General features: G+C 54.8%; 86 protein-coding genes, 1 tRNA gene and 13 pseudogenes (2 of these 100 cut by a window edge). 40 read left to right on the forward strand and 60 right to left on the reverse strand.

The genetic code is table 11. The annotated features are described in order from the left end of the window. From COO59_RS06005 to COO59_RS06015, 3 genes are all read left to right on the forward strand, one after another. A protein-coding gene (locus COO59_RS06005; protein ID WP_103059028.1) for an NAD(P)-binding protein crosses the window boundary here: on the forward strand, window positions 1–334 show its end. Its footprint begins 3,473 nt before the window's first position; 334 of the gene's 3,807 nt are visible here — the last part of the coding sequence; its start codon lies off the left edge, out of view; its stop codon occupies window positions 332–334. A gap of 154 nt (window positions 335–488) precedes the next feature. Beyond that, window positions 489–1,049 (forward strand): non-canonical purine NTP pyrophosphatase, encoded by a 561-nt coding sequence (locus COO59_RS06010; RefSeq protein ID WP_103058905.1) that lies wholly within the window; start codon window positions 489–491, stop codon window positions 1,047–1,049. Beyond that, entirely contained in the window at window positions 1,046–1,840 is a 795-nt protein-coding gene (locus COO59_RS06015) for an SIR2 family protein (RefSeq protein ID WP_103058906.1), read from the forward strand. Before COO59_RS06010 ends, COO59_RS06015 begins: the two co-directional genes overlap by 4 nt. A gap of 149 nt (window positions 1,841–1,989) precedes the next feature. Here COO59_RS06015 and norR read toward each other — a convergent pair whose 3' ends face one another. Then, complete coding sequence (norR, locus tag COO59_RS06020) at window positions 1,990–3,507, reverse strand: nitric oxide reductase transcriptional regulator NorR (protein ID WP_103058907.1); 1,518 nt, start codon at window positions 3,505–3,507, stop codon at window positions 1,990–1,992. A 157-nt stretch (window positions 3,508–3,664) separates the two neighbouring features. Here norR and norV point away from each other — a divergent pair, with 157 nt between their 5' ends. Genes norV through tehB form a run of 3 tightly spaced genes read left to right on the forward strand, consistent with a single transcriptional unit; the run spans window position 3,665 to window position 7,147 of the window. Further along, on the forward strand, window positions 3,665–5,131 hold the full coding sequence (gene norV, locus COO59_RS06025) for an anaerobic nitric oxide reductase flavorubredoxin (protein WP_103058908.1): 1,467 nt from the start codon (window positions 3,665–3,667) through the stop codon (window positions 5,129–5,131). A 4-nt stretch (window positions 5,132–5,135) separates the two neighbouring features. Next, a complete protein-coding gene (gene norW / locus COO59_RS06030) occupies window positions 5,136–6,269 on the forward strand; it encodes an NADH:flavorubredoxin reductase NorW (protein ID WP_103058909.1) in 1,134 nt (377 codons plus the stop codon). A gap of 14 nt (window positions 6,270–6,283) precedes the next feature. Then, window positions 6,284–7,147, forward strand: coding sequence for an SAM-dependent methyltransferase TehB (gene tehB, locus COO59_RS06035; protein WP_103058910.1), 864 nt, complete (start codon window positions 6,284–6,286; stop codon window positions 7,145–7,147). Between the two features lie 30 nt (window positions 7,148–7,177). Here tehB and COO59_RS06040 read toward each other — a convergent pair. From COO59_RS06040 to COO59_RS21735, 3 pseudogenes are all read right to left on the reverse strand, one after another. After that, window positions 7,178–7,603, reverse strand: a pseudogene (locus COO59_RS06040) (site-specific integrase); the annotation flags it as partial. Between the two features lie 44 nt (window positions 7,604–7,647). After that, window positions 7,648–8,226: pseudogene (locus tag COO59_RS06045) on the reverse strand (DNA primase); the annotation flags it as partial. Window positions 8,227–8,241: 15 nt separating this feature from the next. Next, a pseudogene (locus tag COO59_RS21735) lies at window positions 8,242–8,430 on the reverse strand (CHC2 zinc finger domain-containing protein); the annotation flags it as partial. Window positions 8,431–8,529: 99 nt separating this feature from the next. Between COO59_RS21735 and COO59_RS06050 the strand changes: the two are divergent. Then, the gene (locus tag COO59_RS06050; protein ID WP_240614088.1) at window positions 8,530–8,928 is read left to right on the forward strand and encodes a helix-turn-helix domain-containing protein; all 399 of its coding nucleotides are present in this window, start codon (window positions 8,530–8,532) and stop codon (window positions 8,926–8,928) included. A 71-nt stretch (window positions 8,929–8,999) separates the two neighbouring features. Next, complete coding sequence (locus COO59_RS06055; protein WP_103058913.1) at window positions 9,000–9,236, forward strand: SymE family type I addiction module toxin; 237 nt, start codon at window positions 9,000–9,002, stop codon at window positions 9,234–9,236. A 41-nt stretch (window positions 9,237–9,277) separates the two neighbouring features. On the opposite strand, the gene cdiI is transcribed toward COO59_RS06055, so the two are convergent. From cdiI to COO59_RS06120, 12 genes and pseudogenes are all read right to left on the reverse strand, one after another. Beyond that, window positions 9,278–9,628, reverse strand: coding sequence for a ribonuclease toxin immunity protein CdiI (gene cdiI / locus COO59_RS06060; RefSeq protein ID WP_165786492.1), 351 nt, complete (start codon window positions 9,626–9,628; stop codon window positions 9,278–9,280). After that, window positions 9,625–10,626: pseudogene (locus COO59_RS06065) on the reverse strand (CdiA family toxin C-terminal domain-containing protein); the annotation flags it as partial. The pseudogene COO59_RS06065 and the gene cdiI, both read right to left, overlap by 4 nt. Window positions 10,627–11,440: 814 nt before the next feature. After that, window positions 11,441–11,746, reverse strand: coding sequence for a type II toxin-antitoxin system RelE/ParE family toxin (locus COO59_RS06075; protein WP_103058916.1), 306 nt, complete (start codon window positions 11,744–11,746; stop codon window positions 11,441–11,443). After that, window positions 11,743–12,027 carry a damage-inducible protein J gene (locus tag COO59_RS06080; RefSeq protein ID WP_103058917.1) on the reverse strand — a complete coding sequence of 95 codons (285 nt, stop codon included), beginning with the start codon at window positions 12,025–12,027 and terminating at the stop codon, window positions 11,743–11,745. The genes COO59_RS06075 and COO59_RS06080 overlap by 4 nt, the downstream gene beginning before the upstream one ends. Beyond that, window positions 12,024–13,103 carry a site-specific tyrosine recombinase XerC gene (gene xerC / locus COO59_RS06085; protein ID WP_205960850.1) on the reverse strand — a complete coding sequence of 360 codons (1,080 nt, stop codon included), beginning with the start codon at window positions 13,101–13,103 and terminating at the stop codon, window positions 12,024–12,026. The genes COO59_RS06080 and xerC (COO59_RS06085) overlap by 4 nt, the downstream gene beginning before the upstream one ends. A 44-nt stretch (window positions 13,104–13,147) precedes the next feature. Beyond that, window positions 13,148–15,289 (reverse strand): annotated as a pseudogene (locus COO59_RS06090) (toprim domain-containing protein); the annotation flags it as partial. A 63-nt stretch (window positions 15,290–15,352) separates the two neighbouring features. Next, entirely contained in the window at window positions 15,353–15,667 is a 315-nt protein-coding gene (locus COO59_RS06095) for a hypothetical protein (protein ID WP_103058919.1), read from the reverse strand. Then, entirely contained in the window at window positions 15,664–16,539 is an 876-nt protein-coding gene (locus tag COO59_RS06100; protein WP_240614089.1) for a hypothetical protein, read from the reverse strand. The genes COO59_RS06095 and COO59_RS06100 overlap by 4 nt, the downstream gene beginning before the upstream one ends. Before the next feature lie 716 nt (window positions 16,540–17,255). Further along, complete coding sequence (locus COO59_RS06105; protein ID WP_103058920.1) at window positions 17,256–17,528, reverse strand: type II toxin-antitoxin system RelE/ParE family toxin; 273 nt, start codon at window positions 17,526–17,528, stop codon at window positions 17,256–17,258. Continuing rightward, a complete protein-coding gene (locus COO59_RS06110) occupies window positions 17,525–17,815 on the reverse strand; it encodes a CopG family ribbon-helix-helix protein (RefSeq protein ID WP_103058921.1) in 291 nt (96 codons plus the stop codon). Before COO59_RS06110 ends, COO59_RS06105 begins: the two co-directional genes overlap by 4 nt. A gap of 49 nt (window positions 17,816–17,864) precedes the next feature. Continuing rightward, window positions 17,865–18,899, reverse strand: coding sequence for a site-specific tyrosine recombinase XerC (gene xerC / locus COO59_RS06115; RefSeq protein WP_103058922.1), 1,035 nt, complete (start codon window positions 18,897–18,899; stop codon window positions 17,865–17,867). Between the two features lie 44 nt (window positions 18,900–18,943). Continuing rightward, a complete protein-coding gene (locus COO59_RS06120) occupies window positions 18,944–21,988 on the reverse strand; it encodes a CHC2 zinc finger domain-containing protein (protein WP_103058923.1) in 3,045 nt (1,014 codons plus the stop codon). A gap of 99 nt (window positions 21,989–22,087) precedes the next feature. Between COO59_RS06120 and COO59_RS06125 the strand changes: the two genes are divergently transcribed. Next, window positions 22,088–22,486 carry a helix-turn-helix domain-containing protein gene (locus COO59_RS06125; protein ID WP_240614090.1) on the forward strand — a complete coding sequence of 133 codons (399 nt, stop codon included), beginning with the start codon at window positions 22,088–22,090 and terminating at the stop codon, window positions 22,484–22,486. Between the two features lie 73 nt (window positions 22,487–22,559). Further along, window positions 22,560–22,772: a SymE family type I addiction module toxin gene (locus COO59_RS06130; protein WP_240614091.1), complete on the forward strand. Its 213-nt coding sequence runs from the start codon at window positions 22,560–22,562 to the stop codon at window positions 22,770–22,772. 48 nt (window positions 22,773–22,820) lie between these two features. Here the strand turns inward: COO59_RS06130 and COO59_RS06135 are convergent, their stop codons facing one another. The 4 genes from COO59_RS06135 to COO59_RS06150 form a co-directional block, all read right to left on the reverse strand. Then, complete coding sequence (locus tag COO59_RS06135; protein ID WP_240614092.1) at window positions 22,821–23,168, reverse strand: immunity 8 family protein; 348 nt, start codon at window positions 23,166–23,168, stop codon at window positions 22,821–22,823. Between the two features lie 4 nt (window positions 23,169–23,172). Beyond that, window positions 23,173–34,086, reverse strand: a complete 10,914-nt coding sequence (locus tag COO59_RS06140; RefSeq protein ID WP_103058926.1) for a hemagglutinin repeat-containing protein — start codon at window positions 34,084–34,086, stop codon at window positions 23,173–23,175. Window positions 34,087–34,098: 12 nt separating this feature from the next. Then, window positions 34,099–35,766, reverse strand: a complete 1,668-nt coding sequence (locus COO59_RS06145; protein WP_103059032.1) for a ShlB/FhaC/HecB family hemolysin secretion/activation protein — start codon at window positions 35,764–35,766, stop codon at window positions 34,099–34,101. Window positions 35,767–36,109: 343 nt separating this feature from the next. After that, complete coding sequence (locus COO59_RS06150; RefSeq protein ID WP_103058927.1) at window positions 36,110–38,296, reverse strand: TonB-dependent siderophore receptor; 2,187 nt, start codon at window positions 38,294–38,296, stop codon at window positions 36,110–36,112. A 357-nt stretch (window positions 38,297–38,653) separates the two neighbouring features. On the opposite strand from COO59_RS06150, the pseudogene COO59_RS06155 reads away from it, so the two are divergent. The 6 genes and pseudogenes from COO59_RS06155 to COO59_RS06180 all read left to right on the forward strand — a co-directional run. Continuing rightward, window positions 38,654–39,589 (forward strand): annotated as a pseudogene (locus COO59_RS06155) (siderophore ABC transporter substrate-binding protein); the annotation flags it as partial. A gap of 176 nt (window positions 39,590–39,765) precedes the next feature. Continuing rightward, window positions 39,766–40,725, forward strand: coding sequence for an ABC transporter permease (locus COO59_RS06160; RefSeq protein WP_103058929.1), 960 nt, complete (start codon window positions 39,766–39,768; stop codon window positions 40,723–40,725). 67 nt (window positions 40,726–40,792) lie between these two features. After that, entirely contained in the window at window positions 40,793–41,719 is a 927-nt protein-coding gene (locus tag COO59_RS06165) for an iron chelate uptake ABC transporter family permease subunit (protein ID WP_103059033.1), read from the forward strand. Then, a complete protein-coding gene (locus COO59_RS06170) occupies window positions 41,716–42,474 on the forward strand; it encodes an iron ABC transporter ATP-binding protein (RefSeq protein ID WP_103058930.1) in 759 nt (252 codons plus the stop codon). The genes COO59_RS06165 and COO59_RS06170 overlap by 4 nt, the downstream gene beginning before the upstream one ends. A gap of 253 nt (window positions 42,475–42,727) precedes the next feature. After that, window positions 42,728–44,797 (forward strand): TonB-dependent receptor, encoded by a 2,070-nt coding sequence (locus tag COO59_RS06175; protein ID WP_240614099.1) that lies wholly within the window; start codon window positions 42,728–42,730, stop codon window positions 44,795–44,797. Window positions 44,798–44,833: 36 nt separating this feature from the next. Then, window positions 44,834–45,820: an ABC transporter substrate-binding protein gene (locus COO59_RS06180; RefSeq protein ID WP_103058932.1), complete on the forward strand. Its 987-nt coding sequence runs from the start codon at window positions 44,834–44,836 to the stop codon at window positions 45,818–45,820. A gap of 79 nt (window positions 45,821–45,899) precedes the next feature. Here the strand turns inward: COO59_RS06180 and COO59_RS06185 are convergent, their stop codons facing one another. Then, a complete protein-coding gene (locus tag COO59_RS06185) occupies window positions 45,900–46,259 on the reverse strand; it encodes a TehB family protein (RefSeq protein WP_103058933.1) in 360 nt (119 codons plus the stop codon). Window positions 46,260–46,555: 296 nt separating this feature from the next. On the opposite strand from COO59_RS06185, the gene dbpA reads away from it, so the two are divergent. Together dbpA and COO59_RS06200 are read left to right on the forward strand one after the other, a co-directional pair. Beyond that, window positions 46,556–47,935: an ATP-dependent RNA helicase DbpA gene (gene dbpA, locus COO59_RS06195; protein ID WP_103058935.1), complete on the forward strand. Its 1,380-nt coding sequence runs from the start codon at window positions 46,556–46,558 to the stop codon at window positions 47,933–47,935. Window positions 47,936–48,091: 156 nt separating this feature from the next. Beyond that, window positions 48,092–48,475 (forward strand): RidA family protein, encoded by a 384-nt coding sequence (locus COO59_RS06200; protein ID WP_103059034.1) that lies wholly within the window; start codon window positions 48,092–48,094, stop codon window positions 48,473–48,475. 55 nt (window positions 48,476–48,530) lie between these two features. Here COO59_RS06200 and COO59_RS20780 read toward each other — a convergent pair whose 3' ends face one another. Further along, complete coding sequence (locus COO59_RS20780; RefSeq protein WP_133158592.1) at window positions 48,531–48,749, reverse strand: hypothetical protein; 219 nt, start codon at window positions 48,747–48,749, stop codon at window positions 48,531–48,533. A gap of 192 nt (window positions 48,750–48,941) precedes the next feature. Here COO59_RS20780 and corA point away from each other — a divergent pair, with 192 nt between their 5' ends. Continuing rightward, window positions 48,942–49,910, forward strand: a complete 969-nt coding sequence (gene corA, locus COO59_RS06205; RefSeq protein WP_103058936.1) for a magnesium/cobalt transporter CorA — start codon at window positions 48,942–48,944, stop codon at window positions 49,908–49,910. Window positions 49,911–49,994: 84 nt separating this feature from the next. On the opposite strand, the gene COO59_RS06210 is transcribed toward corA, so the two are convergent. The 3 genes from COO59_RS06210 to COO59_RS06220 all read right to left on the reverse strand — a co-directional run bounded on the left by COO59_RS06210 (window position 49,995) and on the right by COO59_RS06220 (window position 54,870). Then, on the reverse strand, window positions 49,995–51,584 hold the full coding sequence (locus COO59_RS06210; RefSeq protein WP_103058937.1) for a methyl-accepting chemotaxis protein: 1,590 nt from the start codon (window positions 51,582–51,584) through the stop codon (window positions 49,995–49,997). Window positions 51,585–51,849: 265 nt separating this feature from the next. Beyond that, complete coding sequence (locus COO59_RS06215) at window positions 51,850–52,851, reverse strand: LacI family DNA-binding transcriptional regulator (protein ID WP_103058938.1); 1,002 nt, start codon at window positions 52,849–52,851, stop codon at window positions 51,850–51,852. A gap of 102 nt (window positions 52,852–52,953) precedes the next feature. Next, entirely contained in the window at window positions 52,954–54,870 is a 1,917-nt protein-coding gene (locus COO59_RS06220; protein WP_103058939.1) for a glucose PTS transporter subunit IIA, read from the reverse strand. A 247-nt stretch (window positions 54,871–55,117) separates the two neighbouring features. Between COO59_RS06220 and COO59_RS21175 the strand changes: the two are divergent. After that, a pseudogene (locus tag COO59_RS21175) lies at window positions 55,118–55,234 on the forward strand (DUF2778 domain-containing protein); the annotation flags it as partial. 118 nt (window positions 55,235–55,352) lie between these two features. On the opposite strand, the gene COO59_RS06230 reads toward COO59_RS21175, so the two are convergent. Both COO59_RS06230 and COO59_RS06235 read right to left on the reverse strand, forming a co-directional pair. After that, window positions 55,353–57,785, reverse strand: a complete 2,433-nt coding sequence (locus COO59_RS06230; protein ID WP_103058941.1) for a formate C-acetyltransferase/glycerol dehydratase family glycyl radical enzyme — start codon at window positions 57,783–57,785, stop codon at window positions 55,353–55,355. A 3-nt stretch (window positions 57,786–57,788) separates the two neighbouring features. Beyond that, window positions 57,789–58,688 (reverse strand): glycyl-radical enzyme activating protein, encoded by a 900-nt coding sequence (locus COO59_RS06235; protein ID WP_103058942.1) that lies wholly within the window; start codon window positions 58,686–58,688, stop codon window positions 57,789–57,791. Window positions 58,689–58,825: 137 nt separating this feature from the next. Here COO59_RS06235 and fsa point away from each other — a divergent pair, with 137 nt between their 5' ends. The 3 genes from fsa to COO59_RS06250 all read left to right on the forward strand — a co-directional run bounded on the left by fsa (window position 58,826) and on the right by COO59_RS06250 (window position 61,876). After that, complete coding sequence (gene fsa, locus COO59_RS06240) at window positions 58,826–59,488, forward strand: fructose-6-phosphate aldolase (protein ID WP_103058943.1); 663 nt, start codon at window positions 58,826–58,828, stop codon at window positions 59,486–59,488. Between the two features lie 226 nt (window positions 59,489–59,714). Next, entirely contained in the window at window positions 59,715–60,983 is a 1,269-nt protein-coding gene (locus COO59_RS06245) for a DUF1479 domain-containing protein (protein WP_103058944.1), read from the forward strand. 143 nt (window positions 60,984–61,126) lie between these two features. After that, window positions 61,127–61,876, forward strand: a complete 750-nt coding sequence (locus COO59_RS06250; protein ID WP_103058945.1) for a DeoR/GlpR family DNA-binding transcription regulator — start codon at window positions 61,127–61,129, stop codon at window positions 61,874–61,876. A 44-nt stretch (window positions 61,877–61,920) separates the two neighbouring features. Here COO59_RS06250 and fdhF read toward each other — a convergent pair whose 3' ends face one another. From fdhF to ygfK, 5 genes are all read right to left on the reverse strand, one after another. Further along, window positions 61,921–64,068 (reverse strand): formate dehydrogenase subunit alpha, encoded by a 2,148-nt coding sequence (fdhF, locus tag COO59_RS06255; RefSeq protein ID WP_103058946.1) that lies wholly within the window; start codon window positions 64,066–64,068, stop codon window positions 61,921–61,923. Window positions 64,069–64,082: 14 nt separating this feature from the next. Then, complete coding sequence (locus tag COO59_RS21445; protein WP_276308254.1) at window positions 64,083–64,211, reverse strand: hypothetical protein; 129 nt, start codon at window positions 64,209–64,211, stop codon at window positions 64,083–64,085. A gap of 2 nt (window positions 64,212–64,213) precedes the next feature. Further along, entirely contained in the window at window positions 64,214–65,683 is a 1,470-nt protein-coding gene (locus COO59_RS06260) for a nucleobase:cation symporter-2 family protein (protein ID WP_103058947.1), read from the reverse strand. 454 nt (window positions 65,684–66,137) lie between these two features. Continuing rightward, window positions 66,138–67,463, reverse strand: a complete 1,326-nt coding sequence (ssnA, locus tag COO59_RS06265; protein WP_103058948.1) for a putative aminohydrolase SsnA — start codon at window positions 67,461–67,463, stop codon at window positions 66,138–66,140. A gap of 1 nt (window position 67,464) precedes the next feature. Then, window positions 67,465–70,563 carry a putative selenate reductase subunit YgfK gene (gene ygfK, locus COO59_RS06270; protein WP_103058949.1) on the reverse strand — a complete coding sequence of 1,033 codons (3,099 nt, stop codon included), beginning with the start codon at window positions 70,561–70,563 and terminating at the stop codon, window positions 67,465–67,467. Window positions 70,564–70,873: 310 nt separating this feature from the next. Here ygfK and COO59_RS06275 point away from each other — a divergent pair, with 310 nt between their 5' ends. Further along, a complete protein-coding gene (locus COO59_RS06275; protein WP_103058950.1) occupies window positions 70,874–71,725 on the forward strand; it encodes an XdhC family protein in 852 nt (283 codons plus the stop codon). On the opposite strand, the gene arcC is transcribed toward COO59_RS06275, so the two are convergent. The 5 genes from arcC to ygeW all read right to left on the reverse strand — a co-directional run bounded on the left by arcC (window position 71,715) and on the right by ygeW (window position 77,788). After that, window positions 71,715–72,647, reverse strand: coding sequence for a carbamate kinase (gene arcC / locus COO59_RS06280; RefSeq protein WP_103058951.1), 933 nt, complete (start codon window positions 72,645–72,647; stop codon window positions 71,715–71,717). The genes COO59_RS06275 and arcC overlap by 11 nt on opposite strands. Then, the gene (gene hydA, locus COO59_RS06285) at window positions 72,644–74,044 is read right to left on the reverse strand and encodes a dihydropyrimidinase (RefSeq protein WP_103058952.1); all 1,401 of its coding nucleotides are present in this window, start codon (window positions 74,042–74,044) and stop codon (window positions 72,644–72,646) included. The genes arcC and hydA overlap by 4 nt, the downstream gene beginning before the upstream one ends. A gap of 42 nt (window positions 74,045–74,086) precedes the next feature. Further along, a complete protein-coding gene (locus COO59_RS06290; RefSeq protein ID WP_103058953.1) occupies window positions 74,087–75,304 on the reverse strand; it encodes a YgeY family selenium metabolism-linked hydrolase in 1,218 nt (405 codons plus the stop codon). 15 nt (window positions 75,305–75,319) lie between these two features. Beyond that, window positions 75,320–76,522 carry a diaminopropionate ammonia-lyase gene (gene dpaL, locus COO59_RS06295; protein ID WP_103058954.1) on the reverse strand — a complete coding sequence of 401 codons (1,203 nt, stop codon included), beginning with the start codon at window positions 76,520–76,522 and terminating at the stop codon, window positions 75,320–75,322. Window positions 76,523–76,597: 75 nt separating this feature from the next. Then, window positions 76,598–77,788, reverse strand: a complete 1,191-nt coding sequence (ygeW, locus tag COO59_RS06300; RefSeq protein ID WP_103058955.1) for a knotted carbamoyltransferase YgeW — start codon at window positions 77,786–77,788, stop codon at window positions 76,598–76,600. A gap of 330 nt (window positions 77,789–78,118) precedes the next feature. Between ygeW and COO59_RS06305 the strand changes: the two genes are divergently transcribed. After that, window positions 78,119–79,861, forward strand: a complete 1,743-nt coding sequence (locus COO59_RS06305) for a sigma 54-interacting transcriptional regulator (protein ID WP_240614100.1) — start codon at window positions 78,119–78,121, stop codon at window positions 79,859–79,861. Here the strand turns inward: COO59_RS06305 and COO59_RS06310 are convergent. The 3 genes from COO59_RS06310 to COO59_RS06320 are packed head-to-tail and all read right to left on the reverse strand — an operon-like array spanning window position 79,839 to window position 84,146. Beyond that, window positions 79,839–80,447 (reverse strand): nucleotidyltransferase family protein, encoded by a 609-nt coding sequence (locus COO59_RS06310; protein WP_103058957.1) that lies wholly within the window; start codon window positions 80,445–80,447, stop codon window positions 79,839–79,841. The genes COO59_RS06305 and COO59_RS06310 overlap by 23 nt on opposite strands. Then, window positions 80,447–80,908: a (2Fe-2S)-binding protein gene (locus COO59_RS06315; protein WP_103058958.1), complete on the reverse strand. Its 462-nt coding sequence runs from the start codon at window positions 80,906–80,908 to the stop codon at window positions 80,447–80,449. The genes COO59_RS06310 and COO59_RS06315 overlap by 1 nt, the downstream gene beginning before the upstream one ends. 16 nt (window positions 80,909–80,924) lie before the next feature. Then, a complete protein-coding gene (locus COO59_RS06320; RefSeq protein WP_103058959.1) occupies window positions 80,925–84,146 on the reverse strand; it encodes a molybdopterin cofactor-binding domain-containing protein in 3,222 nt (1,073 codons plus the stop codon). A 386-nt stretch (window positions 84,147–84,532) separates the two neighbouring features. On the opposite strand from COO59_RS06320, the gene COO59_RS06325 reads away from it, so the two are divergent. Both COO59_RS06325 and COO59_RS06330 read left to right on the forward strand, forming a co-directional pair. Further along, window positions 84,533–86,491, forward strand: a complete 1,959-nt coding sequence (locus tag COO59_RS06325) for an FAD-dependent oxidoreductase (RefSeq protein ID WP_103058960.1) — start codon at window positions 84,533–84,535, stop codon at window positions 86,489–86,491. Then, on the forward strand, window positions 86,488–86,988 hold the full coding sequence (locus tag COO59_RS06330; protein WP_103058961.1) for a 4Fe-4S dicluster domain-containing protein: 501 nt from the start codon (window positions 86,488–86,490) through the stop codon (window positions 86,986–86,988). Before COO59_RS06325 ends, COO59_RS06330 begins: the two co-directional genes overlap by 4 nt. Before the next feature lie 63 nt (window positions 86,989–87,051). On the opposite strand, the gene COO59_RS06335 is transcribed toward COO59_RS06330, so the two are convergent. Together COO59_RS06335 and COO59_RS06340 are read right to left on the reverse strand one after the other, a co-directional pair. Then, a complete protein-coding gene (locus COO59_RS06335; protein ID WP_103058962.1) occupies window positions 87,052–88,080 on the reverse strand; it encodes an alpha/beta hydrolase in 1,029 nt (342 codons plus the stop codon). 12 nt (window positions 88,081–88,092) lie between these two features. Next, entirely contained in the window at window positions 88,093–89,286 is a 1,194-nt protein-coding gene (locus COO59_RS06340; RefSeq protein WP_103058963.1) for an MFS transporter, read from the reverse strand. Between the two features lie 222 nt (window positions 89,287–89,508). Here COO59_RS06340 and COO59_RS06345 point away from each other — a divergent pair, with 222 nt between their 5' ends. Next, window positions 89,509–90,432, forward strand: a complete 924-nt coding sequence (locus COO59_RS06345; RefSeq protein ID WP_165786494.1) for a LysR family transcriptional regulator — start codon at window positions 89,509–89,511, stop codon at window positions 90,430–90,432. 149 nt (window positions 90,433–90,581) lie between these two features. Here COO59_RS06345 and COO59_RS06350 read toward each other — a convergent pair whose 3' ends face one another. The 3 genes and pseudogenes from COO59_RS06350 to COO59_RS21185 all read right to left on the reverse strand — a co-directional run. Beyond that, window positions 90,582–91,004 (reverse strand): Ivy family c-type lysozyme inhibitor, encoded by a 423-nt coding sequence (locus COO59_RS06350; RefSeq protein ID WP_103058964.1) that lies wholly within the window; start codon window positions 91,002–91,004, stop codon window positions 90,582–90,584. A gap of 263 nt (window positions 91,005–91,267) precedes the next feature. Next, window positions 91,268–91,675 carry a cupin domain-containing protein gene (locus COO59_RS21180; RefSeq protein ID WP_240614101.1) on the reverse strand — a complete coding sequence of 136 codons (408 nt, stop codon included), beginning with the start codon at window positions 91,673–91,675 and terminating at the stop codon, window positions 91,268–91,270. 120 nt (window positions 91,676–91,795) lie between these two features. Continuing rightward, window positions 91,796–92,350: pseudogene (locus COO59_RS21185) on the reverse strand (carboxymuconolactone decarboxylase family protein); the annotation flags it as partial. A gap of 125 nt (window positions 92,351–92,475) precedes the next feature. On the opposite strand from COO59_RS21185, the gene COO59_RS06360 reads away from it, so the two are divergent. Further along, window positions 92,476–93,396: a LysR family transcriptional regulator gene (locus tag COO59_RS06360; protein WP_103059036.1), complete on the forward strand. Its 921-nt coding sequence runs from the start codon at window positions 92,476–92,478 to the stop codon at window positions 93,394–93,396. Window positions 93,397–93,649: 253 nt separating this feature from the next. Here COO59_RS06360 and COO59_RS06365 read toward each other — a convergent pair. Further along, a pseudogene (locus COO59_RS06365) lies at window positions 93,650–93,844 on the reverse strand (phage tail tip fiber protein); the annotation flags it as partial. A 179-nt stretch (window positions 93,845–94,023) separates the two neighbouring features. Here COO59_RS06365 and COO59_RS21450 point away from each other — a divergent pair. The 4 genes from COO59_RS21450 to COO59_RS21190 all read left to right on the forward strand — a co-directional run bounded on the left by COO59_RS21450 (window position 94,024) and on the right by COO59_RS21190 (window position 95,636). Then, on the forward strand, window positions 94,024–94,146 hold the full coding sequence (locus COO59_RS21450; protein WP_276308255.1) for a hypothetical protein: 123 nt from the start codon (window positions 94,024–94,026) through the stop codon (window positions 94,144–94,146). A 191-nt stretch (window positions 94,147–94,337) separates the two neighbouring features. Then, on the forward strand, window positions 94,338–95,132 hold the full coding sequence (locus COO59_RS06370) for a hypothetical protein (protein WP_165786495.1): 795 nt from the start codon (window positions 94,338–94,340) through the stop codon (window positions 95,130–95,132). Between the two features lie 25 nt (window positions 95,133–95,157). Further along, window positions 95,158–95,451, forward strand: a complete 294-nt coding sequence (locus COO59_RS06375) for a YicS family protein (RefSeq protein ID WP_103058967.1) — start codon at window positions 95,158–95,160, stop codon at window positions 95,449–95,451. Window positions 95,452–95,480: 29 nt separating this feature from the next. Continuing rightward, window positions 95,481–95,636 (forward strand): hypothetical protein, encoded by a 156-nt coding sequence (locus COO59_RS21190; RefSeq protein ID WP_240614094.1) that lies wholly within the window; start codon window positions 95,481–95,483, stop codon window positions 95,634–95,636. Window positions 95,637–95,772: 136 nt separating this feature from the next. On the opposite strand, the pseudogene COO59_RS06385 reads toward COO59_RS21190, so the two are convergent. The 4 genes and pseudogenes from COO59_RS06385 to COO59_RS06405 form a co-directional block, all read right to left on the reverse strand. Continuing rightward, a pseudogene (locus tag COO59_RS06385) lies at window positions 95,773–96,882 on the reverse strand (IS3 family transposase). Window positions 96,883–97,116: 234 nt separating this feature from the next. Continuing rightward, entirely contained in the window at window positions 97,117–97,602 is a 486-nt protein-coding gene (locus COO59_RS06390; protein WP_103058968.1) for an Hcp family type VI secretion system effector, read from the reverse strand. 248 nt (window positions 97,603–97,850) lie between these two features. After that, on the reverse strand, window positions 97,851–98,360 hold the full coding sequence (locus tag COO59_RS06400) for a DUF2778 domain-containing protein (protein ID WP_103058970.1): 510 nt from the start codon (window positions 98,358–98,360) through the stop codon (window positions 97,851–97,853). Window positions 98,361–98,532: 172 nt separating this feature from the next. Further along, a pseudogene (locus tag COO59_RS06405) lies at window positions 98,533–98,625 on the reverse strand (DinI-like family protein); the annotation flags it as partial. On the opposite strand from COO59_RS06405, the pseudogene COO59_RS06410 reads away from it, so the two are divergent. Continuing rightward, a pseudogene (locus COO59_RS06410) lies at window positions 98,625–99,678 on the forward strand (site-specific integrase); the annotation flags it as partial. The pseudogenes COO59_RS06405 and COO59_RS06410 sit on opposite strands and share 1 nt — an antisense overlap. Before the next feature lie 14 nt (window positions 99,679–99,692). On the opposite strand, the gene COO59_RS06415 reads toward COO59_RS06410, so the two are convergent. From COO59_RS06415 to proB, 3 genes are all read right to left on the reverse strand, one after another. Next, window positions 99,693–99,768, reverse strand: a tRNA-Thr gene (locus COO59_RS06415). Between the two features lie 104 nt (window positions 99,769–99,872). Beyond that, a complete protein-coding gene (gene proA / locus COO59_RS06420) occupies window positions 99,873–101,126 on the reverse strand; it encodes a glutamate-5-semialdehyde dehydrogenase (RefSeq protein ID WP_103058972.1) in 1,254 nt (417 codons plus the stop codon). Between the two features lie 10 nt (window positions 101,127–101,136). Beyond that, the gene (gene proB / locus COO59_RS06425; protein ID WP_103058973.1) at window positions 101,137–102,240 is read right to left on the reverse strand and encodes a glutamate 5-kinase; all 1,104 of its coding nucleotides are present in this window, start codon (window positions 102,238–102,240) and stop codon (window positions 101,137–101,139) included. 243 nt (window positions 102,241–102,483) lie between these two features. On the opposite strand from proB, the gene COO59_RS06430 reads away from it, so the two are divergent. Then, window positions 102,484–103,593: a porin gene (locus COO59_RS06430; protein WP_103058974.1), complete on the forward strand. Its 1,110-nt coding sequence runs from the start codon at window positions 102,484–102,486 to the stop codon at window positions 103,591–103,593. A 127-nt stretch (window positions 103,594–103,720) separates the two neighbouring features. Here the strand turns inward: COO59_RS06430 and crl are convergent, their stop codons facing one another. From crl to gpt, 3 genes are all read right to left on the reverse strand, one after another. Beyond that, a complete protein-coding gene (gene crl, locus COO59_RS06435; protein WP_103058975.1) occupies window positions 103,721–104,122 on the reverse strand; it encodes a sigma factor-binding protein Crl in 402 nt (133 codons plus the stop codon). Between the two features lie 60 nt (window positions 104,123–104,182). Next, complete coding sequence (frsA, locus tag COO59_RS06440) at window positions 104,183–105,427, reverse strand: esterase FrsA (protein ID WP_103058976.1); 1,245 nt, start codon at window positions 105,425–105,427, stop codon at window positions 104,183–104,185. A 121-nt stretch (window positions 105,428–105,548) separates the two neighbouring features. Beyond that, complete coding sequence (gene gpt / locus COO59_RS06445; protein ID WP_103058977.1) at window positions 105,549–106,007, reverse strand: xanthine phosphoribosyltransferase; 459 nt, start codon at window positions 106,005–106,007, stop codon at window positions 105,549–105,551. A gap of 253 nt (window positions 106,008–106,260) precedes the next feature. Between gpt and pepD the strand changes: the two genes are divergently transcribed. Beyond that, window positions 106,261–107,718 (forward strand): beta-Ala-His dipeptidase, encoded by a 1,458-nt coding sequence (pepD, locus tag COO59_RS06450; protein WP_103058978.1) that lies wholly within the window; start codon window positions 106,261–106,263, stop codon window positions 107,716–107,718. A 114-nt stretch (window positions 107,719–107,832) separates the two neighbouring features. Here pepD and COO59_RS06455 read toward each other — a convergent pair whose 3' ends face one another. Together COO59_RS06455 and dinB are read right to left on the reverse strand one after the other, a co-directional pair. Next, window positions 107,833–108,168, reverse strand: coding sequence for an E492 group microcin (locus COO59_RS06455; protein WP_240614095.1), 336 nt, complete (start codon window positions 108,166–108,168; stop codon window positions 107,833–107,835). A 443-nt stretch (window positions 108,169–108,611) separates the two neighbouring features. Then, on the reverse strand, window positions 108,612–109,667 hold the full coding sequence (gene dinB / locus COO59_RS06465) for a DNA polymerase IV (protein ID WP_103058981.1): 1,056 nt from the start codon (window positions 109,665–109,667) through the stop codon (window positions 108,612–108,614). A 254-nt stretch (window positions 109,668–109,921) separates the two neighbouring features. Here dinB and dpaA point away from each other — a divergent pair, with 254 nt between their 5' ends. Then, window positions 109,922–110,659: a peptidoglycan meso-diaminopimelic acid protein amidase gene (dpaA, locus tag COO59_RS06470; RefSeq protein WP_103058982.1), complete on the forward strand. Its 738-nt coding sequence runs from the start codon at window positions 109,922–109,924 to the stop codon at window positions 110,657–110,659. Here dpaA and COO59_RS06475 read toward each other — a convergent pair. Together COO59_RS06475 and lpcA are read right to left on the reverse strand one after the other, a co-directional pair. Beyond that, window positions 110,630–111,397, reverse strand: coding sequence for a class II glutamine amidotransferase (locus COO59_RS06475; RefSeq protein WP_103058983.1), 768 nt, complete (start codon window positions 111,395–111,397; stop codon window positions 110,630–110,632). The genes dpaA and COO59_RS06475 overlap by 30 nt on opposite strands. 157 nt (window positions 111,398–111,554) lie before the next feature. Next, window positions 111,555–112,136, reverse strand: coding sequence for a D-sedoheptulose 7-phosphate isomerase (gene lpcA, locus COO59_RS06480; protein WP_103058984.1), 582 nt, complete (start codon window positions 112,134–112,136; stop codon window positions 111,555–111,557). 336 nt (window positions 112,137–112,472) lie between these two features. Between lpcA and fadE the strand changes: the two genes are divergently transcribed. From fadE to COO59_RS06495, 3 genes and pseudogenes are all read left to right on the forward strand, one after another. Beyond that, the gene (gene fadE, locus COO59_RS06485) at window positions 112,473–114,920 is read left to right on the forward strand and encodes an acyl-CoA dehydrogenase FadE (RefSeq protein WP_103058985.1); all 2,448 of its coding nucleotides are present in this window, start codon (window positions 112,473–112,475) and stop codon (window positions 114,918–114,920) included. Between the two features lie 264 nt (window positions 114,921–115,184). Further along, window positions 115,185–115,310: pseudogene (locus tag COO59_RS21620) on the forward strand (type II toxin-antitoxin system RelE/ParE family toxin); the annotation flags it as partial. Continuing rightward, window positions 115,307–115,343 carry the 5' end (the start) of a helix-turn-helix domain-containing protein gene (locus tag COO59_RS06495; protein WP_103058986.1) on the forward strand. 263 nt of this gene lie beyond the right edge of the window, so only the first 37 of its 300 coding nucleotides appear in the window; the start codon lies at window positions 115,307–115,309; the stop codon falls past the right edge of the window. The pseudogene COO59_RS21620 and the gene COO59_RS06495, both read left to right, overlap by 4 nt.

Here is a 115,343-nt window from a genome sequence, read left to right on the forward strand (position 1 = left end):
TTCACCGGATAAGCCGCTGCCTGCAGAAGGCGATGCGTTAATCCAGCGCTGCATTCAGGAGTGTATCGCGGTTGGGATGATCGCCGCCGACGACCCGATTATTACCGCCAATCAGGTCGATATTCCTTACGCCTACGTGGTGTACGATCATGCGCGCAAAGAGAGTATTGCGCTGATTCGCGACTGGCTGCTCCAGCAGGACATTTTGCTGTCGGGGCGCTACAGCGAGTGGGAATATTACAATTCCGATCACGCCTTCCTGGCCGGCAAGCGCGCGGCTGAATTTGTTAAAGAGCGCGCAGGCGCGCTGAAAGCTCAGGAAACCCGCTACTAAACTTAACCGGCATCGGACACCCTGTCCGATGCCGTCTCCCTGCTTTTCACTGCTGCTTGCCCATCCCATCTGGTCTACACTGGTTGACGCCGGTCGGCGCTTTCCGGCGCTTATAATCATAACCATGCCGGCAGCAATAAAATTAGGTGAAGCAATGAAAATACGGTTTCTTTCCAGCAATGAGCTAAAGCTGGACGAAGTGCGTAAAATCCTTGAGCCCATTGGCGTGGAAGTTCTTCCCGTGTCCTGTCGGATTGAGGAAATACAAACGGAAGATGAAGTGGCGCTGGTACGCGACAAGCTTACCAAGGCCTTTTCTCTGATTGGACGACCGCTGTTTGTCGAGCATACCGGCCTTTATCTGGACGGGCTGAACGGCCTGCCCGCCGGGCTGACGCGGATTTTCTGGCATCGATTGAATGCCGATCGTTTTACCGCGCTGGTACAGGCGCTGGACAGCCAGAACGCCACCGCAAAAACGGTACTGGGCTACTGCGACGGGCGCAAAATGTATCAATTTTCCGGCGAGGTGCGCGGTAAGATCGTCGCCCAGGCTGCGGGCCCGCGTGAATTTCTCTGGGACTGCATCTTTATGCCGGAAGGTCATACGCAAACTTTCGCCGAGATGGGCGATCTGAAGCATGAAATTTCGATGCGGCGGCTGGCGCTGGATCATTTTGCCGCCTTTTTAAAAACCGCAAGGAACCTGTCATGAAACCTGAACTGAAACGCGCCTATGATGCCGGAAAATTAATTTTATTCGCCGGGGCGGGGGTTTCACGTAATTTGGGTCTGCCGGAGTGGCATGAGTTAATCGCCCATCTTGCGCAGGAGCTGGGCTACGATCCGAAAATTTTCAATACCTACGGCACGCACCTGTCGCTGGCGGAATATTACAAGCAGAAAAAAGGATCGCTGGGCCCGCTGCGCAGCTGGATGGATCGCGAGTGGCACCGTCCTGATATTGATGTGCGTTCCTCAGAAATTCACACCATGATCACCCAAGGCCATTTTTCCCGCATCTATACCACCAACTACGATCGTTGGCTGGAGATGGCGCACGATGCGCACAAGGTGCCCTATTATAAAGTGGCGAACGCCGCCGACCTGGTTTCGCTTAGCGAAAACCGTCGCCACATTATTAAGCTGCACGGCGATTTTGATGACGATACCTCTATCGTACTGGATGAAAGCAGCTATTTTGAACGCCTCTATTTTGATTCGCCGCTGGATATTAAGCTGACGCACGATGTGATGGGCAATTCGGTGCTGTTTGTCGGCTACAGCATCAGCGATTTTAATATTCGTCTGCTGTTTTATCGCCTGACAAAAATGTGGGGCCGCACCGGGCTGGCTTCCGCCCGCCCCACCTCTTATCTGTTTACCAACCGTAATAATCCGGTGGCAAAAGAGGTGCTGGGCCAGTGGGGCATTGAGATGATTGTTTCGGAAGAGGATGATCCGCGTAAAGCGCTGGGTGATTTTCTTGCCAGGCTGATCGCCTGAGGCTTTGCGCCGCAGGCGATCCGTTGATGCGGGGCTGACGCTCAGGCACGCATCGCCGCCGCCAGTGCCGGGTCGGCTTCAGTACGCACCCGCACCGGAATAACGCCAGGATAGTTACGTTTTTTCTTTCTGTGTTACGGGTAGCGACATTATTTCAGCTCCAGCCGTCGCGCCAGGCGATGCAAATTGCCCGCATCCATTTCCAGCAGCCGGGCGCAGGCGGCCCAGTTATTATTGCTGGCCTGCAGCGCCCGCAGAATATACTGACGCTGAAAATCCCGCGTGGCGTCCTGCAGGTTTTGCTGCGTCAGCGTCTCGGCCAGCGGCGTTACCTCCGCCACTTCCGCCGCGTTATCCAGCGAGAAATGCTGCGGCATCAGCAAAATATCGCCGTTGCGGGCATCCGCCTGCGCAACGATGGTGGCGCGATAGATAGCATGTTCCAGCTCGCGGATATTGCCCGGCCAGCCGTAGCCGCTCAGCATGCTGCGCGCCGCCGCGCTCAGCGCAATATGCTGCAGGCCAAATTTCACCCGGCATTTTTCACAGAAGTAACCGGCCAGCAAAATAATATCCTCGCCGCGCTCACGCAGCGCCGGCACCTGCAGCGGGAAAACGCTCAGACGATGATAAAGATCGGCACGGAAGCTGCCGTCCGCCACCGCCTGACGCAGATCGCGGTTGGTGGCTGCCAGTATGCGTACATCAACTTTCAGGTGACGATCTTCGCCGACGCGCTGCAAATCGCCATACTGCAGCACCCGTAGCAGCTTCGCCTGCAGCGTCAGCGGCAGTTCACCAATTTCATCCAGAAACAGCGTGCCGTTATCGGCCATTTCAAACTTGCCGGTACGATCGTGTACCGCACCGGTAAATGCCCCTTTGACGTGGCCGAACAGCTCGCTTTCCGCCACCGTTTCCGGCAGTGCCGCACAGTTCAGATAAATCAACGGGCTGGCCGCGCGCGCCGACTGGCGATGCAGCGCCTGCGCCACCAGCTCTTTCCCGACGCCGGTTTCGCCAGCGATCAGTACGTTAAGATCGGTTGGCGCAACGACCGCAATCTCTTTTTTCAGCTGCTGCATCGGCGCCGACTCGCCAATCATTTCGCTGCTGTCGCTTTCACTTTGACGGCGATCGCTAAGCGTGAAGGCGTTGCCCGGCTGCTCCAGCTGCTCCAGCAGCAGCGCGTTGTTGAGGGAGCTACCGACCAGGCCCGCCACCACGCGCAGCTCTTCATCGCTGTAATCGTCAAACTGGCTGGCATTCATGCCGTCCAGCGTCAACGCACCGATCAGGCTCTGCCCGGAAAACAGCGGCAACCCCACGCAGGCGTGAACGTGCAGATCATGCCGATCGGGGATCAGCCCATCATAAGGATCGGGTAAATTGCTGTCGGCCGGAAAGCGCACCACGTCTCCGGCGCGGGCAATCGCCTCCAGGCGCGGATGCGCCTCAATTTTAAAACGTCTTCCCATTACATCCGGCGCCAGCCCTGCCGTCGCCAGCGGTCGAAAATGCTGCGCCTCATAGCGCAACAGCGCGGTGGCATCGCACTGCAGCAGGTGATGAATGCTGCCGATCATACGGTTAAAGCGATCGGAGCGGGAAAGCCCGTTCTGGATCTCAACCGCCAGCGCGGCCAGATCCTCAACTGATATTGTCATGCTGTCGTTTCCACAGTGCCATTGTCGAAAATACAATAGACCTCAACTGTCATTTTAACAACCCATAAAAATAAAACTCTTAAAAATCAAATGAATAAAAGTTGGCACGCTGCGTGCAATAAGAGAAGTAACTTTATGAACCTGTTGAGGAACCAAGATGAGCATTCACGTTAAAAACAATATTACCTGGGTAGGCCAACGCGACTGGGAAGTACGTGACTTTCATGGTACCGAATATAAAACGCTAAAAGGCAGTAGCTATAACAGCTATCTGATCAAGGAAGAGAAGAACGTCCTGATTGATACCGTCGATCATAAATTCAGCCGTGACTTCGTACTGAACCTGATGCAGGAAATCGATCTCGATAAGATCGATTACATCATTATTAACCATGCGGAAGAAGATCATGCCGGTGCGCTGACCGAGCTGATGTCACGTATCCCCAATACGCCGATTTACTGCACCGAAAACGCTATCGACTCCATTAACGGCCATCACCACCACCCGGAGTGGAATTTCAACGTGGTTAAAACCGGTGACTCGCTGGATATTGGTAACGGCAAAAAACTGATCTTTGTTGAAACGCCGATGCTGCACTGGCCAGACAGCATGATGACCTATATGACTGAAGATGCGGTGCTGTTCAGTAACGACGCCTTCGGTCAGCACTATTGCGATGAACATCTGTTCAATGATGAAGTGGATCAGACCGAACTGTTTGAACAGTGCCAGCGCTACTACGCCAACATCCTGACGCCGTTCAGCCGTCTGGTGACCCCGAAAATTACTGAAATCCTCGGCTTTAACCTGCCGGTGAGCATGATCGCGACCTCTCACGGCGTGGTATGGCGCGACAACCCCACGCAGATCGTTGAGCTGTATCTGAAATGGGCCGCAGACTATCAGGAAGATCGCATCACCATCCTGTATGACACCATGTCCAACAATACTCGCATGATGGCCGACGCTATCGCTCAGGGCATCGCTGAAGTTGACCCGCGCGTGGCGGTAAAAATCTACAACGTGGCGCGCCATGACAAAAACGAAATCCTGACCCAGGTATTCCGTTCCAAAGGTATCCTGGTCGGTTCTTCCACCATGAACAACGTCATGATGCCAAAAGTAGCCGGTATCCTCGAAGAGATGGCAGGCCTGCGCTTTCGCAATAAAAAGGCCTCTGCGTTCGGCAGCTACGGCTGGAACGGCGGCGCGGTTGACCGCATCCAGACCCGCCTGATGGATGCCAGCTTCGAAACTACTATCGCCCTGAAAACGAAATGGCGTCCGGACTGTGACGCGATGGAAGTATGCCGTGAACATGGCCGCACCATCGCCCGCCAGTGGGCGCTCTCTCCGCTGCCGGAAAAAGCGTCCCAGCCGGAGCCTGCCGCCGCACCGGCCGCCGCGCTGGAGGTACCGGTTAACGCCGCGCCGAAAAGCACCGCCGCAGGCGATGCCGGACAAAAAATGGTATGCAGCGTTTGTCTGTGGGTATATGACCCGGCGACGGGCGAAGATTCTCAGGATGTGGCGCCGGGCACTGTCTGGTCTGACGTTCCGGAAGATTTTCTCTGCCCGGAATGCGGCATGGGCAAAGACGTTTTTGACCCGTACGAGGGCTAATACTATGTCATCCGAAATTATCATTATCGGCTCCGGCTTTGCCGCCCGACAGCTGATTAAAAATCTGCGTCAGCAGAATAAAGAAGTCCCTATCCGCCTGATCGCGGCGGATAGCTGTGACGAATACCATAAGCCAGAGCTGAGCCACGTTTTCTCTCTGGCGCAGCGGGCCGACGATCTGACCCGCATTACCGCCTCTGACTACGCGGAAAAGAACAACATCATACTGCATCCGCATACGCAGGTTACCCGTATCGATGCCGCCGCTCACCGCATTGAGACCACGGCAGGTGATTTCTCCTTTGGCAAGCTGGTGCTTGCCACCGGAGCCGAGGCGCTGGTGCCGCCGGTCAGCGGCAGCGAGCTGATGTATACCCTGAACAGCCAGCAGGAATATCGCCGCTGTGAAGAGAGCCTGCAGGGCGCGCAACGCGTGCTGCTGCTCGGTGGCGGCCTGATCGGCACCGAGCTGGCGATGGATCTTAACCGCGCCGGTAAAAAGGTGACGCTGGTTGACCGCAGCAGCGGCCTGTTGTCAGCGCTGATGCCGCCGGAAATCAGCGGCCGCCTGCAGCATTGCCTGCTGAAAGCGGGCGTGGAGATGTACTTTAACAGCGAGCTTTCTTCGCTGGCGCGGCATCACGATACGCTGGTCGCTACGCTGAGCAACGGCCAGCAGATTACCAGCGATGCGGCGGTATGCGCTATCGGCCTGCGTCCTAACATCGCCCTGGCACAGCAAGCGGGCCTGGAAACGCGGCGCGGCATTGTGGTTGACGATCGTCTGACCACCTCGCATCCGGATATTTTTGCGCTGGGCGACTGCGCGGAGATCCAGGGCAAGCTGTTGCCTTATCTGCAGCCGGCTCAGCTGGCGGCGATAACGCTGGCGAAAAACCTGACCGGCAACAGCGCCAGCCTGGCCCTGCCTGCGATGCTGGTAAGAATCAAAACGCCGGATCTGCCGTTGCACCTGGCAGGCAACGCGGGCGATCCCGATCTGAACTGGGAAATGCAGTTCAGTAAAGCGGGCATCTTGGCAAAAGGGCTGGACGCCGCCGGACAGCTAAAAGCGTTCGTGGTCAGTGAAGATCATATGAAGCAGGCACTTCCTTTGCTGAAACAGTTAACCCGTTAATAACGGAGTAAAACATGACCGACCTGATTTGTTATCAAACGCTGCCGCTCTGGAATAGTGATACGCTGCCGCCTGCCTGGCAGCAGCCGTACCGCACCGAGGCAGGAAGCTGGGCGCAGCCGAAGCTGTATAAAGGTACGCTGGATCTTGCCCTGCTTACTGAACTGGGTGAGATAACCGAGACCTTAACCTTAACCGCAGATTCCCGGCCGCCGCGCCTGGCGCCTGAACAGCTGCATCGGGTGCTCGGTTTCAGTCCGGATATGGAGTGCCAGCTGGCGCTCTACTGCAGGCCGGAGGATTACTATCATCGACGCTATCAGCTGACGCCGACGCATTCAGAGGTGGTGGAAGCGGCAAAAATCATTCCGCCAGGCCGGGTGCTGGATCTGGGCTGCGGCAACGGGCGTAATGTGCTTTATCTGCACCAGAAGGGGTTTGAGGTTGAGGGCTGGGATAAAAACAGCGACAGCCTGAACAACCTGCGACAGCTTATCGACACCGAGGAGTTGGAAGGGATTCGCCTGCAGCAGTGCGATTTAAATCAGGTAACGATTAAGAAGCAGTACGATTTTCTGCTCTCTACCGTGGTGATGATGTTTTTGCAGCCGGAGACGATCCCGACGCTGATTGGTCAGATGCAGCAGGCGACCGCGCCGGGCGGCCACAACCTGATTGTGGCGGCGATGAGCACGCCGGACTATCCGTGCCCGATGCCGTTCCCCTTTACCTTTAGCCGCAGCGAGCTGCTGGGTTACTACGACGGCTGGGATATTCTGAAGTACAACGAGAATCCCGGCGCGCTGCATAAAACCGATGCTCAGGGCAACCGTATTAAGCTGCGCTTTGCCACGCTGCTGGCGCGCAGGCCGGTTTAACGGTAACAACCCGCGGGCTTACGGGATGCGTAACCGTTTCTCCAGCCTCGGCAGCTCCAGGTCTGCGGCCGGGTTCGCCAGGATAAGCCCCTGTTTCGCCATCCAGCTGAACCAGACCTGAAGCGGCTGTAATGCGGTGCGTTGCGTCCGGCTGCTCAGCGGCTCCCCGTTCGCCTTGCGGTAGTGGTAGAGATGCCGCTGGTACGTTTCCAGCGCCGGTCTGGTGACGTCGGCGGCATAGTGCAGCCCGCGCTCGTGCGTCCACAGGATAAAGCGGTAGCTGTGATGCGTCTGCACCTTCAGCGTCGTCTCTGACCAGTTGCGCTCCTGCCGCCACTTCACGAACCGCAACAGCAGGGCGTACAGGCTCTTCGGGTGTGTCGCCGGGCCGACCGGCTGGCGGTACACTTCATCAACAGTAAGCAGACGGTTTGCGGCGGGTTTGCGGTTGGCCATGTGGTTATCTCCCTGACGGTGGCGTGGCGGGCAGGCTCAGACGGTTAAGAAGGAAGGATTGTCGACGAGGGTGAAGGCGGCGGCGGCGTTTTCTTTTTTCTCCTGATTACTGCGTTTTGCTCAGGGCAGGCTTGCGAAGCATCCGGGCCTTGTGCCGCCTGCTCTGAGGTCGGTTTTTCATCCCCCAACTTAGCCCCAACATGGCACCAACTTGAGGACAACTTGCTTTCGCCTGCTACCAACTTGCGGTTGCTGCCCTCGTTTTCATCCATATTCAGCAGCCCGCACAGGTGGTTTTCTTCACCATCACCGCCGTTCCACAGCAGCTCGTAGCGCAGCAGATGGCCGCGACTGCCGCCGTGCAGCAGCAGGTATTCCATTTCACTCAGCCGCATACAGTGCACCTTTAGCTGGTTATCACTCCAGTTTGTCCACGCCCGGATATCACGCCGCGTGAACCGTACTTCTGCGGGCTGGCAGTTCTGCTGCCCGGCCTTCTCCCGCACCATCTGCTGTATCAGCGACAGCAGCTTGCGCGTCTGCGGCGGCATCTCGTCCAGCGTCCGGCCCAGCACCTCATGCGCCAGCCGTTCGGTGTGCTGCAGCCAGTCCAGCACCGAACCGGCCTCGTTGCAGCCGAAGCAGTGATACAGGTTTTTGTCCGGACTGATAACGCAGGAAGGCGTCTTTTCACGGTGGAACGGGCAGAGCGTCACGAGGTCCTTTCCCTGCTTCGTCAGCTTACGGTTCTGAGATTCCGCGACCGCAGCCAGCGATACATCACGCTTCAACCGTTCCAGCTCTGCCGGGGTCATTCTTCCCTTCATGCCCGTCTCCCTGTAAAAACCTGTCAAGATGCTTAGTTGATATTTATAAAATATCTGATGGGATATTTTAAAGCAAGCATTTCAGAAGGGGGACGTATAGTGACATCAAGTTCAACAACCTGGTTTCTTAACATGCAGTTCCCTGAACGACTTACCACGCTGCGTAAGGCACGCGGACTGACTCAGCAGATGCTGGCCGATATGGCTGGCGTGGCAGTTTTACAGATACGACGCTATGAAGGCGGCAACTCACAACCTACCTTAGATGTGATCCGCAGGCTGGCGATTGCGCTCGGCGTCAGCGCCGATATGCTGGTATTTGACGAGCAGGAGCGTGGCCCTGATGAGCAGCTTCGTTACCAGTTCGAGACCATTTCACGTATGCCGCAGTATGAACAGGATGTTATCCGTGAACTGCTCGATGCGATGATTATCAAGAACCAGGTCACCGGGGCGATAGCCCGTGTGGCTCAGGGGGCAGCTAAAGAAGAGAGTTAATATGAGCGCGGGGCTGAGGTGTTGGAGCACCTGAACCCCGCTGACCACAACCAACTGACAAGGAGTTGATTATGGCTGAGCACGATACTAAGCCAGAAGTGAGTATTTCCAAAGCGTTACGGCAAATGAAGGTGGGGTATACCAGCATTCGTCACGAAAGCCGCCGTACCGGCATGACCACGTATTACAGCCGCAGCCCCTGTATTCACCTTAAGGGGAACTGGCTGGCCGAAGCGGGGTTTGGGACGGACACGCCGGTTACGGTAGCCGTTGAGCACGGGCAGATTGTGATACGGCCAGCTGAGTGACGGGTAAAACGATCCCAACGATGATAGTTGGGATCGTTTTATCAGGCGGGAAGTTTAGATAGTAAACTATTTACTTTTTCTGTATCTTTAGGATGAAGCTTCAGGTACTTTTCACAAGCCAGTCGAGTATATTTAAGACCAACTTCCTCTGATACTATTATTTCTCCTTCCCAGACACCAAACATGATTCCTTCAAAATGGAACTCAGGATCTATATCTTGTAGATCTGGGTAATGACAATACGTTTCATTAATAACAAAACCACATTTTTTGATTATATTATCCACTCCATAAAGGAACCTTCCCTGAAGATTTAATGAATTGAAGAAGTCTTTTAAAACCCATTCACTATCATGTTCATAGTCTATTTTTTCAAATAAATATTCATTCATTTTGTCACCGGGAAGAAGTTAGTTACTGTGCCAGTTTTTTGATCCACATAAATCTGGAGCTTAACACCGCCAGCCGTTGCCGTATACTCTCGACTACCAGAGGCGAGCGCATCTTTATAACCATTTGCTGCTGCTTGTTGGCCCAACTGTAGTATTTTTTCATCAGTAAATATTTTTGGATCATAAATCGTCTTTTCTAAAATATCATTTTTATAACCGACTATATTACCTGCTCTATCTTTAGCAGGAATTTGATATTTAACATGCGTAATACCGTTCTGCCCTGTTTCCTGAGATATAACCTTCACACCATTATCAGCAACAGCTTTGTTAAAAGCATCAGCATTATGCGCACCAGTAATGCCTTTCTTCTGGGAATATCCATCAAGTTGCGCTAGGTGCTCTGGTTGATTGATTTTAAAGTTAATTCCCGAAGGATACTGATTAGCTTTATTCACCATTCCGGTTAACTTGTCACCAACTGCTTTGCCAAGTACCGGAGATAATGAAGCAGCAACGATCTTCATTCCGTCATACGTCGATACGTACTGCTCCGCCGTTGCTTTATCCACACCAAGCTGCTGCATGGCATAGTTCACCATCGCATCCTTCACCTGCTGCTGATTCTGCGCATCAACACTGGTGATATTGAGCAGATTTACTATCTGCCCATAAGCATCCGCGTACTGCTGGCTGGCTTTCGAGTTGTAGTTACCGGTACTCTCGTATTCACCTTTCGCCGCTACCGCATCCAGTCTCGCACCGGCACAGGCCGCACTTCCGGCATTACCGTTGCCACAGGCATCCATCACTTTCTTGTCGCTGGCAATGTCCTTTTCGCGTAGCGCATTGACGGCTTGCTGTGCCTTTTCACGCTCTGCCGGGTCGTTACTGTTGAGTTTTTGCTTCGCCAGCTCAAGCTCTGTCTTCTCTGACACACTCAGATAATTATTCTCAACAACAACGTTATCCGGTGCACAACCAGCCAGAGAACTTGCTTTTTCCCTTTGCTTTCCGTTGGTTAGAGCTGTTTTTCCCTGTTGCACTTCCGGAGCCGTAACTTTTTGCCCCGACGCGCTTTTTTCACCTGAACACGCTACCGCCCCGGCGAGCATCACCGCGCACAGCAGCCAGCACAACACCTTCCTTATCTGCCTCATATCGCGTTCCCTGCGTTATCCTGTCGCGCATTTTAGCAACATCCTGCCGTCTGTCATTACCGCTTTCCTTCACGGCGGGAGCCGGTTCACAGCTTGCTGTGGGCCGGGGAACCGCCTGCCAGGCGCGGGCTGGCGAGGCCCGCCGGGGCCGGAACGGCACCCTGTGGCACCACTGCCTGACCGGGGTTTGTCTTTGCATGGCCACACGGACCGGGGCGGGAAGTGGAAGCTGGCGAGACGGCACGACCCGGCGCAGACAGACGACACCGGGCGGGCATTAACGCTTTCAGCGGAGGCCACAGGCCGACAACTGCTTTGGGGTTTACCTGCAGACGATGCTGAGGCCGACGCCGCCAGGGACGGCGGCCTGCACCCACTGCCACACGCGGCGGCGCTCGCCATAATGCAGATTAGACGCATACGAGCGCATGAAGAGGGTTTTGTGGGGGAACTCTGCCTGACCGCGAGAGTGCGTATAATCTCCCGCATTATGGTTCATGGACGCGCGGCGGCCATCGCGAACCTGCATATTGCACAGCGGCCAGGCCGCTGCCGGCCATTTACCCTGCGACGCACCACGCTGAGCAAGGCAGATCGCGCCACGGATGGCGTGCTCTGCCGCACAGCGAACTGCTGGCTTACAGGGATCGAGCTAACTTTTGCTGTAACGGCCCGCTATTTTTCGGGATGTATGCAGAACCCGCAGGATACGAACCACGGTTTCTTCCGCTACATACACGATGATGAACGGGAAGCGGGGAACCACCAGTTTGCGCTGCTTCTCCGTTCTCCCGGCTTTCGTGCCTGCCAGTGGATTTTCTTTGAGGATATTAACCATGCTGACGAACTTATCGTCTGTTGCACTGGCTACCGCCAGGCCTGCCTCCTGATACAGGTAGCGGAAGATGGCCTCTCTGTCTGTCCGTGCCTGCGCTTCCCACTGAACGATTGTTGTCACACCCTGCCCCGCGCTGCCTGCGCTTTCAACTCATCCATATGGCGGTTCATTTCATCATTGCTGATGAAGTGTCCTTCACCGGCATCATAGCGGCTGAACGCCGCTGTTATCTGCTGCTCCAGCCAGACATCATGCTCGCTGTCCTGATACTGCCGCTCTTCTGCCGCCAGCTCTTCAGCCCGCTGGCGCATGATTTCTGTCAGACTCATTTTCTGCCGCTCTGCGGCCTGCATCGCCAGACGTTTGGTTTCGTCATCTATCCTGAAGTGGATTGTACTCATTCTGCCTCTCCTGATGTGGTGTCGTTTGTGGTGTCATTATGGCTGTTATTTTCTTTTCTGTCAGTTTTGTCTTCCCCCCGCTGCGCCGCCGGATGCGTACTGGCATGCACCGCCTGAAGCGCCTTTATGCTCACCTGCGTGTATATCTGCGTGCTCTCCACGCTCCTGTGACCCAGCATCGCCTGTATCCACCGCAGGTCCGCGCCGTTCTCCAGCATCTGCGTCGCCATCGCGTGACGGAACAGGTGGCAGCTTCCCCTGTCGATGCCCGCCGCTCTCAGGTACGGCACCACCGCCTGCGTGATGCCGTTCGCCGTCAGCCCCGCCACGCCGTCCATCGCCAGGAACAGCGCCCGGCAGCCTGGCGTGACGGCTATTTCCGGCCTCACCTGGCTGAGGTAGCGCTCAAGCCACCACAGCGCACGCTCTCCCGCCGGCACCACCCGGTCCTGGTTTCCCTTGCCCTGTAAGCTCAGCGTCCGCCGCACGAAGTCCGTGCTGTATATCTCAAGCCGCGCCACTTCACCGCGCCGGATGCCCGTTGACCACAGCAGCTCCATCAGCGCACGGTCGCGCACCCCCTGAAGCGTCGTCAGGTCGCACAGCGCCAGGATGTCTTCCACCTGCTCCACGCTCAGTATCGTGCGCGGCGGCCGCCGCTCCAGCCTCGGCAGCTCCAGGTCCGCCGCCGGGTTCGCCAGTATCAGTCCCTGTTTCGCCATCCAGGAGAACCACACCTGAAGCGGCTGAAGCGCCGTACGCTGCGTCCGGCTGCTCAGCGGCTCCCCGTTCGTTTTTCGGTAGCCGTACAGGTAACGCTGCCAGCTCTCCAGCACCGGCCTTGTCACCTCCGCCGCGTACCGGATACCCCGTTCATCCGCCCAGCAGATAAAGCGGTAGCTGTGATGCGTCTGCACCTTCAGCGTCGTCTCCGACCAGTTGCGTTCCCGCCGCCACTTCACGAACCGCAGCAGCAGGTTATAGAGGCTTTTCGGGTCGGATGCCGGGCCAACCGGCTGGCGGTAGATTTCATCGACGGTAAGCAGGCGGTCTGAACGGGGTTTGCGGTTGGCCATGATGACACTCCTTTGTCAGAACGGGCGCTGTCTGTGGCAGGCGGCTAAGAAGGAAGGCTGACTGACGAAGGCGAAGGCGGCAGCGGGGTTTTCTTTTTCTCTCTTATTACTGCGTTTTCAGCAAGCCGAACCGCTTCACCCGCCGGGCCTTCTCCTGCCTGCCCTGACGCCGCTTTTCCCGGCCCGAACTTATCCCGAACCTGACCCGAACTTAAGGCAGACTTACTCTCTTCCGGCCCGAACTTACGTTTACCGCCTTCGTCATCCCCGGCTTTTTCATCCACGCTCAGCAGCCCGCTCAGGTGGCTTTCCTCACCGCTGCCGCCGTCCCACAGCAGCTCATAGCGCAGCAGGTGGCCCCGGCTGCCGCCGTGGGTTAACAGGTACTCCATTTCGCTCAGCCGCAGGCAGTGGTGCTTGAGCTGGCTGTCGCTCCAGTTCGTCCACGCCCGGATGTCCCTGCGCGTGAACCGCACCTCTGAAGGCAGGCACTCCTGCCGCTGCGCCATCTCCTGCACCATCTGTTGTATCAGCAGCAGCAGCTTGCGCGTCTGCGGCGGCATCTCGTCCAGCGTCCTTCCTAACACCTCATGCGCCAGACGGTTGGCCAGGGCGATGTCTGACGGCCGCACCTCGATATACTCAATGACCTGGCCGCGATGCGCGGCCCGCTTCACGGTCCGCTGATACTGGTGCAGCAGCGCCACCGCCTGTATCAGCGTCAGGTACTTCATATGGTCGCGCCGGGTCCTTGTCTTGTCGGAGAGGAACGTCAGCTGCTCCGCATACGGATTGACCACCTTCAGCGGCCGCAGCAGCCGCTGCGCGTTCTGGTGTAACCGGGTCAGATAACCCTTTTCTGACTGCGCCAGTAAGCCTTCCAGCGTCTGCGCCCGCCGCTGCTGCGCATGTATCGCCTGCGTCTGCTCCCGGCTCTCGTTCACCGTCAGCACCAGGCAGCGGTTCAGCAGCTCCTCGTCCACGTCTGAAGCGGTTGTCGTTAACATCAGCATCACCGGACCCTGCACCCGGTATTCCCGCGTCACCAGTTCGCCCGATGATTCATCCTTGCCCGTTGAGGCTATCTTCAGCTCCCCGTCCGACTGCAACAGCTTCAGCGCATACGCCGCCTGGCGCACGCCTTCTTCTTCCGCTATCGCCAGGATTTTATGCCGGAGCGAGGTCTCCCCCAGGTAGTACAGGCTCTGCCCGGTCATCGCCGAGTACTGCACCCGCTCCTCTTCCGGTATCAGCCCCAGCACCGCATCCATCAGCGAGGATTTACCCGCCGCTGATGACGACTGGATAAGCACCGCCAGCGGACGCTCCAGCTTCCTTGAGGTCGCCGCCAGATACCCGGTCAGCAGATTGGTCGATTCACCCACCACGCCGCACGTCGCCAGGTCACTGACGATACGCTCTGCCAGGTCGGGAGATTTCAGCAGCGCCAGCGCTTCCGTTTCCTCGTCCGTACTCAGCGCCACGGCTGAAGCCGGGCTTTCCTGTTCCGCCATCCGGCGCTGTTCATCCTGCTTTTGTTCCAGCGCCAGCAGCATCCGCCCGCACTCACGCTTTATCACCGCCGCGTCGCAGGCCAGCTCTGACGCCGCCGTGTTCACATACGCCTGGCGCTGTTTCGCGTGATACATATCGAACGTATCGACGTGGAACGCCCCGGTTGATTCGTCCAGCACCTGCACATTCACCTTCATCACCTCAGCAAGCTGATTCTTCTGCCAGCCCCGCACCCGCCACTGACGCGGCCCGGAACGTAACAGCAGCTCACCGGCGGGCGTGGTTTCGCAGGCGATAACATCAGGCTGATGAACGGGCTGTGAGGCTGGCCGGGCAGCTAAAGAAGACGGGTTTTCATGGCTGCCGGTCACAGTTTCGGATGTAACGGCAGCGTCGCTTTTCATCCTGACCGACTGTTCCAGCGCCAGCCCCAGCACACCTTCTGCATTGCCGCTTTTCAGCGCGAAGGCGTTCGCATCCAGCCCCTGCGGGAACCGCACCCGCCACGCTTCGATTCCGGCGCCGGCAAGCTGTTCAGCGACCTCCTCCGCACCCTTATCCCCGGCCTCGTCCCGATCGAAGGCGATCAGCACCCGCTTCACCCCGTGATACGACAGCGCCGCCAGATGCCCGGCGGTGAAGCCGTTCACCCCGAACGCGGCCAGTTGGTTATACGGCCTGTGGTGGAGTGACTGGTAAAAAGATCCCGGCGCTAAGTCCGGGATCTTTGTTGGTTAATAGAAGTCTGGCTCTATCTGGCCTTCAGCTTTCAGGATCTCAACGAAGCGGTTATAGGCAACATCATCCCGTTCTAATATATCATCCAGTAACTTTTCTTTTATCAAAGCCCAATGCTGAATACTCTTGGCATTATTTTCAAAATATATTGCATTGAAACTTATTTCTGGATCAATTATAGATACCTGACTTGCTCTATATGCAAGCAAACCACCATAGTTTTTGGGAAGCCCATAAAAATATGTCTCATTGCCAAACCAATAAATAGCAAAAACTTTTATGATAGTCCCATCCGACTCTTTTATTTTCATTTAATTTGCCCCTTAATATTTTCGATCACATCAGCTGGATTAGAGCTAACCCTCTGAGGAGTATCTATTTTTATATCGTAGGCCTTACCCGTAATAGAGTTATATTGATAATGGATAGTGATTGATTCACCCTTAGAATTTTTCTGGACTACCTGCATTTTTTGGAACCCTGCACTTGCAGGAAAACGAGGGTCATTATTCATACCGAGCAACTTTTCACCTGCTGCCGGATTTTCTTGCACCTGCTTCCACACTATTTGTTCATTCAGATCTCTTGGTATTGCTGATTGTTTCCCAGGCTTGGCCGTCGAGATTTTCTCCGCCGCACTGATCAGGATTTTGTTATCAATAATCTTCGCTGCTTTCCCGACTAACGATAAAGCTTTTTCTGCCGGGATCGACGTCAGCAGCGCCAGCGCGTAATCCTTCGCTTCTTCCGCCGACAGCAGGGCCATTACCGTATCTGAACCGGGGTTATTCTCCAGGATCGCTTTGATAATATTGGCGCTTTCCGGCAGATCACCTTTCACCATCCGCGCCAGATCGGCCTGTACCTGTTCCGGCGGCAGATTTTTCTCCTGAGCATACTGAGCGTAAGACTGCACCGACTGGCCGTAATCCATCATGCCTTTGCCGAGGCTGTCCAGGGCGGACAGCGAGTTATTCTCAACAACAACTTTATCCGGTGCGGAGTCAGCCAACTTAACCGCTTTTTCCCTGTCCTTTCCGTAACTTACAGCCCATTTCTCCTGCTGCATTCTGATGTCCGGGGATTTTTGCCCCGACGCGCTTTTTTCGCCCGAACACGCTACCGCCCCGGTAAGCATCGCCGCGCACAGCAGCCGGCACAGCGCTTTCCTTATCCGCTTCATTCCGCTTTCCCTGCGTTATCCCTCCGCGCATTTTAACAGCACCTTCATCCCTGTCATTACCGGTTTCACATCGCGGCGGGAGCCGGGTCACAGCTTGCCTGTGGCCCGGCGAACCGCCTGCCGGGCGCGGGCTGGCGAGGCCCGCAAGCGCTGTACAGCGCTCTGAGGCACGGGAGGCTGAGGGAACGAACGGCTTTGCATGGCCACACCAGGCCGGGGCGGGAAGCGGAAGCTGGCGAGGCGGGAACGAGCTACGGAGCGCAGCGCAGTGCGAGCCGCCGCAGACAGACGACGCCGGGCGGGCATAAAGCCCTTTAAGCGGAGGCCGCAGGCCGACTTCCTTTGGGTTTTACTTACCGGCGATGACGCGGCTGACGCCGCCAGGGAGGGCGGCCGCACCCCGGCGCTGAACGCGGGGCGCACGCCATAATGCAGATTATACGCATACGAGCGCATAGCGAGGTTTATGAGGGTTCCGAAGCTGACCGCGGGAGTGCGTATAATCTCCCGCATTATGGTTCATGGACGCGCGGCGGCCATCGCGAACCTGCATATTGCACAGCGGCCAGGCCGCTGCCCGGCCATTTACCCCGCGCGGCACCCAACCCGATGAAGGCAGATCGCGCCACGGACGGCGCGCTCTGCCGCACAGCGAACAACTCAGCTCACAGATGGCTTACGGGCTGTCCGGCGACCCTGCTGCTTCGTCCGGTATCTCATGGCCAGCGTCTGGATGTGTGCAGCACCCGAAGTATGTATACCGTCGCTGCAACAACTTCATAGATGATAACGTAATGCCGGTGTACAACCAGTTCACGCGTACCCGCCACGCGTCCAGGTCGTCCGCTTTCCGGCTGTTCTATGAGCTGGCTGGCTCTGGCTGATAACTGTTCATCCAGCTCAACGGCTGCAACAGGGTTATCCAGCGCGATATATTCCCGGATTGCCCTGCGGTCATCCCTGGCGGGTTCTGTCCATATTAATGTCATGACTTGCCGCTGTTTCCTTTACTGAGGATACGCTTTCTCCACTCTGCTGCTTCTGCTTCAACCTCTTCTGCTGATATCGTCCGTCCCTCCGCCACTGCAGCCCGCCCGGCCTCAACTTTCTGGCGATACCAGGCATCATATTCTGCTGCTTCCTGCTCTTTTCTTATGAACTCTCTCATAAAGTCGCGTAACAACTGGGCGCCGGTACGGTCACTCGCCTTTGCTGCTGTGGTGAACTCTGTTTTCAGCGTTTCATCAACGCGGAAGGTGAAGGTGGCTTCGCGCATGGGTTCCTCCTTTTGTATTACATTGCACTCACAGAGTAACACGTCATATTCAGTTATCAACTTTGTCGCTGTTTCCTTCTTTCCGCTGCTCTGCCGGATGCGTACTGGCATGCACCGCCTGCAACGCCCGGATGCTCACCTGCGTATATATCTGTGTCGATTCAACGCTCCGGTGACCCAGCATCGCCTGTATCCAGCGCAGGTCCGCGCCGTTCTCCAGCATCTGCGTCGCCATCGCGTGCCGGAACAGGTGGCAGCTCCCTTTATCTGTCCCCGCCGCCCGCAGATACGGGACGACAGCCATCGTGATGCCGCTCGCCGTCAGACCCGCCACACCGTCCATTGCCAGGAACAGCGCCCTGCAGTCAGGTACGGTGAGGATATCCGGGCGTACATGGCCGATGTAGCGTTGTAGCCACCACAGCGCCCGCTCTCCCACCGGGATTACCCGGTCCTGCTTTCCCTTACCCTGCACGATGGTCAGGATGCGCCGTGAGAAGTCCACGCTGTATATCTCAAGGTTTGCCACCTCCCCGCGCCGGACGCCGGTTGACCACAGCAGCTCAAGCAGCGCCCGGTCACGGATGCCCTGAAGCGTGCTCAGGTCGCACAGGCTCATGATGTCCTCCACCTGTTCCACGGTGAGTATCGTGCGCGGCAGGCGTTTTTCCAGCCTCGGCAGCTCCAGGTCTGCCGCCGGGTTCGCCAGGATAAGCCCCTGTTTCGCCATCCAGCTGAACCACACCTGAAGCGGCTGTAACGCCGTCCGTTGTGTCCGGCTGCTCAGTGCTTCGCCGTTGCTCTTGCGGTAGTGGTACAGATGCCGCTGGTACGTTTCCAGCGCCGGTCTGGTGACGTCGGCGGCATAGTGCAGCCCGCGCTCGTGCGCCCACAGGATAAAGCGGTAGCTGTGATGCGTCTGCACCTTCAGCGTCGTCTCTGACCAGTTGCGCTCCTGCCGCCACTTCACGAACCGCAACAGCAGGGCGTACAGGCTCTTCGGGTGTGTCGCCGGGCCGACCGGCTGGCGGTAGATGTCATCCACGGTAAGCAGACGGTTTGCGGCGGGTTTACGGTTGGACATGTGGTTATCTCCCTGACGGCGGCGTGGCGGATGGATTCAGGCGACTAAGAGGAAGCCGGTTGTGATAACGAGGCCGAAGGCGGCGGTGGGGTTTTCTTTTTCTTCCTGATTACTGTATTTCCGTTCAGACCGGCCGGTTTTGTCTCCGGGCCCTGCGTTGTCTGCCCTGAAGCCACTTTCTCACCGCCCGACCGACCACCGACCGCATCCCGACCGGAGGCCGACCAGCCGCCGTTTTTGTCCGACCGGTCAGCCTCAGGCCCCGGCCGGGACGCGCCGCCCTCGTTACCGGGCACCGCCGTTTCCGGCTCTGTCACGTTCAGCAGGCCGCACAGGTGCGCCTCTTCACCGTCTCCGCCATCCCACAGCAGCGTATATTCATACGTCAGCCCGCGACGGTGCAGCAGCAGATATTCCATCTCAACCAGACGCGCCAGGTGGATTTTCAGCTGCGTGTCACCCTGGCCCAGCGCCGACCGCACGTCGCGTCGCGTGAAGCGCAGCTCGTCCGGCTTTACCGCCTGCTTCTCTGCCCACGTTTTCACCTGGTCAAGCAGCAGCACCAGTAACCTGCGCGTCTGCGGCGGCATCTCGTCCAGCGTCCGGCCCAGCACCTCATGCGCCAGCCGGTTCGCCAGTTTGATGTCTGACGGCCGTACCTCGATATACTCGATAACCTGCCCGCGATGCTCCGCCCGTTTCACCTCCCGCTGGTACTGGTGCAGCAGCGCCACCGCCTGGATTAACGTCAGGTACTTCATATGGTCGCGCCGGGTGCGCGTCTTGTCCGACAGGAACGTCAGCTGTTCCGCATACGGGTTGACCACCTTCAGCGGCCGCAGCAGCCGCTGCGCGTTCTGATGTAACGTCGTCAGATACTGCTTCTCTGAGGACTGAAGCAGCCCGGCCAGCGTCTGGCTCTTACGCTGGGCGGCGTGTATCGCCTCGGTCTGCTCCCGGCTCTCGTTCACCGTCAGCACCAGGCAGCGGTTCAGCAGCTCCTCATCCACGTCGCTGGCCGTGGTGGTTAACATCAGCATCACCGGCCCCTGTACCCGGTACTCCCTTGTGACCAGCTCGCCGCTGGATTCATCCTTGCCGGTTGAGGCTATCTTCAGCTCGCCGTCCGACTGCAACAGCTTGAGCGCATAGGCCGCCTGGCGTACCCCTTCTTCTTCCGCTATCGCCAGTATCTTGTGCGAGAGCGACGTTTCGCCGAGGTAGTAGAGGCTCTGGCCGGTCATGGCGCTGTACTGCACCCGCTCTTCTTCCGGTATCAGCGACAGCACCGCGTCCATCAGGCTGCTCTTGCCCGCCGCCGATGAAGACTGGATAAGCACCGCCAGCGGCCTGTCCAGCTTACGGCTGGTCGCCGCCAGATAGCCGGTCAGCAGGTTGGCTGACTCGCCGACCATGCCGCACGAAGCAAGGTCATTCACGATACGCTCCGCCAGCTGCGGGTCTTTCAGAAGCCGGAGCGCCTCCTTTTCTTCCTCCGCGCTCAGCGTCACGCCTGCCGCGCTTTCCTGTTCCGTCACCTTCAGCCGCTCGTCCTGCTGCTGCTCCAGCGCCAGCAGCACCCGCCCGCATTCGCGCTTTATCACCGCCGCGTCGCATTCCAGCTCTGACGCCGCCATGTTCACATAGGCCTGGCGCTGCTTCGCGTGGTACATGTCCAGCTGGTCCACGTGGAACGCGCCGGTACTCTCATCCAGCACCTGCACGTTCACCTTCATCACTTCGGCCAGTGTATTCTTCTGCCAGCCCCGCACCCGCCACTGACGCGGACCGGAACGTAACAGCAGCTCGCCGGCGGGCGTCACTTCGCAGGCGATACGGGTTTCAGCAGGCCGATGAGCGGGCTGCGAGGCCGGGAAGGCGGCTAAAGGAGAGATTGTTTCATTGCTGCCGGTCACATTTTCTGATGTAACAGCAGAGCCGCTTTTCATTCGCACGGCCTGCGCCAGCGCCAGCGCGAAGGCGGATTCAGGGTTACCGCTTTTCAGCGCGTACGCATTCGCATCCATTCCGGCAGGGAAGCGCACCCGCCAGGCGGCGATACCACATCCGGCCAGCTGTTCAGCGACAGCTTCCGCGCCCCGATCTCCGGCCTCGTCCCGATCGAAGGCGATCATTACCCGCTTCACGCCGTGATACTGTAACGCGGCCAGATGGCCCGCCGTGAAGCCGTTTACCCCGAACGCCGCGATAACGTTGCGGTAACCAGCGCACCAGAAGGTCATCGCATCGATCAGCGCTTCACAGAGGATCACTTCCGGCGAAGCTTTCAGCGCTTCCTCATTCCAGATCCCTGTGAGCGGTGACGGCAGATACAGATGTTTTGCCGATCCCTTTTTGATCTGGCTGTCCGTTAACATTCTGCGCCCGTACAGCTGCAACACGCGGCCACGCAACGCCGGATCGTAACTCTCAGACCCGCCGGTCACCGGCACCACCAGGCAGCCCCGGAAGTGATCCTGACGGTTGCTTTCGCGTATCACGCCCAGGGCAGTTAACCGCTGACGCAGGGACTTTCCTTCCTTTGAGTGCGGCGACGGCAGCGCGCCCGCCACGCCGTGCGCCCCGGCGAACCCCAGCCGGAAGTGTTTCACCAGCTCCGGATGATTAAGTCCGCGTTTTTCCAGCCAGGCTACCGCTTCCGGGCTGTTCAGCAGGTTTCTGTGATAGAAGTCCGTGACCTGATGCAGCAGCGCCTGGCCGTCATCGTCCAGATCGGTCAGCGTCTGGCGCGGTGGTGAAGGAGGAGTGACAGGAACGGCGGCGGCTGAAGAAGGAGCTGAGCCGGTCAGTTCGCGCAGCCGGACCAGGGTCTGCGGGTACGTCAGCCGTTCGGTGTGTTGCAGCCAGTCCAGTACCGAGCCGCCCGCGTTGCAGCCGAAGCAGTGATACAGGTTTTTTGACGGCGAGATAACGCAGGAAGGGGTTTTCTCATGATGGAACGGGCAGAGGGTCACGACGTCCTTTCCCTGCTTCGTCAGCTTGCGGTTCTGCGACCGTGCAAGCTCCAGCAGCGACACCTCACGTTTCAGCCGCTCCAGCGCTTCCGGGGTCATGCGTCCTTTGCTCATCCCTGCCTCCCTGCAAAAACCTGTCAAGATGCTATATTGATATTTATAGAATATCTGATACGATATCTTAAAGCAAGCATTTCAGAAGGGGGACGTATAGTGACATCAAGTTCAACAACCTGGTTTCTTAATATGCAGTTCCCCGAACGACTTACCACGCTGCGCAAGGCGCGCGGACTCACCCAGCAGATGCTGGCCGATATGGTCGGTGTGGCAGTTTTACAGATACGGCGTTATGAAGGCGGCAACTCACAACCTACCTTAGATGTGATCCGCCGCCTGGCGATTGCGCTCGGTGTCAGCGCCGATATGCTGGTATTTGATGAACAGGAGCGCGGCCCAGATGAGCAGCTTCGCTACCAGTTCGAGACCATTTCACGTATGCCGCAGTATGAACAGGATGTTATCCGGGAACTGCTGGACGCGATGATTATCAAGAACCAGGTCGCAGGAGCGATGGCCCGGGTGGCTCAGGGAACAGCTAAAGAAGAGAGTTAACACAAGCGCGGGCTGAAGGTGCGCTAACACCAACAACCCGCTGACCACAACCAACTATGCAAGGTAGTTAATCATGGCTGCGCAACATCATAAGTCAGAACACGTCTCAACCAAAGCCCGGCGTTACACCGTGGGCTATATCCGGGATCAGCGGAAGTTTGAGCCATCGCCGTCCATTACCCTGAAGGGCCGCTGGATGGCCGCGCTGGGCTTTGAGACCGGGCAGAAGATCGAGGTGATCACCGGGCCGGGCCAGTTGATCATTCGGCTGGCCGGTGAGAAGTAGCTGACGGGTTTAAAGTAAAATCCCGGCCTGGTGGCCGGGATTTACCGTTTATGGCTGGTAGTCTTCATATTCCCAGGCAAAGACGCGGGAGAGCTTTTGCGCTATCTCCATCCAGTCTTTACCTTCGCACTGATCGATATAATCAGTGATAGTTTTTTTGATTTCATCCAGATCGTATTTACGCACCAGCAGCGTATGACGCATCAGTTCCGGCAGCCAATGGTGTTTGCAGAGCCATTCCGGGGTGCAGACGTTTAAATGAAAATAATTTATACCTTCCTCATTTTCTGGCCCTATTGATAAAGTGAGCAAAAGGATAAAACTATTGTCCTCTTCAGGAACGAATAAATTAAGATCACAATCATCACACCCTAAAGTTCTTAATGTAGCTTTCACGTTCTTATTTCCCCGCAATGACGTTAAGATGCCCATCACCAACTTTTATTTTCTGGCCTGTTATCGGATTTATTTGAAAAGTCTCAAAATTAGCCTGTACGCCTGTTGGATTTACTAATGCTGGGGCATTCGGTTTTTCTTTAGGGAAACGATATACACGAGAACCATCAGCACTCATTAATCCAGTTCCATCTTTTGTTGGTCTGGCACCATCACCAACCCAGATTTGACCAAGTCGATCCGCTTCTGCTTTAGTGCCGGAACCAACGCCATAATTCAGTTTTCCGTTATCGCCCTGAACCACTGCCGCCAGCCTCGGATCCTGCTTAGCTATATTACTCAAATTCTGCTGTACCAGATCGTCCTTCAGTTTCGGATAAGTAGCCGCATTTTCCGCACCGCTGGATGGTTTAGTTTCTGCCTGAGTACTGCCTTTACCTGGAGAAACGGGTTTCGTTGGTGGTACAGCTGGCTCTTTGGCACCCTTCATCCCATACACCGCGCCACCAATCGCCGCCGTGGTATGTACAACGGCCATACTATCGTAAAGCGTACTGGCTGTTTCCCTGCTCACACCCCAGTTTTCAGCAATCCGGTTAACGTTAGCCTCACGCTCTGCTTTCGCATCCGCCGTGGCATACTGCCACATCAGGGCGTCAACCTGACCTTTACCTTCCTTATAGACGCTGCCCATATTACCGATGTACTGACCATTAAGCTGTTCGTCATAGCTCTTCGCCATTGCCGCCAGCTCCTGTCGCATTCCTGAACACTGCGCTGATGACAGATTCTTACAGGCCGAGTCCATTGCCGCATCAAACGCCTTATCTTTGGCGTTCAAATCATTAATTAACTTCTCTGCCTGCTGTTTCTTCTCACCTTGCAAATAAGGCAACGACCATTTCGCATCCTGTCGTTGCTGCTCATCTTTCGCACCCAGCGCATTATTCTCAACCGCGTTCTTCCCTGCCTGCGCGCCGGTGGTCGCCGCCGCCGTGCTGTTGCCTGCCAGCCCGCCCGCCAGGCCCGCCGCCAGCGTGCTCATCAGGCTGAGTTCCTGCCGTTGCTCCTCGCTCAGCGCCTCAATTTTTTCCGGCGTGTCTGCCCCAAAGCGATACTGCGCTATATAACGCGCCGCCAGCTCGCCGCTGAACGCACCCGCCGCACCGGAGGCCGCGCTGCCGCCCGACATCTGCGCCGCCACCGCGCCCCACACCGCATGCGCCATTGCGTTGGCCGCCACGTTCACATGGCCGTCCGCGCCGGTGGTTTCCTGTTTGATGACCTGCGCCGCCCACGGATTCAGGCCGCCTGCCGCTGCCAGCGCCGCGTTGCCGCCCGCCAGGCCGCTGAGGATGCCGCTCACCGACTGCGTCACCCTCTGCCATTTGCCGCCGGTGCCGTAGTCGCGCTGTACTGCTTTATAGGTAGCGGTTTCACGAAGCTGCGCGGCCGTATAATCAGGATGCTTTTCTTTCGCCGCTTCCAGCCCTTTAATATCGCCATAAGTCTGGACGATATTGCTCATCTGACCGGCTATCTCACCTGCCATCTGCGCCATCTGCAGCCGCTTCTGCTCTTTCTCTTTATCGAAAATCGGGCTGATGCTGCCGTTGGCATGTTCCGTGTCGCGGCTCAGGTCCGCCACGCTCTGCCGCTGCTGGTCCTGGTTACGGATGATAAGGGTGCCGTCGGCCACCGCCGACTGCGTGGTACCCTCCGCATGACCTTTGCCGCCCAGCCCCGCCAGCAGCGTGCCGGTGGCGTTAGAGAGCGCATTCGAGAGCAGCTGGCCGCCCAGCGAACCGCCGCCCGACAGCCCGGCGCTGATGCCGCTGTGGCTGACCTTGTAGTCCGCCGCGTTACCGATACTGCTGAAGCCCAGCGTGCCGGTGTCGAGGCGGTTTTTATCGGCTTCCGCCGCTGAAGCGATCACCGCGCCGTCCAGCTGCGTATGGTTGCCGGTGGTGATATCGAAGCCGCCCTCACCGGCAAAAATGCCGCTCTGCTCCTGCACGCTGTTGTAGCGGCTGCGCATTTTGTCCTGGCTGAGGCTGATATAACCGGAGCCGCTCATCGAGCCAAAGGTAAAGCTACCGCCCGCCCCGAAGCTGGTTTGCTTCGAGTCGTAACGATCGCTGTCCTGCTGGCTGCTGAGGGCCAGGTCGCGCCCGACATCCGCCGTAACCCTGTTGCCGCTGACCTGCGCGCCGTTCAGCGTTGTGTCGCGCCCGCTGTTCAGCGCCACGTTGCCGCCGCTGTCGAGCGTGGTCTCACTCCAGCGCGTGCCGTCGCCGCTCTCTTTGCCCTTCGCGCCGTTAACGCTGGCAAAGATACTTATACCTGCGCTACCGCTGCCCACGCCGAAACTGAGGCCAACACCACCGCCGCTGCTGCTGTTTTTACCGCTGGACTCCTGGGTACTGGCCGCGCCGGTCAACAGAATATCCCTGGCGGCGTTTAGCGTGCTGTCGCCAGCGGCCTTCATCTGGCTGCCGCCGATCAGAATATCACCGCTGTGCGCGCCGTCGCCCTTGCCGGTGGCGGTAATCGACAGATTTTTGCCGGCGTTCAGCGTAGAGCCGTTAACCGTATCAGAAGTCTGATGCTGCTGCGATTTCGATTTTTGCGTGGTCAGCGAGACGCTGATGCCTACGCCATTATTCGGATCGCCGCTGGCCGTTGCCTGCTGTGACGCCAGGACTGCCTGTACGCCGGATAGCGCGGTTTTGGTTGCCTGCAACGCCAACAGCCTGCCGTCGCTTTCGCTTTTTGCCGCCTGAGCGGTGGCTACCGCGCTGTTAACCGCATCGCCCACCGCGCCGGACAGCGCCAGCGTCAGGCCGCTGGTTTTCTGCTCAAAGCGTTCGTCGCGGGTGCGCTTATCGTGGCCCGGCTCGATCACTACCGCATCGCCGTTAATATCCAGGCTTTTGCCTGCCACCAAATCCGCGCCGCCAATATGCGTCTGCCCGCCTGAGGTAATCGCCACGTCGCCGCCGGTGCTGCCTACGGTGCTGACGCTCTGGCTTTGCGTAGTACCTTTCTCACGCAGATCGTGTACCGATTTGCTGCTGCCGATGGTAAAGCCGATGCCGCCGCTGCCCATCAGGCCGCTTTTTTTGGTTTCTTTAAAGCGCCAACTGGAGTCGGTGTTGGTGGCCGCTACAATATCTACATTATTGCCCGCCTTCAGCGCAACGCTGCCATCGCCCACTACCTGCGATCCTTTTACCAGCAGATCGTTGCCCGCCGTGACCGCGACATTATTACCGCTCAGCAGCGTGCCCGCCTCACGCGTGGCGCTGTCCTCTTCAATGGTGTGCGTGGTTTTCTTCTTCAGGAAACCTTTTTTGGTTTTGGTTTCCTCTTTGTAATGATAGTCGCTCTCGGTCGCCGTATTCAGGTTAACGTTATTACCGGCGACAACCGCAATATCCTGCTGCGCGGTAACCTGGGTTGCGCTGCTGTTCAGATCGTGTCCGGCGAGTAGCGAAGTATCGCCGCCGCTGGCGATTTCCGTACCCTGCTGGCGCACATGCTCGTTGATTTCCTGTTTTTTGCCCGCCTTATAACTATTGCCGGAGCGGGTAGCCTCCGCCTGCAGATTAAGGTCGCGTCCCGCCTGCAGCGCCACATCGCCTTCCGCCGCCAGGCCCGCCGCCTGGCTGTTGAGATCGCGCCCGGCTGCCAGCTTCAGGTCGCCACCGCTGGAAAGCGTGGTGCGCTCCAGGCCGGAGGAATGCGACTCAGCCTGGCCGTCGCGGCTGTTCTGCTGGGTGGTAGCGGCATTGAGGTTCAGATCGTTGCCCGCAGACAGCGTGGCGTTTTTTCCAGCCTTCAGCGTACTGGCGCTTAGCGACAGATTATTATCCGCATGCATTGCCAGCTGGCCGCTCGCGGAGATAGTGCTGCCCTGGTGGGTCGTGCTGGCAGTGCTTTTCGTATCAAGCCAAACAGTCTGGCTCTTAGCCTGGTTGATTTCATTGGCCGTAACGGCAATATCACCCCAGGCATCCATTAATAAATCACCGCCAGATTTAACCTCCGCCCCCTGTACCGTAATATTTTTACCCGCGTTCAGGCTAAGAGAATCCAGGGCGCTAATGCCTGCCGTCGGGCCGATGTAGGTTTGAGTCAGGCTAACGTTGCCTAACCAGCCGCTCTGATTAATGTGCTTTTGCGTGGCTTCGGTAATGTTATTAATATTGCCATCCAGGCTTTCCAGCGCGACCCTTTTCCCGCTGATAGCAGAGCCGATATTATTAATATCGTTTAACGCGTTCAGCTGGAGATTGCTGCCAGCATTGATCAATCCCTGGTTCAGGTTGCTAATACTGTTCTGGCTATCAAGGCTCAAATCCGCGCTGGCGATAAGCGTGCTGCCGCTGTTAGTGATATTACCCGCGTCCAGCTTGACGTTATTTCCGGCAATCACGCTGCCGTTATTCACCGTCACATCTTTCGGCGACAGATAAACTTTCGGCACCATTACCGTTTCGCCATTAACGGTGGCGGCTTCCCACCAGATAATGCTGTGATCCAGCGCGGCAATCTGGTCGGCGGTTAGCGATACGCCAAACTGCAGCCCCAGCGACTGCTGCGCGGCGGCAGCGTTATCCATCAGATAGCGCATCTGATCCAGATCGGAGCCGATGCCGTTGATGTAGCGGCTGCCGGTTTGATTGATCACCGTGTTGCTGACGTAACGCGTATCAAAGGCGGCATCGCCCAGGAAGCGATAGTCATATTCAGGATGCAGATTCAGGCGATCGAGCAGATAGGAAGAACCTAAAAAGGTTGTTTCATCGGTGAACTGCGTGCGCGTTTCCTGCGCTGGCGTCGTTCCCGGCTGCGTACCCAGTAAGGAATAGAGATCGCCATACAGGTTTTTATCCAGCTGACCCAGGCCGTTTAGCTTCGGGTTTACGACGATCAGATAATGGCTGTTCGGATCGCTGGAGGGCGCAAAATAGCCATTATCGCCGCTCGGTAATGGATAAGCGCTGGTATCAACCGGGTTGCCCTGATAGTTGTGTAACGCCTGGCCGGCGGCATCGGCAGATGTCAGCTGCGCCGCCTTGCCTGGCAGCGATGCGTCCTTGCGCGTACTATCGTACTGATTAAGCGATGCGCCTGACCCACCGTTATTTTCCAGCGCGCCGCCGTTAATGGCCTGCAGCGCACTTTGCAGCCGATCGCGCCACTGAGGGGAACCCACGGCAACCGTATCGTCAGAGACCAGTGACTGCTGCTGTTGTGCTTTAAGTGAAGCAAGATTGCTTAACCGGCTTAGCGCTGGCGTAGTCAGCCCTGAAGTAATTCCCGCAACGCCGGCGCTGGTATTGGTATTGCTAATGTCGCTGCTAAAGTTGGCGGTAATATTACCCGCCGCCTGAATAACGCCACGGTAAACATTGCCGCTGCCAACCGTCTCATAGATAGAGGCACCGTCCAGCGTATAGGTTATGCTTTTGCTTTCGGGCGATCCTGCAGCCTCAGTCACAGGTCGGAGGGGCTTGATCATTCCCACACCATAACGATAGGTGTTGTATTCGGTAGTGGTGCCCTCAGTCCAGCTTTTGTTATTAAGGCTGTCACCCGACAGGGTAATATTGCGTCCAGCTAAAATCGTTGAAGCAAAATTGTCCAGATTATTAATCTGTCCATTTAAATCGCGACCGGATGAAATACGAGACTGATTGCCGCCGGGATTTACGGTAACGGTTGTTGCTTTAATTGCAACTTTTTGTATATCAGCCTCAGGATAAGGCGCGTAATGAGACGTGCTTTCCGTCCAGAAGTCACCATGACCATGATATTGCTTATAGGTGAAATAAATACCGTAGCTATCGGATGGGAGCCATGAAACTGGGATGTTAACATTTGCCCCATTTGCCCATGAGGGTTTATTTAATAGCGAAGTTTGTTCATTAACGCTAAAACCCGCTCTTTCATTCAACAAATGCCCGGTTTTAACCGTAATATCGCCGTTCTGCGTTTCAATAGTACCGGAGGTATTCACCACCTCGGCATTGGCGTTGCCCGCCGCGTCGCGCTGCATCCACAGGCTGTTTCCGGCCAGCATATCGCCCTGCTGGTTTTTAATGCTATTGGCGTAGAGATAAAGATTATTCGCCGCGTAAAGCAGCGCGGTATTTACCATGCTGCCCGGCGCGCTGAGCGTCAGGCTGCCAGACGTGCCGGTAAAGCCGTTGAGCGTGATGTCGCTGCGGCTGGTCAGGTTGATATTGCCGCCGCCCTGCAGCGTGCCGCCGCCGTTCATGGCGATGCGGTTGCCGCTTAGCGTGCTGTCGCCGCTGCCGCTGGTCAGCTGACCGTTGTTAGTCAGATCGCCGCCCGCGCCAAGCGTCAGCGCCTGGCCCTGCATGGTGCCCTGGTTTTCCAGCGCGCCGTTGCTGCTGACGCTTAGCCGGTTACCGGCGGCCAGCGTACCTTTATTGATGAAGCTGTTAATCAGCTTCAGCGTGGCGTCACCGAGCGCGACCACCTGCCCAGGCTGATCGAAACCGTCGCTGGTCAGCACCAGGTTGCCGCCGCTGAACAGCCGCCCTGCCGCCTGCTGAGTGACCTGCGCAGCGGTTACGTTCAGCTGGTTATTGCCCAGCAGGGTGCCGCCGTTGGTCAGCTGCTGATAGTTAACGGTAAGATTGTTGCCCTGTACGCTGCCCTGGTTATTGAAAGCGTTGCCGCTCAGAGTGCCCTGCTGCTGCGCCAGCAGCGTACCGCTGTTACTGGCGTTAGCGGCATTAAGCATCAGCTGCGTCGCCTGCAGCCAGCCGCTGTTGATCAGCTGCGGCGTGTTAAGCGTTAGCTCTCCGCCAAAAACTATTTTTCCGCTATTGTTCGCAAGGCTGGTCGCGTTAATGCCAGTGGTGGTGCCCTGAATCAGGCCGTAGTTATAAAGCTCCGGCGTTTTGAGCGTCAGCGCGTTCTGACCGATCAGCGTGCCGGTAGCCGCATTGGTCAAACGGCCACTCAGCGTCAGCTGTAGGTTATTATCGCCCTGCAATCGTCCGCTGTTGTCCAGCGCGCCGCTAACAACCTGCAGTTCACCGCCCTGAATACGTCCGGCGTTATTCACCGACGTCGCCTGCAGATCGAGCTTGCCCGCCGTCAGTAGCGTTTTATCCTGCTGTTGCGTCAGCGCGCCGTTAAGTTTGACCGTCAGACTATCAACGCCGCTGATATCGCCGTCGTTATTCAGCGTGCTGCCGGTTAGCGTCAGGTTTTTGGCTACCCACTCGCCCTGGTTGGTTAATGCCAGCGCCTGCAGCGCCGCCGTGCCGTTGGCGCTGATTGTGCTGCTAGCGGTCGAGTCCAGCTTATCTGAGAGGATGAGCTGCATGTTGTCGGCGCTCTGGATCGCGCCGCCGTTAGTTAACCGCTGCGCGTTCAGCAAGATCTGCTGCCCCTGCCAGCTGCCATTGTTGTTTAACGCGCTGCCGGTTAGCGTCATCGCGCCCGCACTCAGCACAACGCCCAGGTTGGTTAACGTCTGCGCATGGATCTGCGCAGCGCCCTGGCTTAACAGGCCGCCATTGTTGGTTAGCTGGCCCGTGACGCTGGCGCTCAGCCCGCTATTGCCCAGCAACGATCCCTGATGTTGCCAGCTACTGGCGCTAATCTGCGCCTGTTCGCCCTGCAGGGTGCCGTCGGTGGTCAGCCGATCGGCGTTCAGCGTCAGCTGCCCGCCGGACAGCGTACGGCTGCCTGCAGCGCTGGTCAGGCTGTCGCCCTGCGCATCCAGCAGGGAATTACCCTGCCACAGCCCGCTGTTATTTAACGTCTGGCCGCGCAGCGTCAGGCCGTCAGCCATAATTTCGCCGGGGTTCAACAGGCTGTTTGCCGTCAGACTGGCGCTGCCCTGGCTTATCAGGCTGCCGCTGTTACTTAGCTCATCACGCACGCTGCCGGTTAGCCTGTCGATACCGTTGATTGCGCCGTGGTTAGCCAGCGTGTTGCCGTTAAAATCGAGCTGTTTGCCCTGCCAGCTACCGTCATTGCTGAGGCTGTCGCCGCGCAATACCAGACTGCTGCCGCTCAGCAGAGTGCCGTTTACCTGGTTCTCCAGCTGCTGCGCGGTAATATCCAGCAGGCTATCGCCCTGCATCGCGCCACGGTTAAGCAGCGTATCGGCCGTCAGCGTAATACCCTGTGCGGCAATCGCGCCGCCGTTATCCAGCGTTTGCGCGTTGAGCGTGGCCTGCTGCTGCGCCAGTAGTTGGCCGTTATTAGTCAGCGTTTCGCTGGCCTGAGCGGAAATCGTATCGGCCAGCATCTTACCGCCGTTACTGGTCTGACGGGTGACAATATCCAGCGCGCCATCGACCTGCAGCAGCCCGGCGTTATCCAGCCGATCCAGCGTTAACGCCAGCGGCCCGCCGCTCAGCAGTTCGCCGCCGTTCTGGTTGATCAGTTGCGCATTATTCAGCGACAGTGCGCTGTTGCCCTGCAGCAATCCGCCATTGATGAGCTGCGGCGCGGTAAGACTCAGACGATCCGCCGCCAGCTTGCCCTGGTTAAGGATCCGTTCACTGTTTAAAGTAAGCGCTTGCTCACTTATCAGGCTGCCGCCGTTATTGATTTCACCACTTATCTGCGCGTCCAGCAGCGAGACGGCGCGAGCGCTGCCGCCGTTCTGCCAGCTTTGCGCATTAACCCGCAGCGTATCCGCCTGCAAAGCGCCCTGGTTGTCCAGCTGCGTGGCGGAAACGTCCAGCGAGCCGCCGCTTAACAGCTGTCCGGCGGTCTGATTGCTGATAACGCCGCCGTGCAGCGTCAAATCGTCGTTGCCCTGCAGCAGGCCGCTGTTAATCAGGTCGCCGCGCAGCGCTAACGCCTGCGCTACCAGCCAGCCGCTGTTATCGCTGCTGTCAGTCCGTAGCTGAATAGTATGCTGGCCCAAAATTTTGCCGCTGTTGTGCAGCGTTTTTGTCTGCAAAGCGGCGTCGTTCTCGCTGAGCGCGTTGCCGCTGTTCTGCCAGTCGCTGGCGTTTAACGACAGCCGATCGCCCTGCATCAGCCCCTGGTTATCGATGCTGTCGCCCTGCAGCGTCAGCTTGCCGCCGCTGAGCAGCGTCCCGCCGTTGTTGAGGCGGCTGCCGCTGATGCCTAACGTCTGGCTTCCCTGCAACGTGCCGCCGTTATGCAGCTCATCCGCGCTGACCGCCAGATCGTTAGCCGTCAACAGCCCCTGGTTATCAAGCTGTTTTTGCTGGAGCTGCATTGCGCCCTGCGCCAGCAGCCGTCCGCCCTGCTGGTTAACCAGCAGGTTATGGCTGGCGCTGAGCGTAGCGGCGTTAATCTCGCCGCTGTTGATTAAGCTGTCGCCGTTGAGCAACAGACCGGCGTCGCTTTTGATCAGGCCGCTGTTGTTTAGCGTTGGCAAATCGAGAGCAAGGTCGCTGGCGGAGGCGATGCTGCCGCCGCTGAGGTTATCCAGCCGATCGGCGTTAAGATCCAGGATTTTGCTGCCCTGAATCAGGCCGCTGTTGGTAAGTTGCTGGCTGCTGAGCGACAGCTGCGGCGCGATCAGCGAACCTCTGTTGAACAGATTCTGGCTGGTGATATTCAGCGCATCCTGACCGGCAATCGCGCCGCTGTTATCCAGCGTATCGGCGTGAAGGGTCTGCTGGCCTTTCGCCAGCAGTGCGCCGCTGTTTTTCGCCTGTTTCGCGCTCAGGGTAAGCGCGCCGCCTGCGGTGAGCTGCGCGGCGTTATCTACCCCGTTGCGCGCCGTCAGGCTGATGTTGCCGCCGCTATCCGCCCTGCTCGCCTTATCGGTTTTTACCTCTGCGGCGCTGAGCTGAATATCTTTACCGGCGGTCAGCTTGCTTTGATTAAGAGAAATCTTGTCGTTGCCGTTCAGGGCTATGCTGCCATCGCTCACCAGCGAACCCGCGTTTAACGCCACCTCCTGCTTACCGTTCAGCGTGACCGCGCCGCCCGCTTTATGATCGCCGCTCAGGGCGATACTCTCGGCTTTTGCCGTCAGCGCGCCGCTGGTCAGGCTGTTTTTCAGCGTCAGTTTGCCGCTGGCGTCCAGCACCATATCGCCCTGACGCGCGTTCAGGTTGCCAAGGTTAACCCCGACGCCTTTTTCACTGGAGACCAGATGAATACGATTGGCGTACATGCCGCCCAGCGCGCCGGTATCCACCGCCACGCCCGGCGTTGCGCCTGCGCCTGCTATCGGCGTTACGCTGCCATCCTGCGCCACCCGGTTAGCCCCGGCGATTAGCTTCAGATCTTTAGCATGGATTGCCGCGTTGATTTCGGTTGCACGCGAAATAATAGAAAGCGCGTCGCTCTGGCTGGCATCCAGTCCCTCTCCTTCCACGGTAATGGTGCCTTTGCTGACCGTCAGCGCCTGCAGATTGCCCTGCGCATCCAGTACGGGCTTACCCGTAGTTAGCGTGGCGTTGGGCGTGTTAATAAAGCCGCAGCCGTTACAGCTGATACCGTAAGGGTTCGCCACCATCACGTTGGCCGCTTTACCGGCCACTTCGGTGTAGCCCTGCAGCTGCGAGCGGTTCGCGCCGGTGACTTCGTTGATGATCGCCTTTGCTTCCTGCCCGGCTTTCAGGTTGGGGTTATTCTGAATCAGGCCGCCCAGCTGCGTCGGGTTCAGCTGTCCCGTGGCGTTGTTAAGGATCAGTCCTTCTTTACCCACGTTGTAATTCTGATACTGGTTATGGGAAAGACCGGTCTGATTTGGCGTGGCGATATTAATCACCGGCACGCCGTTGGCGGCCTTATCCAGCTGGGTGCCTTTACTGGTTGGGGTTATCCCGGCCGCCAGCGCGGGCAGCAGCGGCTGCCAGGCAACTAACGCACAAATCAGGTAGCTCAGCAGGCGGTGAGAAAGCTGAACGGGTTGTTGTTGACTGTCCATAATCTTTGCCTCTTAAAAAACGAAAGCGACCTGATAGTTAATGCTGAGACGATCCGGCGCCAGCCAGCCGGGATAGCTAAGCGGAACGCCGAGGGTAAACCGGGTGGAAACGTAGCGATTGCGGCTGCCAAGCCCGACGGCGCTGCCCCACAGCGTGCCGGACGCCCAGGGATCGCGCGCATCCTTTTGCAGCCAGCCGCCATCCAGCGCCAGCGTGCCGCTTACTTCGCCGATATACGGCAGGGTGAACAGGCGGTAGTTGAGTTCGTTGCGCCAGTAGCCGCCGTTATCGCCGGAGAGATATTGCTCTTTGAAGCCGCGCACCGAGCTTTCGCCGCCGAGGGTCAGGCGCTCGCTGCCGTACAGCCTGTCCGGCGACCACTGCCCATAGGCGCTGGTCAGCCACCAGAGATCCTGCGTAATGGGGCGCTGAAAGCTGGCGCTCAGGCTCCATTTACGAAACTCAGCCTTCGGCAGACTGCCGCTTTTTCCGCCGTCATGTTCAGCATCGAACCAGGGCATGCCGCGGCTGAAGAGCGGATTAAAGGTGGCGACGCCGCCCGCTATTTTTTGCGTATGGTTAATGCCGAGCTGGAGGCTGGTCAGGCGGCGACTGCTGCTGCGCAATAGCGTGTCGTTCAGCCAGTTATGGCTGCTGCGCTGGCTAAGCCCCGCCATCAGGCCGGTTTTTATCTCGCCGTTGCGAAAAACGACCCAGGAGCCGGTCAGACGGTGCGCCTGGCTGTCGCCATGCGATAGCCAGTTAAAGCCGTTGTTATTGATGGTGCTGCGGTAGTCGCTCCAGCTGTAGCTGTAATCGAACAGACCGTAGCCGTAAGGCACGCTGACGCCCGCCTGAAAGTTTTGCGCATCGCGCGCGTGGGAAAAGGCGCTGCTGCGTCCGCCGCCGATGATCCATTTATCCGCCAGGCCCAACGGGTTGTTGGCCGTCAGCGAGGCATTAAGCTGGCCCACGCCGGTGCTTTTTTGCCCGCTATTATCGAAGCTCAGCGTGCTGGTAAGCGGAAATTCCGGCGTGGCGGTTAAATTAACAATTGAGTAGCCGGGCTTATCGCCGGGCAATATTTCAATCTGGACTGGCGTAGTGCGCAGCCGGTTAATTTGCTCCATACCCTGCTCAATATCACGCAAATTAAGCAGCTTGCCGACCCGACCGGGAAACGCCATACTCAGCTGGCGAGAATCGCCGCCGTCCAGATAAATGGCCTGAAGTTTTCCTTCCAGCACGGTAATACGCAGCTGGCCGCTGGCAAGATTCTGTTCGGTAATAAAGGCGCGGCTGGTAATATAGCCCCGGCTGATATACCACTGAGAAACATCGCGGATCAGCTGATTAATTTGCGGCATGCCAAGGCAACGGCCAGAATAAGGTGCGATCAGCCGCTGTTTTTGTTTTTCGCCGGGCAGCGTAGCCTGTTCAATAATAATGTGCTGAATAGTGATACAGCCGCCCGACGCCTCTACGGGGGCTACGTTAATAGGTAAACGCATCTCGGTGCTGCGCTGTAATTCTTCGCGCTGCTGTTGGTTTTGCTGCAGCCGCTGCTGCTGCTCAAACTCAACCTGATTGCGTTCCGCAGGCGAAAGCGGTGCCGCATGCGCATTAAACAGTACCAGCGCGGCGGCCAGCGCCACTATTTTCTTTGCCTGTGCCATCATCATGAGTAACTGGTGAATGAGATTAATCTTATTTTTCAGCTGCACAGAATAACAGCTAAACAATTAAAGTTTCAGCAACGTCTGAAAAAAAGACAAATCTTTAATAATTTGGCTTAGCGGAAAAATTATTATGTTATTAACACAAATAATTTATTTACTTAACCGCGCAGCGTAACGAATTCTCGCCAGTAAGCGGAATTAACGTTAGCCAAATAATAGTTCCTCTTTTTTTTCTGCTAAGGAAATAGTGCCATTACTAAACTATTTGCGTTAAGTTTTTCGGGTATCGATAAAAAAAAGCCTGCTATTAAAGCAGGCTTGCAGGGCGCTGAATTTTAGCGAATCAGAAAGAAAGGGTTACGCCAGCATAATAAGCGCGACCCGGCTCGTTATAGGTGGAAGCCCCTGCGTTTTCACGATAAACACGTTTATCCAACAGGTTGCTGATACCGGCGTTCAGACGCAGATCTTTTATCAGGTCGTAGTTAACGTTAAAACCAACAAGAGAATAGGCGCCGATCTCTTTATCAGACATGCCGTTTTTTTGCTCATTATTGTTCTCCGCATATTCACGCGGCTTCTGGCGGCCGTACATCGTCCAGTTAACGTTCGCAGAGAGCTTATCGGTTACCTGATAATCCAGCATGGTATTGATGGTATATTTCGGGATAATCGACAGCGGGTTGCCGGTCTCTTTATCTTCCGAGGTGATCATATAGGTAACGTTGGTGCGCCAGCTCAGGGTATCTTTGATCACCGGAATGACCACGTTGCCTTCCAGCCCTTCCACCACCGCCTTGCCACCGTTTTCCCAGCGCAGCACGTGATAGCCGTTGCTGGCGATGCCAACCAGCTCGGTGCCGGAAACGATTTTGTTTTTATAATCGTTGCGGAACCAGGTAATACCGGCATCAAAGCCCTCGTTGGTGAAATCAATACCGATCTCTTTATTGACGCTGACTTCCGGGCTGAGATCGTCATTGCCCATCAGGTAGCACTGACTCTCAATACCGAGCGGACAGCCGTTGCCCTTAGTAGAAAGCAGGTAGCCTTCGCTGGACTGGTAAAGATTGGGCGCTTTAAAGACGCGCGCAATGCCCGCCTTCAGCTTGAAATAGTCGCCCAGCTCCTGTGACAGATTCAGGCTGGGGCTCCAGTTGTTGCCAAATTTGCTGTGATGATCCAGCCGCAGGCCGGGAATCAAGGTGGTGCCCGCCAGCGGCTCAATATTATCTTCAAAGTAAACGGCGCTTAAATCAGCGCTGTTTTTACTGCTGCGCCTGGCAGGATCGCCAGAAACGCCGCCAATATTAATATCGCCGACGTTCAGCATCGAGTTGGAAGCTGGATCATTCAGCTCTTCACGGTTCCATTCCGCGCCCAGCGTGATGTTTTGCTCCACCAGCAGATCCAGCGGCAGATTAATTTCACCGGTGGTACGGTAGTTCTCCAGGCGACTGGTTTTATAGGTGGTGCCGTTAATCATCCCTTCGACTTTACCGCCCGCGCCTTCCTGCAGTCGGGTATTGTTGGTTTTCTCGTAGTAGAAGCCCAGGCGAGACTGGCCCCAGTCCCAAATGCCGTTATGGGTGATGCCATAACTCTGGCGGTACATGCGGTTGGTTTCGTGGCCGTAGAGATCCTGGATTAGGTTGCCGGGGCTGAGATTGCTGTTGCTGTATTGCGTATCGCCCGCGTAGATATTGCCCTGACGGCTGTAGCCGTAGTTGAAGTCAACGATCTGTGATGGCGACAGTTTCCATGAAACCAGGCCGTTAATGTCTTTATTGCGCACCCCTTCGCGACCGGCGGCCCAGGAACCATTCTGCGCATGATTAATATCCCAGGCGTCGGCGTCGGTTTTGTTGAGATTGCCGTAGAGGCGCATGGTCAGCGCATCGCCCGCCAGCGGGCCGCTAAGGCTGAAGTTAGCGCGTTTGGTCGCCCCTTCTTTGTCATCTTCCGGCTGGTTGGTAAACAGCGACATGCTGCCGTGCCAGTCGGTGGTCGGACGTTTGGTGGTAATGTTAATCACGCCGCCCGCCGCGCCGGAACCATAGCGCGCCGCCGCCGGCCCACGCAGCACTTCAATGCGCTCCACCATTTCCGGCGGCACCCAGTTGGTATCGCCGCGCGTATCGCGCTCGCCGCGCCAGCTGTAGCGCACGGAGTTGCGCGACGTGGTCGGCACGCCATCAATCAAAATCAGGGTATTTTCTGGCCCCATACCGCGAATATCAATTTGGCGGTTGTTGCCACGGCTGCCGTTGGCGGTGTTACCGGTCAGGTTGACGCCGGGCATCTTACGAATAATGTCGGAGAGATCGTTTACGGGCGGGCTTTTTTCAATGTCTTCCGCGGTGATAATCGAAACGCCAGGCTGCTGTTTGAGTTCTTCTTCTGCCGTGGCGCGCACCGTCATTACGCCTTCGTCTGCCGGTGTTTCATCGGCCGCCTGGGCGACACCGTTAAAGCAAAGCAGCAATAACAGCGCGCAAGGACGCATATGGAAAGATTTTGTATTAATCATGCTACTAATCCCTGACAAATGTATATGAATGTTTCTGATGCGTATGATAACGATAATTATTTTCATTACACTCTGCAAGACGCAATCTTCACAAAATCTCCATAATTCACGGCGGGGAAAAAGCGCAAAATTCCGGGTTGCTTTTAAAAAGCATTACAAAACAAAAGGGTGTTAATAAATAATCGATAACAGCGGAGAATTCCGTTATCCGATCCTGCTATTTTCCGTTATTAGCGAAAGAAAACAGAGTGCTGTTCAAGCTGGCGAGACGGCGGTATGATTCGGGTTCCGCATCAAGAATGCGAATCATATGCATTACCAGTCACCATCTATCTGTTAACATTTTCAGGAGAGAAAATGCGTCTATCTGCCGTTTTTACCACTACGATTCTGGCCTCTGCCTTAGCGCTCACCGGATGTGATGACACTACTGCGCAAGCCACCGCTTCAGCCAATACCATTAAAATTGAACACGCGCAGGGAACAACCGAAATTGCGCCGTCTCCACAAAAAGTGATGGTGCTGAATCCCGCTACGCTGGATAACATCGATGCGTTACATATCCCGGTGGCCGGCGTGCCGAAAAACAGCACGCACCTGCCCTCTTTCCTGGCGAAATATCAGGGCGACGCTTACCTGAACGCCGGTACGCTGTTTGAGCCAGATTATGAGGCCATCAGCAACGCCAAACCTGACCTGATTATCGCTGGCGGCCGCGCCCATGACGCCTACGATAAGCTCAGCGCTATCGCGCCAACCATTGCGCTGGACGTGGATGCCAAACACTTTACTCAGAGCCTGACCCAACGCGTAGAGCAGCTGGGCGAGATTTTTAACAAGCAGCAAGAAGCGAAAGCGCTGACTGATGCCTTTACGGCGAAAATCGCCGCGCTGCGCGAAAAATCTGAACATGCCGGCAACGCAATGGTGATCATGGTGAGCGGCGGCAAAATGTCTGCCTACGCGCCAGGCTCCCGTTTTGGTTTTATCTTCGACGAACTGGGCTTTAAGCCCGCGGCCACCTTTTCCCAGGCGGGCAAACATGGCAACGTAGTGACCTCCGAATTTATTATGAATACCGATCCGGACTGGCTGTTTGTGTTGGATCGCGACAGCGCTATTGGCCGCGCCGAAGGGGCATCTGCTCAGCAGGTGCTGGATAACGCGCTGATTCATAAAACCAAAGCCTGGCAGAACAAACATATCGTCTACCTTGACTCTTCATCGCTGTATATCGCCGGCGGCATTCAGAGCTACACGCGTCTGATGGATAACATCAGCACCGTGCTGAACGATGCCAGCGCCACAATGGAGAGTTCCAGCGCCGCAATGAACAGCGCTAACGCCACGATGGAAAGCGCCAGAGCCGAAACGGAAAATGTCAGTGCTGAAACGGAAAACGCCAGCGTCGAAACGGACAGTGCCAATGCTGAAACGGACAGTGCTAAAAGCGAGTAATTAACCACGTAATGAAGAGTTTCAGCTTTGTAGCGGGCCTGGTTATTTTACTGGGCCTGATGACCTGGAGTCTGTTTGTCGGCGTTAGCCACGTCACGTTTTTCCGGCTGTGGAGCGACGCGGAAGTGCGCGACGTTTTCTTCCTCAGCCGCGTGCCGCGCACGCTCGCCCTGTTGCTGGCTGGCAGCGCGGTCAGCGTGGCCGGGCTGATTATGCAGATGCTGACGCAGAACCGCTTCGTTGAGCCTTCAATAGCCGGCACCACGCAATCCGCCAGCCTGGGCCTGCTGCTGGTGATGATTGTGAATCCCGCCGCGCCGGTGATGGTCAAAATGGTGGTCGCCACGCTGTTTGCGCTGCTGGGCACCGGGCTGTTTTTGCTGGTGCTGCAGCGGATGCGCATTAAAACGCCGCTGATGGTACCGCTCACTGGCATTATGCTGGGCGCGATTTTCAGCGCGGTGACTACCTTTCTGGCGATGGAGTTCGATCTGCTCCAGTCGCTGGGCAGTTGGGAAGCGGGCGATTTTTCCGGCGTATTGCAGGGTCGCTACGAGCTGCTGTGGCTGACCGGGCTATTAACGGTGCTGGCCTGCATTATCGCCGACCGCTTTACCGTGGCCGGCATGGGCCGGGAGTTCGCGGTTAACGTCGGGCTAAACTATCGCCAGGTGGTGTTCCTCGGCATGGCGATTATCGCGCTGATAAGCGGCGTGGTGATCGTGGTGGTGGGCGTGCTGCCCTTTCTCGGCCTGATCGTGCCCAACGTGGTCAGCATGACGATCGGCGATAACCTGCGCCGTACTATCCCCTGGGTAGCGCTGTGCGGCGGCGGGCTGGTGGTGCTGTGCGATATTATTGGTCGTCTGATTAGCTTCCCGTGGGAGATCCCGGTCAGCGTGATCCTCGGCTGCCTGGGCGCGGCGATTTTTCTGCTGTTGATTTTAAGGAGCCGCCGCTATGCAGGCTGACAGTTCCATACGCCGTCCGGCGCGGCGTTCGCTTCGCCTCTGTTTTGCCACGCCAGCTAAACGGTTGATGGGATTAAGCGCGCTGGCGCTGGCCTTCATCGTGCTGTTTATGACCATCAATCTCGGCGGCAATATTGGCTATATTCTGGTACATCGTAGTTTGATTCTCGCCACCATGCTGTTGGTGGCGTTTGCCTCCGGGATTGCCACGCTGCTGTTTCAAACCGTCACCAACAACCGCATCCTGACGCCCTCGGTAATGGGGCTGGAGACGCTGTTTATTCTGATCCAGACGCTGCTGATCTTTTTTATCGATGCTAACGGCCTGAAGATGCTGGGCACTACCGGGCAGTTTATCTGTGAGGCGGCGATACTGGTGCTGTTTTCCACCTTCCTTTACCGTTGGCTGCTGGGCCGGATCGGTATCAATCTGCATATGGTGCTGCTGGTTGGCCTGGTGTGCGGCACGCTGTTTCGCAGCATTTCCGGCCTACTGCAGCGGCTGCTGGAGCCGGGCGAGTTCGCCATTTTGCAGAGCCGTATTTTCGCCACCTTTACCCGCGCAGCGCCGGAGATTATCGCCATTTCCGGCGTGGCGGTGCTGGCGGTGGCGCTTATCGTGTGGCGAATGCGCCACAGCCTGGATGTCATTGCGCTGGGACGCGATATGTCGATTGGGCTGGGCGTCGCGTGGCGGCGACGCGTTACGCTAATCCTGCTGCTGGTCTCGCTGCTGGTGGCGCTCTCTACCGCGCTGGTAGGGCCGCTGACCTTTTTCGGCCTGCTGGTGGCGAACCTGAGCTATCAGCTTATCGGCTCGCATCGCCATCAGTACCTGCTGCCCGGCGTAGTGCTGACGGGCATCATTACCCTGGTCGGCGGTCAGGTTATTCTGGAGCGGCTGCTGCATATGGCCGGTTCGCTTTCCGTGGTGATTGAGTTCGTCGGCGGCGCGCTGTTCCTCTGGTTTTTAATTAAAAAGGCTGCGGTGTGATTGAAGTTAAAGAGATTTGTAAAAGCTACCAAAACAGTAAGGTGCTGGACCGCATCAGCGAAACCATTCCGGCGGGCGGCATCACTTCGATTATTGGCGCTAACGGCGCGGGTAAATCAACGTTGCTGTCGGTGATCAGCCGCCTGCTGACGGCGGACAGCGGCAGCGTTTGGGTAAACGGCCTGGAAGTAGCGAAAACGCCCGACGAACAGATGGCGAAAGTGCTGTCGGTGCTGCGTCAGGAAAACCACTTTACCAGCCGCCTGACGGTGGAGGATTTAGTCGGCTTTGGCCGCTATCCCTGGTCCAGAGGGCGGTTAACCGCAGACGATCGCCAGCATATCGTCACGGCCATGGCGTTTCTGGATCTGCTGCCGCTGAAAGACCGCTATCTGGATCAGCTGTCGGGCGGCCAGCGTCAGCGCGCCTGCGTAGCGATGGTGCTGTGCCAGAACACCGATTACGTGCTGCTGGATGAGCCGCTGAATAATCTGGATATGAAACACAGCGTGGCCATGATGAAACAGCTGCGCCGCGCCGCGGATGAACTGCATAAAACCATTATCCTGGTGATTCATGACATCAATTTCGCCTCGGCCTATTCTGACCATATCATCGCCATGAAACAGGGCGAGGTGCTTTATCGCGGCACGCCGCAGCAGATTATGCGTCCGGAAATTATCGAGGCGATTTTCGATACCCAGGTCCATATCGAAAACCTGCGCGGCCAGCATATCGCTATCTACTATCGCTAATCTTCCCGCTTTTGCCCGCTGCGTGCGGGCGAAAGCGCCTGCTTACGCTTTCTATACGAAAATTTACCTAAAAAAATAAAGTGTGATGAAAATCAAAAGGTGCTACTTTCCGCCACCGTAATATAAACCTTTATATGACGATGGGCAAATAATGAACAGCGCTTCTTTTACAGCTTTGCTGCTGGCTTTACCTGGGCTCGCCTTAGCGGATACCGCAACCGACGCAGCTAAACCCGCCGCGGATAAACCACAGATGGTGGTCAGCGCCGCAGCCTCTTCCTCATCCGACAACGCAGGCGCGGGGTTTGTTACCTCCGATCTTGACGTGGGGCCGTTGGGTAATAAAAGCTGGCTGGATACGCCCTGGTCCAGCAATACCATTACGCAGCCGATGATCGAAAATCAGCAGGCGAAAAGCGTCAGCGACCTGCTGAAATACGCGCCCGATACGCAGATGCAGGCGCGCGGCGGCATGGACGTTGGGCGTCCGCAAAGCCGTGGGATGCAGGGCAGCGTGGTGGCGAACAGCCGACTCGATGGGTTAAATATGGTCGCCACCACCGCCTTTCCGGTAGAGATGCTGGAGCGGCTGGACGTGCTGAACAGCCTGACCGGCGCGCTGTATGGCCCCGCCAGCCCGGCCGGACAGTTTAACTTTGTCGCCAAGCGCCCAACCGCCGAGCCGCTGCACCGCGTCACGCTCGGCTACCAAAGCCGCAACGCCTATAGCGGACACATTGATTTAGGCGGACATTTCGATCGGGACAACCGCTTCGGCTATCGCCTGAATCTGCTGGATGAGGATGGCGAAGGCAGCGTTGATGACAGCACGCTGCGCCGCAGGCTGGTTTCACTGGCGCTGGACTGGAATATCCAGCCGGGCACGCAGCTGCAGCTGAACGCCAGCCACTATGAGTTTTTACAGAAAGGCTATGCGGGCGGCTTCAGCTACGGCCCGACCATCAATCTGCCCTCCGCGCCGAATCCCAAAAATAAAAATTTCGCGCTGCCAACCGCGGGCAACGATTTAACCACCGATACGCTCAGCATCCGGCTGATCCACTATTTTAATCAGGACTGGTCGTTAACCACGGGCGTGGGCTGGCAACAGGCGGATCGCGCCATGCGCTCCCTGTCGAATAAGCTGGCGGATAATGACGGCACGCTTAGCCGCTCCATCAGCGATTCCAGCGCCGCCGGCCGTTTCCGCGTGCTGAGCAATAGCCTGGCGCTGAACGGTCATGTTGATACCGGCAGCGTTGGGCACGATCTCGCCTTTGCCACCAGCGGCTACGTCTGGTCAATTTATGGCGCGAAAGATAGCGGCACCACCTATAACCTTGGCTCTTCATCGATTAATAACCCTTCCGCGCTGGAAGAGCCGGGCGATGGCAAAATTAATAAACATGGCGCCCGTTATAAATCCAGCGATAACAGCCAGCAGAGCATCACGGTGGGCGATACCCTGACCTTTAATCCGCAGTGGTCGGCGATGTTTTATCTCAGCCAGAGCTGGCTGGAAACGCAAAGCTTCGACAAACAGCACAGTAAAACCAGTCAGGTTAATGAAAACGGCCTCAGCCCTAACGTGGCGCTGATGTATCACATCACCCCAACGCTGATGGCCTGGATCAGCTACGCCGATTCGCTGGAACAGGGCGGCACCGCGCCCACCGGCGTCGGCGTAAAAAATGAGGGGCAGACGCTCGATCCCTATCGCAGCGAGCAGTATGAGCTGGGCCTGAAGGCCGATTTAGGCGTAATGAACCTTGGCGCGGCGCTGTTCCGCCTGAAACGTCCGTTTGCCTGGGTCGATCCCAGCGACATGATGTATAAGGAACAGGGCGATCAGGTGAATAACGGCCTGGAGCTGACGGCGACCGGCAGGCTCTGGCAGGGCCTGAATATCTACAGCGGCGTGACGTTCCTCGATCCGCAGCTGAAGAAAACCGCCTCCGCAAGCACCAGCGATAAACGCGTGGTTGGCGTGCCGAAAACCCAGGCGAACCTGCTGATGGAATATAATTTGCCGTCAATGCCGCAGCTGGTTTACAGCGCCAATGTCCATTACACCGGCCGTCGCGCCGCCAACGCCACCAATACCAGCTGGGCCGCCAGCTATACCACGCTCGATCTCGGCGCACGCTACAGCACGAAAATCGATCGGCTGCCGACCACCTTCCGCATCGCCGTGAATAACGTCACCAATAAACGCTACTGGGCCTCTATTTTTGCCACCGATACCGATGGCAACGGCGGCGCATCCAGCGCGTTTCCGGGGGCCGGACGTGAAGTCCGCGCCTCGGTAACCTTCGACTTCTAACCGGAGCGGCGCGCTGTCTCAGCGCGCCGGAATATGATGAAATTATCCCTTCCCTCCGCTCTGCTGGCCTGCCTGCTGCTGCCGTCGCTGCTATTTGCCGCGCCTGAGCATAATGATATTCGCGTCGCCACGCCGTGGCCGGCGCAAAACACCATTATCGCCATGCTGGGCTATGGTCAGAATATTGTCGGCACCTCAGCGGTCGCCAAACGTATTCCGCTGTTTCGTCAGTTTTATCCGGCGATTGAACAAGTGCCGGTGATTGGCGTCACCAGCAGTCATGAAATCAACCCGGAGCAGGTTATCGCCCTACGTACGCAGCTGCTGTTTTTGCCGGAAAATATGTCGATCGCGCAGCCCGGCGTGCTGCAACAGGCCGGGGTAAAAGTGCTGGCGCTGCGGGCCAATTCGATGCAGGCGCTGGTGGATCGCGTCATGATCAGCGGTCAGGCGCTGGGGCCGGATGCGGTGCAGGTGGCGCAGCGCTATCAGCGTTATTTTCAGCATAATGTGGCGCTGGTACAGGATCGCCTTAAAGATTTGCCGGAAAGCCAGCGGCTGAAGGTTTATCACAGTATGGGCAGCGCGTTGACCACTACCGGTCGTCCCTCGCTGAATCAGGACTGGATGGATTTAGCCGGCGCGCGCAACGTGGCGGCGGACTGGTTTAGCCAGGAGAAAAACAGCGCGGGCGAAGTGCCGCTGGAGAAGGTGGCACAGGCCAACCCCGATGTGATTGTGGCGATGAATAAACGCGACGCCGAGATTATCCGCAGCTCTGCGCAGTGGCAGGGGATCGCGGCGGTGCAAAAACATCGGGTATATGTGAATCCCAAAGGGATGTTCTGGTGGTGCCGGGAGACCAGCGAAGAGGCGTTACAGTTTCTATGGCTGGCGAAAACGCTTTATCCGCAGCGCTTTCAGGATATTGATATGCAGCAGGAAACGCGGCGTTTTTACCACGACTTTTTTGGCATGACTTTAAGCGATAAACAGATCCAGGCTATTTTGCTGCCGGAGTAAAATTTGATAGCGCCTGCGGGATGCCGGGCTGTTCGGCAGGCGTGATCTTCGCCTGCCGGAGCGCGCTTAACGTTTGAGATTATTCGCCTTTATGGGTGTTCACCACCTGGCCGATGCCCTGACCTTTCAGCTCTTCTGCCGGATCGGCAAAGAAATCGATATTAAAATAAGTATCGTCGGTCAGCACTTCTACATGGTGCCAGTATTCCGGTGGGCTAATGCCAAAATGCCCCGCCTCAATCACCACTTCGATTTCTGGCTTTTCATCATGCTCGTTGGCGAAACCATAATATTTCACCGCGCCCTGCATTACGGAGAGACGGCCATAAACACCCTTTTTGGTGTTGTGGTGAGTCAGCAGCGCGCGCGGCACGCTCTCTTTATTCCAAAACGGGGTGGAACGGGTATGTACGAAATGTTCAGGAATGCGATGTGTCATGATGAGATCCTCTTATATTTTCATTTAATCTTTCATGGTTCTTTCTATTGCAACCCCTGTGCCAGTCTGATTAACCCTATTTTTATCATTGAGTTAGTTATCTTCCCGCTACGCAAAATTGTTAAAAAGACGCGGCTAAAAATCGTCGATTTGACAATACGCTGTAGCACTGACACTCTCTTGCGGCTGGCTAAAGTTTATACCGCCAGACACAACCTGCCTGCGCCTTTTACTGTCGGCCCGCTGAACTTCTGTTAAACTGAGCGCCGCAAACCTGCCTGATTAGAGATTTTCCCGTGACTGCTTTTTCCACCCTGACGCAACTGCCCGCCAGCCAGCTCGATAACCTGCGCGAAATGGGCTTCGATGCCATGACGCCCATTCAGGCCGCCGCCCTGCCCGCCATTCTTGACGGTCGTGACGTGCGCGCCCAGGCAAAAACCGGCAGCGGTAAGACCGCTGCGTTTGGGCTGGGCATCCTGCAACATATTGATACCGCGCAATATCAGACCCAGTCGCTGGTGCTGTGTCCTACGCGTGAGCTGGCTGAACAGGTCAGCAATGAGCTGCGTCGCCTGGCGCGCTTTACACGCAATATAAAAATCCTGACGCTGTGCGGCGGCCAGCCGGTTGCCGCACAGCGCGACTCGCTGGTACATGCGCCGCATATTGTGGTGGGTACGCCGGGCCGTATTATCGATCACCTGAAGCGTGAAACGCTGGATCTTTCTCAGCTGCGCACGCTGGTGCTGGACGAGGCTGACCGGATGCTGGAGATGGGTTTTCTGGAAGATATGGAAACGATCGTCAGCCATACGCCGCCGCAGCGCCAGACGCTGCTGTTTTCCGCCACCTGGCCGCACGGCATTATCGCCATCGGCAAGCGTTTTCAGCGTGATGCGCTCTCCATCGCCACGGAAGATGTCACCGAGCTGCCGACCATCGAGCAATATTTTTATGAAGCGAACAGCCGGGAAAAATTACCGCTGCTGATCGCCCTGCTCAGTCAGCAGCAGCCCACCTCCTGCGTGGTGTTCTGCAATACCAAACGCGAGTGCGACGATATTGCCGCCGCGCTGGAGAACAGCAATATCAGCGCGCTGGCGCTGCATGGCGATCTGGAGCAGCGCGACCGTGACCGGGTGCTGATCCGCTTTGCTAACGGCAGCTGCCGGGTGCTGGTAGCGACCGACGTCGCCGCGCGCGGGCTGGATATTAAAGCGCTGGCAATGGTCGTGAACTATCAGCTCTCTTTCGATCCGGAAGTGCATGTTCACCGTATCGGCCGTACCGCACGCGCCGGTGAGCAGGGCACGGCGGTAAGCTTTGTCGCGCCGGATGAGATGGTGCGAGCGCACGCGCTGGAAGATTATTTACAGCAGACGCTGAACTGGGTCTCTTCGGCTGCGCTGAAAAATCAGCCGCAGCAGGCGTTGCCCGCCGCCATGATGACGCTGTGTATCGACGGTGGCCGCAAGGCGAAAATCCGTCCGGGCGATATTCTCGGCGCGCTAACCGGCGAGGCGGGATTCAGCGCCGATCTGATCGGCAAGATTGATTTGACCCCGACGCACGCCTATGTCGCTATCGCCGCCGCACAGGCGAAGGCGGCGTTGATTAAGCTTAAACAGGGCAAAATCAAAGGCAAAAGCTGTCGCGCTATCCTGCTGAAATAACCTCTGCGGCGCGCTTTTTATTCGTAAAAAGCGCGCCCGCCGCTTATCTTCCTTCTTCTGTTTATCACTCCCTTTAAGCGATTTATTCCTTGCGGCAGCAAAGGTACGGCTATGCTGTTAAGCTGGCATAACGACCATCATGTCCAGGGGAAAATTATGGGAATTGCTGAGAGAAAAAATTATTCACGGCTGGGTGAGATAAAAGGCCCTTACGTACATGCGGTCCGTCACGGCGAAACGCTCTATATCTCCGGGCTGACGGCGTTTGGCAGCGCGGCGCAACAGGCGGATATCGCGACGCAGGCTGAAGAGATTTTTCGCCAGCTGCGCCTGATTGCCGAAGACGAAGGAACGTCGCTGCATGCGCTGCTGAAAGTGACTATTTTCGTTACCTCGCTAAGCGAGATCGATGCCCTGCGAGCGGTGCTGTACCGCAACTATGGCGACCATCTGCCCGCCAGCTCGCTGGTGCAGGTGAGCCAGCTGTTTTCGCCCGATCTTACGATAGAGATAGAGGCGATTCTGGCGCTGAATCACTAAACGAATATCAAAACCGGGCCTTGTCCTGTTCAGGACGTCTGCCCGGTGCAGATGGTTAGTACGTCTGCGGCGTAACCTTTTTCACGCATGCGCCGTGCTCATCCGCCGCATGCAACGCGGTCTGCAACCGGATAAACAGCGCTTCATCGGCCACGCTCCACATCTCCCCTTTTCCCTTCAGCAGTTCACGTAACAGCGTTGACCACTGCCCAAGGCGACCCCACTCTTCCGAAGACAAAACGGGTGACGATGCTTTATCTGCTACAACAGCCATAAACAACCCCATAAATCAATGATGCCGCTAAAGCCAAATGCTGGCGGTAAGCTATGTTAATTCAGGGAGGTCAAGGTTTCCCAGCAATCGGTCGTTAGCGCGTGATTTTCCAGATTTTCTTTAGCTGCGCCGATAATAACGTCTACCCTTTATCTGGGGAGAAACCAGACAATAAAGGGAGCTATGTGAACTATGGTTGTGAACAGTATCGTTTATCGCAACGGAGAGCGGGAAGAAGTGATTGTTCCCGAAAATATCAGCGGTGTGCTCAATGAGCCGGATACGTTTATCTGGCTGGGACTGTATCAACCCGATCCGCCGTTTATGAAAAAGATGCAGGAAGAGTTTGGCCTGCATGAACTGGCGATAGAGGATGCCCTCACCGCTCACCAGCGTCCCAAGATTGAACAGTATGGCGAGTCGCTGTTTATTGTGCTGAAAACGGCGCACCTGACGGAAGAGAACCGGATTGAACTTGGCGAAACGCACTTCTTTATCAGCGAAAAATTCCTGATTACCGTGCGTCACGGCGCGTCAGACAGCTATGCGCCGCTCCGTATGCGGGCGGAAGAACGCACGGAAATGCTGAGTCAAGGCGTCGGCTTTCCGCTCTACTGCATTCTCGACTTTATCGTCGATAACTACAGCAACATAACCGCCACGCTCGGTGAACGTATTAACGAACTGGAGGCCGCAATGTTCCGCACCGAATTCGATCGCCGGGCGGTGCAGGAGGTTCATATGCTGCGGCGACAGCTGCTGGCATTACGCAACGCGGCAATGCCGGTTGATGAGATATGTAATCAGCTGGTTCGTCTGCATGAAAATATTATTCCCAAACCGCTGCGCGCCTATATCCGCGACGTGCAGGACCATGCGCATCACGTGGTAACCGATACCGACGATATGCGCGAGATCCTGACCAACGCCATGCATGTAAACCTGGCGCTGGTGACGGTGCAGCAAAACGAGGTGGTGAAAAAACTGGCGGGCTGGGGCGCAATTCTGGTGATCCCGACGGTGATTTTCAGCATGTACGGGATGAACTTCGAGAGTATGCCGGAGATCCATTCGCCCTACGGCTATCCCCTTTCCATTCTCGGTACGCTATTAATCTGCTTTGTGCTTTATCGACGGCTAAAACGCTCCGGCTGGCTGTAGTTCAGCATCTTCGTCTGTTTTGCGGCGACACGGCTGTGGATGGAACACCGCGCGGGCGACGCTGGCGCCACGCGCGGTTAGCGATTAGCCTTCCGTTAACGACGGACGTAGCTTAAATACCCCAACGCTTTCCAGCAGTTTTTCCGCCTGCAACTGTAGCGACTGCGCCGCCGCCGTCGATTCCTGCGACAGCGATGCGTTTTGCTGGGTAGCGGTATCCATCTGCGTTACCGCGATGTTGACCTGATCGATGCCGGTGCTCTGCTCTTCGCTGGCAGTTGACACGCTTTCCATCAGCTCGCTAACGCGCTTCACGCCGGTAATAATCTCCGCCATAGTCGCGCCTGCGCTTTTCACCAGTTCGTTGCCTTCCGCCACGCAGCTCACAGAGCGGTCGATCAAGCGGTGAATCTCCTGGGCGGCGCTGGCTGAACGCTGCGCCAGCGCCCGCACTTCGGCGGCCACTACCGCAAAACCGCGCCCCTCAACCCCAGCGCGCGCCGCCTCTACCGCCGCATTAAGCGCCAGGATATTGGTCTGGAAAGCGATGCCGTCGATCACGCTGATAATGTCGTTAATCTGCTGTGAAGAGTGGTGGATTTCACTCATGGTCTGCACTACTTTCTCCACCACCTCGCCGCCCTGCCCGGCCATTTTGCTGGTATCGCTGGCGATAGCGCTGGCATGACCGGCGTTCCGGGCGTTGTTTTTCACCACTGACGTCAGCTCTTCCATTGAGGCGGCGGTCTGTTCCAGCGCGCTGGCCTGCGATTCATTGCGTGAAGAGAGCTCACGGCTGCCGTTAGCGATCTGTACGGAGGCCGTAGCGATGGTTTCGGTGCCGTTGCGTACTCCGGCGACGATCGACGCCAGGTTATCATTCATCTCGCGCAGCGCCGACATCAGCTCTGCGGTTTCATCGCGTCCCTGCGGCGTTATCACCGTTTGTAAATCGCCCGACGCTACGGTACGCGCTACCGATACCGCCGCTTTTAGCGGATGAGTAATGCTGCGCACCAGCCACCAGGTGATCAGGCTGCCAGCCAGCAATATCGCCACCATGGAGCCCCAGAGCAGGTTGCGGGTCTGCTGATAGTGCCTCAGGTTGCGCTCGGTCATCTGTTGATTCAGGAGCTGGGCATGCGCCAGGGTGCGCGTTACCACTTCGTCGATCATTTTGGTCGGCTCCCGGTCGATGCCGGTAACCAGATGATCCACACGCTGAGCGCTGCTGGGGTCAGCAATATTATATTGTTGCAGCGCATGGAGATATTGCCGTTGCAGATCGGCATGTAACTGTAGCGTCTGCTGCACGACTTTCGGATTCATGCCAATTTCCTGCTGTAGCGTTAACAGCTTACGCAGTAAAGCCTGGGTGTGTTCGCTTTGTTTTAAAAACGCCGCACGATACTTATCAAATGCTGCTTCGCCCTGCGTGCCGCGCAGCAGGATATTTTTCCACTCCTGCACCTGCACTTTAAACTGTACCTGCGCGTTACGCGCGGTGTCGATACTTTCGGCAACGCGCATTTCGCTTGCCATAATCCCGTTAATTTTTTCCAGCCCATCGGCATTCACGCTAATACCGTGCAGCCCGCAAAATAGCGTAGCCAGCAGCAACAATGTGGCAAGGAAGCCGAGCCGTTGCCCGATCCTGAATTGATTAAGTTTCATATTTTTCCCGTGGTGATAAAAAACGCAGCCAATACGGTGCGTTTATAGGTTATCGACCGCAAGCTTACAGGGCTTTATGATTAATGCAGGAGAATAAGCGCGGCCAGCGAGACGCTAACTTTTTAGCCAGCCTTTTTACTCAGGACGGGAGTTGCCCTGGTAAGGGATTTCCGGGCAACAGGCCCAGCAGTTGGCATTAAATTAACCGCCGCTTCGTCGCGCCACAGCCGGGGGAAGGGGTTGATCGGGTGGCGCGCCCGCAGCATTAATTCGGGCCTGAGACGGACGCTGGCCCTACGGAGTCGCGGACTACCAGGGTTCCGGTTAAGCCATGCTCTGGCGTATCCAGCGGCAGATTGACTATTTGTTCTACCGCGCACTGGATCATTTGCTCAATCGGCGTATCCAGCGTGGTCAGCGACGGGGAAAAATAGTGACCGATTTTGGCATTATCAAACCCGGCGACGGAAATATCCTGCGGCACCCTTAGCCCACGATCTTTTAGCGCCTTGATCGCGCCCAGCGCCATGTCATCGTTAGCGGCCAGTAGCGCGGTAAAGCTTTCTGCGCCATCAATCAGCGTTAGCGCCGCCTGATAACCGCTCTCCATACTCCAGTCGCCCTGCGCAATCAGCGCGGCGCTGTCAGGGCTCGCTTTATCCTGCCACGCCTGCTGGCGCGCCTGGTTGCTGGGAGAGGGCATTTTGCCGGAGATATAGGCGATGCGGGAGTGTCCCTGACTGAGCAGATAATCCATCATGATTTCGCCGCCGCGATAGTGATCGATAAAGATATTGCGGTCAGGACGAACGGTAAGCTGCTGATTAAGTATCATCACCGGCACCGGGCTTTCATTAATGATTTTTTCCAGCTGCGCCTGTGAGGTATGGCGGGGATATACCATTATTCCGGCGCATTTCATCCGTACCAGAAAATCGATGGCGTTGATCTCTTCGTCGGCGGAATGTTTACCATCGGCAAAAATAAGCCGATGGTCATGCTGTTCACAAAATTTCGCCGCGTTATACACCAGCGTGGAGAAAAAAGGACCGTTATAAACCTCGTTAGTAATCACCAGGCCAATCATGCTGCTTTTTTGCGTAGCCAGCTGCTGCGCCAGCAGATTAGGACGATACCCCGTCTCGGCAATCGCTTTATATACCAGCGCCTTCACCTCTTCCCTGACGACGTTTTTACCATTCAACACGCGCGATACCGTGGATTTGGAAACCCCGGCGCAGCGCGCAACGTCCAGCATTGTAACCATTACAGCCTCGCTTATAGACAGAACGATCTCCCTCGGCAGGAGCGGCTAAAACGGCACTAGTATATCGTAAAGCTTACCGGACAGAGCAAGGTTATAACGCCGCTAGCTGACCGCCATCACCGGCGCGCCGGAGGCGACCGGGCCGTTATGAATATATTTAGTCATCTGGTAATCCTCGCTGTTTATGACCAGGAAAGGCGTGGTGATGTCGTAGCCGGATGCAATAACGTCGCTGCGCTGAAATTTAATCAGCGGCGTACCGGCGCTAACCCTGTCCCCTATTTTGACCAGCGTAGAGAAGTGCTTGCCGCCGAGCTTTACCGTATCCAGCCCAACGTGGATTAGCAGCTCTGCGCCGTTTGCGCACAGCAGGCCAACGGCATGATGGCTGTCAACCGTGCTCGCCACTTCGGCATCGCAGGGCGACACGATAACGTCCTCTTCAGGTATGATGGCGATGCCGTCGCCCAGCAGACCGCCGGAAAAGGTTTCATCGCTGACCTCAGCCAGCGGCAAGGCGTTGCCCGCCACCGGACTCATCAGCGTTAAGGTCGATGCCGATGTCGCGACCGGCGAAGCAGTTACCGTCCGGGCCGCCGAAGCTGGAGAGGCCGGCGCTGCCGGAGCCGCGCCGCGGGACTCATCCGATTTTGCTTCCGGCTCCTTAAAGCCCACGACGAAAACCAGGATAAAGGTGACCACCAGCGTCACCAGCACGCCCGTTACCTCACCGATAAAGGAGAGCGGATTTTCCGGGCTAATGGCGTTCACAATGGTCAACAGGCCCGGCAGTCCGGCATAGGCGTAGTAATAGCTGCCAAACAGGCTGGTAACGATCGCCCCAACGGCGCCGCCGATACAGCCGCAGATAAAGGGCTTTTTCAGTTTCAGCGTGACGCCGTAAATCGCAGGTTCGGTAATACCGAATACGCCGGTCAGCCCGGCAGAATAAGCCACGGTTTTAAAGCCGCGCTGCTTCGCTTTCAGCGCACAGGCAAAGGCTGCCGTCATCTGCCCTACCACCGCCATAGTCTGAAAGGCCTGGAATGAGTCGCGGCCATGCAAATCAAAGTTGGCCATCACCACCGGCGTAATGCCCCAGTGGACGCCGAAAATAACGATAACCTGCCAGACGCCGCCAATTACCGCCGCCGCCAGCGCAGGCGCGGTTTCAAACAGCCAGTTGTAACCCATCGCAATGCCATTGGCGAGGCCCGACGTCAGCGGTCCAATCAGTACCAGCGTCAGGGGAACCATAATCACCACACAAATCAGCGGCGTGAACAGCGGCGCAATAACCTGCGGTAAAACGCGTTCGACAAAGCGTTCAAGGTAAGAGAGCCCCAGCACCAGGAACAGCGGCGGCAGTACCGATGAGGTATAAACCGTTTCGGCCAGCGGAAGCGAGAAAAACGTTACCGCATTACCTTTGGCGATCTGCGCGGCAATCACCGCCCAGTCCGGATTGATCAGCGCACAGCAGCAAAACAGGGCAATAAACATATTGCACTTAAAAAATTTCGCGGCGGTAACGGCAATAAATACCGGCAGAAAGGCGAACGGCGTCCAGGAGATAAAGTTAAGCACGCTGAAGGCGCCCGTTTGCTGAAACGACGGCAGGAACCAGGTAACGGTAATCAGAATTCCCTGCAGGATGCCCGCCGCCGCCAGCACATAAATAATCGGCGCAAATACTGCGGACATGGTAGCAATCACCGTATCGAAGAAGCGCCTTTTTTCGCCGCCGCTTTGCAGCTTATCGGTATCCACAATCGCAGCAAGCGCATCATACACGTCCGCCACATGGGTGCCGATCACCACCTGGAACTGGCCACCGCTCAGCACCACGGTAATCACGCCGGGCAGCTGCTTAATATTTTCTACTGCGCCAGCGGGCACCTCTTTCAGCACCAGCCGCAGCCGCGTAGCGCAGCGGGAGAAGCCGATCAGGTTTGTTTCACCGCCTGTTTCCTGCAAAATATCAGAGGCTAATCTGGAATAATCTCTTATTTTTCCCATGGTCATTCCCTGCTGCTAAGTAGTTGAAACCGGTTTCATCCTGACATTGCCACTCGTTTCTGCAACCGGTTTCAATAGGATCTGTGCAACGCATCGCAATTTTTATACTTAGACAGAAAAGGACCAAATCGCTTCGCCTGGAGCGGCAACAGAGAAGTCAAAGAACTCATCGGAAAGATTGCTTTTCAGACAATAATGGGTAATACAGCGTTAATATTAGCCACGCAAAAATGAATTATCGGGTGAGATTAAGGCTTTACAGGGAAAGTTTGTTATTAATGATGCGGATTATTCACCGTTGTTGATTTATGGAGTTGGTACTTTTATGGCCTTTTCCGGCAATGGAAATTACCGTAATAAAGGTGATGTAATACCTTCCTCTTTTAATAGTTTTTGCGCAGCTATTCGTCCAGCCAGAAAGTCAGCACGGCGCTTAATAGCAATGAAAACGGCGCAGCGACAGCTCACTGCGCCTTATAACGTTAAGACAAGCTATGTTCGGTACGGGCGATAATATCGTCCTGCGCATCAGGAGAGAGTGCGGTAAAGAAGGCCGAGTAGCCCGCAACCCTGACCACTAAATCGCGATATTGATCCGGGTGCTTTTTCGCTTCGATCAGCGTTTCGCGGGAAACGATGTTGTACTGAATATGCCAGCCTTGATGATCCTCAAAGAATGTACGCAGCAGCGCCATCAGCTTCTGACGATCGCTTTCGTTATCCAGCGTCGCCGGGTTCAGCTTCTGGTTAAGCAGGACGCCGCCCAGAATCGAACCGGTTGGCAGCTTGCCTACCGAGCCGATAACCGCGGTTGGCCCCAGATGATCGGTGCCGGAAGCCGGGCTTGCGCCTTCCGCCAGCGGCGTTTTCGCCTTGCGTCCGTCGGGCGTGGCCATAGTTTGCGCGCCAAACGGCACGTTCGCTGAAATGGACGACGTGCCCGCATAGTAATTGCCGCCCACCGGGCCGCGGCCATAGCGCGGATTATGATAGTTTTTAATTTCGTCGATATAGGTCTGATACGCGCGTACCAGCAGCGCGTCGACGCTGTCGTCATCGTTGCCATATTTTGGCGCGCCGTTAATCAGGCGTTGACGCAGCTGTTCATGCGTTAAGCCATCAAAATCGCTGGCCAGCGCCTCCGCCAGCTGCTGCTGACCGATAATGCCCTGCTCAAAGACCAGCTTTTTCACCGCCGTCAGGCCGTTGCCAAGGTTAGCAATGCCAACCTGCAGGCCCGATACCCAGTCATACTTCGCCCCGCCCTGCTTGATGCTTTTGGCGCGCTCGATACAGTCGTCCACCAGCGCCGAGCAAAGAATATCGTGGGCGTTCTCTTCCAGCACGCTATCCACCACATATTCGATCTCTATCGATTTGCGGGTGTAATAACGAATCTGACGATCCCAGCACGCCAGCACCTCATCAAAGCTGCTGAAGTTGCCTTTTGACAGCGCTTTCTCCTGCGGCAAAAATACCTTACCGCTGGTGGCATCGCGTCCGCCCTCCAGCGCCGCCAGCATGACACGCGCAAAGTTAATAAAACTCATGCCGGTACAGCGATAGCCCCACTTACCGCCGACTGCGGTTTCAATACAGCCGATCGCGGCGTACTGATAAGCATCTTCCGCCTCGATCCCTAACTTAATAAACTCCGGGATCACGATCTCATCATTATTAAAGGCGGGCATACCAAAGCCGCAGCGGATCACCTGCACGCAGGCGTTAAGGAAATCATCACCGATCCCCGCGTGATAGCGCACGCTCAGGTTTGGCTGCGTGGAGCGCAAACGGCCGCATGATTCCAGAATAAGATATGACAGTGGATTAACCGCATCCACGCCTTTACCGTTAACCAGGTTTTGGCCGCCGATGGTGACGTTTTGATAGAGCGGACTGCCGGCAGAGGCTTTTGAATGCGAGCCGGAGCGGATTTTATTTACTTCCAGCAGCTTTAACCAGCAGCAGTGCAGCAGCTCAATCGCCTGCTCGCGATCCAGCGTCTGTTCCAGTTCGACATCGCGGCGATAGAACGGATAGAGATATTGATCCATCCGGCCAAACGACACCGAGTGGCCGTTAGACTCGATTTGCAGAATCAGCTGTATAAAGTAGCAAAGCTGCAAAGCCTGCCAGAAGTTTTCAGGCGGCTGATGGGCAATCACCTCGCAGTTTTCCGCAATCGTCAACAGCTCCGCTTTACGGACGGCGCGATCTTCCTGCTCTGCCATCTGGCGCGCCAGTTCGGCGAAGCGCTTGATATGATCGCTAACGCTTTCCAGCACGATAGCGATCGCTTTCAGGAACTGTTCGCCATGCAGATCGTCCAGCACGGTGAGATTAATGCGTGCGCGGCGTTCTGCCACTTTTTCACGCAGGCCATCCAGCCCCAGCTCCAGCAGCAGCGGGAAATTTACTGCCAGATGCGCATCGCCGGAGGTCATATTCCCTTCGGCCTTAATGATGCCCGTGGCGAGCAGCGCCTGCTGTTCATGGGTAAACATGCCGTAGCAGCGGTCCTGCACCGTCTGCCCGCGCCACCACGGACAAATTTCATGCAGCACGCGTTTATTTTCTTCGGAAACGGAAAAACCCGCGCCGGGACGATCGGCCAGATCGTCGATCTCTTTTTCGATCCAGCTTACGGTGTATTCCGGGAAAATCGGCGCGGCGCGCACTTCGCTCGCCTGATTGCCCACAATCAGCTCATCATGCTTAATCCAGAGGGTACGGTTCGCCAGATGATGCGCCAGGGCCAGCGCACGGCGCACCGGCACCGGCTTATCCATATTTTCCTGATAGATTTGCGTGTAGTGCTGCGCGCGTTCGGTGCAAACGGGCGGCTTAACAATGTGTATCAACGCTTGCTTATGGGCCTTGATACGTTCGCTCAGGGTATCGAGTTTCAGGGTCATGTTTTATCCTCTCAATGTCGCTGTCAGGCCTTTTTGTTTTGCGTATGACTCAGCAAAAGTTAATAGCATCGGGCAATCCAGCGGTTTATCCGATGCCAGATAGGGTTGATGTAGCAGGGCATATTTGTTCATGCCTAAGGTGTGGTAAGGCAGGAAATGAATCTCTTTGACGCCGAGCTCATCGGCGGCGAAGTTGACGATGTTGATAATTGCGCGCTGGTTGGCGTTAAACTCCGGGATTAGCGGCACCCGAATGGTGATTTTTTTGCCGGTCGCCGCCAGACGGCGCAGATTGTTCAGCACGCGTTTCGCCGAGCCGCCGGTCCATTGCCTGAAAATATGTTCATCAACGTGTTTCAGATCCGCCAGAAACAGATCGACATGCGGCAGCGAAGGTTCAATATAGCGCCAGGGTACATGCAGACAGGTTTCTACCGCGGTATGGATCCCTTCCTGCCGGCACTGGCGGAACAGCCCGGCCGCCAGCTGCGGGTTCATAAAGGGTTCGCCGCCGGAGAGCGTGACGCCGCCCGCGCTGCGCTGGTAAAAAGCCCGATCGCGCCTGATCGCCGCCATAATCTCTTCGGCATCTTTTTCTTCGCCACATACGGTCAGCGCCAACGTGGGACAGCAGTTTTCCAGCGCGGCGATATGGTCAGGTTCGATTTTTTCGCGCAGGATAACCAGGCCGCTTAAGGTTTTCTGAACCACCGTCGGGGCGGCCTGCTGACACAGATCGCATCCTTCAAGGCAGATCCGTGCGTCATATAACAGATCTTTCTGGCGGGAACGGCTTTCCGGATTTTGGCACCAGAGGCATCCCAGCGAGCAGCCTTTTAAAAACACCACGGTGCGAATGCCCGGACCATCATGCGTGGAATAGCGCTGGATATTAAAAATCATAAAGCCCCCTTTATTGCGCTTGAAGATTGGATAACTTTCGAAAGAAAACCATGTTGACTTCAGTCAATAAAAAAGGCGGCTCTGAGGATATACTCAGCAAAACTTGCTAAGCATCACGATTTCTTAAGGAACTATTTATGGAACTCTATCTCGATACCTCTGATGTCGCAGCCGTCAGGCGGCTGGCACCGATCTTTCCGCTGGCCGGTGTCACCACCAATCCCAGCATTATCGCCAACGGTAAAAAACCGCTTCAGGTAGTGCTGCCTGAACTACAGGAAGCGCTGGGCGGAAAAGGTCGGCTGTTCGCACAGGTTATGGCGGCTGAAGCCGGGAAGATGGTGGAAGATGCCCAAAAACTGCGCGCCATTATCAGCGATCTGGTGGTTAAGGTTCCGGTTACGGCGCAGGGGCTGGCGGCCATTAAACTGCTGAAGGCGGAAGGCATTCCAACATTAGGCACGGCGGTTTATGGCGCTGCGCAGGGCCTGCTGGCGGCGCTGGCCGGTGCGGAATATATCGCTCCCTATGTGAACCGGCTTGATGCGCAGGGCGGCGATGGCATCCAGACGGTAAAAGAGTTACAGCAATTGCTAAAACTGCACGCGCCAGGGACAAAAGTGCTGGCGGCCAGCTTTAAAACGCCACGCCAGGCGCTGGATTGTCTGCTGACGGGCTGCGAGTCCATTACGTTGCCGCTGGATGTCGCGGAGCAGATGATTACTGCTCCGGCAGTTACCGCCGCCGTTGAAAAATTTGAACAGGACTGGTTAACCGCTTTCGGCATGCCGGGTTTATAAGTCCTGCTAATTCATCAGATAACGAAAACCTTCAACCATGCAGCGTGCCTGAAGCCAGCCACGCTGCAGCCTGTCTTCGAATGAAAGCCGCGAAATCCGTTAAATAGCGCTCTGCCTCACACATTTCCGTTATCAATTCTGCTACATTTCCTTCACTAATTTACGAATGAAAGTTAAACTCTTTCATTCAACCAGGTCACCATCACCCTGAGCGGCGGAGAATATAATGAGTACATCTTTTACTTCATTAACCTTACCCACTGATTACAAAAAGAATATCGTTGAGATGAAACGCGCGATGCGTGAGCAAATTGGTGACGTTGAAGGTCTATTCCGCCAGGTGTGCGATAAAATCGAAACCGAGATTGCGGCAGCGCGCGAAGAAGAAAAGGCTAACGGCAGCGCCTGGGCGGAAGTTAACTATACCGATCTGGCGGCGGGCAATATTTCCACACAGCAGATTGCGCATATCAAGCGGCGCGGCTGTCTGGTGGTACGGCAAACGTTCAGCAGAGATAACGCCCTGGCGATGGATCGGTCAATGCTCAGCTATCTGGATGAAAACCACTTTGATGAGCTTTATCGCGGACCGGGCGATAATTTTTTTGGTTCGCTGGAGGCCTCGCGTCCGGAAATTTATCCTATCTACTGGTCAAAGGCGCAAATGGAAGCGCGCCAGAGTCAGCAAATTGCCGCCACGCAGACTTTCCTTAACCATCTGTGGACGTTTCAGCACGCCGGTGGCGACTGGTTTGATCCGGAAGTGAATATTATCTATCCCGATCGTATTCGCCGCCGCCTGCCGGGCACCACTTCCAAAGGGCTTGGCGCGCACACGGACTCCGGTGCGCTGGAGCGCTGGCTGCTGCCCGCCTACCAGAAAGTGTTCCGCAAGATATTTACCCATCGCTTTGCGGAATACGATCCGTGGGATGCGGCTTACCGCCCCGAAGTCAATGAATATGACGTGGATAACACCACCAAATGTTCGGCGTTTCGGACTTTCCAGGGCTGGACGGCGCTGTCGGATATGATTGCCGGACAAGGTCTGCTGCATGTGGTGCCGGTGCCGGAAGCGATGGCCTATGTGTTACTGCGGCCTTTACTGGACGATGTTCCCGAAGATGAACTGTGCGGCGTTGCGCCGGGCAGAGTGCTGCCGGTATCGGAGAAGTGGCATCCTCATCTGATCGCCGGGCTTTGCAGTATCCCGCCGCTGCAGGCGGGAGATTCAGTATGGTGGCACTGCGATGTAATTCACTCGGTAGCGCCGGTGGAAAACCAGCAGGGCTGGGGCAACGTGATGTATATTCCGGCCGCTCCGGCGTGTGCGAAGAACCTCGCCTGTGCCCACAGCGTACGCACCGCGCTGGAAAAAGGCGTTTCGCCGACAGATTTTCCGCGTGAAGATTATGAGCAGACGTGGGAAAACCGCTTCCAGCTAAGCGATCTTAATGCCAGCGGTCGCCGCAGCCTGGGCATGGAAGAGGATTAATTTCCTTTTTTATTAACGGCTTTTTAATGTGCCAGAAGTCTAAAGATTGATGACTTACCCAAAGCGCGGCGAATCCAGCCCAAATGCGATTCCGCCGCGCTTTTGATATACTCCCCTCCCCGGAACAGATGGTGAGACGTCAGATGAACGCAAGGCAATTACAGATAATTCAGCTGGTTAATGAGCGAGGAAGCGTCAGCGTCAGCGAACTGTCCCGTATTACTAAAGTTTCAGAAGTCACCGTTCGTCAGGATTTAAATACGCTGGAAAAAAGCAGCTATCTGAAACGCGTTCACGGTTCCGCCGTTTCTATGGAAAGCGATAACGTTGAGGCGCGGATGCAGGCGCGTTTTCCGCTGAAACAAAGCCTGGCGGAATATGCCGCCTCGCAGGTTCATCCCGGAGAATCGGTATTTATTGAAGGGGGCAGCACTAACGCCCTGCTTGCCCGCTATCTTGCCAACGACGACAGCATTACTATTGTGACCGTCAGCCATTACATTGCCGGGTTATTAAAAAATTCGCGCTGTGAAGTGATTGTCCTGGGCGGTCTGTATCAAAAAAGCAGTGAATCGGTGGTCGGCCCGTTAACGCGCAGCTGTATTCAACAGGTGCATTTTCAGAAAGCCTTTATTGGTATTGATGGCTGGCACCCCGATACCGGTTTTACCGGCAAAAATATGCTGCGCAGCGATATTGTTAATGCGGTGATGGCAAAAGATATTGAAACCTTTGCCTTAACCGACTCGTCTAAATTTGGTCTGATTCATCCCTATCCTCTCGCCCCGGATAAACCCTTCCGCCACGTGATTAGCGACCGGGGAATATCGCCTGAATATCGCCAGATTCTGCAGCGGCAAAATATTAACGTACATCAGGTACAGGAAAAATAGCGGGGCTTAACGTTCCCCGCCAGACGATCGGCAACGAATCCCGGTTAACTCAACGCCTGCGCTTTTAAGTAACGCTTCATCTTGTCATATTCATTGCTGACATACTGCTCTGCGGCGCGCTGATCAATAATAGGTTCAACGCGCACCGCGCAATATTTGTATTCGGGCGTTTTCGTTATTGGGCTAAGATTCTCGCCCACCAGCTCGTTACAGGCACCTATCCACCACTGGTAGGTCATATAAACCGCCCCTTTATTGGTCCGATCGCTTACCTGAGCGCGGCTAATCACCTTACCCTTGCGCGAATAGATCCATACCAGCGCCCGATCCTCAATGCCCAGTCGCTCGGCATCCTCATTATTGATCTGCACATAGCCCGGCTCATCCGCCAGCGCGACCAGTGCCGCACAGTTGCCGGTCATAGAACGACAAGAGTAGTGGCCCACCTCACGTACCGTAGAGAGAACCATAGGATATTCGTCGTTAAGTTTGTCCTGCGGAGCAAACCATTCGCAGGCGAAGAACTGCGCCAGACCATTTGGCGTAGTGAATTTATCCTTAAACAGCCAGGAGGTCCCCTGGTCGGCATCGGACTCATCCCGGCATGGCCACTGGATGTAACCCAGCTCGCCCATTTTTTCATAAGTGGCGCCGTAGAAGTTCGGGCATAAATGACGCATCTCATCCCAGATCTCCTGCGTATTGTTATAGTGCATCGGGTAGCCCATGCGGGTCGCAATTTCGCTGATAATTTGCCAGTCCGTTTTCAGGTCCCACTGCGGCTCCACCGCCTTGAAAAAACGCTGGAACCCACGATCGGCCGCCGTGTAGACCCCTTCATGCTCGCCCCATGAAGTAGATGGCAGAATAACGTCAGCCGCCGCTGCCGTTTTGGTCATGAAAATATCCTGCACAATTACCAGCTCCAGATCGCTAAAGGCTGTGCGAACCGCGGCCAGCTCTGCGTCGGTCTGCAACGGATCTTCGCCCATGATATAGGCGGCACGCACCTCCCCTTTTGCGGCCCGGTGCGGCAGCTCACTGATACAGTAGCCTGCGTGCGCCGGCAGGCTTTCTACTCCCCATGCGCGGGCAAACTTTTCACGGTTAGCCGCCTCGCTGACAGACTGGTAGCCAGGATAAGTATTCGGCAAGACGCCCATATCGCAGGCGCCCTGAACGTTATTTTGCCCCCGCACGGGGCCTACGCCAACGTGAGGCTTGCCAAGATTACCGGTAAGAATGGCCAGGCTGGTGAGCGCACGAACGGTTTCCACTCCCTGATAGAACTGGGTAACGCCCATTCCCCAAAGAATGGTTGCGGTTTTCGCCGTGGCATATAAACGGGCGCATTGGCGAATTTCCTGCGCGCTGACGCCCGTTATGTTTTCTACCGACTCCGGTGAATAAGCGGCAACGATTTTACGGTACTCTTCAAAGCCTTCAGAACGCCCGGCAATAAAGGCTTTGTCATAGAGATCTTCGGCAATAATTACCTGCGCAATAGCGTTAAGCAGCGCGATGTTTGAGCCATTACGCAGCGCGATATACATATCGGCAATCTTGGCAGTTTCAATTTTGCGCGGATCGCAAACGATGATTTTTGCCCCGTTACGTTTAGCATTAATAATATGATTGGCCACGATAGGGTGCGAATCTGCCGGGTTATAACCAAAGATAAAGACCAAATCCGTCCGATCGATTTCCGTTATCGCATTACTCATCGCACCGTTACCAATCGACTGCTGCAAACCAGCAACCGACGGGCTGTGACAGGCGCGTGCGCAGCAATCCACATTATTCGTACCGATAACGGCACGCGTGAATTTTTGCATCACATAATTGGTTTCATTACCGGTTCCGCGTGAGGAGCCGGTAGTTTGGATCGCATCGGGGCCATACATTTTCTTAATCGTATTCAGCCGCCCGGCGACATAATCCAGCGCTTCATCCCAGCCGACCGCCTCCAGCCTGCCACCGCGCTGACGACGTATCATCGGGGTTCTCAGGCGCGGCGTGAGTAGTTGAGTATCATGGATAAAATCCCAGCCGTAATAGCCTTTCAGACAAAGCGTGCCCTGGTTATTTTTCCCCATCGCCGCTTCAGCGCGAATAATTTTATCCTTATCAACCACCAGCTTAAGCTTGCAGCCCGATGCGCAGTAAGGACATACCGTTGTGATTTTTTTCATAAAGAGGCCCCGTTTCACCATGCCAGATTAAACAGCAGTAAATAGCTAAAGCGCTGGCTGATACCCAGTTCAATCGCGTTCTGTACCGGCGGTAGCGCCAGCAGGAGCAGCCATATAAGTGCAAATAACGTGCGTAACAACATGGCTATCCCCTGTTTTTCAACTGCTGTTGTTCTTTTTGTACCTTGCGCAGCAGCAGCCACATACGCACGGTGCGTACGGCCACGTTACGCGCTGCGGAACTGGGCGGGAGCGGATCGGGAACCGGCAATTCTTTGGCTGCTTTAGGATGCACAATACCGTTAAGCGTCAGGTTCGCGACGATAGCAACCAGCGTACCGATGGTGATACCGCTGTGCATAAACAGCTGCAGCATCGGGGGATATTGTGTGAAGAGACCGGGAACCAGCACCGGCATCATGCCCAGCCCTAACGTCAGAGCAACCACCAGCCCGTTATTATTATTGCGATAATCCACCTGCCCCAGAGTACGAATGCCTGACACGACAACCATGCCAAACATCACAATGCCTGCACCGCCAAGAACTGGTTTCGGGATCAGTACCACCAGCGCCGCCATTTTGGCGAAAATGCCCATTAACATAAGAATGATGCCGGAGAGTGACACGACAAAACGGCTGCGTACGCCGGTTAAGCCGATCAGGCCGACGTTTTGTGCGAAAGCAGAGTAAGGAAAGAGATTAAAAAACCCGCAAATCACGGTAGCCAGCCCGCAGGTATTCAGGCCGTTGCGCAGCATAACGGCATCCACACTTTTGCCCACGATATCGCCCGTGGCCATTAACGAAGACATGGTTTCAACCATCACCACCACCATCACCATAGAAAGCAACGCGACGGGCAAAAGGTGGAATTCAGGCCGGGCAAAATGCATAAACTGCGGTAAGTGAAACCAGGAGGTACTGTAAACAAGATTAAAATTCAGCGGGATAAAGAAGTTCCAGATCACCGTTCCGGTAATCAGGCCAATCAGGACGGCAATATTTTTAATCATGCCGGTGGCAAAAGTATAAAGATTAAGAATGATCACCAACGTAATAGCCGCCATCAGCAGCGAGAGCAGGTTGCCAAAATCGCTCATGTCGCTACTGCCGCCGCCTACCCAGACTCCGGCAACCGGCATAATCGACATGCCAATAAGCGTCACGATAGAACCCATCACCACTTTCGGAAAAAAGCGTATTAATCGGCTAATCCAGGGCGCGCAAAAAAGAATGAAAACGCCGGCGACAATTACCGCCCCGGATATTGCGCCAAGACCGTACTCTTTACCGATCAGCACCATAGGGATCAGTGCAGCAAAAGTACAACCCTGAATCAACGGCAGTTTACAGCCCAGCCAGCGGCCAATGCCCATTGACTGCACCAGAGTGGCCACGCCGCAAATAAACAAATCTGTGCTAATTAGCAGGATTATGTGCTGTTCAGGTAACCCTACGGCGCTTCCTATCACCAACGGAACCGCGACCGCACCGGCATACATCACTAATACATGCTGCAGTCCATAAAGGAACATTTGGCCAATAGGCAAAACCTCATCCACGGGGGACGATGATATTTGCGGGCTTAATACCGTTCTGGCGGATTTTTTCATAAACCAGTTCTCTTTTGTACGGCTCCTGCACAGTTAGGCGCCAGGAGCTACGATTCGAAGGCCTTCGCCTCCCTGGTCTGATGTTGCCATCAGGATGTTGCGCGCATGATGGGATAATGCGTAAGACGTGCCAGAATTGGGCAAAGCCTGACGCTAAAAAGGTATCTGTGAAGGGCGTCACGGGTTAGCGCGAAAAACTGCCAGCAACGAAACAAGAGAAAGTGAAACAGCGCCCTTTTTTCCCTTTGACGACGAAATAAAAGGCGATAAAACAATGCGCTTTTCTCACTTTGAGAGGTTACTTCTCATTCCGGGATACCTTTTACAAGCGCGATAAAACGCTCGATCCCCAGGAAAAGGGGACGTAGAGCGGGGAGGTAAATTGCGGAAAGAAATATCAACGCGAGGAGAAATGGCGGCGTCGGGAAAACGATCCTGACACCGCAGAGAGGGTTTACAACGCGGCCATACGCCGCCACATTTTTTGCGCAGCGATACGGGCTTTTTCATAAAGCGGCGCCACATCCAGTACAAAGGCTTTGTCCTGATAAACGGCCCGCCCGGCAACAAAAACGCTGTCAACGGCGGCGCTGTTCATGCCAAAAGCCAGATGCCCGGCAAGATTTTCCGCACATAGCGGAGTCGGGGCGGCGTAATCAAATAGGGTCAGATCGGCAGTGTAACCGGCCGCCAGGCGGCCAAAAGGCTGACCGAAGTTACGCTCAAGCAAAACATTGCCGTTATACAGCATCTGTAAAAATTTATCGGTGCCTGCCAGCCCGCCCGCATCACGGTGTTTAAACCAGGCAAATTTTAACTCCTCCAGCATATCGGAACCGATGCCATCAGTGCCCAACGCAGCCCATTTCACGGCGGGTAAATGCGAATTGTATCCTACGTGATTATTCATATTAGAGCGGGCGTTATGCACCAGAAAAGCATTGTGCTGGTTCAACAGTTCAATTTCCTGCGGCGAAATCCAAAGCCCATGCGCGATCAGCGTTTTTTCACTGAGAAGGCCGAACTTATTCAGGCGAACCAGCGGATCCATGCCATATTTATCGTGACTGTGAGAAACATCGTAGCGATCTTCGGCAACGTGAATATGCAGCCCTCGTCCGGTTTCTTTACAGGCCCCGGCAAGATGCTCCAACCCAATATCCGGTACGGTGAAAGGCGCGTGCGCCCCCATATGCGCCTCAACCAGATAATGCTGTGGATTTTTCCGTTTTTCCCTGTCGATCAGCTGCGCAAACTCGCTGTTTTCTTTGATTCCCGCCAGCAGCTCCGCCTGTCCGCCGTTACGATCGGTAGTTTCAAAACAGGTCATACCGCGCAGGCCCACATGAATAAACGCCTCGCGCAGCACCGCCAGCGAGCCCTGTATAAAAGCCGGTGAGGCGTGATGATCGATAACGGCAGTGCAGCCGTTTTTGATCGCCTCCAGCGAGCAGATAACGCCGCTGTAATAGAGTGACTCTTCATCCAGCGCCCGATCGAGACGCCACCAGAGGTTTTTCAGCGTGGAAATAAAGTCCGGACACGGCCCAATTGGTGCCATCACGCCACGCGACAGTCCCGAATAAAAGTGATTGTGGGCGCAAACCAGCCCCGGCATTACCAGCTTGCCGTTCATCTCTTTGACGACGGCCTGCGGATAGAGAGAGCTCAGATTTTCGCCCACCGCCACGATTTTATCATCGGCAATAACAATATCCGTTGCGGGATTGACCGAGGCGGGGAACAGCTCGACGGCGATACAGTTTTTTAGCAGCAGCATGTTATTCCTCCACGGTGCCTAATAAGTAATAGTGATGCTGACGGGTGTAATCGATAATCGCCGCCATTTCGGTCAGCGCTTCCGGCAGATCGACTATTCGTCGCTGTCCATCCAGCTTCAGCTGCCATATTTTCCCGTCGTGGCGGATACGTATCTCATCTCTGCCCAACAGGAAGCCGGGATTGCTGCTGTTATTAAAATCCTGAGCAAGGCTAAACAGCGTGATCTTGTCGGTATAAGGCTTGCCCTGCCACGGACAGAACTGCGCACAGTTGCCGCACTCATTACACAAGGCGTCGAGATGCAGGATCTGTTGACGGCTGTTAAAGCCCGGCACGGCGATGGCGACATTTGCCCGATTAGGACAAACATCAACGCATTTACTGCACACATAGTTGCAAGAAAGACAGCGCTCGGCCTCCTGACGGGCAAATGCATCAGGCGCATCAGAGGAAACCTGCCGTAGCGCAATGCGCCCTTTACGGGCATAAATTTCAAGCGGATCGGTATTCAGACGATAAGACGGCGACGAACCGTTGCTGATATTTTCACGCGCCAGGATAGCATCACAGGCCTTACGCGCGCCGCCAATGGCCGCCACAATTGAGGCCGGACCGCTTTGCACATCACCCATCAGGAAGACGTTCTCTAAGGTGGTTTCCAGCGTATCCGGATTGACCTCTGGGATCCCGTCGCGCCCCACCGTCAGGCCAAACTGCCGCAAGAGCTGTTCGTCGTTTTTTTCACCGGTCGCGGTAATTAAAGCGTCAAAATGTTGCGTCAGCGTCCGATCGGTGGCGACAGGACGGCGACGGCCATCCTTGCCCGGCTCGCCGGGCTTCATTACCCGTAGCTGCAGCGAACCATCAGGCTCATAACGTTCCGGATTAACCAGCGTCATGAAGGTAACGCCTTCGGCTCTGGCTTCGGCGATCTCTTCAGGCCAGGCGGGCATATCCTCTTCCTGACGACGGTAAATAATGGTCGCGCTATTAACGCCATCCAGTCGCAGCGCGGCGCGGGCACAATCCATCGCGGTATTCCCGGCCCCCACTACGGCAATATCGCCATACAGCGAAACCTTGTTCTGATTAAACTGGCGCAGGAAATGAAATGACGGCAAAACATTGGGATTATCGCCCTCCAGCTGGAGCCTGGCGCTGCTGCCGGCTCCAGTACCGATGCAGACATAGTGGAATCCCTGACGTTTCAGCGCGGCGGGCGTTATCCCTTCCTGACAGCCATACACAAATTTCACGCCGTGATCGGCTATAAAATCAATATCCTGCTGTATCAGCTCTGCGGGAATGCGGAAGCGAGGCACGATATTTCTGACTATGCCGCCAGCGTTATCTTCACGTTCAAACAGCGTGACCGGATGGCCAGCTCGCGCCAGAAAATAGCCCGCAGCCAGGCCGGCGGGCCCGGCACCGATCACCGCGACCGGATGTTTTTCACCGGATCCGGCGGGTTTGTGCCAGCGCTGACGGTAGCCTTCCCACCCTTTTTCACGCACGATTTTTTTGATTTGGCGAATATTGAGCGCATTGTCATAATCCAGACGAGTACAGTTGTACTGACACTGATGATCGCAGATATGACCGGTAATCGAAGGCAGGGCATTGCGTTGATAAATTAATGACAGCGCATCAACATAACGCCCCTCTCCGGCCAGCCGCAAATATTCCGGAATATCCTGTTTAATGGCGCAGGCGGTCACGCAGGGCGCGATATAACAATCGGTCAGCGGCAGCGGTCCGCCCGCATCGATCTCTGCTTTCCCTTTCCAGCTTTTTTGCGCCCAGTCAACTTCCAGCGCCAGTCTGGCCAGCTCGTTGAGCCGTTCGACGTCAATCCCCTGCTCCTGACGCGGCGCGCAGTTATCCAGCAGCCGGGCGCAGGTCGCCATACGTAAATACCCGCCCGGCTTCAGCAGATCCGTCGCCATAGTGATGGGCTGAATGCCGGTAGCCAAAATATCGCAGATATTGTACTGGCTGGCGCCGCCTGAATAGGAGATGGGCAACTGCCCGTTAAAATGACGCGAAAGCAGCGCCGCCACGTTTATTGACAGCGGGAATAATGCCCGTCCGGACATGTACATCTCATCGCCGGGCAGGCGTTTTTTATGGTTGCGGGTTCCCAGGGTGTTGGTCAGCTTTACGCCGAAGCTGAGCTGCCTTTCCTTTGCCAGCGCCACCAGACGCCCCAGCATATCCAGTGCCTGCGTCAGCTGTAGATCATGGCTGAAGGCCTCTTCATCCAGTTCAATATAGTTAAAACCGTTGCCATCAAGAATGCTGCGCACTTTGCCGTAGCCCAGCAGCGTAGGGTTTAGTTTGACGAAGGTATGAATCTTTTTCTCCGTCAGCATATAGCGGCAGATAGATTCAATTTCATCTGGCGGACAGCCGTGCATGGTCGAGAGCGTCACGCTGCGCACCAGGTGCGGATGGATCGTTTCTGTCAGCTGGTTCAGAACGGCCGGCGTGGCCTTAGCTAATAAGCGCCAGCCGCCGCGCTGAATAAACTGCGCCAGCTCCTGACGGTAACGGTTAAATTTCTCATTTTTGTCGGCATCCAGCATTTCATTGATGAACTTCTGCATCGGCGGCTGAGTAATGCCTTTGAGATCGTACCCCACGCTCATATTAAAAATAAAAGAGCGCCCCCGATCGGGATTACGCGGCGACAGCAGCGCCTCCAGCAGCCATAGCGCAAACCAGGCTTTGAGATATTCATCCCACGCTTTCGCGAGGGTAAATTCAGTAGACCATTCGGTATTAAACGCCTCATCGCTGGAATCGATACAGGGTTTCTCCAGCTCCAGCCGGTCGAGGATTTGTACGGTTTTCAGCTCAATAAAGCTGCCGCCGGTCAGCCAGGCGACAATAATATTGGGCGCCAGCTGCGTATGCGGCCCCGCCGCCGGGCCAATAGCCGTATCGCAGGTTTCGCCGAACAGTGAAATTTGCTTCTCCGGGTTACGGACATAAAATTCGTTTTCAGGAATGCCGAAAATGCTTTGTTCCTCTTCATATTCGGCACAGATGCGCGTCAGTAGCTCACTAAAAGGAATAGGACGCATAATGTCAGCCATACATTGCTCCTTGCTGAAATTTATTGTGTTTACCAGCCCGCTGCGCCATATCAGTTTCGTTCGCGCAAGCCGTTATTTGTTTAAAGCAACTTCCAGACCACTCCGGCCACCCTGGCGTTTTTAGGCGTGGAGAGTGATCGGTTTCTCATTCTGCTAAGTGAAATATCATCCGAAATTGTCAGAGTGATTCTCTGTTTCTCACTATGAGAAAAAAGCTTCCGATGGAAAATTTAACGTTTTGATTTTAAATAAAAAATAAGCGGCATAAGAGTTGCTAGGCATGACGTATCGGCAAAAAGGAGAAAAAGCGATGCGTTTATTTAACGAACTGGCGCGCCTTGAAGAACAGAATTGTGCCTTTGCCCTGCTGCAGATCATCGAGTGTCGCGGCTCCACGCCGCGTCATTCGGCGTGGATGATCGTCACCGAGCAGGGCGATACGGCGGGCACTATTGGCGGCGGGATGATGGAGCGGCTGGCCATTGATGCGGCGCGGGAAGCGATCGCGCAGGGCGCTTCCCGGCTCTTTGAGGCGCGGCTGGCGCGTCAGGGAGAAAATGCGGTAGGTTCAGATTGCGGCGGGGCTATGACCATTCATATTGCCGTTTATCCCCGTCGTCCGGCGCTTTTTCTGCTGGGCGCGGGCCATGTTAACCGCGAGGTCGCCAGGCTGGCCGTTGGACTTGGCTTCATCGTAACGCTGGCGGATACCTGGCCCGCTAATTTACAGCATCCTGATCTGCCAGCAGTATGCCGTCGCGTCGGCGGCAACGATTACGCCGCCATCGTGCCTCAGCTTGGTCTTGATGAGCAAAGTTATGTGATTATCGCCACCAACCATGAAGATCGCGAAGCGCTGGAGCAGATTATTGATTTGCCGTTCCGCTATCTGGGGCTGCTGGCCAGCACGCGAAAAGCCCACCATTTCCGTAATTTGCTGCGTAAAGAACATGGCCTTAGCGAAGAACAGCTGGCGCGGCTGCACGCCCCGCTTGGCCTGAGGATTGGCGCAGAGACGCCGGTGGAAATTGCCGTCAGCATTATCGCCGAGCTGATCCAGCTTTACCGAACCGGCCAGATTATCCCGGTATCGCAGCAGCAGGATCCGGCGTCTGCCGCCAGGCTAACGCCGGTCGAAAAGCCAGTACCGCTTAGCGGCTAATGGTTGTTCCGGTTAAACCGGCAATGCCGTCTTTGGCGCGCTCCAGCAGAGTGATTAAGGTTTTTCTGCCGGGGCGCGAGGCCGCAAATGTCAGGGCCGCTTCAACTTTTGGCAACATCGAACCCGGCGCAAATTGCCCTTCAGCAATGTATCCCTCGGCCTCTGCCACCGTCATATGATCCAGGCCGCGTTCTTGTGACGTATTAAAGTTAATCGCCACTTTTTCTACCGCCGTCAAAATAATCAGCATATCGGCGTTAAGATCGCGCGCCAGAATCGCGCTGGCCCGGTCTTTATCAATCACCGCGCTCACGCCCTTCAGAACATCGCCCTCCGCCACCACCGGGATCCCGCCGCCGCCAATAGTGACCGGCACCACGCCTGCAGCCAGCAACGCCTCGATCGCTTCAATCTCCACGATCTCTTTGGGCTCCGGCGAGGCAACAACGCGTCGCCAGCCACGGCCCGCATCCTGTTTAACCGCCGTTCCCTGGACTGCCAGCGAGTCGGCATCCTCCTGGGTTAAAAAGCTTCCAATCGGTTTATCCGGTTTGAGAAAAGCGGGATCGTTAGCATCGACGCGCACCTGAGTAATGAGCGAAGTGACACACTTGTGAATACCTCGTTTGAGCAGCATTTCTCGTATGGCATTCTGAAGATCATAACCGATATATCCCTGGCTTAACGCCACGCATACCGACATCGGCAACACGGGTGAATGCGTTGGCGTATGGGCCGCCGCTTCAAAAGCCTGCTGGATCATACCAACCTGTGGGCCGTTACCGTGCGTTATGACTAACTCGTGCCCTTCTTCAATCAGGTCGACAATAGCCGATGCCGTGGTATGAACCGCCTTCATCTGTTCGGTCAGGCCTTTGCCTAAGGCATTGCCGCCAAGGGCAAGTACAATTCTCTGCTTCATTTATTGACTCCAGGATGTTTTGAGAGGAAAGGTTTCCGGTGGATAAAACGCCCATGCCCGGCTTTGCCGCAAAATATCCCGTCCCGCCAGACTGTCTCTCCTCTTGAAAGCGTCATTACCGGCCAGCCGTGACATTTAAACCCCTCCCAGGGAGAATAATCGGCGTTGTCGTGTAGATCGGAATGCCGAATCACCTGACGCCGCTGCGGATCGAACAGCACCAGATCGGCATCGCTGCCGGACAGCAGGCTGCCTTTGTTTGGCCACAGTCCAAACAATCGCGCCGGATTTGCGCTGGTCAGCGCAACAAAGCGGGAAGCGCTAATCCTTCCTTTCGCCACCCCTTCAGAGAACAGCAGCGCCAGACGGTTTTCTACGCCGGGCAGGCCGTTTGGGCAGCGGGTAAAATCGCTGGCGGCCCGCGCCTGGCGCAGAGAATAAGGGAAGGTGCAATGATCGGTCGCTACCGTATCGATGCTGCCATCGTTGATGCCGCTCCACAGACTGTCCAACTCGGTATGAGGTCGTAGCGGCGGGCTAAGAATATATTTCAACGCGTCTTCCTGCTGATAATGCCCGATATCCAGCAGCAGGTATTGCGGGCAAGTCTCCATCCACACGGGCTGGCCGCGTGCTTTCGCCAGCTTGATATATTCCATCCCCAGACCGTTAGAAAGATGCACAATGTACAACGGCGCGTTACCGGCCAGCTGGGCCAGATTGATGCTACGGGCAATGGCCTCCGCCTCACAGGCCACAGGGCGACTTAATGCATGCCAGATCGGTGCCCGCTTATTTTCAGCAATAAACCGCCGACGGTTATGGGCGATGACCGCGTCATTCTCCGGATGTACCGTCGCCAGGGCGCCCACTTCTTTCAGACGCTCCAGCAAACGCAATATGTCGCCGTCACTCAGGTGATATTGATAGGTCAGATAGAATTTAAAACTGCTGATACCTTCCATATGCACCATCGAATAGAGCTCATCCAGTATCGCCTCATCTACATGCTGGATAACGCCATGAAAGCTGTAGTCAATCACCGCCTGGCCGCGCGCATCGCGATGATATTTTTCCAACTGATGATGAAGATTGCAGCCTGCCGGGCCAAAACCCATATGATCGACAATAGTGGTGGTGCCCCCACAGGCCGCCGCACGCGTGCCGCTATAAAAATCATCACAGCTCACGTCGGTGCCGGTATCAATATTGAAATGAGTATGGACATCAATACCGCCGGGCATCACCAGCAGGCCGCTGGCGTCAATAACCCGATCGGCGACGGCAGCGTCAATACAGGCGGCGGTTTTAATGATTTTTTCACGCTCGATCAGCACGTCACCCCTGTATTCCCGCGTATCGTCAACCAGCGTCCCGCCTTTAATCAGTGTTAACATGATACGACTCCTGGAGAGCCCAGGCGGGCGCTCCTTAGCGGCTTAACGATCGGTCTGTTGCAGCCATGCCAGCGGGATTGCCGCATACATCGCCGCACAGGTTACGAGGTGAGATTTCCAGGTTTTCTCATTGGGCGCATGCGCCTCTGGCTCTTTACCCGGTCCAAAGCCGATCACCGGGATACCGTGGCGGCCCATGATCGAAACCCCGTTAGTGGAAAAGGTCCATTTATCCACCGTCGGCTGTTGTTTAAACAATCCCTGATAAGCGGTGGTTAACGCGCGCACCGTAAAGTGATCCTCTGCCACTTTCCAGGTTGGGAAATAACATTCGGTCGGATAAGTAAGCCCGGTCCAGGAGGGACGGTCGTATTGATAGAGCGAAACTTTCGCACAGGCTTTTTGCACCGCCGGTAAGGCGCGGATCTCTTCCAGCGCGCCTTCCCAGCTTTCGCCCCATGTAAGACGACGGTCAATGGAAACGGCGCAGCTATCCGCCACGGCGCAGCGGCTTGGTGAGGTAAAGAAAATTTCAGAAACCGTCAGCGTGCCTTTACCCAGAAATTCATCGTTGCCCAGCCTGTCGGCCAACGTTTGCAGCTCCATCAGGATCGGCGCCATTTTGAAAATAGCGTTATCGCCGCGTTCCGGCGCGGAACCATGACAGCTGATCCCCTCGACCTCGACGCGGATTTCCATCCTGCCACGGTGACCGCGATAAATACGGCAATCGGTAGGTTCCGTACTGACTACAAATTCCGGGCGAATATTTGACTGTTCGATAAGGTATTGCCAGCACAGGCCATCGCAGTCCTCTTCCTGTACGGTGCCGGTCACCAGCAGCTGATATTCATCTTCCAGCCCCAGATCCTTGATAATCTTACCGGCATACACCATCGAGGCCATGCCGCCTTCCTGATCGGATGTTCCGCGGCCACCAATGATCTCATCATCTTCCATGCCGAGGTAGGGATCGAACGTCCAGTTGTTTATGTTGCCCACGCCGACCGTATCGATATGCGCATCCATGGCCAACAGGCGCGGACCATGGCCTATATAGCCCAGCACATTGCCCATTGGATCGATTTCAACCTTATCGAATCCAACTTTCTCCATCTCCTGTTTAATTCGGTGCGCGACACGTTTTTCATCGCAGCTTTCGCTGGGGATAGCCACCATATCGCGTAAAAAGCGCGTCATTTCCGGTTGATAGCGTTGTGCCAGCTGTAAAATGTCGCTGAAGGGAATTGGTTTAGCCATATCTGTGATCCTTATTTAATGATGTGATATTCCGTCTTTACCTTCCCAGACCACTTCACGGTAGTGCTGAGGGTCCGTATCGCCTTCGGTATTGATAATCAATACGCGCGAGTCTGGTGTGAGGTGGAGCTGTTGCTTAAGCAGATGATGCTGTGGGTGATGAGCGATAGCCGCCAGCACTCCCATGCCAGGGGCGCCTGATTCACCGGAAATAATCGCCGCATCCCCTTCAAGAGGATTGCCTAATACCCGCATTCCTAGCGCTGAAACACGATCTTCACAGGAGATAAAGTGATGTACGTTGTTACGCAGCAGCGGCCAGCCCAACGGATTAGGTTCACCACAGGCCAGCCCAGCCATAATGGTGTTTAGCTCGCCGCCAACGTTAACTATCTGGCCCTGCACGCCCGAACGATAAAGGCAGTCGGCGCGTTCCGGCTCAACCACAATAGCCCGTACGGCGCCGGGCCCGTAGTGGTCAACCAAATAGCCCAGCACCCCTGCCGCCATCGCGCCCACCCCAGCCTGAAGCAGTACGTGAGTCGGCGGAGCAGCACCAAGTTTATCCAGCTGTTCCACGGCCTCATCGGCCAGCGTGGCGTAGCCCTGCATAATCCAGGTGGGGATTTCTTCATAGCCTTCCCAGGCGGTGTCCTGCACCATATGCCAGCCTTTCTGTTGGGCATGGCGCAGCGTCAGACGCACGGTATCGTCGTAGTTCATATCCGTAACGATGCATTCTGCGCCGAGATCGGTAATGTGTTTAACACGCGCCGCGGAAGATCCTTTGGGCATATAGATAACTGCATGCTGGCCCAGCGCCTTTGCCGCCCACGCCACTCCCCTGCCATGATTACCGTCAGTGGTGGTCGCTAACGTGAGCGGCGGATGCTGCTGCTGGCGAAAGGTATCGAAAGAGAAGGTCGCAACATCCAGCTGCCAGATTTTGCACAGCAGCTGCGCCACCGCCCATGTGCCGCCTAACATTTTGAAGGCGTTAAGGTTAAAACGCTGTGACTCATCCTTAACCAATACTTTATCGACCCCTAAAACGCGGGCAAAGTTATCCAGCGAGTAAACTGGCGTTGGCTGATAGCCTTTAAGCGTGCAGTGAAAACGGCGCGCCTGCCTGGCGGCATCAGTATTAAATACTGGATCCCGCTGAGGCCGCAGATTAGCGTTGTCGGCAATCTGCATACGTAACTCGAATTGGGACATAGAGCTTCCTCAAGTCAAAACAACAGCGAACCGGCGGCAGTTTGCGTTTATTAGCAAACCGCGCGGGCCGCCCGTTTATTTACAGATGCGAGGCACGGCAGCCTCAAGACGTTTCGCCAGAATATCTGCCGGATTGGCAAACTTACGCGCCAGAATCATGGCGGCGATGATCAGCGGCTTCCAGCTCGCCTCTTTGTAGGTTGGGATGCGGTAACGCTCAAAAACGCTGGCCTCGACCTCGCCGTGTTCGCAGGAGACGCCGCTAATGTCCGCCGGCAGGCAGTGCATATATAGCGCGCTGCCGTTGCGAGTCAGTGCCATCATCTCTTCGCTGCAGTGCCAGTTCTGATGACGGGCATTTTCCGCCAGGCAGGTTTGCTCAAGAGCTTTCAGACCAGCCAGATCGTGGTTACGCAGCAGTTCGGTACGCTGCTGCATGATCTGCCACGGCGCCCAGGACTTCGGATAGACAATATCGGCATCTTTAAACGCCTCTTCCATCGACGAGACCTGCCGGAAGCTGCCGCCGGAGGCGTGGGCATTGTTAGCCGCGACGTCAAGAACGTCAGGCAACAGGCCATAACCTTCCGGATGCGCCAGCGTTACGTCCATGCCGAAACGGGTCATCAGGCCCACGATCCCTTGCGGTACGGAAAGGGGTTTGCCGTAGCTGGGTGAATAGGCCCAGGTCATGGCGATTTTTTTCCCTTTCAGCTTGTCCAGCGAGCCAAAATGCTCTTTCAGCCAGGCCAGATCCGCCATCGCCTGCGTGGGATGATCGATATCGCACTGAAGGTTAATAATCGCCGGACGCTGCGGCAGCACGCCGGACTGATACCCTTCGTCAAGCGCTGCGCCCACTTCCCGCATATAGGCGTTGCCCGCGCCGAGATACATATCGTCACGGATCCCGATCGCTTCCGCACAGAAGGCGATCATATTGGCCGTTTCGCGCACGGTTTCCCCATGCGCAATTTGTGATTTCCCTTCATCCAGATCCTGCTGCGCCAGCCCCAGCAAATTAAGCGCGGAGGCATAAGAGAAGCGCGTGCGCGTAGAATTATCGCGGAAAAGAGAAATACCGAGCCCATTATTGAAAACGCGGGTATCGATATTTCCGGCACGCATGAGTTTTAACGCTTCAGCCAGGTAAAGCACCTGCTCCAGTTCATCGTGCGTTTGTTCCCAGCTCAGTAAAAAATCTTTTTTATGCAAAGAAGATTTTTTCTCCCGGCTCAGCTTAATCAGTCGTTTTATTTCATCCATTATTTGCATACCTTTTCGAGTTAAACCGCAGAATAGACGTCGCCTGTTGATAAAAGGGAAAACGTTCTGGAATGGAACAAACAAGTTTTGTGCCAGGTTTTATCTCATCATAAAGAGTGTGGCTTTTATCATGTTTTTTAGCGCTATTTTGGCGCTACTCTGCTGGTAGAAGAAAAATAAACACGGTGAGTTCTGTTTGCCGGAGGGATCAAAATGAGAAAAGAAACTCCCGTTATCAAATTGAGAGAAGAACCAGGTGATAACGACGTTAACGAACAACGGGCGCCGCTGGCGGCGTTTAGTGATGAAACTGACAGCATCTCTACGCTGATGAAGATCCAAAAAACGGTGCAGCATTTCGCCGCTCTGTTAGCTAATGTGTTGCACCTGGAAGTTGAGATTGTCGATAACGCGCTGCATCGTATTGCCGGCACCGGGCCCTACAGCCAGCGGCTGGGCCAAATTCCTGCCAGCAATACGCTTTTGTTATCCGAGGTAATCGACAGGCAACGTGAGGTGGTTATTTTCGATTCGCAGCGTAATTCGCTATGCCTGGCCTGTACCCAGCGGGAAAGCTGCAAAGAGCGGGGATTCGTAGGCGTTCCCGTGATTTATAAGCAGCGCTGTCTGGGAGTGATCAGCCTCGTGGCGATTAATAACGATCAGCTGCATCACCTGCGCACGCATACCACTATGTTTATCGAATATATCCGTCATATTTCCACTCTGCTGGCGGCCAATATTACTGAGCTGCAGCAAAAAGAGAGCCGCATCGATCCATTTCTGGCATTTATAGCCCAGCAAACAGAACAGGGCGTTATTATTTTTGATGCACAACGTCGCATTATTTTTATTAATAAGTTTGCCAGTCAACAGCTGAATATTAGCGTTATCCCGCCATACCCGGCGGTCATCTCGCCTTTACTGGAAAAAAAGAGTGAGGAACAGGATATAACTCTTAGCCTTAACGATCATTGCTGGCGTCTGTATGGCCGTTGGCAAGAGAGCGATAATGGCGTATTACTGGTTTTGTTCCGTAGCCTGCAACAAATAAACGATCTGCGCGAGCCGAAAACGCCGGAAATAAAAAATCTGACGGGTGATTCCCGCGCGATGCGCAAACTTAAGGCGCTGATTAACCGTATCGCTCCCAGTCCGTCAAGCGTGATGATTATAGGAGAAAGCGGCACCGGCAAAGAGGTGGTCGCCCACGCCATCCATCGCTTAAGCCCAAGATATAACAAAGCCTTTGTCGCTATTAATTGCGCGGCGATCCCGGAAAACCTGCTGGAAAGCGAACTTTTCGGCTATGCGAAGGGAGCCTTTACCGGTGCCGCTCCCGGCGGAAAAAAAGGGTTAATCCAGTTGGCAAGTGGCGGTACGCTTTTTCTGGATGAAATCGGCGATATGCCGCTGACGCTACAGGCACGGCTGCTGCGTGCCATTGAAAGCCGGGAAGTCATGCCGGTAGGCGCCAGTCAGCCCGTTCAGGTCGATATTCGTATTATTTCCGCTACTCACCAGAACCTCCAGGAGAAGATTAGCCAGGGGCTTTTCCGCGAAGATCTCTATTATCGTCTTAATGTTGTGCCGCTTTACCTTCCACCGCTGCGGAAACGGGAAAATGACCTGGTTCTGCTACTGGATCATTTCCTTGTCCTGCATGCAGAAAGAGTTGGTCGCCCCGTTACCGGCGTTAGCCCGGAAGTATTGCGTTTGTTAAGCGCTTATCCGTGGCCCGGCAACGTAAGGGAATTAAGCAATCTGGTGGAGTATCTGGTGAACATTGTGCCAGAGGGTGAAATCATTGACAGTTCGCTGCTGCCGCCGGTTTATCACTTGCGCGCCTACCACGGTGATACGCCTGACGCGCCGGAAAACCCCTCCCCGACATCGATAACATTTCCTGCCGCATCGATAGAAAACGATGCGGTATCCAACCTGAAAACGGTAGAAAAAACGCTGATTGAGGAAGCGCTTCAGCGCGTTCACAATAAAAAGCAGATCGCTGATGAACTGGGGATCGGTGTGGCAACGCTCTATCGTAAAATCAAAAAGTATGGTCTGACGTAAGTGAGACGCGTAACAGCTGTTGATACTGGACTGGCGTATCCAGATCCCAGTGAATTGAGGGGGTGGCAACCGGAACAGACTGCCGCCCTCTCGCTTTAACCAGGGTTTTCAGATTCGTATCGTCTTTCGCCTGCAAAATAATTTCACGCATATCAGCCGGCAGCAACACCGGATGCCCACATCCGCCATCATATTCCGGTACCAGACAGCGGTTGTGATAACGATGCTGCCAGAGCGCCGCATAAATATCCCCGCTCAGCAGCGGCATATCGCCAGGCACCACAAAAAAATCGCCGGGCGTAAGCCGCTTAGCTCCACAGCGAATGGAAGAGAACATACCCTGAAGATAATTATCGTTATGGCACAGCGTTATCCCGGCACGGCCTGCATAACGCTGGCGCAGCCGCGCTCCCTGATAACCGGTCACAAGCACTACCCGATCGCAAAATGAAAGCGCATTCTCCAGGGCGCTATCCAGAACGGTGATGTTTCCCCAGGGCAGCAGCATCTTCCATTCACCCATGCGCGAAGAGAGTCCCGCAGCCAGCACCAGACACTGTTTCTTCGCGCCTCCGTTGCCGATCATTATGCCTCTTCCAGTACCGCTTTTATCGATTTGATAATCGGACGATAGCCGGTACAACGACACAGATTCCCTTCCAGCGCATCGTAAATTTGCCGATCGCTGGGTTGAGGCGTGGCGTCCAGCAGCGCTTTTGCGCTCATTAAAAAACCGGGAGTACAGAAGCCGCACTGCACGCCGCCGTGGCGAACAAAAGCAGACTGAAGCCGCTGCCCTATTTTGTCCTGACGAAGCGCTTCCACGGTGGTGATTTGCGCACCGTCACACTGAGCCGCCAGTAACAGACAAGAGCAAACCGCTTTCCCTTCCATAATCACCGTACAGGCACCGCATTCGCCAACGGAACATCCCTCTTTTGTCCCGGTAAGCTGGAGATCTTCCCGCAGAAAATCAATCAACCGGCGATTATCATCAACCTGACGCCGTACGCGAATACCGTTTACCTTAAGTTCGATTATATTCATCGCTTACCTCACCTTATTATTGTTGCGCAGCCAGGGCTTCTTCCAGCATCTGACGCAGCATCTCAACGCCTACGGGCACCTTGTAAGCAGCAGACCAGCGCGAACCAATAGCCTCATTAAGCAGACTGTGCATTACCGATGCTCCCTCTTCTATCAGTTGAGCATCCAGACGACGACCGGTAAGACATTTTTCCAGCTTGATCAGACGCTGTGGCTTGCTGAACATCGCACCGTCAACCAGGCGACAGCGGATCAGGTTTTTGGCGTTATCGATGACAAACTGGCCGGTAAGGCTCTGGCGCGTGATATTAAGCGCGTTGCGACGGCCTAACTGCAGGTAGCGCTGCTGCAGGCGTTCATGCTGCAACGGCGGCGGCAGGATCACGGCGATTAACAGTTCATCCGGCTGCAGCTGTGTGCGATAGCCTGCGGTAATAAATTCGCTAAGAGGAACCCGACGGACGCCACGCTGCCGACTTTGCAGCTCAACGTCAGCATCGTACATAATCAATGGCGGCACCGAATCGGCACAGGGCGCCGCATTGGCGATATTTCCGCCCAGCGTCGCCCGATTACGTAGCTGTAATGACCCGATAGTGTCACAGGCGGTAACCAGCAGCGGGTAGTTTTTCTGCACCAGCGGGGAAGCGGTCAGATCGCTAAAGCAAACGCCCGCGCCAATCGCCACGCCTCCCTCTGCGGTTTTAACCAGCTCTTTTAGCGCTTTTATGCCTGATATATCCACCAGCGCCACGGGATCGTTTGTCAGGCGCGCCTGCACCAGGATGTCCGTCCCGCCGGCAACCGGGCGATATTGACCTTCGGCCAGATAATCAAGCGCTTCAGCCAGCGTTTTCGCCCGCCGCAGCTGCAGCGTATTGATACGCAATATCTGCTTTTTCTCGCCCGACGACACCATCAGTTCGCTTTGACGCTCCGGCTTTTTCAGCGCATATCCCAGCTTGACCTGTTCCAGCGTTAGCGGCAGCGTGTAGTTGCGCTGACCCATAGCAAAACTCACGGCATTATTCAGTGCGGCAGCCCCCAACTCAAGCACGGGCTCGCCCAGCACCTTCGCGCCATATGGCCCGGCTTTATCATGATTTTCGACGGCGATGATGTCGATTTCAGGAATATCTTTGATGGTCGGCAATAGATAGGTATCAAAGTTTTCCGACTTAACGTCACCTTGTTCAATATTGAAATCTTCCAGCATGCCGTAACCGATCATGCCCTGAGCAATGCCGCCGCACACCTGACCTTCGAAGCCGACTTTATTAATGACTTTGCCAACGTCATGAACCGCAGTGGCGCGTGTGATCTCAATTTTTCCCGTGCGGGTATCAAGCGCAATATCAGCCACCTGGCAGCCATAAACCCAGGTGAAATAGGGGCTGCCGGTGCCTTTTTCTTCATCCCAGTGAATATCCGGCGCGACATGCCAGCCATAAGCAGAGAGGTTTGCTCCGGTGGCTTTAGTGAGGTTAACCACGTCAGCAAATGACAATCGGTTATAAGGGTGATGACGATTAAAAACCCGCCCATTTTCCCAGACCAGATCGTTATTATCCTGAATATCCAGCCGCTCAGCGATGGCCTGCGCCATGCGCCCTTTTATTTTTTCCGCCGCGCTCAGCACCGCCTGCCCACCCATCAGCGTGCCGCGTGAGGCAACGGTGGAACCGCCATCGGCAATCATCGCCGTTGCGGGCTCGCTAAAGGTCACGCTCTCCAGCGGAACGCCAAAGGCTTCGGCGGCGATCAGCGACATCGTGGTTTGCAGCCCCTGACCGTTCTCTGAAACGGAGGTAGAAATATTGATGCTGGCATCGGCATTCACCTGAATCAGGGCGGACGATGCGTCCAGCCCCTCGGCTCCCAGCGAACAACCGCGATGGCTCAGCGCCAGCCCGATGCCATATTTTATTGGCCCTCCGGCCGCATTCAGGGCGGCATAATGGCGGCGCTTCTCTTCAAATTCTGTTTTATCGATCGCTTTCTGCAGCACTTCGCTGGCTGATACCGTATGCCCGGAGAGCACCTGCCCGGCCATACTGGTATCTCCCTGCTGTAGAATATTGCGCAGACGTAGCTCAACCGGCGAGAGCCCCATTGCCTGTGCAACCTCATCCATTAAGGATTCATTGGCGAAAATAACCTGCGGCGCCCCGAAACCGCGATAGGCGGAGGTGTAGTTATTATTGGTATAAACCCCGGTAACATCGATGCGCACATTAGGAATGTTATAGGGGCCTGCGGCCTGCACCGAACTGCGCCAGGTAACGAAAACGGTCTGCCCTGCATAGCTGCCGCCATCCGCCAGAACATCGATTTTAATGGCCTGAATACGCGCATCATCATCAAGACCAATTTTATATTTCATGGTATAGGGATGGCGTTTATAGCTTTCCCGCATAGATTGCTCGCGGTTATAGGTCATTTTTACTGGACGGGAGGTCAGCCATGTCAGCAGCGCCGCACGGCAGGCAAGGTGATCGATAATATCATCTTTGCCGCCGAAAGAGCCGCCCAGCACTGAGCGCTTAACATTTACCTTTGACTGGGGCAGCCCAAGATATTTAGCGACAAAGCCGCGAACGCGGTGGGCATTTTGTATCGATCCATAGACCGTTATGATTTGTTCATTATCGTCATAGCAGGTGGTAATAGATTCAGGTTCTATATAAGCATGTTCCTGAAAGCCTACCTGGTATTCATGTTCAAAAATATGGGTTGACGCGGCAAAGCCGGCATCAATATCACCTTTCACCGTGAAATGATGATTAATAATATTGTTACTACTACCGCTGTGAATTAAACGCGCACCGGGCTGGAGCGCTTCCTGCGGGGAGGTTACCGGCATCCAGGGCTTATACTCTATTTTTATTTTTTCCGCCGCCAGGCAGGCCGCTTCATAGGTTTCTGCCGCCACAACCGCCACGACATCGCCGCGAAACGCAATTTCCCGCTCTACAATAGGCGGATAATCAGGAATAACCACCCCAATCCTTTTTTCTCCGGGAATATCTTCCCAGGTGGCGATTTTTACCACTCCCGGCACTTTCGATGCTTCAGAAAGATCCACCGATGTAATCTGCCCGGCGGGAATATCCGCATAGCGGCAAACGCCATACAGCATATTTTTCATTACCAGATCGTCGCCGTAAACGGCCAGCCCTTTTACTTTGGCGGCACCATCCGTTCGCGGCACTTCACTACCCACAATTTTTGTTTCCATTAGCGTGTTATCTCCCTGGTTCAAATACCAGATTGCTCACTTTCATTCAGGTATCAGCAAGGGATGTGCCAGGAATTAATAAGTCAGACGCGAAGGAACTGAGTTGTGATGTACGCCAATAAAATTGCGGAATTAAAGTCTGTATCTAACCTTTTTTCCTTACATAACGAAAAACCCTTTTTTCACTGTGACGTACTTTTATCAAAGTGAGAAAGCGAAATGAGAAGAAAAGAGCCCCGACCTGTCGCCTCAGCGGTAAAGTCGCTGAAATATTTGAGATGCTCCACAAAGTTAATTCAAACCCGGAACAGGGGGAATATTGCGTACGTTTATTGCATATCTCTGAGGCGTGAGAGTAATGGCGGAAATAATAACAAGGGACGTAAATGAATAAATTTATTGTTACCGATCCCCAGGAATGTATCGGTTGCCACGTCTGCGAAGTCGCGTGCGTCGTGGCGCATAATAATCATCTCTGGCCAGAGGAACGCTCGGCATTTATACCGCGTATTCAGGTTATTTTTCAGGAGAAAAGCAGCGTTGCCGTAACCTGCCGTCATTGTAATGACGCTCCCTGCGTTGAGAGCTGTCCCGTTGATGCGCTGCATTTTGGCGAGCGGTCGATACAGCTTGACGAGCAGCGCTGCATCGGCTGTAAAAATTGCCTTGTCGCCTGCCCTTTTGGCGCCATTGAAATGGTTTCCCGGCAAGATCCGGCGGTGGCTATCGCGCAGAAATGCGATCTTTGCAGCCATCAGGCCTCTCCGGCCTGCGTAGCCAGCTGCCCTACCCAGGCGCTGCAGCTGCTGGACGATGCGGCGTTGGAGGCGCTGCGGCATCAGCGTCAACGCACCGCCGCCGCCGGCGTCTATCAGAAAAACGCCGCGCCAGGCTTAGCGGCCCGGTTACTGGATAAACCTGAGCGGCAGGGAGCGATAAAAATCGCCGCAGCACAACGTAAAACGCATTTTCAGGAGATCTATCAGGGGCTGGAGGCAGATCGCGCTGGCAACGAAAGTCGGCGTTGTCTTTACTGCGCGCAAAAGGCCTGGTGTAACTGGGCTTGTCCGTTACACAACGCGATCCCAGATTTTATTCGTCTGGTCAACCAGGGCCATATTCTGGAGGCAGCGGAGCTGTGCCATCAAACCAGCACCCTGCCGGAAATATGCGGCCGGGTTTGCCCGCAGGATCGCCTTTGCGAAGGCGCATGCACCTTAAAAAGCCGCAACGGCGCAGTAACCATCGGCAATCTGGAACGCTATATCACCGATACCGCTTTTGAGATGGGCTGGCGTCCTGCGATCGGCGCGATGACACCGCGTACTGAAAAGGTCGCCATTATTGGCGCAGGCCCAGCCGGATTAGGCTGTGCAGATATTCTGGCCCGTGCCGGGATCCAGGCAGATGTTTTCGATCGCCATCCGGAAATCGGCGGCCTGCTGACCTTTGGTATCCCGCCGTTCAAACTGGATAAACAGCTTATGGCGCGCCGACGCGACATTTTCAGCGCTATGGGCATCCGGTTTCATCTTAACTGCGAAATCGGTCGCGACGTTCACTTCAGCGAGCTGATGGCAAAGTATGACGCCATCTTCCTCGGCACCGGCACCTACGGCTTATTGCAGGCTGGCCTGGCTCATGAAGATGCGCCTGGCGTGGTGCAGGCGCTGCCGTTTCTGATCGCCAGCACCCGCCGGGTAATGGAGCTGGAAGAGGATCCACGCAATCCCTGGGTTAATGTGAAAGGAAAAAACGTTGTGGTGCTGGGCGGCGGAGATACCGCAATGGATTGCCTGCGCACGGCTATCCGTCGCGAAGCGGCCAGCGTGACCTGCGCCTATCGGCGCGATGAAGCCAGCATGCCCGGATCAAAAAAAGAGGTGATAAACGCGCGTGAAGAGGGCGTCGAGTTTTTATTTAACGTTCAGCCGCAGCAGATTCAGCGGGATCGTAAGGGCCGGGTTAACGGCATCAAGCTGATACGTACCGTGCCCGGAGAGCCTGGCCCTGACGGCCGCAGAAAGCCGCAACCCGTTAAAGGTTCAGAGTTTGTGCAGCCTGCTGATGTGCTGATTATGGCATTGGGTTTCAGGCCGCACGCGATGCCGTGGTTAGACCAGTACGATATAAAACTTGATAACTGGGGATTGATTAAAACCGGCGGCGGCGAACGGCTTGCCACTCAAACCAGCCAGCGCAAAGTTTTTGCCGGCGGGGATGCGGTGCACGGCGCCGATCTGGTTGTTACCGCGATGGTTGCTGGCCGCCAGGCCGCACGCGATATCTTGACGATGCTGGAACATCAGCCGGCTCAGCTTAAAGCTATGCAGGAGGCACTATGACCGATTTTATTCTTGTTGATGCGCAACGATGCATTGCCTGCCGGACCTGTGAAGTCGCCTGCGCGCAGGCGCATTTACCGCAAGGCGGCGTCAACACCACCACCTTCTTTCCACGGCTTAACGTATATAAATTAAGCCAGTCAAGCGCGCCGGCAATATGTCATCAGTGTGAAAATGCGCCCTGCGTCGGGGCCTGCCCAACCGGCGCCCTGACCCTGGATAAACATCTCGTGCAGGCCGATTCGTCGCGGTGTATTGGCTGCAAGAACTGTATCGTCGCCTGCCCTTTTGGTTGTATTTCTATTGAACCGTCAGTTAATTCCGGCAGCGCTGAAATCATTAAATGCGACCTGTGCGCCGCGCGCGAGTCGGGTCCGGCCTGTGTGGAAGTCTGCCCAACGTTTGCGCTGAGGCTCCTGCAGGCGGGCGAACTTAACGCTTTGAAGGATAAACGGGCAAAAGAGACCGGACACAAAGCTTTTCTGCTCCATCCGTAATCCCGTCAGACGTTTGGATTGCGATCGCTTATAGCCGTGCCCCAGGGGCACGGCTGGTCACCGCTACTTCAAATTATCCTTAAAGAAGGTGCCCAGTTTGGCAAAAGGAATCAGGTCAGTACGGTCATACAGATCGACATGACCGGCGCCGGGAACGATATACAACTCTTTCGGCTGCCCGGCGTGTTTATACGCATCTGCGCTGAATTCTTTCGAATGCGCCTGGTCGCCGGTAATAAACAGCATTGGGCGCGGTGAAATGGTTTCTATATCGTTGAACGGATAGAAGTTCATAAACTTGCCGATACTGCTCAACATGGGCTTCGTCGTCAGCTCTGCTTTCTCGCCCTGCGGAGTATAGCCACCGCGCTCAGTACGGTAGAAATCGAAGAATTCACGCTGAATGGCCGGGGTTGAATCATCCAGCTTGTTAACCGTACCGGGGATATAGGCAGTCTCTCCGCCTTTGAACTCGGCAAACCGCTGTTCAATCGCCGATTTAATAAAGGCCTTACGCTGTTCCAACGTTTGAGAATGCTTCAGACCATTACGGAAAGCAGAGCCCATATCATACATGCTAACCGTGGCTACTGCCTTCATACGCGGATCAATTTTGGCCGCGCTGATAACGAAGCTGCCGCTGCCACAGATACCCAATACGCCAATTTTTTCCGGATCAACGTACGGCTGCGTGCTCAGATAATCGACCGCCGCGCTAAAGTCATCGGAATAGATTTCCGGCGAAATCAGATGGCCCGGCTTACCTTCACTTTCCCCCCAAAAAGAGAGGTCAATTGCCAGCGTCACAAAGCCCTGCTCCGCCAGCTTTTGCGCATACAGGTTCGAGCTTTGCTCTTTTACCGCGCCCATTGGATGACCAACGATAATGGCCGGATTTTTAGCATTCTGCTTCATCTCGTTCGGGATAAACAGATTGCCGACGACCTTCATCCGATACTGGTTTTTAAACGTCACCTTTTGCTGGGTAACTTTATCGCTTTTGTAGAAATTATCTGCGCCATTAGACATATCGGCTGCGGTGGCGGCGAACGAGCTGATTAACAGCCCCAGCGCCAGAGTCATGTTTTTCATGGCATTAAGCCCCTATGAACGTTGTGTGTGTTTACGTGATGTCAGAAATGTCAGTGCTGCGGCGCTAATTAGCAGCCCGCCACTCAGGGCGAAGGTGCTTTGCCAGCCGCGGTGGTCAAACGCGAAGCCTCCAATCGTTGAGCCCAGCGCAATAGAGAGCTGGATCACCGCAACCATCAGGCCACCGCCCGCCTCGGCATCGTCTGGTAGCGTGCGGGCTACCCATGTCCACCATCCGGTTGGCGCGGCGGTAGCCATCAGCCCCCAGCAGCCCAGCAGCGGCGCAACAACCCAGACGTGGTGACCCGCCAGCATCAGCGTCCCGGCAATGGCAGCCATCAGTAAAGGTATGGCGATCAGCGTCTGGTAAAAAACCGCTTGCAAAAATACGCCTATTACCAGCGTGCCAATAAAACCCGCCACGCCGATGGTTAACAGCACGATTGATAGTATGGTGACATCCACCTGCGTCACCGTCTCAAGGAACGGGCGCACGTAGGTGAATAGTGAAAACTGCCCCATAAAGAACAACCCGCAGGCCGCCAGGCCAAATGCGACGACAGGGCGAGCGAATAAACGAAAAACCGTGCCGCCAGACTGACGGCGCTTATCGGTTTTCATCGCAGGCAGGCTGAAGCACTGCCAGATGAAGGCAACTACCGCCACGGGTACCAGGCAGAAAAATGCCCCGCGCCAGCCAATGACTGCGCCAAGATAGCTGCCAAGCGGTGCCGCCACGACGGTAGCCAGCGCATTGCCACCGTTAAAGATGGCTAAAGCGCGGGGAACCAGATGCTGTGGCACCAGGCGCATAGCAGTGGCGGCGGACATCGACCAGAATCCACCGATGGCAATACCAATCAGGAGACGTCCCACCATGTAAACCTGATAACTGGAGGCCATGGCGATAATCGCTCCTGAAATTGCCATCAGTACCGTCATTCCCAGCAGCAGAAATTTACGATTCAGATTGCCGGCAATGCGCGAAATTGCCAGGCTGGTCAATACCGCCAGCGCCCCGGAAATGGCAATCCCCTGCCCTGCCAGCCCTTCCGTTACGCCTAAATCTGTGGCGATGGGCGTCAGCAGGCTGACCGGCATAAATTCCGATGCAATCAGCACAAAGACGCATAACGTCATGGCAAAAACGCCGCTCCAGTACGCGTGCTCTTGGTGCTGTGATGTTTCGCGGGTCAGTGTGGACATTAGCAGCTTCCTCTGAATATCTACCCGACCAGATTCAGGCCAGCCGGGGCCGGACGCTATTCACGGGAATAACATCAAAAAGTGGGTAAAAACGAAAAGCGATATTGATTCATCGCTGGGGTTATCGCTTGCTGAAAATTTTACACGACAGGTGTAGGCTGACTAGCTAATGAATACTTAATGGGCTTATAAGCATTGCTTATTAATGAGAGCGCCTCGCTGATGAAACGCAATCTGAACGACCTTCTCTATTTTGTTACCGTCGCACGCGAAGGTAGCTTCACTCGTGCGGCCGCTCACCTGGGCGTAACTCAGCCTGCGCTCAGCCAGGCGATCTCCACGCTGGAAGAGCGTATGCAAATCCGCCTGCTCACGCGAACAACGCGCAGCGTGTCACCTACCGCAGCCGGAGAACGGTTATTACAGGTGGCAGGCAACCGCATTGATGAGATAGAAGCCGAACTGGATATGCTCACGGAGCTGCGTGACAAACCCGCAGGTACGGTGCGTATCACCTGCGGGCCAAACGTTTTGCGTACCACGCTGCTGCCGAAGCTGACGCCACTTCTGCAAGAATATCCGGATATTCATATCGAGTTTGATGCTAACCACGGTTTCCGCGATATTGTGGCCGATCGTTTCGACGCGGGCGTGCGGCTGGGAGACACTATTGATAAGGATATGATAGCCGTGCCCATTGGCCCCAAGTTACGTATGGCGGCGGTGGCGTCGCCGGACTATTTTTCACGTTATCCCGTTCCTCAAACGCCACATGAACTAACGCAACACCGCTGTATTAATCAACGGATGATAAAATCTGGCGGACTCTATGTCTGGGATTTTGATCAGGATGGTGGCGATCTGAATGTGCGCGTTAGCGGGCAACTGATATTTAATACATCAGAACATATTGTCGATGCGGCGCTGGCTGGGCTGGGCATTGCCTTTCTGCCGGAAGAGGAATTTGGCTCACATATCAAGGATGGTCGCCTGGTTCGCGTGCTGGAGCCCTGGTGTCGGCCCTTCCCCGGTTATTATCTCTATTACCCCAGCCGCAAACAGCCTTCCCCGGCATTTTCACTGGTTTTAGACGCGCTGCGGGTGCGGAAAAAACGGCAACCGGCAAACAACAGAGCAGTGAACTAATGCAGTTCTGTATTGCTGCGACCGATTATCACCGCACCCGTTATCCAGGTGCCGCCAGTTTCGCCCCTAATGATGGGGGCACTGGGGATAATGAGAACTTTGGCTCCAGTAAAAAACCGCCCAGGGGCGGCCTGCTATGATGTTACTCTTCAGCCTGAAACGTCGCCGTTCAGCCTGTTGAAGAGAATGTTTCTCATGGCATCAGAATCCATCGGGCCGAGGTTCATCCATGTAAGGATCTGGCGATCGTTTTTAATATCGTGTTCAGAATAAACCCCATGAATATCACCCTCATCCAAAGAATAAAGGACGGCTATTGATTGCGCTGGACAATCGTGGGGCTTACAACCTGATAACGCAAGATACCTTTTCCCCTTAATGGTTATTTCATTTGCCGGGAAACTTGTCCCGCCGATTTTTACCCATGATGGAAGCTTTTGCTTAGCAATAAGGGAGTTATACGCTTTTCCGGTTTCTTTGTTTTGTATGAAATCGAAAAGGTATGGTTGGCCTACCGCGTTAGCTATTAAAGGCAAACCAGTCAAAGCCGCTATCAATAACGTTTTTTTCATATCGTTTCTCTTATTTATTTCGGGCCCAACGATACATTATCTTTTTAGCCGCTGTTTGTCAGGCGCATTCGCAAACGTGCCTTGTGATGGTCACTTTACTGTTTCGATAACAGAGCCGAGTGGGTTCGTCACATACAACAGCCTGCTGGATAAACGTACTGGCATTCAGTAACGACCATACGCCAGCCGTTAAGGCCAACTGACAGCGCACCACCGAATCTGATAAGCGCTTCTTTTTAACCCGGTCAACCGGATATAAGTTGTTAAGGCAACTGGCTATATTCCTGGTCGGAAACAGGTTCCAGCCACTCATTGGATGCGCCTTCAGCCGGAACCTCTACGGCAATGTGTGCAAACCAGCTATCTCCGGCAGCGCCATGCCAGTGTTTGGTTCCTGCTGGAATATTAACCACATCTCCGGCGGTGAGCTGACGAGCCGGTTTATTCCATTCCTGATACCAACCGCAACCACCGGTCACCAGCAGGATCTGCCCGCCCTTATGGTGAATATGCCAGTTATTTCGACAGGCTGGTTCAAACACCACATTGCCAATTTTGACGCCTTCCGTAGACAACATACTCAGATAGCTGGTGCCCTGAAAATATTGGGCATACGCCTCATTTTTTTCCCCTTTAGGGAAAACGCCGTTGCCGTCAAATTGCTCGTTCATTTTTTCTCCATTAGCGGATTGTTCAGTTAAGCTGCTGTTATTCGTTTGAGGAAGAACTTCATTCAGGATAGTGCTGGCATTTGTCGCAATGTCAGTTCCGCATTTCAGTTTAAGAACCTTGATAAAAGCCCATAGCTGTTCTGCTGTCAGGCCAGTATTCAGACTCATCGAATAATGACTTTTAAGCTGGCTATTAACCCCTGACAGGGCCGCCAGCGCGGAAATAGTTGCAAGCTCCCGGCTCTGCCAGTCCAGCGTATCTCTCTGGAATATAGCGCCGAAGAGATGCGATTTAAGATAGAGGTCAATAGCCGGAGCAAACTCAAACAGCGGGCCGATCACCGGCTGGCCAACCAGCCGGGTCTGGTTTCGGGTTCCGATTTCTAAACTATCTGCATCATCAGGAAAGGGGGTTGCTTCTTTACCGGTTTCATCTTTAATCCCTTTCTGTTGACGCTGCTCCAGTACTGACATAAACGCACCGAGGGCATTCAGGCTTCTGGGGAAGCCTGCGTAGGCATACAGCTGAACCAGGATTTCTTTGATTTCATTAATGGTCATGCCGGCATCAAGACCTTCATTGAGTGCCGTATTCAGCTTCGCCATATCTCCGTTTGCGGTAAATGCCGCAACAGGGATAGCGGCCTGTTGTTTTTCATCGAGGATTTTTTGCATGGCTTATCTCCGCGGAAAGCAAAAAATGCAGGAGGATGGGTTCTCCTGATGGAGGGAGTGTAGTGAAAGGTGGATTAAATGATAATATGCTCAAATATGTATGCACTGGTGCAATAAATTCACCAATTATGACGAAAGAAAAATTAAACGATCTTCAGGCATTTGTGACCGTAGCCAAAGAGCGTAGCTTTACCCGGGCGGCGGCAATTTTGGGCGTATCCCGTTCTGCACTGAGCCATACGTTGCTGGGGCTTGAAGAGCGTCTTGGGGTCAGATTATTGATTCGTACCACGCGAAGCGTTTCCCCAACGGATGCAGGGAACCGTCTGCTTACTGTTCTCGCCCCACGGCTGGATGAAATCGAGTCTGAGTTAACCTCACTGCGTGCATCCCGTGATAAACCTGCCGGATCGGTTCGTATTACCGCCAACGATCATGCCATCGTTACCGTTCTCTGGCCCCGACTGCAGCCTTTATTAAGACAACACCCGGCTATTAAAATTGAATTCAGCGTTGGGTATGAACTGACCGATATTGCGGCGCAGCAATTTGATGCCGGCGTGCGGATGGGCGACCAGGTGGACAAAGATATGATTGCCGTTCGTATTACGCCTGACGTGCAGATGGCGGTGGTTGCTTCTGCCGATTACCTGGCAGTCAGATCTCCGATTACACGTCCTGCCGATCTTATGGAACACAACTGCATCAATCTTCGATTGCCCACTCATGGCGCACTCTATGCCTGGGAATTTGAGAGCAGAGGTCAAAAATTAAATGTTCGGGTTGATGGGCAAACCGTTTTTAATAATACCTTTCTGATGATCCAGGCCGCGCTGGATGGAATGGGAATCGCGTATGTTCCCCGTAATTTGGTTGAAGAATACATTGAAACAGAGCAATTAAAGCCGATTCTTACGGACTGGTGTCCACAATTTCCGGGGTATTATCTGTATTACCCCAGCCGACAACATCTTCCCGTTGCTTTTGAGCTCGTAATTGATGCCCTGCGCTGGCATAAACCGGACCTAAAAACAGGGTTCTTATAATGGCGCAATTAGCAGAGCGCATTCGTTATACAATAAAATAGGGCTTTCCCAGATATTCTTTGCGGACTAATAGGATGCGAACGTGACTGACAGGCCACCATGATCGCGGGCTGCTCTGAGCGGCGTGCAGACTATTCTTCAACCGCCCTCCCTTACATCTAATTTTTCGGTACACGCTGCTATCAGCGCTCCCTGGGTCATGCTTTCCTTACATACAAAACAATTATGGCCGCCTACCAAACCCATAGTTTGTTTATCCTGCCGCGCCTACAGTTACCTTACCGCCGCTGATGGTAACGTTTGTTTGCTTCAATGCACCGTTGCCTTCTGAGCCATACCCTTCAAAGGTTCTCGCCTTATCCAGACGCCAGCCAAACTTATTAGCAACATAGTTATTCGACTGAATGAAGATGCCAATCTTCGCGTTTGTTACGCGAGCATCTTTAACCCGTTTCATTCTTCATGCCATAACGCCGCAGTCATTCACAATCCTGTCCAGCATCTATACATAATTAAACCAATAATATTACACAATGTTAGCGAAACGTAAGGAAGTGGCTATGCTAAAGCCAAATCAGATAGGTATTCTTTTTGCAAGTGCGCACTCAATCCCTGAAGGATCTGCCCATGAAGCGAATTCTGAACATAAGCGTTAACTTTGATGAAGAGCGTTTCACTATTGCGGTCGTATATCCCGGGCAGACGGTTACGGTAAAGCAGTCCGATCTGCCACACGGTCGTTTCGTCTAGAGGTACGGAATGCTGCGCCCCTTATCTGCAGAGAATAAACAGCGTAAAGGAAGCTTATTTAACAGGTCGGTTGCAACGGATTTTTAGGTTGTCAGCCAAAACCCTTAGGCCACTAAAGATTCAATACGCAGGCACTGTATTTGCCTGTGTGTTAACAGATAACCATAATCGGGAAAGCAGGAGTGCACTACATGTTTATTAAAAAAATGATGTTAGCTGTACTCGCCATGCCGTGGCTGGCGTTAAGCACGTATGGAGCAGAGGAAACGGCGCCAGACGCTGCTCAGGCGAACAACCCGCTGGCTAATATGACGGCATTTAATATGCAGAACTATTATATCGGTGACGTCAGTGGAACGGACAAAGATGCTAATCAGTTCTGGTTTCGTTACGCGCAGCCTTTCTCGCTGGGCGAAAGCAAGTGGCTGTTACGCGCTTCACTACCGGTGAATACCTATCCCTCTCCTTCTGCAGGCGATCATCAGACCGGTCTGGGCGACCTTAATCTGTTCACTGCTTATCTGATCGATACCGGCAACCCGGCGATAAGCTTTGGGTTTGGCCCTCAGATCACAGCTCCAACCGCCACGGAGAATGCTCTGGGAACTGAAAAATGGTCAGCTGGCCTCGTCAATGTGTTGTTTGACGCCAGTTCACCAAAAATCCAGTACGGTTATCTCGCCTCATGGCAGCATAGCTTTGCCGGTGAAGGGGATCGCAGCGATGTCAACCTGGGGGCTTTTCAGCCATTTGTCTTCTACCAGCTTGGCGGCGGAACTTACCTGCGTGCTGCGCCTATCTGGAACTATAACTTCCAGAATGACAGTTATGGCGTTCCACTGGGGCTGGGGGTCGGCCAGGTCATCAAAAGCGGAAAAACAGTTTACAACTTCTTTGTGGAACCACAGGGCAGCGTAGCGGATCACGGTCCCGGTCAGCCGCGCTGGCAAATCTTTTTTGGTCTGAATCTGCAGTTTCTGAACTGATCTCAATATCCAGAGGGAAACGATCATGTCTGTTAAAGCTATTTTATATGTGGCACTGAGCGTATTTAGCGGGCATTGCCTTGCGGGCTCACCGTATGACAACCTGGCCTTTGCGCTGAAGCAGCAACAGATCATCAACGATCTGCGCCAGCACTGCAATATTGATAAATCTGTTCCCGACGAAAAAATCAGAACGGTATTCCTTAACAGCAAGCCGAACCAGGAATCAATCATGCTCGCGGCGCAGGCGTACGACAAAAAGGACCAGCAGCGCTACGCAAGTTCTATCGAAAGTATTCGCTGTCCTGGGTTGAAATAACAGCAAACCAATAAGGTTCCGCAGGCGACATGAAACGTATCACTGCACTGTTACCGCTTTTGCTTTGTTCCGCTGCATCTCGTGCCAGCGGACTCTATCTCTATGAAATCGGCACCGATAATGTCGGGTTGGCCGGTGCCGGACAAGCTGCACATGCTCAGGACGCCTCAACGGTTTTTTACTAACTCTGCGGGCATGTCACTGCTGGCCGATCTCGGCGGCCAGATGCTGTATGGTAACGCCAGATATGAACTGAGTGATGATGCAGCGCTCAACGGCAACAGTCCGGGCAATGTGATTGGCTGTGTAAATAGACCCGTTTTAGTTCCATGCACTTTTTGAGAGCCCGGCCAGGTAATGTTGTTGTCGATATTCCTCCGGTGTCATATTGTTCAGTGATTCGTGCGGGCGTTCATTGTTGTATTCTGACAACCCTCTTTCCGTTATTTCCCGCACTTCATTCAGGGTTCTGAACAGATAAAAATCGAGTATTTCTGTACGATACGTTCGGTTAAAACGTTCTATAAAAGCATTCTGAGTTGGTTTCCCCGGCTTGATAAATTCCAGCTTTACGGCATGCATCTCTGCCCATTCAGCCAGCGTCAGAGAGATAAACTCCGGGCCATTATCCATGCGAAGCATCACGGGGTATCCCCGGTTTGCTGCGATCCTGTCCGGCACACGAACGACACGCTGTGCGGGCAGACTGAGGTCAATTTCAATGGCCAGTGCTTCGCGATTAAAATCGTCCACCACGTTAAAGGTGCGAAACCGCCGTCCGCAGGTCAGTGCATCATGCATGAAATCTATCGACCAGCTCTGATTGAGCGCTTCCGGTGAGGCAAGTGGCGCCGGATTTCGGGTGGACAGCCGCTGCTTGCCTTTACGGCGAAAATTCAGCTTCAGCAGACAATAAAGCCGGTGGATCCGTTTGTGGTTCCAGCGGTGTCCCTGTCGCCGCAGAATCCGGAACAGCTTCGGAAAACCGTATCGTGGATAGCGTTCGGCGGCAGCCTGTAATGCGACAATAACGGGTTCGTCACGAGTGGTAACCGGCGGTAGTGGTAAACCGTTCTGCTCAGGTTCAGCGTCCGGTATACATGGCGGATACTGAGCCCGAATGTCGTTACCAGATACGTTACCAGCTCACGCTTAAAGGCTGGTTTTAGAGGTTTTTTTCGATAACGTCTTTCAGGGCCCGGTTCTCAAGGCTGGGGTCAGCAAACATCTGTTTAAGACGTCAGTTCTCGTCCTCAGAATGCTTTATCTTTTTAATATCAGAAGGTTCCATACCACCGTATTTAGACTTCCGGTTGTAGCAGGTGGCTTCAGAGATACCGGCTCCCGGCAGACATCCTTAACAGTTCGTCCGGCTTCAACCGATTTAATCACGGCGATGATCTGATGCTCAGTAAAACGGGCTTTACGCACAGCGCTCTCCTTCGTTGACAGGATGAGTATGCCGGAAGATCTCTGAAGATGGACGGCACGATTATGCGGGATACTTACAGTATCCCCGCCATGCCTGCCCGCTTTATGGAGTGGCTTTCATGCACCTGCATGACATAAGCAAAAGCCCGCCAGTTCTGACGGGCTTCAGCAAAAACGATCCTCAAACGATCATGCGATTTCATGCGGCACAGGCATGCAGTTCTGTTCGATAATCTACGCTCGTACGTTCCAGTCGTCGGTATACTGGACATTTCCATCAACATACCGCCACGTAATTTTGTCATACATCATGGAAATTGATTCCATGTGGTTGATTTGCGAGTTACCTGACATTTTAGCGTTTGGCATACCCGGATTTACCCCGGTGATCTTCACACCTTCGATAGTCATGACAAAGTAGCATTCCTCTTGTCCCGCATGATTAATCCTATACCAGCGGATTTCCGCACTTTTAAGCGTCTGGCCAGTTGCAACCGCTTTGTAAAGGTACGGGCTGGAACTATCAAACTCCTTTTCAATCATCATCGGTGAGTGTGAACGCTTACCGGTGATCTTACCATTGGCACTGTCTACCGGAATATTCAGTCCATGGCTAAAACCAACAATCTCAATACTGCCCTCACGATCCTGAACATCTACAGAACCTTTAATATCTGCACCACCATCGTCTTTAAGCCACATGTAAGCGGGTATAGGCATTTCATTTTGTCCTTATTTTTCTGATTAACTTCATTGTTATAAAATAAATAAATATAGTGATAATCATCACAATTATGAAATGAATATAAAAATACGTGTCGTCTATCGCTTCTGCACCAATCTCACCGGGACCATAAATAAGTATGCCGACCTTCAGAACAAAATCGTGATTAAGCCAATTGTACGGTAGCCCCATAGAACGGCCTATAACCACTAAAAGCAAAAGGAAGAAAGCCACCTTTGCTAATCTATGGACAAGTGTCGCCATAGGTGATTACCTCAATAGTACCGTATGCTTTTAAGTCTGTTCCAGGGACGGGAATGTTTGATGTTCTCAGTAGTGCATTTCTCACCATCTTAAAGTCTGACTGACTGGCAAGGGTAATGCAGCCATCTGAAACCTGACCGGGATGGAGCCTAAAGCTTCCTCGGGCTACACCTTTAAAAAAAGTACTATCGTCAATCTTTCCATCATCACGAAATAGGGCGAACCATTCAGAATGATCAACATGATACTCGAAAGCACTCTTCACTTTATCTATCGTCCATGCTCTAACACTGTTAAACCAACTACCAGACGGCCTATCAACTATATAGTATTTTCCCGCAGGCAATGGCCCCTGATTAATAATCATCCCGCACCCACCTTTGTTACGGTAAACACCATTACCAGAGAACGCTAAAAACGTTCCCAAGCCCGGAAAGTTCAATGGGGAATAGTCAGCATTGTTGATTACAAACTTTCCTTGTAAAGTCATAATAATCCTTTATTTTCTATTTTTTGTGTCCTTATCTTACTCGTAAGCAACAAAGTAGATAAATGATTATTTCAGGGAAATATCCAAGATCGTGAAATAAGCTAACGCCTCACCTTGCGAGTTGTTCAACCTTGCGGACGGTAAAAACCAATTTTATCGTCCGCAACGTTCCCTAATGTAACCAGCTGTCGTCCTCCCAGACCTGCTGCATAATCTCCATCACTCGCTTTTTGTCTTCATCTAGTTTTAACCCGCTCAGCTCAGCAGGAACTTCACGATAGTATGAAGGCCGAAGCCTGGCGAGTTCATAAAATGGGAGAGGCACCCAAGAAAACCTTTGATGAAGCATGTATCCGGTGGATTAGGAAAAAGAGGAAAAGAAAAGCCTCGATGACGATAAGAGCATCATCGGTTTCTGGATGATGCATTTCCATGGATGGATGCTGTCAGATATAACAGCGGCCAAAATAATGGAGGCGGTCGATGGCATGGAAAACCGCCGCCACCGCCTTAATTGGGAAATGGCACGAGACAGGTGCATCAGACTGGGAAAGCCTGTGCCGGAGTATACGCCCAAGCTTGCCACTAAAGGAACACTAACGCGTCATCTGGCGATACTGCGCGCCATTATGAATATGGCTGTGCAATGGAACTGGCTGGATAAAGCGCCCAAAATAACAACGCCACGGGTTAAAAATGGGCGTGTAAGATGGCTGACAGAAGAAGAGTCTAAGCGCCTCTTTTCTGAGATTGCGCCTCACTTTTTCCTTGGGTTATGTTTGCTGTCACAACCGGTTTACGCCGCTCAAATGTCACGAATTTGGAGTGGCCTCAGGTTAACCTGGAAAAAAATTGCATGGATGCACCCAGACGAGACGAAGGCAGGGAATGCTATCGGCATACCTCTTAACGAGACTGCATGTCAGATTCTGGAAAAGCAGCGAGGAAAACACAAACGCTGGGTATTCGTTCACACCTCTGCAGCCTACCGCAGCGACGGAACAAAAACAGCCGCTGTGAGAAAAATGCGAACAGACAGCAACAAAGCATGGAAAGGAGCGTTAAGGCGGGCGGGAATAGAAAATTTCCGCTTCCATGACCTTCGCCATACATGGGCGAGCTGGCTTGTGCAGTCCGGCGTTCCACTTTCGGCACTTCAGGAGATGGGAGGTTGGGAGTCGATAGAAATGGTGCAACGGTATGCTCACCTAGCGCCCAGCCACCTGACCCAGCACGCAATGCAAATTGTCTCATTTTTGGGAGCAATGACACAAAAATGACACAAGGTGGATTTGCTGATCTGGTGAATATAGCGTAAGCCTTTGATTTTACTGGTGCCGATAATAGGAGTCGAACCTACGACCTTCGCATTACGAATGCGCTGCTCTACCAACTGAGCTATATCGGCTTTGAGGAGAAGTGCTACGGGCTGTAACGTTAAAAAAAAGCGGCGCCTGAGTCAAGAGGCGCCGCATCGTATGCTGATTTTATCATCAGCGATAGCGAATTAAGCTATGAACGCACCGTATCATCGCCCCAGGCTACCCACTTATAGGTGGTCAGCGCCTCCAGGCCCATCGGGCCGCGGGCGTGCAGTTTCTGAGTGCTTACTGCCACTTCCGCGCCAAGACCAAACTGGCCGCCGTCGGTAAAGCGGGTGCTGGCATTCACATATACCGCCGAAGAATCTACCTGATTGACAAAGCGATCGGCGGTGCGCGTATCGCGGGTCAAAATGGCATCAGAATGCTGAGTGCCATGCTCACGAATATGCGCGATCGCCTCGTCCATATCCTTCACAACCCGAACGTTTAAATCAAGCGACAGCCATTCGTCGTCATACTCGCCCTCTTTCACCGCTTCCACCTCCGCCGGCCCCTGCTGCAACAGCGGCAGCGAACGCGCATCGGCGTGCAGCTTCACGCCCTCCTGCGCCATACGCTGGCTCAGCGCGGGCAGGAAAGTATCGGCGATGGCTTCGTTTACCAGCAGCGTCTCCACCGAGTTGCAGGCGCTGGGACGCTGTTTTTTAGCGTTAACGATCACTTTCAGCGCCGCTTCCGGCTCATAGCTGACATCAATATAAATATGACAAACGCCAATGCCGCCGGTAATGACCGGGATGGTTGACTGCTCGCGGCACAGCTTATGCAATCCGGCGCCGCCGCGCGGGATCAGCATATCCACGTAGCGATCCAGCTTCAGCAGCTGATTAACCAGCTCGCGATCGGGGCTTTCAATCGCCTGCACCGCCCCTGCCGGCAGACCGTGCTGCTGCAGCGCCGACTGGATAACGCGCACCGTTGCGCCGTTGGTACGATATGTCTCTTTACCACCGCGCAGGATCACCGCATTGCCGGTCTTCAGGCACAGCGAGGCGACATCCACCGTCACGTTCGGGCGCGCTTCGTAAATTACGCCCACCACTCCCAGCGGCACGCGGCGGCGCTCAATGCGCAAACCGCTGTCAAGCCGGCCGCCGTCAATCAGCAGACCAACCGGATCGGCCAGACGACAAACCTGCCGTACATCGTCAGCGATCCCCTTCAGACGCGCCGGGTTCAGCATCAGACGGTCCAGCAATGCTTCGCTCATACCGTTATTGCGCGCATCCGCCAGATCCTGCTGGTTAGCCGCCAGAATCTCCGCGCTCTGCGCTTCCAGCCGATCGGCAATCGTCATCAGTACACGGTTTTTCTCCGCCGTACTCAGCGTGGCAAGCTGATAGGAGGCCACTTTGGCCGCCTTGCCCATTTCTTCCAGCATCGAAGGCTCCTTAACTGACAATCATATCGTCGCGGTGCATAGCAACCGGACCGTATTCATAGCCCAGGATATTAGTGATCTCCTGGCTGTGGTGACCAGCAATCATACGCAGGGCATCGCTGTTATAGCGTGAAACGCCGTGCGCCACATCGCGCCCCAACAGGCTGCGGATACGGATAACTTCACCGCGTGAGAAGTTGCCGCTCACTTCGCGAATGCCTTTCGGCAGCAGCGAACTGCCGCGTTCCAGCACCGCCGACAGCGCGCCGTCGTCAATGATAATCTCACCAGCAGGCGGCGCACCGAAGATCCAGCGTTTACGCATCTCCAGCGGCGTTTGCAGCGCATGAAAGCGCGTGCCCACCGGCTGGCCTGCAATCACATCGCCAATGACGCCCGGACGGCTGCCCGCCGCGATAATCACGTCGATCCCGGCGCGACAGGCGACATCCGCCGCCTGCAATTTAGTCGCCATGCCGCCGGTGCCCAGGCCGGAAACGCTGTCGCCTGCAATGGTACGCAGCGCATCGTCAATGCCATGCACGTCGCTGATAAGCGATGCCTGCGGATTATTGCGCGGATCGGCGGTAAACAGCCCTTGCTGATCGGTCAGCAACAACAGCTTATCGGCTCCGGCCAGCATCGCCGCCAGCGCCGACAGATTATCGTTGTCGCCCACTTTGATTTCTGCCGTCGCCACCGCATCATTCTCATTGATCACCGGCACAATATTATTATCCAGCAGCGCGCGCAGCGTATCGCGCGCGTTAAGGAAGCGCTCACGATCTTCCATATCCGCACGCGTCAGCAGCATCTGGCCAATGTTAATGCCATAGATAGAGAACAACTGCTCCCACAGTTGAATCAAACGGCTCTGCCCCACCGCAGCCAGCAGCTGCTTTGAGGCGATGGTAGGCGGCAGTTCCGGGTAGTCCAGGTGTTCACGTCCGGCGGCCATCGCGCCAGAGGTAACAATCACAATTCGATGGCCCGCCGCGTGCTGCTGTGCGCACTGACGAACTAACTCCACAATATGTGCCCGATTTAATCGACGCGATCCGCCGGTCAGCACGCTGGTTCCCAGTTTGACCACTAAGGTCTGACTGCCGCTCATGATTTCCTGCCGTAGTAAAAATGTCTTTGAAGGGACGTTTTATCAGGAGTCAGCCAGGATGCCAACAGGCACTACGGGAAAAGCACGGAAAATTCCTGACAGCCGCGTAGACCAAAAGTTCGTGCTTAACAAGAAAAGAGGAAAAGCTTCATAAAAGATTCACGCAATCCCGGTAAAAACATTCCCGTGGTTATAAGAGTTTACCGAGCGGTACATTTTTTTACTCATTGGGATTAATAACAAATGAAAAAGAACGCATTGGCACTACTGGTATCCGCCCTGGCCCTGAGCACCGCGGCACAGGCAGCAGAAGTGTACAATAAAGACGGTAATAAGCTGGATTTCTATGGCAAATTAAAAGCGATGCGTTATATCAGCGACGCGGAAACCAACGCCAGCAACAATGCCGACAAATCTTACGTGCGTATTGGCTTTAAAGGCCAGACGCAAATTAATGAACTGATGACCGGTTACGGTCAGTGGGAATATCAGTACAACCTCAATAACCCGGAAAGCGATTCTAACGTTGGTAATAAAACGCGTCTGGGCTTTGCCGGGATTAAAGTCGGTGATTACGGCTCGCTGGATTACGGTCGCAACTACGGCCTGATTTATGACGTTGAAGCCATTACCGATATGATGCCGGAATTTGGCGCCACCGCGTATACCGCAGCTGACGTCTATATGTTGACCCGCACCAACGGCGTCGCAACTTATCGCAACAGCAACTTCTTTGGCCTGGTGGATGGCCTGGACTTTGCGCTGCAGTATCAGGGCAAAAACGAAAGCACATCGCGCGCCGACGGCGTGTCCAACGGTGACGGTATGGCCGTATCGCTTTCCTATAAAATTCTCGACAGCCTGAGCATTAAGGGCGCGGTTTCTTCTTCGAACCGCACGCTGGATCAGAAAAACAGCGCCTTCGGCGGCGGCGAGAAAGCGGAAGCCTGGGCAACCGGCATTAAATATGACGATAACGGCGTTTATCTGGCGGCTAACTACGCTGAAACCCGCAATATGAACCCGATTAGCGGCACCGCGCAGGTTGGCGGCGCAGATGTTGCGGTAAACGGCTACGCTAACAAACTGCAAAATATCGAAATTGTGGCGCAGTATCAGTTTGATTCCGGCCTGCGTCCGTCGCTGGCTTACGTTCAGAGTAAGGTAAAGGATATTGAAGGCGGCATCGGCGATGCGGATTACTATAAGTTTGCTGACGTCGGCGCAACTTATTACTTCAATAAAAACATGTCCGCCTTCGTGGATTACAAAATCAACCTGCTGGACGATAACAATACGCTGAACCGCAACACCGACGATATTGTTGCCCTCGGCATGACGTACCAGTTCTGATCTCCTGCAGCACGCGGTCGGCTTTCTGAATACTTCTGTATTGCTGCAACAGAACGGCCGACTGATGCGGCGACAATATAGAAAAGGGCAGACTCGGTGTCTGCCCTTTTCTTTTTCAAACTGACGATCAGGCGGTTAATTTTACCGGCTGTTTACTGGCGCCCTGTGCAGGTAACAGCCCCAGCTCCAGTTCGGCCAGCGTGGCTTTCAGGCGTTCATGGAAGTTACGCAGCGTATCTTCCAGCTTTTCTTCATTTTCTTTGCCTTTGATAGCGCATGGCTTCCAGTTGCCGTCTTTATCGTGCAGGCCATAGTGATATTGATAGGTAAAGTGATCGGATTGCGCATCCAGCTCCAGCCACCATCCCCAGAACTCCCGGCTTTCCGGTGCAGGCTTAACATTGACGCAAACGGCCAGGCAGTCGAAAAAGAACCGCTCATTTTCGCATTTGTTCTCGCGAATATAGGGACCCAGCGCGGTAAAACGTTTAATCAACCGGCTTCTTGGATGTCCACTCGGTAACGTCATGGTTTACACCTCCTTAAATGAGCTAACAGTTTTAGCAAACTGATGCAAAATAGCAATTTATCACTTCAACTGTTGTACCAGCCAGTCACAGATTGTTTGCAACGCCCGATCGAAATTACTTAGCACCGGCGAGAAGCCGATCGGCAATAGTTTACCGTGAGCGGATGAATTAACAATCAGTCGCGCATCCTCCTCCGGGCTCCAGGGATCGTTCTGCCAGTGGCCCGCCAGCATTGGCGTCGGCGTGCGGCGCCCCAGCAGCCCCTGGGTTTTCAGCGAATAGCGATTCAGTTCGGTGCGTAATACCTCATCCGTGGCGTGCGCCATGCCCAGACGGCTGGCCAGCACGTCGATATACATATCCGGTACGCGCTCCTGCTGAGCGGAATTGGCCAGCAGTCCGTGAACAATCGGCCCCAGACAGGCCACGCCGCGCAGGCGCTGCGCTTCCAGATAGGCCAGACGTACCGCCACGTTAGCGCCAAAACGATAGCCCAGCGCCGCCACGCGCGTATGATCCACCCAGGGCACCGACTCCAGACTACGCAGCACCTGCTGATGCAGGAAACTGCTGTCCTGCGTCAGTTTCCATTTAGAAGAAAAGCCCACCGATGGCATATCAATCGTCAGCATCGCGACGCCGCGTGGCGCCAGGTAATCATGAAACAGGCGATAGTGATCGATCTGCAGGCTATCCAGGCTGCCGCACAGCAACACCGTTGGATAAGGCGCGCTGACATCAGGCGGCATATGCAGGAAGCCGATAATCGAGCCGCCGTTCTGAATCGGGAATTCCAGCTCTTTCAACTCGCCGGGCAGACGCAGCGTGGCTTCTTCATAGGCGCGGTTGGCCAGCGTTTGTGCCTGTTCGGCCAGCTCATCGCCTTTAATATGCGGCCAGGCGGCCAGGCTGTAGAGATTGACCGCATGCAGCCAGTGTTCGCCTGCTTCCGGCGTTTCGCCCGCGTCCATCGCCTTCTGCTGCCACAGCGCCGCCTGTTTGCTCCATTCATAAATCCAGTTGCCGCTGCGATAGCCGATTACCGTATCCAGCAGATCTTCGCTGGTGCGCTCCGCCGGGCTGACGGCGATCCGCGCCAGCACTTCGCTAATTTCAATCGGCGAAAGGCCACGCCAGCTCCAGAGCAGGCGATTAAGCATGCGATACCAGCCGGTATGGCTTTCACCATCCAGCGTGGATTGAACGGTCGAGGCGAGATGATGTCGCTGGCGCACCAGTGACGACGTTTCCGGGTGTTTAAATCGGGGTTTAAATAGCTCTTCGCTGAGATTTTTAGCTGTCATGGTGTCACTCTCCTGCCGCCGCGCGATGACGAGAAGACAGTGTACTTCACCCGCTACAGCGGCGCGACCCGCAGAAACGACAACGCCCGGTTCATCCGGGCGTTGTTTTGATGCAGGTCAATCAGCGATTGACGATCGGCGGAACAAAGGCGACGCCCATATCCCACGGCTGTTCAATCCAGGTATTCTGGGCAATATCAACCACGTAATCGTCTACCAGCGGCGCACCGGCTGGCTTAGCGAAAATAGTGACGAAACGCGCTTTCGGATACATTTCACGGATCGCCTGAGCGGTGCCGCCGGTATCTACCAGGTCATCAATAACAATAAAACCCTCGCCGTCGCCTTCCGCACGCTTCAGCACGTTCATTTCGCGCTGATGGTCGTGGTCATAGCTGGAAATACACACAGTATCGACATAGCGGATAGAAAGTTCACGCGCCAGCAGCGCGGCCGGAACCAGGCCACCGCGGCTTACCGCAATAATGCCTTTCCACTGTTCAACAGGAAGCAGGCGCTGAGCCAGTTTGCGGGCATGAATTTGCAGCATATCCCAGGTAACGACGTATTTTTCGCTCATAAAAGGAATTCCGACCAATCGAATTGGCTTAAAAAATGTGCAATGGGAAAAGGTTGCGCGGCATTATAAGGATCTGGCGCGTTAAAAACCAGCACCGGATAGCGTGGTTGACGCATTTTAACGCGCCCGACTGCACAGCAGACAATAAAGAATGTTATTCTCATCCCATCACGTCAGATTCGCTGACGGCGATCGATCACTGAAAATTTCGCAACGATGCGCAGCCGCGCATCGATGACACAGGAGACCTGTCGTGTCTGAATTGTCTCAACTCTCTCCCCAACCGCTGTGGGATATTTTCGCTAAAATCTGCTCTATTCCACATCCTTCTTTCCACGAAGAGGCGCTGGCGCAGCACATTCTCTCCTGGGCAAAGGAGAAAGGCTTCTGGTGTGACCGTGACCAGGTCGGTAATATTTTGATCCGTAAGCCGGCCACGCCAGGCATGGCAAACCGTAAGCCGGTGGCGCTGCAGGCGCACCTGGATATGGTGCCGCAGAAGAATAACGATACGGTTCATGATTTCACTAAAGATCCGATTCAGCCATACATTGATGGCGAATGGGTAAAAGCGCGCGGTACGACGCTGGGCGCGGATAACGGCATCGGCATGGCGTCCGCGCTGGCGGTGCTGGCCGATGACAGCGTGCAGCACGGCCCGCTGGAAGTGTTGCTGACCATGACGGAAGAGACCGGTATGGACGGCGCGTTCGGCCTGCAGCCGAACTGGCTGCAGTCAGAGATCCTGATCAACACCGACTCTGAAGAAGAAGGTGAGATTTATATGGGCTGCGCCGGCGGCATCGATTTTACCGCAACGCTGCCGCTGCAGCGCGAGGCGGTACCGACGGGTTATGAGCATCTGCGTCTGACGCTGAAAGGGCTGAAGGGCGGCCACTCCGGCGCGGAAGTCCATCTCGGCCTGGGCAACGCCAACAAACTGCTGGCGCGCTTCCTCGCCGCGCACGCGCGCGATCTTGATCTGCGCCTGGTTGACTTTACCGGCGGCACGCTGCGCAACGCCATTCCGCGCGAGGCGTTCGTTACCGTTGCGCTGCCGACGACGAACATCGACGCCCTTAAAGCGGCGGCGATGGGCTACCTGGCAACGCTGCAAAACGAGCTGGGCATAATTGAGAAAAACATCGCGCTGCAAACCGAGCCGGTAGCAGGTGATGCGCTGGCGCTAACGGCGCAGAGCCGCGATCGCTTTATTGCCCTGTTGAACAGCACGCCGAACGGCGTGATCCGCAACTCTGACGTGGCGAAAGGCGTGGTGGAAACCTCCCTGAACGTCGGCGTGGTTTCCATGAGCGAGCAGGAAGCGAAAATCAACTGCCTGATCCGCTCTCTGATCGACAGTGGCAAAGAATACGTGGTTGAAATGCTCACCTCGCTGAGCGAACTGGCCGGCGCGCAGACCCTGGCGAAGGGCAGCTATCCAGGCTGGCAGCCGGACGCCAGCTCTCCGGTGATGGCGCTGGTACGCGAAACCTATCAGCGTCTGTTCAACAAGACGCCGAATATTCAGGTGATCCACGCTGGTCTGGAATGCGGCCTGTTTAAGAAGCCTTACCCGGATATGGATATGGTTTCTATCGGCCCAACCATTACCGGCCCGCACTCGCCAGATGAGCAAGTCCATATCGGCAGCGTCGGCCTTTACTGGCAACTGCTGACAGAACTGCTGAAGGCGATTCCGGCGAAGTAATTGGTACGGAACGCTTTCCAGTAAGCATAAAGGCCAGACGATGTCTGGCCTTTTTACTGTTTTACACGGCTTACTTTTTTATCGCCCGTAGCTTAATGCTACTGACCTGCAGTTTTATTTGGGTACGTTTTGGTTTATCCAGTCTAAAGGTGCTGGGCCATAAATCCAGACAGGGCCCATAGGGAATTTTGGAATAGGAACATTAACTGGGCCGTGATTAATGGCCCCCTGGATAACCGTTTGTAAAGCGCCGCCAGTAGCACCCACTACAGCTCCCGGGGCGCCTCCGGTGATAGCCCCCCAACCTGCACCATATGCCATATTAGTAGATATTTGCTTAATTACTTCTTGATTAGCAGCATCTACAGCGGCTCCTGATACCGATGTCAACAGATAGTGATTAATTTCCTTCATAGCGTATTCCTTTCCATAAATAATAAACCATTCCATTGATCATCATTGTTATCAGAGTTATAAAAAAAGAATTAATAAAAAACGCCAAATTAAAAGAGAGATTATTAAAGCCGGGAGAAATCAATAATGGATAAAGAAAAGCATTCATCAAACCTATTATGAAGCCTGTGATAAGCTGATGGTAAACGCTTTTAGCCTTATTATTTACTCGTAGATAGATTATCCAGGCCATAAGTGAAAAGAAACAGGGCGCAAAAGCAGAGGTGAAAATCATATTATCTTCCTTTGCTTAATTTTCCCATATTGGTCAACGCCAAATCTATTTCTCAACGGAAAACGTCTGATATATAAAAATTATGTACTGCTATCAATTCCAGCTTATGGTCGTTCTCATATTTATCTTTTATTGTTTAGCATTATTTAGTCAGGCAAATAAATGACTCATCTCACATTTTAAATGTTCGTTGGCTTTAACCGTTCTACAGCCCCAGCACCAGCTGTCTTTCAAGCTGCGGATGCAGCAGCGTGACGTGTAAGCCCACCAGCCGGACGCCGCGCCCGCCCCGCCGCTCTTCCCATGTTTTTTTCGCCACTTCGATCAGGTCATCCTTATTCAGCACCGGCCAGATATGCTCCTGTGTGGTCTGCTGAAAATCACTGAACTTCAGCTTCACGCCCTGACGCGCAATATGGCGATCCGGCTTGATTTTAGTTAGCCGCCGCTCCAGTTCTTCATAAAGAACATCAATAATCTCCAGGCACTGCTCCCAGTGATGAATATCTTCCGCCAGGGTACGCTCAACGCCGAGCGATTTACGCTCGCGATCGGTAATCACCTCCCGCTCATCAATGCCGTGGCTGCGCTCCCAAATTACCCGACCAAATTTACCAAAGCGCTTCAGCAGCATAGCCAGATCGCTGTTCTGCACGTCGGCGCAGGTACGCAGCCCTAAATCTTCCAGCTTCTTTGCGGTCACCTTGCCGACCCCCGGAATTTTTGCCAGCGGCAGCGTCAGCAAAAACTGCGGCACCTCTTCCGGGGTGATCACATACTGGCCGTTCGGCTTATTCAGATCGGAGGCAATCTTGGCAAGAAACTTAATCGGCGCGATGCCCGCCGATGCGGTAAGAGCCAACTCGCGGGCGATAGTCTGGCGGATTTCACAGGCCATCAGCGTTGCCGAACCGTGGCAGTGCTGGCTGTCGCTTACGTCAAGATAGGCTTCATCCAGCGACAGCGGTTCAATACGCGCGGTATAACGTGAAAAAATTTCCCGAATATGTGCGGAGGCCTCTTTATAGGCATCAAAGCGGCCAGGCAGAAGCGTTAAGTGCGGACAGAGTTTCAACGCCATCGCGGTGGACATCGCACTGCGCACGCCATATTTACGCGCCGGATAGTTAGCCGTACTGATGACGCCGCGCTGCGCTCGGTTGCCGCCAATAGCCAGCGGAATATCACGCAGGCTGGGGTTATCACGCATTTCCACCGCAGCGTAAAAGCAGTCCATATCGACATGAATGATTTTGCGCATAACCCCTCCGCTAATACTGGATAAGTATACAGCCAGCCCGTGAGGATTCAATGGCGTAGCGCGATGAATATGCTGTAACGGCGTGGGATAGTTTGTGGGGCATCTCTGGAATAATAGCTATTTCTTGGCTGGCATCTTGATAAAAAAATAGACAGTGATAATGTTGCGCAGCGATAGCGGAATTATCCGATTATGCAAGTTACAGACGCCGCAGGGCGTTGCAGTTTAACCCCCTAATTATCAAGGGAAAAAGAATGGGCAAAATCGCACTTTTGTTTGCGATGATTCTTCTGCCAGCCCTCAGCATGGCAAGCGCGCCTGAGCCAGTTCAGCCACTGGCACCGGTTAGCAAAGAGTTAAAGAAGCAGTTATTAGGTACGCCGGTTTATATTCAGATTTTCAAAGAAGAGCGCACGCTGGAGTTGTACGGCAAGATCGGCAATGAGTTCCGACTGCTGGACAGCTATCGCATCTGTAATTTTTCCGGTGGCCTTGGGCCAAAGCGCCGTCAGGGCGACTTTAAAAGCCCGGAAGGTTTTTACAGCGTAAAACAGAGCCAGCTTAAGCCGGACAGCCGCTTTTACCGCGCAATCAATATTGGTTTTCCTAACCAGTACGATCGCCAGCAGGGCTATGACGGGAAATTTCTGATGATCCACGGCGCCTGCGTCTCCATTGGCTGTTATGCCATGACCAACGCCTATATGGATGAGATCTTCAGCTACGTAAACGCCGCTTTACGCAACGGCCAGCCGGAAGTGGAAATCAGTATCTATCCGTTCCGGATGACCGAAAGCAATATGCAGCGTCATCGTAACTCTTATTACGCCAGCTTCTGGAAAGAACTACAGCCGGGCTATGCTTATTTTGTTGAGCATCGCCAGCCGCCGACGGTGGTGGTCAACAACGGCAGGTATGTGCTGAACGGCTCGCCGGTCAGCGGCACGCCCGCCGCCTCGCAGTCATTCCTGGCGCTCTCCAAGGCAAAATAACTGCCATTCACCAGGCAGAATACGGTGCCAGGTTTCATTGCCGGTTAACGGCTGAGTGGCAATGACCGTGACCACGTCATTTGGCGTGGTCTGCTTCTGAAAATCGATCTCCACATCCTGATCCAGCAGCTTCGCCTTGCCAAACGGCGCGCGGCGCGTAATCCAGTACAGGTTGGTTGAGCAATACGCCATTAAATAGCGGCCATCCGACAACAGCATATTAAACACGCCTTTCTGCCGTAGCTCCGCCGCCAGTTCGGCGATATACCGAAACACCGCGGGCCAGTTGCCCGGCGTGCGCGGATAGCGCGTCGCCAGCTTATGCAGCAGCCAGCAGAACGCCTTTTCACTGTCCGTCTCGCCGACCGGACGAAAATTACCGGTTTCCAGCTGGCGATAACCGCTTAGCTGCCCATTATGCGCATAGGTCCAGTGGCGTCCCCACAGCTCGCGGGTAAAAGGATGGGTATTCTCCAGCGATACCTGACCACGGTTCGCCTGTCGAATATGCGCCACCACCGAACAGGATTTAATCGGATACTCCTGAACCAGACGCGCAATCGGCGAGTTATAGCTGGGCTGCGGATCTTTAAAAGTACGGCAGCCTTTATTTTCATAAAAAGTGATGCCCCAGCCATCTTTATGCGGTCCTGTGCCGCCGCCGCGCTGCACCAGTCCGGTAAAGCTGAAGCAAATATCAGTTGGGACATTAGCGCTCATACCGAGCAGTTCACACATAGTCGGGCCTCCGGCGCGGTTTTGTGACGATTATAACGAATCAGGCGGAGACAAGCAGCGGAAGAGCGTATTTGTTAACAGAATGCGCAGAGCGCCCTGCTTTACAAAGATAAGCCGCGCCGGGGCTGACGCGGCAAGGTTAACGGCTGTTACGCCACTATTTTTTCACCATCTCTTTTTCAATCAGCAGCATCAGAATATGAATCACTTTGATATGAATCTCCTGGATGCGGTCGGCATAGCCAAAATGCGGCACGCGGATTTCAATATCGGCGCTGCCCGCCATTTTGCCGCCGTCTTTGCCGGTCAGGGTAATCACCTTCATGCCCTGCGCGCGCGCAGCCTCAATCGCCTTAATGATATTGGCTGAATTGCCCGACGTTGAGATACCCAGCAGCACGTCACCCGAACGGCCTACCGCCTCAACGTAGCGTGAAAAAACGTAATCGTAACCAAAATCATTACTGACGCAGGAGAGATGGCTAACGTCGGAGATAGCGATGGCCGGATAGCCTGGGCGGTTTTCGCGATAGCGGCCGGTCAGCTCTTCAGCAAAATGCATCGCATCGCAGTGCGAGCCGCCGTTGCCGCAGGAAAGCACTTTTCCACCCGCCTTAAAGCTGTCGGCAAGCAGCACGGCAGCGCGCTGAATCGCATGAATATTGGCATCTTCGCTCAGGAATTTATTTAGCGTATCCGCTGCTTCGTTAAGTTCTGAACGAATAATATCCTGGTACATAGGGAGGTCCTTTGGAGAAGAAAGAGTCAGCGCAAGTTTACCGAAATGGCAACGGGTCGCAAAGCGTTACGCGGTAAAGCTGAGGCACCTTTATCGCAATAAAATGGCTGAGGTGCCCGGCGTTACCGGTATGGCGCGGGCTGGATAAGACGCGGAAATAAAACGCTCAGCCGACCAACGGGTCGCGATAAAATTAACGCTTTGACGATTGATGCGAGCGGAATGTGAGCCAAGTTGTAATTATTATGTTGCCCAATTGATAAATAACCATAACTACTTTAAACCTGTATCCAGACCAACAGGTCAGACCTCTTACTTGTTACGGAGCGGTTCATTATGATGGTTCTTAGTATTGTCGCGACGCTGGTTCTGATCGGCGCGCTTTTCTGGCACCGCGTTTCGTTACCTGCCAGCAGCGCCATTCTGCTGTTATGGACGGTGGCAATGGCCTTATTTGATCTCTGGACACCCTGGCTGTTGCTTCCGCTGGCCCTGATACTTCTGCCGTTAAATCTGCCGTCGCTGCGTCGTTCGATGGTCTCCGCCCCGATGCTACGCACGTTCCGTAAGGTAATGCCGCCGATGTCACGTACCGAAAAAGAGGCGATTGACGCGGGTACAACCTGGTGGGAAGGCGATCTGTTTCGCGGTAATCCCGACTGGCAAAAACTGCACAATTATCCGCAGCCGCGCCTGACTGCGGAAGAACAGGCGTTTCTTGATGGCCCGGTGGAAGAAGCCTGCCGCATGGCCAACGATTTTCAAATCACCCATGAGTTGGCCGATCTGCCGCCGGAGCTTTGGGCTTACCTGAAAGAGCATCGTTTCTTCGCCATGATCATTAAAAAGGAATATGGCGGACTGGAGTTCTCTGCCTATGCTCAGTCGCGCGTGCTGCAAAAGCTGGCGGGCGTTTCAGGTATTCTGGCGATTACCGTTGGCGTACCGAATTCGCTCGGCCCCGGAGAGCTGCTGCAGCACTACGGCACCGACGAACAGAAAAAACATTATCTGCCGCGCCTGGCGCAGGGCCTTGAAATCCCCTGCTTTGCGTTGACCAGCCCGGAAGCAGGTTCCGATGCGGGCGCCATTCCCGATACCGGCATCGTTTGTATGGGCGAATGGCAAGGCCAGCAGGTGCTGGGTATGCGTCTGACCTGGAACAAGCGCTATATTACGCTGGCTCCGATCGCCACCGTTCTGGGCCTGGCGTTTAAGCTTTCCGATCCGCAGCATTTACTGGGCGATACTGAAGAGCTGGGTATTACCTGTGCGTTAATCCCTACCCATACGCCCGGCGTGGAGATCGGCAAGCGCCATTTCCCGCTTAACGTACCGTTCCAGAACGGCCCGACGCGCGGCAAAGATATTTTCGTCCCCATCGATTATATTATCGGCGGCCCTAAAATGGCCGGTCAGGGCTGGCGCATGCTGGTTGAGTGCCTGTCGGTAGGCCGCGGCATTACCCTGCCCTCCAACTCTACCGGTAGCCTGAAAAGCCTGGCGCTGGCAACGGGCGCCTATGCACGCATTCGCCGTCAGTTCAAAATTTCTATCGGGAAGATGGAAGGGATTGAAGAACCCCTGGCGCGCATCGCCGGTAACGCTTATGTGATGGATGCCGCCGCCACGCTGATTACCTACGGTATTATGCAGGGCGAGAAGCCTGCGGTGCTGTCGGCAATTGTTAAGTATCACTGCACCCATCGCGGCCAGCGCGCCATTATCGATGCGATGGATATTGCCGGTGGTAAAGGCATTATGCTCGGTAAGAGCAATTTCCTTGCCCGTGCTTATCAGGGCGCCCCGATCGCTATTACCGTGGAAGGCGCGAATATCCTGACGCGTAGCATGATTATCTTTGGTCAGGGCGCAATCCGCTGCCATCCTTATATCTTGCGGGAGATGGGCGCGGCCGAACGTAACGATTTACCTGAGTTTGACCGCGCGCTGTTCAGCCACATCGGCCATGTCGGCAGTAATCTGATACGCAGCCTGTGGCTGGGCATTACCGGCGGCTACGGCAGCGCTGCGCCAGCGCGCGATGCGACCCGCCGCTATTATCAACATCTGAACCGCATCAGCGCTAACCTGGCGCTGCTGTCGGATATTTCGATGTCGGTGCTGGGGGGCAGTCTGAAGCGACGCGAGCGCGTTTCGGCCCGGCTGGGCGATATTCTGAGCCAGCTTTATCTCGCCTCAGCGGCGCTAAAACGCTACGACGATGAAGGCCGTAATGAAGCGGATCTGCCGCTGCTGCACTGGGGCGTACAGGATGCACTCAATCAGGCAGAAAACGCCATTGACGATCTGCTGCGTAACTTCCCCAACGCGACGGTTGCGGCGACGCTGCGCCTGATGATTTTCCCGGCGGGCCGTCACTGCCGTGCGCCATCAGATCGTCTCGATCACCAGCTGGCGAAGCTGTTGCAGACGCCGTCCGCTACGCGCTCCCGCCTGGGCCGCGGTCAGTATTTGACGCCGGGCGAACATAATCCCGCCGGGCAGCTGGAAGCCGCGCTACAGGATGTAATGGCAGCGGAAGTGATTCATGAGCGCCTCTGCAAACAGTTGAAAAAGCATTTGTCGTTTACCCGGCTTGATGAGCTGGCGCAGCGTGCTTTACAGGAAGAGTGGATTACTCAACAGGAGGCGGAAGTGCTGGTACGCGCCGAAGCCAGTCGCCTGCGCTCGATTAACGTTGATGAGTTTGAGGCGGATGCGTTGGCGACCCAGCCGGTAAAGCAGGATCGGACGCCTGAGCGTAAAATTGAAGCCGCCTGACGGCAAATAAAAATAAAGGCTGTCCGGCGCTCCATTTTACTACGGCAAGAAACCGGACATTTTTAGCGTGGCAAACAGGGCCTGAGCATTACCGCTCAGGCCTTTTCTTTGCTGATTGGGAGGGGGAATTTTTTACGTCTATGCTGAGCGCGATTCCGGCGGTTTGTCGGGTGACAGATGCGAACTTTTGCGACTCAGATCCCAGGATCGCGCTGGAAGTGCCTGAGACAGAGCGCGTAGCGGGCGTTATGTTAGCCAGGGCTGGTTCGGCAAGCTATCGTCCTTTGTGCCGGTGATAAAAGTAACGATAAACCGTTCTATGACAAAATTATCCGTATAGCCGACGACGAGTTTTCGTCTCATCTATCCGAAGTGGAGGCCAAAAAATGAGAACATTAGATGAAGTAATTGCGGCCCGTTCGC

Source organism: Mixta theicola (genome assembly GCF_002895925.1).
GTDB lineage: Bacteria > Pseudomonadota > Gammaproteobacteria > Enterobacterales > Enterobacteriaceae > Mixta > Mixta theicola.

Excerpts from the sequence above, each read along its gene's own strand:
- COO59_RS06120 (WP_103058923.1), bottom strand. The coding sequence starts at position 21,988 with ATGAGCAAAGGACGCATGACCCCGGAAGCGCTGGAGCGGCTGAAACGT.
- COO59_RS21180 (WP_240614101.1), bottom strand. The coding sequence starts at position 91,675 with ATGAACGAGCAATTTGACGGCAACGGCGTTTTCCCTAAAGGGGAAAAA.
- COO59_RS06260 (WP_103058947.1), bottom strand. The coding sequence starts at position 65,683 with ATGAAAAAATCCGCCAGAACGGTATTAAGCCCGCAAATATCATCGTCC.
- arcC (WP_103058951.1), bottom strand. The coding sequence starts at position 72,647 with ATGAAGCAGAGAATTGTACTTGCCCTTGGCGGCAATGCCTTAGGCAAA.
- ssnA (WP_103058948.1), bottom strand. The coding sequence starts at position 67,463 with ATGCTGCTGCTAAAAAACTGTATCGCCGTCGAGCTGTTCCCCGCCTCG.
- COO59_RS06175 (WP_240614099.1), top strand. The coding sequence starts at position 42,728 with ATGGTGGTCAGCGCCGCAGCCTCTTCCTCATCCGACAACGCAGGCGCG.
- COO59_RS06235 (WP_103058942.1), bottom strand. The coding sequence starts at position 58,688 with ATGATTTTTAATATCCAGCGCTATTCCACGCATGATGGTCCGGGCATT.
- COO59_RS06220 (WP_103058939.1), bottom strand. The coding sequence starts at position 54,870 with ATGGGAAAAATAAGAGATTATTCCAGATTAGCCTCTGATATTTTGCAG.
- COO59_RS20780 (WP_133158592.1), bottom strand. The coding sequence starts at position 48,749 with ATGGCTGTTGTAGCAGATAAAGCATCGTCACCCGTTTTGTCTTCGGAA.
- COO59_RS06475 (WP_103058983.1), bottom strand. The coding sequence starts at position 111,397 with ATGTGTGAACTGCTCGGTATGAGCGCTAATGTCCCAACTGATATTTGC.
- COO59_RS06455 (WP_240614095.1), bottom strand. The coding sequence starts at position 108,168 with ATGGAATGGTTTATTATTTATGGAAAGGAATACGCTATGAAGGAAATT.
- COO59_RS06010 (WP_103058905.1), top strand. The coding sequence starts at position 489 with ATGAAAATACGGTTTCTTTCCAGCAATGAGCTAAAGCTGGACGAAGTG.
- COO59_RS06015 (WP_103058906.1), top strand. The coding sequence starts at position 1,046 with ATGAAACCTGAACTGAAACGCGCCTATGATGCCGGAAAATTAATTTTA.
- COO59_RS06335 (WP_103058962.1), bottom strand. The coding sequence starts at position 88,080 with ATGAAAAACATGACTCTGGCGCTGGGGCTGTTAATCAGCTCGTTCGCC.
- tehB (WP_103058910.1), top strand. The coding sequence starts at position 6,284 with ATGACCGACCTGATTTGTTATCAAACGCTGCCGCTCTGGAATAGTGAT.
- COO59_RS06250 (WP_103058945.1), top strand. The coding sequence starts at position 61,127 with ATGAACGCAAGGCAATTACAGATAATTCAGCTGGTTAATGAGCGAGGA.
- dinB (WP_103058981.1), bottom strand. The coding sequence starts at position 109,667 with ATGCGCAAAATCATTCATGTCGATATGGACTGCTTTTACGCTGCGGTG.
- COO59_RS06230 (WP_103058941.1), bottom strand. The coding sequence starts at position 57,785 with ATGACCCTGAAACTCGATACCCTGAGCGAACGTATCAAGGCCCATAAG.
- COO59_RS06290 (WP_103058953.1), bottom strand. The coding sequence starts at position 75,304 with ATGGCTAAACCAATTCCCTTCAGCGACATTTTACAGCTGGCACAACGC.
- norW (WP_103058909.1), top strand. The coding sequence starts at position 5,136 with ATGTCATCCGAAATTATCATTATCGGCTCCGGCTTTGCCGCCCGACAG.
- COO59_RS06325 (WP_103058960.1), top strand. The coding sequence starts at position 84,533 with ATGAATAAATTTATTGTTACCGATCCCCAGGAATGTATCGGTTGCCAC.
- COO59_RS06130 (WP_240614091.1), top strand. The coding sequence starts at position 22,560 with ATGGCTGCGCAACATCATAAGTCAGAACACGTCTCAACCAAAGCCCGG.
- COO59_RS06275 (WP_103058950.1), top strand. The coding sequence starts at position 70,874 with ATGCGTTTATTTAACGAACTGGCGCGCCTTGAAGAACAGAATTGTGCC.
- proB (WP_103058973.1), bottom strand. The coding sequence starts at position 102,240 with ATGAGCGGCAGTCAGACCTTAGTGGTCAAACTGGGAACCAGCGTGCTG.
- COO59_RS06390 (WP_103058968.1), bottom strand. The coding sequence starts at position 97,602 with ATGCCTATACCCGCTTACATGTGGCTTAAAGACGATGGTGGTGCAGAT.
- COO59_RS06370 (WP_165786495.1), top strand. The coding sequence starts at position 94,338 with ATGTTTATTAAAAAAATGATGTTAGCTGTACTCGCCATGCCGTGGCTG.
- COO59_RS06095 (WP_103058919.1), bottom strand. The coding sequence starts at position 15,667 with ATGAAAATAAAAGAGTCGGATGGGACTATCATAAAAGTTTTTGCTATT.
- COO59_RS21445 (WP_276308254.1), bottom strand. The coding sequence starts at position 64,211 with ATGTTGTTACGCACGTTATTTGCACTTATATGGCTGCTCCTGCTGGCG.
- COO59_RS21450 (WP_276308255.1), top strand. The coding sequence starts at position 94,024 with ATGAAGCGAATTCTGAACATAAGCGTTAACTTTGATGAAGAGCGTTTC.
- COO59_RS06080 (WP_103058917.1), bottom strand. The coding sequence starts at position 12,027 with ATGAGTACAATCCACTTCAGGATAGATGACGAAACCAAACGTCTGGCG.
- COO59_RS06400 (WP_103058970.1), bottom strand. The coding sequence starts at position 98,360 with ATGACTTTACAAGGAAAGTTTGTAATCAACAATGCTGACTATTCCCCA.
- fadE (WP_103058985.1), top strand. The coding sequence starts at position 112,473 with ATGATGGTTCTTAGTATTGTCGCGACGCTGGTTCTGATCGGCGCGCTT.
- COO59_RS06345 (WP_165786494.1), top strand. The coding sequence starts at position 89,509 with ATGAAACGCAATCTGAACGACCTTCTCTATTTTGTTACCGTCGCACGC.
- proA (WP_103058972.1), bottom strand. The coding sequence starts at position 101,126 with ATGCTGGAAGAAATGGGCAAGGCGGCCAAAGTGGCCTCCTATCAGCTT.
- fsa (WP_103058943.1), top strand. The coding sequence starts at position 58,826 with ATGGAACTCTATCTCGATACCTCTGATGTCGCAGCCGTCAGGCGGCTG.
- COO59_RS21190 (WP_240614094.1), top strand. The coding sequence starts at position 95,481 with ATGAAACGTATCACTGCACTGTTACCGCTTTTGCTTTGTTCCGCTGCA.
- COO59_RS06200 (WP_103059034.1), top strand. The coding sequence starts at position 48,092 with ATGGGAATTGCTGAGAGAAAAAATTATTCACGGCTGGGTGAGATAAAA.
- dpaA (WP_103058982.1), top strand. The coding sequence starts at position 109,922 with ATGGGCAAAATCGCACTTTTGTTTGCGATGATTCTTCTGCCAGCCCTC.
- corA (WP_103058936.1), top strand. The coding sequence starts at position 48,942 with ATGGTTGTGAACAGTATCGTTTATCGCAACGGAGAGCGGGAAGAAGTG.
- COO59_RS06375 (WP_103058967.1), top strand. The coding sequence starts at position 95,158 with ATGTCTGTTAAAGCTATTTTATATGTGGCACTGAGCGTATTTAGCGGG.
- COO59_RS06330 (WP_103058961.1), top strand. The coding sequence starts at position 86,488 with ATGACCGATTTTATTCTTGTTGATGCGCAACGATGCATTGCCTGCCGG.
- COO59_RS06110 (WP_103058921.1), bottom strand. The coding sequence starts at position 17,815 with ATGCGCGAAGCCACCTTCACCTTCCGCGTTGATGAAACGCTGAAAACA.
- COO59_RS06245 (WP_103058944.1), top strand. The coding sequence starts at position 59,715 with ATGAGTACATCTTTTACTTCATTAACCTTACCCACTGATTACAAAAAG.
- hydA (WP_103058952.1), bottom strand. The coding sequence starts at position 74,044 with ATGTTAACACTGATTAAAGGCGGGACGCTGGTTGACGATACGCGGGAA.
- gpt (WP_103058977.1), bottom strand. The coding sequence starts at position 106,007 with ATGAGCGAAAAATACGTCGTTACCTGGGATATGCTGCAAATTCATGCC.
- norR (WP_103058907.1), bottom strand. The coding sequence starts at position 3,507 with ATGACAATATCAGTTGAGGATCTGGCCGCGCTGGCGGTTGAGATCCAG.
- frsA (WP_103058976.1), bottom strand. The coding sequence starts at position 105,427 with ATGACAGCTAAAAATCTCAGCGAAGAGCTATTTAAACCCCGATTTAAA.
- COO59_RS06055 (WP_103058913.1), top strand. The coding sequence starts at position 9,000 with ATGGCTGAGCACGATACTAAGCCAGAAGTGAGTATTTCCAAAGCGTTA.
- fdhF (WP_103058946.1), bottom strand. The coding sequence starts at position 64,068 with ATGAAAAAAATCACAACGGTATGTCCTTACTGCGCATCGGGCTGCAAG.
- COO59_RS06430 (WP_103058974.1), top strand. The coding sequence starts at position 102,484 with ATGAAAAAGAACGCATTGGCACTACTGGTATCCGCCCTGGCCCTGAGC.
- norV (WP_103058908.1), top strand. The coding sequence starts at position 3,665 with ATGAGCATTCACGTTAAAAACAATATTACCTGGGTAGGCCAACGCGAC.
- cdiI (WP_165786492.1), bottom strand. The coding sequence starts at position 9,628 with ATGAATGAATATTTATTTGAAAAAATAGACTATGAACATGATAGTGAA.
- COO59_RS06150 (WP_103058927.1), bottom strand. The coding sequence starts at position 38,296 with ATGATTAATACAAAATCTTTCCATATGCGTCCTTGCGCGCTGTTATTG.
- ygeW (WP_103058955.1), bottom strand. The coding sequence starts at position 77,788 with ATGGATGAAATAAAACGACTGATTAAGCTGAGCCGGGAGAAAAAATCT.
- COO59_RS06215 (WP_103058938.1), bottom strand. The coding sequence starts at position 52,851 with ATGGTTACAATGCTGGACGTTGCGCGCTGCGCCGGGGTTTCCAAATCC.
- xerC (WP_103058922.1), bottom strand. The coding sequence starts at position 18,899 with ATGTCCAACCGTAAACCCGCCGCAAACCGTCTGCTTACCGTGGATGAC.
- COO59_RS06180 (WP_103058932.1), top strand. The coding sequence starts at position 44,834 with ATGAAATTATCCCTTCCCTCCGCTCTGCTGGCCTGCCTGCTGCTGCCG.
- COO59_RS06350 (WP_103058964.1), bottom strand. The coding sequence starts at position 91,004 with ATGAAAAAAACGTTATTGATAGCGGCTTTGACTGGTTTGCCTTTAATA.
- COO59_RS06210 (WP_103058937.1), bottom strand. The coding sequence starts at position 51,584 with ATGAAACTTAATCAATTCAGGATCGGGCAACGGCTCGGCTTCCTTGCC.
- COO59_RS06100 (WP_240614089.1), bottom strand. The coding sequence starts at position 16,539 with ATGAAGCGGATAAGGAAAGCGCTGTGCCGGCTGCTGTGCGCGGCGATG.
- COO59_RS06320 (WP_103058959.1), bottom strand. The coding sequence starts at position 84,146 with ATGGAAACAAAAATTGTGGGTAGTGAAGTGCCGCGAACGGATGGTGCC.
- COO59_RS06145 (WP_103059032.1), bottom strand. The coding sequence starts at position 35,766 with ATGATGGCACAGGCAAAGAAAATAGTGGCGCTGGCCGCCGCGCTGGTA.
- COO59_RS06340 (WP_103058963.1), bottom strand. The coding sequence starts at position 89,286 with ATGTCCACACTGACCCGCGAAACATCACAGCACCAAGAGCACGCGTAC.
- COO59_RS06140 (WP_103058926.1), bottom strand. The coding sequence starts at position 34,086 with ATGGACAGTCAACAACAACCCGTTCAGCTTTCTCACCGCCTGCTGAGC.
- ygfK (WP_103058949.1), bottom strand. The coding sequence starts at position 70,563 with ATGGCTGACATTATGCGTCCTATTCCTTTTAGTGAGCTACTGACGCGC.
- COO59_RS06315 (WP_103058958.1), bottom strand. The coding sequence starts at position 80,908 with ATGAATATAATCGAACTTAAGGTAAACGGTATTCGCGTACGGCGTCAG.
- COO59_RS06305 (WP_240614100.1), top strand. The coding sequence starts at position 78,119 with ATGAAGATCCAAAAAACGGTGCAGCATTTCGCCGCTCTGTTAGCTAAT.
- COO59_RS06165 (WP_103059033.1), top strand. The coding sequence starts at position 40,793 with ATGGGATTAAGCGCGCTGGCGCTGGCCTTCATCGTGCTGTTTATGACC.
- crl (WP_103058975.1), bottom strand. The coding sequence starts at position 104,122 with ATGACGTTACCGAGTGGACATCCAAGAAGCCGGTTGATTAAACGTTTT.
- COO59_RS06160 (WP_103058929.1), top strand. The coding sequence starts at position 39,766 with ATGAAGAGTTTCAGCTTTGTAGCGGGCCTGGTTATTTTACTGGGCCTG.
- dpaL (WP_103058954.1), bottom strand. The coding sequence starts at position 76,522 with ATGTCCCAATTCGAGTTACGTATGCAGATTGCCGACAACGCTAATCTG.
- COO59_RS06105 (WP_103058920.1), bottom strand. The coding sequence starts at position 17,528 with ATGACATTAATATGGACAGAACCCGCCAGGGATGACCGCAGGGCAATC.
- COO59_RS06185 (WP_103058933.1), bottom strand. The coding sequence starts at position 46,259 with ATGACACATCGCATTCCTGAACATTTCGTACATACCCGTTCCACCCCG.
- COO59_RS06310 (WP_103058957.1), bottom strand. The coding sequence starts at position 80,447 with ATGATCGGCAACGGAGGCGCGAAGAAACAGTGTCTGGTGCTGGCTGCG.
- lpcA (WP_103058984.1), bottom strand. The coding sequence starts at position 112,136 with ATGTACCAGGATATTATTCGTTCAGAACTTAACGAAGCAGCGGATACG.
- xerC (WP_205960850.1), bottom strand. The coding sequence starts at position 13,103 with ATGGCCAACCGCAAACCCCGTTCAGACCGCCTGCTTACCGTCGATGAA.